The 115343-nt window shown below is 52.2% G+C and carries 87 protein-coding genes, 2 tRNA genes, 3 pseudogenes and 1 CRISPR repeat array (2 of these 93 only partly in view); of the genes and pseudogenes, 46 read left to right on the top strand and 46 right to left on the bottom strand.

What is annotated here, in order from left to right; genetic code table 11:
- The 10 genes from VH413_11745 to VH413_11700 form a co-directional block, all read right to left on the bottom strand.
- Positions 1 to 242, bottom strand: the 5' portion of a protein-coding gene (locus VH413_11745; GenBank protein ID HEX3799362.1) for a hypothetical protein. It extends 16 nt beyond the left edge of the window; only the first 242 of its 258 coding nucleotides appear in the window; the start codon lies at positions 240 to 242; its stop codon lies beyond the left edge, outside the window.
- A gap of 54 nt (positions 243 to 296) precedes the next feature.
- On the bottom strand, positions 297 to 1541 hold the full coding sequence (locus tag VH413_11740) for a cysteine desulfurase (protein ID HEX3799361.1): 1245 nt from the start codon (positions 1539 to 1541) through the stop codon (positions 297 to 299).
- Between the two features lie 12 nt (positions 1542 to 1553).
- A complete protein-coding gene (gene sufT / locus VH413_11735) occupies positions 1554 to 2120 on the bottom strand; it encodes a putative Fe-S cluster assembly protein SufT (protein HEX3799360.1) in 567 nt (188 codons plus the stop codon).
- 79 nt (positions 2121 to 2199) lie between these two features.
- On the bottom strand, positions 2200 to 2646 hold the full coding sequence (locus VH413_11730; protein ID HEX3799359.1) for an SUF system NifU family Fe-S cluster assembly protein: 447 nt from the start codon (positions 2644 to 2646) through the stop codon (positions 2200 to 2202).
- A gap of 12 nt (positions 2647 to 2658) precedes the next feature.
- Entirely contained in the window at positions 2659 to 4014 is a 1356-nt protein-coding gene (gene sufD, locus VH413_11725; GenBank protein HEX3799358.1) for a Fe-S cluster assembly protein SufD, read from the bottom strand.
- Positions 4015 to 4360: 346 nt separating this feature from the next.
- Positions 4361 to 6907, bottom strand: coding sequence for a U32 family peptidase (locus VH413_11720; GenBank protein ID HEX3799357.1), 2547 nt, complete (start codon positions 6905 to 6907; stop codon positions 4361 to 4363).
- A gap of 116 nt (positions 6908 to 7023) precedes the next feature.
- Complete coding sequence (locus VH413_11715) at positions 7024 to 9291, bottom strand: ATP-binding protein (GenBank protein ID HEX3799356.1); 2268 nt, start codon at positions 9289 to 9291, stop codon at positions 7024 to 7026.
- 3 nt (positions 9292 to 9294) lie between these two features.
- A complete protein-coding gene (locus VH413_11710; protein ID HEX3799355.1) occupies positions 9295 to 9993 on the bottom strand; it encodes a carboxypeptidase regulatory-like domain-containing protein in 699 nt (232 codons plus the stop codon).
- 2 nt (positions 9994 to 9995) lie between these two features.
- Entirely contained in the window at positions 9996 to 11339 is a 1344-nt protein-coding gene (locus VH413_11705; protein ID HEX3799354.1) for a hypothetical protein, read from the bottom strand.
- A gap of 375 nt (positions 11340 to 11714) precedes the next feature.
- Complete coding sequence (locus VH413_11700; protein HEX3799353.1) at positions 11715 to 12479, bottom strand: hypothetical protein; 765 nt, start codon at positions 12477 to 12479, stop codon at positions 11715 to 11717.
- Between the two features lie 191 nt (positions 12480 to 12670).
- On the opposite strand from VH413_11700, the gene VH413_11695 reads away from it, so the two are divergent.
- The 8 genes from VH413_11695 to VH413_11660 all read left to right on the top strand — a co-directional run bounded on the left by VH413_11695 (position 12671) and on the right by VH413_11660 (position 25306).
- Positions 12671 to 15370 (top strand): DUF3857 domain-containing protein, encoded by a 2700-nt coding sequence (locus VH413_11695; protein HEX3799352.1) that lies wholly within the window; start codon positions 12671 to 12673, stop codon positions 15368 to 15370.
- Positions 15371 to 15424: 54 nt separating this feature from the next.
- On the top strand, positions 15425 to 16462 hold the full coding sequence (locus VH413_11690) for a MoxR family ATPase (GenBank protein ID HEX3799351.1): 1038 nt from the start codon (positions 15425 to 15427) through the stop codon (positions 16460 to 16462).
- A 177-nt stretch (positions 16463 to 16639) separates the two neighbouring features.
- Positions 16640 to 17563, top strand: coding sequence for a DUF58 domain-containing protein (locus tag VH413_11685; protein HEX3799350.1), 924 nt, complete (start codon positions 16640 to 16642; stop codon positions 17561 to 17563).
- Positions 17563 to 19599: a BatA and WFA domain-containing protein gene (locus tag VH413_11680; protein ID HEX3799349.1), complete on the top strand. Its 2037-nt coding sequence runs from the start codon at positions 17563 to 17565 to the stop codon at positions 19597 to 19599. Before VH413_11685 ends, VH413_11680 begins: the two co-directional genes overlap by 1 nt.
- Positions 19596 to 22157 (top strand): hypothetical protein, encoded by a 2562-nt coding sequence (locus tag VH413_11675; GenBank protein HEX3799348.1) that lies wholly within the window; start codon positions 19596 to 19598, stop codon positions 22155 to 22157. The genes VH413_11680 and VH413_11675 overlap by 4 nt, the downstream gene beginning before the upstream one ends.
- Positions 22154 to 24379 (top strand): hypothetical protein, encoded by a 2226-nt coding sequence (locus VH413_11670; GenBank protein HEX3799347.1) that lies wholly within the window; start codon positions 22154 to 22156, stop codon positions 24377 to 24379. Before VH413_11675 ends, VH413_11670 begins: the two co-directional genes overlap by 4 nt.
- Before the next feature lie 77 nt (positions 24380 to 24456).
- The gene (locus VH413_11665) at positions 24457 to 25128 is read left to right on the top strand and encodes a DUF4159 domain-containing protein (protein ID HEX3799346.1); all 672 of its coding nucleotides are present in this window, start codon (positions 24457 to 24459) and stop codon (positions 25126 to 25128) included.
- 103 nt (positions 25129 to 25231) lie between these two features.
- Positions 25232 to 25306 (top strand) — tRNA-Val (locus tag VH413_11660).
- 10 nt (positions 25307 to 25316) lie between these two features.
- Here the strand turns inward: VH413_11660 and VH413_11655 are convergent.
- The 3 genes from VH413_11655 to VH413_11645 form a co-directional block, all read right to left on the bottom strand.
- Complete coding sequence (locus VH413_11655) at positions 25317 to 26732, bottom strand: ATP-binding protein (GenBank protein HEX3799345.1); 1416 nt, start codon at positions 26730 to 26732, stop codon at positions 25317 to 25319.
- A gap of 2 nt (positions 26733 to 26734) precedes the next feature.
- The gene (locus tag VH413_11650) at positions 26735 to 28399 is read right to left on the bottom strand and encodes an FAD-dependent oxidoreductase (protein HEX3799344.1); all 1665 of its coding nucleotides are present in this window, start codon (positions 28397 to 28399) and stop codon (positions 26735 to 26737) included.
- A gap of 89 nt (positions 28400 to 28488) precedes the next feature.
- Complete coding sequence (locus VH413_11645; GenBank protein HEX3799343.1) at positions 28489 to 29409, bottom strand: LysR family transcriptional regulator; 921 nt, start codon at positions 29407 to 29409, stop codon at positions 28489 to 28491.
- Between the two features lie 95 nt (positions 29410 to 29504).
- Here VH413_11645 and VH413_11640 point away from each other — a divergent pair, with 95 nt between their 5' ends.
- The 11 genes and pseudogenes from VH413_11640 (at position 29505) to VH413_11590 (ending at position 43268) form a co-directional block, all read left to right on the top strand.
- The gene (locus VH413_11640; GenBank protein ID HEX3799342.1) at positions 29505 to 30692 is read left to right on the top strand and encodes a CmpA/NrtA family ABC transporter substrate-binding protein; all 1188 of its coding nucleotides are present in this window, start codon (positions 29505 to 29507) and stop codon (positions 30690 to 30692) included.
- A gap of 5 nt (positions 30693 to 30697) precedes the next feature.
- Positions 30698 to 31546 carry a formate/nitrite transporter family protein gene (locus VH413_11635; protein ID HEX3799341.1) on the top strand — a complete coding sequence of 283 codons (849 nt, stop codon included), beginning with the start codon at positions 30698 to 30700 and terminating at the stop codon, positions 31544 to 31546.
- A 68-nt stretch (positions 31547 to 31614) separates the two neighbouring features.
- Positions 31615 to 32997, top strand: a complete 1383-nt coding sequence (locus VH413_11630) for a CmpA/NrtA family ABC transporter substrate-binding protein (protein HEX3799340.1) — start codon at positions 31615 to 31617, stop codon at positions 32995 to 32997.
- Between the two features lie 5 nt (positions 32998 to 33002).
- The gene (locus tag VH413_11625; protein HEX3799339.1) at positions 33003 to 34022 is read left to right on the top strand and encodes an ABC transporter permease; all 1020 of its coding nucleotides are present in this window, start codon (positions 33003 to 33005) and stop codon (positions 34020 to 34022) included.
- A gap of 1 nt (position 34023) precedes the next feature.
- Positions 34024 to 34941: an ABC transporter ATP-binding protein gene (locus tag VH413_11620; protein HEX3799338.1), complete on the top strand. Its 918-nt coding sequence runs from the start codon at positions 34024 to 34026 to the stop codon at positions 34939 to 34941.
- Positions 34938 to 35741 (top strand): ABC transporter ATP-binding protein, encoded by an 804-nt coding sequence (locus tag VH413_11615; GenBank protein HEX3799337.1) that lies wholly within the window; start codon positions 34938 to 34940, stop codon positions 35739 to 35741. Before VH413_11620 ends, VH413_11615 begins: the two co-directional genes overlap by 4 nt.
- 41 nt (positions 35742 to 35782) lie before the next feature.
- Positions 35783 to 37216, top strand: coding sequence for a hypothetical protein (locus VH413_11610; protein HEX3799336.1), 1434 nt, complete (start codon positions 35783 to 35785; stop codon positions 37214 to 37216).
- Positions 37217 to 37235: 19 nt separating this feature from the next.
- Positions 37236 to 38996: a sulfite reductase subunit alpha gene (locus VH413_11605; protein ID HEX3799335.1), complete on the top strand. Its 1761-nt coding sequence runs from the start codon at positions 37236 to 37238 to the stop codon at positions 38994 to 38996.
- Positions 38997 to 40703 carry a NirA family protein gene (locus VH413_11600; GenBank protein HEX3799334.1) on the top strand — a complete coding sequence of 569 codons (1707 nt, stop codon included), beginning with the start codon at positions 38997 to 38999 and terminating at the stop codon, positions 40701 to 40703.
- Positions 40693 to 42834: pseudogene (locus VH413_11595) on the top strand (nitrate reductase). The gene VH413_11600 and the pseudogene VH413_11595 overlap by 11 nt, the downstream one beginning before the upstream one ends.
- Positions 42835 to 43178: 344 nt before the next feature.
- A tRNA-Ser gene (locus tag VH413_11590) sits at positions 43179 to 43268 on the top strand.
- On the opposite strand, the gene VH413_11585 is transcribed toward VH413_11590, so the two are convergent.
- Positions 43236 to 44738 carry a recombinase family protein gene (locus VH413_11585; GenBank protein HEX3799333.1) on the bottom strand — a complete coding sequence of 501 codons (1503 nt, stop codon included), beginning with the start codon at positions 44736 to 44738 and terminating at the stop codon, positions 43236 to 43238. The genes VH413_11590 and VH413_11585 overlap by 33 nt on opposite strands.
- Positions 44739 to 44820: 82 nt before the next feature.
- Here VH413_11585 and VH413_11580 point away from each other — a divergent pair, with 82 nt between their 5' ends.
- A complete protein-coding gene (locus VH413_11580; protein ID HEX3799332.1) occupies positions 44821 to 45054 on the top strand; it encodes a hypothetical protein in 234 nt (77 codons plus the stop codon).
- Between the two features lies 1 nt (position 45055).
- Here the strand turns inward: VH413_11580 and VH413_11575 are convergent, their stop codons facing one another.
- Positions 45056 to 48118: a type IV secretion system DNA-binding domain-containing protein gene (locus tag VH413_11575; protein HEX3799331.1), complete on the bottom strand. Its 3063-nt coding sequence runs from the start codon at positions 48116 to 48118 to the stop codon at positions 45056 to 45058.
- Between the two features lie 3 nt (positions 48119 to 48121).
- Positions 48122 to 48883, bottom strand: coding sequence for a hypothetical protein (locus VH413_11570; GenBank protein ID HEX3799330.1), 762 nt, complete (start codon positions 48881 to 48883; stop codon positions 48122 to 48124).
- 148 nt (positions 48884 to 49031) lie between these two features.
- Between VH413_11570 and VH413_11565 the strand changes: the two genes are divergently transcribed.
- A complete protein-coding gene (locus tag VH413_11565) occupies positions 49032 to 50837 on the top strand; it encodes a PEGA domain-containing protein (protein ID HEX3799329.1) in 1806 nt (601 codons plus the stop codon).
- Positions 50838 to 50892: 55 nt separating this feature from the next.
- Here VH413_11565 and VH413_11560 read toward each other — a convergent pair.
- Positions 50893 to 51082: pseudogene (locus VH413_11560) on the bottom strand (ATP-binding protein).
- Positions 51083 to 51183: 101 nt separating this feature from the next.
- On the opposite strand from VH413_11560, the gene VH413_11555 reads away from it, so the two are divergent.
- From VH413_11555 to VH413_11540, 4 genes are all read left to right on the top strand, one after another.
- Positions 51184 to 51405, top strand: a complete 222-nt coding sequence (locus tag VH413_11555) for a hypothetical protein (protein HEX3799328.1) — start codon at positions 51184 to 51186, stop codon at positions 51403 to 51405.
- A 264-nt stretch (positions 51406 to 51669) separates the two neighbouring features.
- Positions 51670 to 52299, top strand: a complete 630-nt coding sequence (locus VH413_11550; protein HEX3799327.1) for a GNAT family N-acetyltransferase — start codon at positions 51670 to 51672, stop codon at positions 52297 to 52299.
- Positions 52289 to 53002 (top strand): queuosine precursor transporter, encoded by a 714-nt coding sequence (locus VH413_11545; protein HEX3799326.1) that lies wholly within the window; start codon positions 52289 to 52291, stop codon positions 53000 to 53002. The genes VH413_11550 and VH413_11545 overlap by 11 nt, the downstream gene beginning before the upstream one ends.
- A 22-nt stretch (positions 53003 to 53024) precedes the next feature.
- Positions 53025 to 54890 (top strand): hypothetical protein, encoded by a 1866-nt coding sequence (locus tag VH413_11540; GenBank protein ID HEX3799325.1) that lies wholly within the window; start codon positions 53025 to 53027, stop codon positions 54888 to 54890.
- Positions 54891 to 56152: 1262 nt separating this feature from the next.
- Here the strand turns inward: VH413_11540 and VH413_11535 are convergent.
- From VH413_11535 to VH413_11525, 3 genes are all read right to left on the bottom strand, one after another.
- On the bottom strand, positions 56153 to 57025 hold the full coding sequence (locus VH413_11535) for a zincin-like metallopeptidase domain-containing protein (GenBank protein ID HEX3799324.1): 873 nt from the start codon (positions 57023 to 57025) through the stop codon (positions 56153 to 56155).
- Between the two features lie 192 nt (positions 57026 to 57217).
- A complete protein-coding gene (locus VH413_11530; GenBank protein ID HEX3799323.1) occupies positions 57218 to 57835 on the bottom strand; it encodes a DNA methyltransferase in 618 nt (205 codons plus the stop codon).
- Between the two features lie 23 nt (positions 57836 to 57858).
- Positions 57859 to 58890, bottom strand: a complete 1032-nt coding sequence (locus VH413_11525) for a toprim domain-containing protein (protein HEX3799322.1) — start codon at positions 58888 to 58890, stop codon at positions 57859 to 57861.
- A 210-nt stretch (positions 58891 to 59100) separates the two neighbouring features.
- Here VH413_11525 and VH413_11520 point away from each other — a divergent pair, with 210 nt between their 5' ends.
- A complete protein-coding gene (locus VH413_11520; protein HEX3799321.1) occupies positions 59101 to 59403 on the top strand; it encodes a hypothetical protein in 303 nt (100 codons plus the stop codon).
- A gap of 7 nt (positions 59404 to 59410) precedes the next feature.
- Here the strand turns inward: VH413_11520 and VH413_11515 are convergent, their stop codons facing one another.
- Entirely contained in the window at positions 59411 to 60307 is an 897-nt protein-coding gene (locus VH413_11515; GenBank protein ID HEX3799320.1) for a replication-relaxation family protein, read from the bottom strand.
- 166 nt (positions 60308 to 60473) lie between these two features.
- Entirely contained in the window at positions 60474 to 61718 is a 1245-nt protein-coding gene (locus VH413_11510; GenBank protein HEX3799319.1) for an inositol monophosphatase family protein, read from the bottom strand.
- Between the two features lie 552 nt (positions 61719 to 62270).
- On the opposite strand from VH413_11510, the gene VH413_11505 reads away from it, so the two are divergent.
- On the top strand, positions 62271 to 63695 hold the full coding sequence (locus VH413_11505; protein HEX3799318.1) for an SIR2 family protein: 1425 nt from the start codon (positions 62271 to 62273) through the stop codon (positions 63693 to 63695).
- A 108-nt stretch (positions 63696 to 63803) separates the two neighbouring features.
- Here the strand turns inward: VH413_11505 and VH413_11500 are convergent, their stop codons facing one another.
- Entirely contained in the window at positions 63804 to 65306 is a 1503-nt protein-coding gene (locus tag VH413_11500) for a type IV secretion system DNA-binding domain-containing protein (protein ID HEX3799317.1), read from the bottom strand.
- Positions 65307 to 65333: 27 nt separating this feature from the next.
- Here VH413_11500 and VH413_11495 point away from each other — a divergent pair, with 27 nt between their 5' ends.
- From VH413_11495 to VH413_11485, 3 genes and pseudogenes are all read left to right on the top strand, one after another.
- Complete coding sequence (locus VH413_11495; GenBank protein ID HEX3799316.1) at positions 65334 to 65582, top strand: type II toxin-antitoxin system HicB family antitoxin; 249 nt, start codon at positions 65334 to 65336, stop codon at positions 65580 to 65582.
- A gap of 66 nt (positions 65583 to 65648) precedes the next feature.
- Positions 65649 to 65804, top strand: a pseudogene (locus VH413_11490) (type II toxin-antitoxin system HicA family toxin).
- A 167-nt stretch (positions 65805 to 65971) separates the two neighbouring features.
- Positions 65972 to 66250: a hypothetical protein gene (locus tag VH413_11485; protein ID HEX3799315.1), complete on the top strand. Its 279-nt coding sequence runs from the start codon at positions 65972 to 65974 to the stop codon at positions 66248 to 66250.
- A gap of 519 nt (positions 66251 to 66769) precedes the next feature.
- On the opposite strand, the gene VH413_11480 is transcribed toward VH413_11485, so the two are convergent.
- From VH413_11480 to VH413_11435, 10 genes are all read right to left on the bottom strand, one after another.
- Positions 66770 to 68230 carry an IS4 family transposase gene (locus tag VH413_11480; GenBank protein HEX3799314.1) on the bottom strand — a complete coding sequence of 487 codons (1461 nt, stop codon included), beginning with the start codon at positions 68228 to 68230 and terminating at the stop codon, positions 66770 to 66772.
- 275 nt (positions 68231 to 68505) lie between these two features.
- Positions 68506 to 68937 (bottom strand): hypothetical protein, encoded by a 432-nt coding sequence (locus VH413_11475; GenBank protein HEX3799313.1) that lies wholly within the window; start codon positions 68935 to 68937, stop codon positions 68506 to 68508.
- A gap of 1 nt (position 68938) precedes the next feature.
- On the bottom strand, positions 68939 to 74179 hold the full coding sequence (locus tag VH413_11470) for an RHS repeat-associated core domain-containing protein (GenBank protein HEX3799312.1): 5241 nt from the start codon (positions 74177 to 74179) through the stop codon (positions 68939 to 68941).
- A 30-nt stretch (positions 74180 to 74209) separates the two neighbouring features.
- On the bottom strand, positions 74210 to 75217 hold the full coding sequence (locus VH413_11465) for a hypothetical protein (protein HEX3799311.1): 1008 nt from the start codon (positions 75215 to 75217) through the stop codon (positions 74210 to 74212).
- 26 nt (positions 75218 to 75243) lie between these two features.
- Complete coding sequence (locus tag VH413_11460; GenBank protein HEX3799310.1) at positions 75244 to 76623, bottom strand: alpha-L-fucosidase; 1380 nt, start codon at positions 76621 to 76623, stop codon at positions 75244 to 75246.
- 41 nt (positions 76624 to 76664) lie between these two features.
- A complete protein-coding gene (locus tag VH413_11455; GenBank protein ID HEX3799309.1) occupies positions 76665 to 79673 on the bottom strand; it encodes a hypothetical protein in 3009 nt (1002 codons plus the stop codon).
- A 539-nt stretch (positions 79674 to 80212) separates the two neighbouring features.
- Complete coding sequence (locus VH413_11450; protein HEX3799308.1) at positions 80213 to 80590, bottom strand: hypothetical protein; 378 nt, start codon at positions 80588 to 80590, stop codon at positions 80213 to 80215.
- Between the two features lie 19 nt (positions 80591 to 80609).
- The gene (locus tag VH413_11445) at positions 80610 to 81005 is read right to left on the bottom strand and encodes a hypothetical protein (protein HEX3799307.1); all 396 of its coding nucleotides are present in this window, start codon (positions 81003 to 81005) and stop codon (positions 80610 to 80612) included.
- A 552-nt stretch (positions 81006 to 81557) separates the two neighbouring features.
- A complete protein-coding gene (locus VH413_11440) occupies positions 81558 to 81890 on the bottom strand; it encodes a hypothetical protein (GenBank protein HEX3799306.1) in 333 nt (110 codons plus the stop codon).
- On the bottom strand, positions 81887 to 82156 hold the full coding sequence (locus tag VH413_11435; GenBank protein HEX3799305.1) for a hypothetical protein: 270 nt from the start codon (positions 82154 to 82156) through the stop codon (positions 81887 to 81889). Before VH413_11435 ends, VH413_11440 begins: the two co-directional genes overlap by 4 nt.
- 275 nt (positions 82157 to 82431) lie before the next feature.
- Here VH413_11435 and VH413_11430 point away from each other — a divergent pair, with 275 nt between their 5' ends.
- Positions 82432 to 83187: a Dcm methylase gene (locus VH413_11430; protein ID HEX3799304.1), complete on the top strand. Its 756-nt coding sequence runs from the start codon at positions 82432 to 82434 to the stop codon at positions 83185 to 83187.
- A gap of 445 nt (positions 83188 to 83632) precedes the next feature.
- Here VH413_11430 and VH413_11425 read toward each other — a convergent pair whose 3' ends face one another.
- Complete coding sequence (locus VH413_11425; GenBank protein ID HEX3799303.1) at positions 83633 to 84118, bottom strand: response regulator; 486 nt, start codon at positions 84116 to 84118, stop codon at positions 83633 to 83635.
- 329 nt (positions 84119 to 84447) lie between these two features.
- Between VH413_11425 and VH413_11420 the strand changes: the two genes are divergently transcribed.
- Positions 84448 to 87582, top strand: coding sequence for a metallophosphoesterase (locus VH413_11420; GenBank protein HEX3799302.1), 3135 nt, complete (start codon positions 84448 to 84450; stop codon positions 87580 to 87582).
- Between the two features lie 571 nt (positions 87583 to 88153).
- Here the strand turns inward: VH413_11420 and VH413_11415 are convergent.
- On the bottom strand, positions 88154 to 89020 hold the full coding sequence (locus VH413_11415; GenBank protein HEX3799301.1) for a hypothetical protein: 867 nt from the start codon (positions 89018 to 89020) through the stop codon (positions 88154 to 88156).
- A 217-nt stretch (positions 89021 to 89237) separates the two neighbouring features.
- Here VH413_11415 and VH413_11410 point away from each other — a divergent pair, with 217 nt between their 5' ends.
- A complete protein-coding gene (locus tag VH413_11410; protein HEX3799300.1) occupies positions 89238 to 89672 on the top strand; it encodes a hypothetical protein in 435 nt (144 codons plus the stop codon).
- Between the two features lie 31 nt (positions 89673 to 89703).
- Here VH413_11410 and VH413_11405 read toward each other — a convergent pair whose 3' ends face one another.
- Positions 89704 to 90009 carry a helix-turn-helix transcriptional regulator gene (locus VH413_11405; GenBank protein HEX3799299.1) on the bottom strand — a complete coding sequence of 102 codons (306 nt, stop codon included), beginning with the start codon at positions 90007 to 90009 and terminating at the stop codon, positions 89704 to 89706.
- Between the two features lie 71 nt (positions 90010 to 90080).
- The gene (locus VH413_11400) at positions 90081 to 91844 is read right to left on the bottom strand and encodes a recombinase family protein (protein ID HEX3799298.1); all 1764 of its coding nucleotides are present in this window, start codon (positions 91842 to 91844) and stop codon (positions 90081 to 90083) included.
- A 622-nt stretch (positions 91845 to 92466) separates the two neighbouring features.
- Here VH413_11400 and VH413_11395 point away from each other — a divergent pair.
- The 9 genes from VH413_11395 (at position 92467) to VH413_11355 (ending at position 103784) form a co-directional block, all read left to right on the top strand.
- Positions 92467 to 92826, top strand: a complete 360-nt coding sequence (locus VH413_11395) for a helix-turn-helix transcriptional regulator (protein ID HEX3799297.1) — start codon at positions 92467 to 92469, stop codon at positions 92824 to 92826.
- Complete coding sequence (locus tag VH413_11390) at positions 92823 to 93341, top strand: hypothetical protein (GenBank protein ID HEX3799296.1); 519 nt, start codon at positions 92823 to 92825, stop codon at positions 93339 to 93341. Before VH413_11395 ends, VH413_11390 begins: the two co-directional genes overlap by 4 nt.
- A gap of 85 nt (positions 93342 to 93426) precedes the next feature.
- Positions 93427 to 96579 (top strand): HNH endonuclease domain-containing protein, encoded by a 3153-nt coding sequence (locus tag VH413_11385; protein ID HEX3799295.1) that lies wholly within the window; start codon positions 93427 to 93429, stop codon positions 96577 to 96579.
- Between the two features lie 5 nt (positions 96580 to 96584).
- Complete coding sequence (gene cas1 / locus VH413_11380; GenBank protein HEX3799294.1) at positions 96585 to 97469, top strand: type II CRISPR-associated endonuclease Cas1; 885 nt, start codon at positions 96585 to 96587, stop codon at positions 97467 to 97469.
- On the top strand, positions 97466 to 97825 hold the full coding sequence (gene cas2 / locus VH413_11375) for a CRISPR-associated endonuclease Cas2 (protein ID HEX3799293.1): 360 nt from the start codon (positions 97466 to 97468) through the stop codon (positions 97823 to 97825). Before cas1 ends, cas2 begins: the two co-directional genes overlap by 4 nt.
- Positions 97826 to 97940: 115 nt before the next feature.
- A CRISPR array of direct repeats spans positions 97941 to 99297; the repeat unit is 36 nt; unit sequence ATTGTAGCCGACTTCGCCGGGGGGTGAAGTCAAAAC.
- Between the two features lie 498 nt (positions 99298 to 99795).
- Positions 99796 to 100257 carry a RidA family protein gene (locus tag VH413_11370; protein ID HEX3799292.1) on the top strand — a complete coding sequence of 154 codons (462 nt, stop codon included), beginning with the start codon at positions 99796 to 99798 and terminating at the stop codon, positions 100255 to 100257.
- The gene (locus tag VH413_11365) at positions 100254 to 101360 is read left to right on the top strand and encodes a D-TA family PLP-dependent enzyme (GenBank protein ID HEX3799291.1); all 1107 of its coding nucleotides are present in this window, start codon (positions 100254 to 100256) and stop codon (positions 101358 to 101360) included. Before VH413_11370 ends, VH413_11365 begins: the two co-directional genes overlap by 4 nt.
- A gap of 7 nt (positions 101361 to 101367) precedes the next feature.
- Positions 101368 to 102705 carry a gluconate:H+ symporter gene (locus tag VH413_11360; protein ID HEX3799290.1) on the top strand — a complete coding sequence of 446 codons (1338 nt, stop codon included), beginning with the start codon at positions 101368 to 101370 and terminating at the stop codon, positions 102703 to 102705.
- Positions 102706 to 102713: 8 nt separating this feature from the next.
- Positions 102714 to 103784: a membrane dipeptidase gene (locus tag VH413_11355; GenBank protein ID HEX3799289.1), complete on the top strand. Its 1071-nt coding sequence runs from the start codon at positions 102714 to 102716 to the stop codon at positions 103782 to 103784.
- Between the two features lie 39 nt (positions 103785 to 103823).
- On the opposite strand, the gene VH413_11350 is transcribed toward VH413_11355, so the two are convergent.
- From VH413_11350 to VH413_11325, 6 genes are all read right to left on the bottom strand, one after another.
- The gene (locus tag VH413_11350; GenBank protein ID HEX3799288.1) at positions 103824 to 104681 is read right to left on the bottom strand and encodes a hypothetical protein; all 858 of its coding nucleotides are present in this window, start codon (positions 104679 to 104681) and stop codon (positions 103824 to 103826) included.
- A 70-nt stretch (positions 104682 to 104751) separates the two neighbouring features.
- On the bottom strand, positions 104752 to 105189 hold the full coding sequence (locus VH413_11345; GenBank protein HEX3799287.1) for a hypothetical protein: 438 nt from the start codon (positions 105187 to 105189) through the stop codon (positions 104752 to 104754).
- 24 nt (positions 105190 to 105213) lie between these two features.
- Complete coding sequence (locus tag VH413_11340; protein ID HEX3799286.1) at positions 105214 to 106107, bottom strand: tetrahydrofolate dehydrogenase/cyclohydrolase catalytic domain-containing protein; 894 nt, start codon at positions 106105 to 106107, stop codon at positions 105214 to 105216.
- Entirely contained in the window at positions 106107 to 107252 is a 1146-nt protein-coding gene (locus tag VH413_11335; protein HEX3799285.1) for an SH3 domain-containing protein, read from the bottom strand. The genes VH413_11340 and VH413_11335 overlap by 1 nt, the downstream gene beginning before the upstream one ends.
- A gap of 4 nt (positions 107253 to 107256) precedes the next feature.
- A complete protein-coding gene (locus VH413_11330) occupies positions 107257 to 108012 on the bottom strand; it encodes a pseudouridine synthase (protein ID HEX3799284.1) in 756 nt (251 codons plus the stop codon).
- A gap of 43 nt (positions 108013 to 108055) precedes the next feature.
- Positions 108056 to 108211, bottom strand: a complete 156-nt coding sequence (locus tag VH413_11325) for a small basic protein (GenBank protein HEX3799283.1) — start codon at positions 108209 to 108211, stop codon at positions 108056 to 108058.
- A gap of 743 nt (positions 108212 to 108954) precedes the next feature.
- Between VH413_11325 and VH413_11320 the strand changes: the two genes are divergently transcribed.
- Together VH413_11320 and VH413_11315 are read left to right on the top strand one after the other, a co-directional pair.
- Positions 108955 to 109425 (top strand): response regulator, encoded by a 471-nt coding sequence (locus VH413_11320; GenBank protein ID HEX3799282.1) that lies wholly within the window; start codon positions 108955 to 108957, stop codon positions 109423 to 109425.
- Between the two features lie 351 nt (positions 109426 to 109776).
- Positions 109777 to 111579 carry a HEAT repeat domain-containing protein gene (locus VH413_11315; GenBank protein ID HEX3799281.1) on the top strand — a complete coding sequence of 601 codons (1803 nt, stop codon included), beginning with the start codon at positions 109777 to 109779 and terminating at the stop codon, positions 111577 to 111579.
- Between the two features lie 19 nt (positions 111580 to 111598).
- Here VH413_11315 and deoC read toward each other — a convergent pair whose 3' ends face one another.
- The 3 genes from deoC to VH413_11300 all read right to left on the bottom strand — a co-directional run bounded on the left by deoC (position 111599) and on the right by VH413_11300 (position 113850).
- Positions 111599 to 112255: a deoxyribose-phosphate aldolase gene (gene deoC / locus VH413_11310; GenBank protein HEX3799280.1), complete on the bottom strand. Its 657-nt coding sequence runs from the start codon at positions 112253 to 112255 to the stop codon at positions 111599 to 111601.
- A 4-nt stretch (positions 112256 to 112259) separates the two neighbouring features.
- Complete coding sequence (locus tag VH413_11305) at positions 112260 to 113252, bottom strand: malate dehydrogenase (GenBank protein HEX3799279.1); 993 nt, start codon at positions 113250 to 113252, stop codon at positions 112260 to 112262.
- 292 nt (positions 113253 to 113544) lie between these two features.
- Entirely contained in the window at positions 113545 to 113850 is a 306-nt protein-coding gene (locus VH413_11300) for a hypothetical protein (protein HEX3799278.1), read from the bottom strand.
- Between the two features lie 130 nt (positions 113851 to 113980).
- Between VH413_11300 and mutY the strand changes: the two genes are divergently transcribed.
- Together mutY and VH413_11290 are read left to right on the top strand one after the other, a co-directional pair.
- Positions 113981 to 115048: an A/G-specific adenine glycosylase gene (gene mutY / locus VH413_11295; protein ID HEX3799277.1), complete on the top strand. Its 1068-nt coding sequence runs from the start codon at positions 113981 to 113983 to the stop codon at positions 115046 to 115048.
- 143 nt (positions 115049 to 115191) lie between these two features.
- A protein-coding gene (locus VH413_11290) for a DUF1559 domain-containing protein (GenBank protein HEX3799276.1) crosses the window boundary here: on the top strand, positions 115192 to 115343 show its beginning. 565 nt of this gene lie beyond the right edge of the window; only the first 152 of its 717 coding nucleotides appear in the window; it begins with the start codon at positions 115192 to 115194; the stop codon falls past the right edge of the window.

Raw genomic sequence — 115343 nt, 5'->3', positions numbered from 1 at the left:
CGAATCATCTTTTCACAAATCGCTCTTGCATCGCCAGGTTTATAGGGTGTGAACGGACCTTCGGCTCCCTTCAACAATTCTGCTTCCAATTCGGGACTGTCTTCTTCCAAATCAAGAACTGGCCCCGGAAATAGAGTCACTTGTTTATCCCCATCGGTAAGCACAATGGTTTCGCCGCGGCATGCTTCGGCAATCAACTGGCCAAGTTGCTCCTGAGCGTCCTTAACTGAAATCGCTTTCATGGCCTATTTTAGTCCTCAAAACTCTTATCAGCAAGTGGGATTTGCCGCCCAAACTCACGCCCCAAAATATTTCTGAATCTCCCGCACCACTTCGATAAACCGATCCACCTCAGCCTTTGTGTTATAAAAATAAAAACTCGCCCGCGCCGTCGAAGGCACGCCCAATTTTTTCATCAGCGGCTGGTTGCAATGATGCCCCCCGCGCAAGGCCACGCCGCGCTGGTCGGCCACCGTGACCACATCATGCGCATGCACGTCGTTCAACAAAAAGCTCACCAGCCCAGCGCGCCCGCTTTTCGGCCCGAACAAACGCACGCCCTTCAGCGACGCCAGTTGATCATAAGCGTAACTCGCCAACTCCTGGTCGTGCTTGAAAATCTGCTCGCGCCCGATCGCGTCGAGATAATCCAGCGCCGCGTGCAGACCGATCACCCCGGAAATATCCGGCGTGCCCGCTTCAAAACGATGCGGCGCGGGTTTGTAAGTCGTCTTGAAATAATCCACGTCCAGGATCATCTCGCCGCCGCCATGATATGGCGGCATCGCATTCAAAATCTCTTCGCGACCCCACAGCACGCCGATGCCCGTCGGCCCGCAAATTTTGTGGCCGGAGAACACGAGAAAATCACAGCCCAATGCCTGCACGTCGAGCGGCAGATGTCCCGCACTCTGCGCCGCGTCCACCAGCGTGGTCACGCCGAGCTTGTGCGCGCGTTCACAAAGTTCGGCCACCGGATTGACCGTGCCGAGCGTGTTGGAAATATGCGTGAAGGCAAATAATTTCACTTCCGACGTGAGCAGCGAATCCAGATTGCTCAAATCCAGCAAACCTTCATCCCCCGTCACCGGAATATACGCAAGCTTCGCGCCGGTGCGTTCGGCCAGCAACTGCCACGGCACGATATTGCTGTGATGCTCCATCTCCGTGAGCAGAATTTTATCACCCGGCTTGAGATTTTTTGTGCCCCAGGATTGTGCCACGAGGTTGATGCCTTCGGTCGTTCCGCGCGTGAAAATAATTTCGTTGTCCGTCTTCGCGTTGATGAATTTCGCCACGCGAATTCTCGAAGCTTCAAACGCCGCCGTCGCGCGATTGCTCAATTCATGAATCCCGCGATGCACATTGGCATTGTCGCGTTCGTAATAGCGGCTGATGGTGTCAATCACCACGCGCGGTTTCTGGCTGCTCGCGGCGTTGTCGAAATACACCAGCGGATGCCCGTGAACTTGCTGGTCGAGGATCGGAAAATCTGCGCGCAGCTTGGCCCAATCAGGCGCGGGCTTGGATGGCGTTGGCATCGTCTGGATCATTTATAAAAGTCCCAGTTGTAATTTCGCCGCCTCGGTCAGCATTCCCTGGTTCCACTGCGGCTCCCACACTAAATCCACATTCACATCATCCACCGCTTCGATGGACAATAATTTATTTTGCACGTCCTGTTGCAGAGTCGGTCCCATGCCGCAACCGGGCGCGGTCAGCGTCATCTTCACATCCACGCGATAACTGTTTTCTGCACCAGCAATGGGCGCGATTTTGCAATCGTAAATCAAGCCGAGGTCAACGATGTTCACCGGTATCTCCGGGTCGTAGCAACTGCGCATCTGGTTCCAGACATCCTTTTCCAACTGCTCAGGATTCACCGGCGCATTGGAAATCGGCGCGGGCGTAGCCGGTTTTGCCGACACTTCCAACCCTAGCGCATCGGCGTCCTTGCCTTCGATGCGAAACATGTTGCCATTCACGATCACCGTGTAAGTCCCGCCGAGCGATTGCGTGATGTACGCCTGCTCGCCCGCCTGCAAAGTGACCTTCGTGCCCACCGGAATGACGGCGGCGTTCACTTCCCGTTTTAATGTGACTGGTTCGTTGTTTTCCATATCGCCCTCAAACTATAACCGACAAATCCCATTCTGTCTCGCCGCGCCGCCGGGCCTTCGTCCGCCCAACAAACGTAACCTACTCCGTCGAAACCGGCTGATTCTCACCATCCAGCGCCGCCACCACCGCGTGCCAGGAAAGTATCGCGCACTTCACGCGCGCCGGAAATTTATGCACGCCGCCGAACACCGCCAGCTTGCCCACACTCGCTTCATCGCCGTGCCCGGTCGTGATGATGTCCCGCACCTTTTCAAAAAGTGATTTCACCTCGGCCTTCGTCTTGCCCTTCACCGCCGTGGTGAGCAGCGAGGCTGATGCCTTGGATATGCAGCAACCCGAACCTTGAAACGCGCAATCCTGCACCACGTCGCCGTCCATCTTGAGAAACACCGTGTAGTTATCGCCGCAAAGCGGGTTGTATACTTCGCCCTTGCGGTTCGCCCCTTCCAGCGCGTGGAAATTCCTCGGTGATTTGCAATGGTCCAAAATCACCTGCTGATACAACTCGTCGAGTTCGTCGGCCATGATGCAAGCCCGTTATTTTTTTTCGGCGATCAAATGATTCTGCTCGAGACGATCCCAGACAATCTTATCCATCTCTTCGCGCGCGGGCGCGTAACGGATGCGATCAATGATCTCGCCCGCGAACGCGTGAATCAACATGCGACGCGCGGTTTCAAGCCCGATGCCGCGGGCGCGCAGATAAAAAATGGATTCGTCATTCAACTGCCCGATGGTCGCGCCGTGTGTGCATTTCACATCGTCGGCGTAAATCTCCAACTGCGGTTTGGTATCAATCGTGGCGTCATCCGACAGCAGCAAATTTTTATTCGTCTGCTTCGCGTCGGTCTTTTGCGCGTCTGGCCGCACCAGAATACGCCCGTGAAAAACGCCCTTCGAGCGTCCGTCAAGAATGCCGTTGTAATATTCGTGGCTATTGCAATGCGGCTTGGCGTGATCAACGATCATGTGATGGTCCGCCAACTGTTCGTCGCGCGTAAGGTAAAGGCCGTTCAAAATACATTCCACACCCTCGTCCGCCAAGCTGGTGCGGATATTATTGCGCGAAAGTTTCGCGCCCGTGGCGACCGAGTGCGCGATGAAATTGCAACTGCGCCCGAGATGCGCGTGGATCGCCGCGATGTGATACGCCGCCGGACTTTCGTCCTGGAACTTGCAATGCTCGACCACCGCGTTTTCGCCGATGATGATTTCCTCGACTGCATTGGTAAAATACGCGCCGTTCACCGTGCTCACATAACTCTCGATCACCGTCAATTTGCTGTTCGCTTCGGCGATGATAAGATTGCGCGGGCTGATGGTCGTGCCCGTTTCGCTCGAAGTCGAAACGAATAACAGATGCACCGGGTCCGCGACCGTTTTGCCGGCGGGCACATATATAAATGCGCCGTCCTGGAAAAACGCCGTGTTCAACGCCGTAAAAGCATTCTTCTCGCTCGACGCGTGCCGCCCCAGATGTTTTTCGATGAGCGCCGAATCCGTATTCAATGCACTCGCCAAATTCGCGATGCGAATGCCATCGGTCTGCGGAATGATCGTGGAAAATTCCGGCGAAAAATGGCCGTTGACGAACACCAGCCGGCTCGCCTTGAGTTCGGTGAACGAATACTTTTTAAGCGCGCCCGCGTCCAGATTGCCGCGCGTGTTTTCCAGCGATGGCAGGAACGGCAGTTTCGCGATCGGCGCGACATTGGTGAAGCGCCAGTCCTCGTCATTCACCGTCGGAAAGCCAAGCTCCGCAAAGCACGACATCGCCGCCTTGCGAATGGGAAAAACCCACGAAGGTTGTTTCGCATCCAGGTTGGATTTCTCAAACTTTTCCCAATGCGGATCGGTCGCGCGCGTGTTCTGATTTAAAATGCCCTGCGTCATATTTAGTTTCTCTGACTTAAATCGTCTGGTCGTGATGACAATTAACAAAGTTTATCATTCCATGCCCCGCCCGCCAAAGCAAGCTACTGTAGCGACCGTCTATCAGTTAGTTAGCGAAACACGTAATCGCGCAATCATCAACCACGTAAAAAGCGCCATCCTAACGGATCGCGGGTCTATGACCCGCAGCAAGGCCCATAAGGTCAAGCCGCCTGCGGCTCAACCCACTGCACGCCTAAGCCATCACTGTAAAAGCAGGAACTGTCAAAAAACCTGCCAGATCGAAAGCGGCAATCTTCGCGGGAGTTGCTGCGGGTCGCAGACCCGCGGTCCCAACGGAGTGAGCTTACGTCCCCGCCATCTGCCCGCGCGTCACACCTAACTGGTTCTGCAGCTTCAACTCCCGCCAAACCGCGCCGCCGTCAATTTCGCCGCGCAAGAGCAACCGATATTTCGCAATGGTCTGTTTCACCTGCTCAGGCGTCTCATTCAAAAACTCCATGCGAAAATGCCGCGCGCCCAACGCGAGCATCCGCGCCACATATTCGGCCCCCGTTTGCGCCCGCGAATTAAACACGGTGTTGCGGCAGCCAAGGTCGGCCGTGAGCGGATGTTCCGCGCCCACGCGATCGCGCAATTTCACCTGATGCTTGTCGCACGGCCGCCCGCAATTCGTGTAGTCAGTCCCCTTCGACAAAAATGCGCAGAACACGCAATGCTCCATGTGAAACATCGGGATATGCTGGTGAATCGTGATTTCAAACCACTCCGGCGGCGTGGATTTCAGCAACGCTTCCAACTGCGTAAAATTCAAATCGTACGATGCCGTCACGCGCTCCAGCCCAAAATGATTTTTAAAATAATCCGCCGTGAGCCCGTTCGCCACGTTCAGCGAATAATCTCCAATGCGCCGCGCACCCGCGAAATATTTCAGATGATCGTAATTGCGGACGAGATAGCCGTCCGCATTGCACGAGCGCACCTGTTTCAAAATCCATTCCTCACCCATCTTGAAAATGCGCGGCGGCGCGACCCAGATGCTTCGTTGTGGCATCGCGCAACCCGCGGCGCAATGGGCCATCGTCACCGCTTCGCGATATTTTTTAGCATCCGCAAAATCGCAGTAGAGCGTTTCCACGCCGCACGCGAGCGCCGCTTCCAACTGCTTCAAGTCACGCACAAGCACGATCAGCTCCGGCGCCTTCGCGATGTTCTTTTCACCATTCCGCGACGATACCAATTCAATCGCCGCAGCAGCTTTGGTTTCATTCAAAATCCAGCGCTTCGGCCGCACCCGCAATGATTCCAATTCCACAGCGACCTCCCGGCGAATCCGGTTCAACTCGCTCACCGGCAGCATCACCGCGCCTGACAATAAATTTTTCAGTTCTCCCAGCGTAAACGGCGTGCCGCCCAAACGCCCCAGTTGTTCGCGCAATTTTTCCGTGGACAGCGGCTGTTTTTCCGCGACGGCCAGCGGCATCGCAGAACTTATTTGCGCGACGTGCCCCGCTTCGTCTCGCGCAATCAAAGTCAACGGCTGTCCCGCTTCCCCATGAACCTCCATCGCAACCGCGCGCTGATATAACGGCTTCTCACCCGCAAAACTTTGGCGCAACCGCCGATCCAACTCCGGGTCGCTGGTCTTCCACAATTTATCACCCGCGCGAATGCGGCTGTAATTCAAATCACCGTGGCCAAAACCCAGCAGCGTCTCCGCGCCGCGCTTTTCCAAAGTATAAACCCGTCCGCCTTCTTCATCCTGATCGGGATGCCCCGCATCGAACACGACACCATCACCCGGCTTCAGCGGTGCGGTGAGATTCAAGGCAATGCGCTCGCCCTGAACGCGCCGGACTTCTCCCAGATAAACGCCGCGTTTTTTTCCGAAACGCGCATGCGCAAGTTCCTGGTTGTTGTTGCCGCGAAACCACCCGGTATAAAGCCCGCGCGAAAATCCCATCTCCAAATCGTAGCGCGAGTCCCGGCGCACACGCTCATATTCCGCCGCGCTCGCCGCGTCCAGCGCCTGCCGGTAAATGCGCGTGATGTTCGCGACATACTCAGGCGTCTTGAGCCGCCCCTCGATCTTGAGCGATGCCACGCCCGCGCGAACCAATTCCGGCAACACGTCCATGCCCGCGAGGTCTTGTGGACTCAGCAAATAACGCTTGTCGCCCAACTCAACTTTCTTCTCGTCGGAAATTAATTCGTACGGCATCCGGCAAGCCTGCGCGCACTCACCGCGATTCGCCGACCGGCCGCCGAGCGACTCACTGGTCAAACATTGTCCCGAATACGCCACGCACAACGCGCCATGAACGAACACCTCCATCGGCAGCGGCGCGTGCTCCACTCCGGCGGTCTGCGCCGTCTGGATTTTTTCAATCTCCGCAATCGAACATTCGCGCGCCAGCACCACTAGGTTGCAACCCAAATCGCGCGCGAATTCCACCCCGCCCGCGCTCGTGACCGTCATCTGCGTGGAAGCGTGAATCGGAAAATCTGGCGAGAGTTTGCGAATGAGCCGGCAGATACCCACGTCCTGCACGATGGCCGCATCCACGCCCGCAGAAATAATCGCGCGCAAATATTCCTCGGCGTCCGCCATTTCGTTCGCGAACACGAGCGTGTTGAAAGTGACGTAGCCTTTCACGCCCCGGCGATGCAAAAACTCCATGAGCCGCGGCATATCGGCTTCCGTAAAATTATGCGCGCGCATCCGGGCGTTGAACCGCTCCAGCCCGAAGTAAATCGCATCCGCGCCATTTTCCACCGCGGCCTTTGCGCATTCCCAATCACCAGCCGGCGCCAGAAGTTCAGGGCGCGGCAACGCCGCCGGCGATTTATTTACGCAGGACGCAGTGACTGGATTGATCTCAACATTTTCCATTCCGTAACCGCACAACATAACCGGAAACGGAAAGGAGACAAAGGAAGATTATTCAGCTTAGGCATTTCGAAAACGCACTCGCGAACGCGGGCAAATTTTCTCCCCCGCCCGCACTATTAATTCGCCGTCAACACGCGGCTGATGGCCGAGCGAAACTCGACCAGCGTGAACGGCTTGGTAAGGCAGATCTTGTCGCGCGACTGCAAAAATTCCTGCGTATTTTTGTTCACCATGTCGCCGGTGATGAAAATCAATCGCCGCGACATTTCAGGATTCGATTCCTGCAAACGCTCATAGACCTGCTGGCCGTTGAGGCCCGGCATTTTCCAATCGCACAACGCGAGGTCATAATGATATTGGCCGAGGCGGCGCAAGGCGGATTCACCATCGTGCGCGATGTCCACCCGATAGCCACTCCGCGTTAACGCCTCGCGGATCATCTGCAAAATCGCGTCTTCATCGTCCACCACGAGCACACGTTTGCCCACGCCTTCCTGCGCCGTTTCCGCGCTCGCGGGCGCCACGATTTTGGGAGCGACCGTGGGCACTTCGTTCGCCACGGGCAATTCGATCACGAAGGTCGCGCCGTTGCCGGGTTCGCTATGCGGCGTGATGCTGCCGCCATGCTCGCTGACGATTCCATAGCACAAACTCAAGCCAAGCCCGGTCCCCTTGCCCACTTCTTTCGTTGTGAAAAATGGATTGAAAATGCGCTTCAAATTTTCCGGCGCGATGCCCGGGCCGTTGTCCTGGAAAATAACGCGCACGCGTCCCTCAGCCGATTCCGTCGTCACGCGCAACCAGCCCTTGGTTTGTTGCGCCTCGATGGCCTGACGCGCATTATTGATGATATTGAGAAACACTTGCTGCATCTGGTGTGAATCCACTTCGCTCGCGGGCAGGTGCGAATCCAGTTGCGTGAAAACCTCAATATTGCTCGTGCGCATCTGGTATTGCAAAATCTCCACCGCGGACTCGACGATCTGGTTCACGCAAACCACCTTGCGCTCGGGCGCGTGACGTCGCGCGAAGCTCAACAAACTTTGCACAATCTTCTGGCAACGCTTGGCGCTCTTAAAAATCATGTCGAGATAGCGGCGTTGCTGCTCAGGCATTTCGCCCTGCTGCAACAATTCGGAAAAACCCATCACCGAAGTCAGCGGATTATTCAATTCATGCGCCACACCCGCCACGAATTCGCCGATGCCGGAAAGTTTCTCGCTTTGAATCAACTGGTCCTGCGTGGATTTGAGCGTGGCGACGGTTTTTTCAAGTTCCTGGTTGGAGGTCTGGATGTTTTCGGTCATCCGATTAAACGCCGTGGCCAGTTCCCCATATTCATCCCGCGATTCCACTTCCACACGCTTCGAATAATCACCGCGTCCGACCGCCTCTGCGCTGTCGCGCAACTGCCGCAACGGCTGGGTCACTTTATGAATCAGAACGCAAATAATCAATGTGCTCAGGCCGATGCCGAGCAGGCCGATCGCCAGCAACATTTGTTGTGTCGCCTTCAAGACCGCCCACGACTCTTCATAGGACGAAAGCATCAGATAACCGGCCGCCGTGCTGCCATCGAACGAATCCAGCCGCCCGGCTTCGGCGATATAATGTTTTTTGTCGAGCACGAGTTTGATCGTAACCGTCCTTTTCGCGGAGGCGGCGAGCGACGACAGTTCGTTAAAACGTGAAATCAATTCAGGGTACAAGCTCGTTTGAGTGAGGCTCGAAGCAACGACGCGTCCATCAGCCAGCAATAGAATTTCGCTGTCCTTGAGTTGCTTCATTTCCTGGGCAACTTCCTGGCCGATCTCCACGCCAAATGTCACCACGCCCGTTTGCTCTTCCATCCCAAGAACCGGCACGGACACGATGTTAAAAATCTGCGGGCCGACGCTGATGGTATCCGTCGCCGGCTGACCGCCAAAGGCGCGTCCAACGGCGTTGCCGCTGCGGATTTGAAATTGTCGCAGGTCCAGCATCGGTTCCAGACTCGCGCTCGCGAAACCGTGTGAACTGTCCGGGCTCACCGTGCAGGTCGCCACCGTGGCTCCATTTTCGCTGACTTGGCTGGAGAGAAAGGGGCTTGTCGTGTTGTACCACGCTTGCGAATCCTCAGCCGATTGGATGAACGCCCGGTAACGCGAATCACTACTGATGCCACGATATTTGGAAAGCAAATTGCCGATGCGATTGGCTTGAAGTTTCGTAAAGATGGAATGATCCTTATCGAGTTGCGCCGCCGCCTGCTCTTCAAATTGCGCGCTGATACGCAGGTTCACTAGCCAAATGGTCGCGCTCGTCAACAACACCATCACGGCGATGACCGGCACCAAAACCTTCACCTGAAAGCTGACGCGCGCGTTAAGGGATGACAAATTCATACGTCAGAGTTTTGGCAACCCTTCGATGCCAAGAGTGAAATCCATTTTCACCTCTCCCTTTTCCGGCACGATGATTTCTTTGCGCTGGCTCGGCAGGCGCTCGTGCCACGCCTTGAGTTTATAAGTCCCGGCGGGGACACTGGAGATGACATAACGCCCCTTCGCATCCGTGCTCGCGAAGTAGGGATTTTCCAATACCAGCACGACACAGTTCATGCTGGAATGGATGGAACAAAAAACATCCACGCGCCCTGGAGTATTAAAGGTCACCGGTTTGGCTTCATGGCCTTTATATAATCCTAGGTCGAACGGCTGAATTTCCGAGAATGAAAATACGTTGTGAAAAATATCATCGTCATTCGGCCATTCGACGACCGTGCCCTTCATGATCGGCAAAACGTGCGGAGAAAACATCGCCTTATGCTGCGCGACTTTTTTGGTCGCGATCTTAACCGGCGACGTGGGCGCGGCGGGCAGGTTGGTGCCGAGATCGCCTTCGATATACACGACGAAATCATGCATCGCGCCGTAATCCACGCGCTGAGCAAATTTATAGGCGCGGCTGTCGTACGTGCCGGGTGCGCAATTCGCCTCGTCCGCGCCCGCTTTGCCCTCCGCGTGAACGCTGCCGGTGATCGTGCCAGCGTTAGCCGCGGTCACAAAACCCAGCGTAAACAAAAAGCAAAGCAAGTCCGTCTTCATGATCAAAATTTAAACGCCGCCTCCACGGAGAATTGGTTTTCCGCCGTGCGCGCGGTGCCGTCTGCCAGGCTGCCCTGGTTAAAGCTGTATTCACCCTTTACCAGCAGATTGCGGCCGAACCGGTAACCCAAACCGATGCTCAGCCGCCAATACTCCCGGGTGAGGGGCCCAAACAAGTAATTATTCGAATCGCCATTGCCGACGATGGGAAAACCGTTGTGCGCAAAGATTTCGCTGAACCGTGCCGCCCCGTAAAATTGTTTCGTGAAATCATGCACGCCCTCGGCGTAGTAATAATAAATATCGCGATGATCATCCCCTGCCGGACTGTCGTCATCATAATTGATATAGCCGGCCGCGGCTTTGAGTTGAACGCAGGAAAGATTCACCTGGGCATCCACCTCGGCGAGATTCGCGTGAAAGGTTGAAGCCGGCGGCGAGTTCAGCGCCCGAAAAAAACCATTTCCGAACCAGACCGCGGAAAGTCCATTGCTCACGCTCAAGTTGCCGGTGCGCATGCCGCTGGCGCTGAGGTGAAGCCATTTATTCGGTTCGTAAGAGATATGACCCGCGATGGACTTATCACTCTGCAACGATTGAGTGGTAACCGAACCTCCATTTTGAACGGCCGCCACGTATTGCACCGGGCCGATTTTTCCGTAGAGTTCAACCCCCGCGTCGGTTCCCCAAATATCGCTGACGGAATGCGAAATCAGCGGATTGTCCATCGCGAAACGGCTTAAATATTCCTCGCCAAACGGAATGTAGAATTGCCCGGCGCGAATATTAAGCATCCGCTCCTGGCCCCACAACTTCGAGACATCCTCGAAATCCACATACAATTCGCCGACGTTCAATCCAAGGCTCGTGGATTCCCGGCTCGCAAGATCAATCTCACTGTAAAAATAAACGTCGTCCCAAACCGGCGCTTCAAGGAACAACCGCGCTTCGTCAATGCGAAAGGTCGAATGCGGAAACATCCCTTGCGGCTGCGAACTGAAAAAAGCCACCCCGCCTTCGCCGGTGATGTCCACCTTGCCCAGATGAAATGAATCGCTGGACGCGGCTGGTAATTCGTCTTCGCTCGCGTGGATGACCGGCATGGCATTTGAATCGCCGCCATGTTCGCCGCCGTTCCGGATGTCCTGCACCTGATGGACGAGCGAATCAATGACCGCCTGCTGCTTTTGTAATTGTTCCTGCAACGCTGCGTTCTGTTTTTCGAGCAAAAGAAATTGTTCACGCGTGATGGAAGCGTCCTCCGCGCCGAGAACAGACTTGGCCGGGAAAAAAATAATGGCGGCACTGATCCCAAGGATAGTTCGCAATTTAGTTTTTCCCGTCATAACGGGGTGGATTTAGCAACAAGCATGCCCGCACCGTTTATTTCATGGGGTTTTCCGCGCGTTTCGCAGCAATGCGATTACCGAAATTTTGTGAGCCATTTGTGTCCATCAATCGGTCACGAAATGGAATGGACGCGACACAATTTCCAGCAGTTGGGTCAGCCAAGGGATGGGTTGCCTATAATTGAGACATTGCAAGCTGCGGTGGCTTTTGCGGGCGGGACGGGCACTGCCAATTATTTTTGCATGACAGTTACAAAATGATACGGGGCGCTAGCCGCCGTGAGGTGGTGCGCAGCGGACGCTTTGAAGGCAAATGGCCTAAACTTTGCGAAAAAAATACGAGCGAAACGATGCCGTATTGAACGGCTCGCTTTAGAACTTCCGCAACGGATGAAGCGCGCCGGGTGGTTTGTAATCGGGAGACTGAGTATTCTCAGTGGCGGCCGGGGACGGGGCGACTGCTTTCGGATTCGGTTCCAACCCTTGGCCTGGCATAGCTCCGGAAATCGGACTTGCGGCTCCAATCGCCGGATCGAATTGGTTTCCGGCTGTAACGACGGTGACGGGCGTCGAGCCGTCCGCCGCGACCGAGGCCACTACCGCCTGACCGGTAAATGCCCGGACCATTCCTGCCGCGTTCATTTGATATTTCGCGCCCTGAATGCCAACCATTCCATGGGCAAATTTGATCTCATACTTAGAGCCTGCCGCGGGTTTGCCGGTCAACCCGGCGATTTCTCCAACCTGCAAATCCAGTTGAATATCTTCCACCAGTGCGTCGCCGGTGCGTTGCGAACTCAATCGGTCAAAACCGACCACCGAATTGCCCAGCACGCGCACAGTGCCCGCGCCCAGTTTGTCCGTCTGCGCGTTGAAATTGCCCGTCGCGGATTTATCGAGCGCAATGTCCAGCACCGTGTTGTCCGATGTTTGAACCAATGACCCCGGCGAGATGATGCTGCCCTTCGCCAGCTTGTGCCATTTAACGTGGTCTGTCGAAATGCGGGCCTGCCCCTCCAACCGGATCACCGTCGCATCCTGCGGAAAATCATTTTGCGCCAAAGCTTCGCCCGCGAAAAACGCGCAGGCCGTTACGACCGCGCCAAACTTCAATCCGCCGTAAAATATTTTTTTCATAAAACTCAATGGGACTTACCCAAATGCTACCCTCACCCGTCCGGCGAGGCAAACACGAAGCTCGCCGTTTCGCTAATGGAAGGGCGAGCGTACTCGCGAGCCGCAACTAAATTCCGGCAGAAATTTTTTTACGCCGCGCGCAATTACCTTGTCTCACGCCCGCCTCCGCGCTTAATCTACGTCAGTTGTATATGGGTGGTGATCGTCAATTCAAGCGGGCGCGCTTCGCGATATGGCTCATGCTTTTCCATATTTGCTTTCCTATTCTTTCAGCCGAACCACCCACGCCCGAACCGTTTCTTCCGCCTCACGCCAACGTCATCGTGCTTTCCGGCCTCTCCGGCGATCTGCAAAGCGAAACCAGCTTCCACGCGCAACTCAACGATTGGCTCCAACTCCTCTCCGCGCTGCCAACTCCTCCCGCGCAGATTTACACCTTCTCAGACGATCCCGACAGTCTCTCACTGCCCGCCCAATCTCCCGTCCAAAAATTTAAATCCACCCGCGAAAATTTTCTCTCATTAACCAACACGCTCGCAAAACAAACCAATCCGCTCGTCGTCATCGCCTGGGGTCACGGCGGCATGCAGGGGAATACACCGGTCTTTCACGTCGCCGGACCGCGGCTCACCGCGGTTGATTTTAAAAATTTCGCGGCGCAAATTCCGTCGCTTGAATCCCGCTGGCTGCTGTTCTTTCGCGGCAGCGGAAAATTCGCCGCGCAACTCGCGTCCGAGCATTGCTTCCTCATCGCCTCCGAAAACGAAACCACCTTCAACAGCGATCCCATCGGCCTTCCCCTCGCGTTGAAATCTCTTCGCGCCAACCCATCGCTCACGTTCCAATCGCTCGGCAACGAACTCGGCCGCGTCACTGTCGCCTGGTATCAGGAACGCAATCTCATCCGCACCGAAGAACCAACGCTCTGGCTCGCCAACGCCACTCCGCTCGAACTCGCTCCTCCTGAGTCTGCCATCACATCAGATAAGTCAGCCACGAATAGTGAATCCCCTTCACCATCCGCGTCCACATCGGCGCCAGGCCAAACCGTCACCACGAACTTGCCCGCCGCGTGGACTGGCATCTCGCGCGTTGAGCCTCGCGATTATCCTGATGTGGATGGCGTCGTCCTGCGCCGCCGCATCGGCTACACCTTGAGCGGCAGCGTGCCCGCCATCACCAGCGAGAATGAAGATTTCATCCAGGTCCTCACGGCGGAGGGCAAGCATCTCGCCGACTTCGATTTTTCCTACTCTCCGCCCGAGGAAGATATCAATTTCCTGAACTGTGAAGTGCTTGAGTCCGATGGAAAATTGATCGCGCTCAATCCCGATGAAGTCCGCGATGCCGCCGGTGAATCCTGGGGCGATTACCGCGCCGCGCGCCGGAAAATTTTCTCATTGCCGGGCGCGATGCCCGGTGCGGTGTTGCATGTCCGCTACCAAACCTCGTGGAAAACTTTTCCGTTCCCCTACGTCTCCATGCCGATTCCTGTGGCCGCCGATTTGCCGATCCTCGATGCCGCCGTGCAAGTCAGCGTGCCGAAGGACGCCGCGTTTCATTTCGCCTTCGATCAACTCGCCGCCAGCGATCCCGAAATCAAGCAAAGCACCTACGGCAGCACTTACTCGTGGCGATTCGACCGCCTTCCCGCCACGCTGCACGAAACGCTCTCCGCGCCCGTGCGCGAACCTTCGCTTTTGATTTCCACTTTTCCCGATTGGCAGGCGTTCACCGCGTGGTACGCGCGCATCAGCCAGCTTGCCGATACCGTCACTCCCGCCATCACAGCCAAGGCGGCTGAATTGACCCGCGACGCCACGACCGACACCGAACGCGCCACGGACATTTTTAATTTCGTCACCGGCTTGCGTTACGTGCCGGTGGAATTGGGCGTGAATTCCTTTCGCCCGCACGCCGCCGAGGAAGTGCTCGAACATCAATACGGCGATTGCAAGGACAAGGCGAATCTCTTCAACGCTCTGCTGCACTCGCTCAAGCTCGATGCGCACCTCGTTCTCGTGCCGCGTTTCTCGCAGGCGTACGACAACCTTCCCGGTTTCGCTTTCAATCACGCCATCTCGCGGGTGCAACTCGGCGATCAAACGCTTTGGGTGGATACCACCGATGACGTCTGCCGTTTCGGCATGCTTCCGCCCGGCGACCCGGGCCGTAAAGTTTTGGTCGTGGATTCCACCACGGCTGGATTGACGCAACTTCCCGAGCCCACGCCGTCCGCGCATCAACTTCTCCTGCACGCGCAAATTGATTGCGCAAATGTCAGCCTTACTGGCCAACCCGTCACCCTCAAGGCGACGGCGAATGGATTTCCTGATTACGCGTTGCGGGCAGCGGCGCAGGATAATCGTGGCCACAAGAACATGCTCCCCTTGCTCGCGGTTCATTATCGTCCCATCGCCGGGGCTTTCGGTCTGACGAAACAAAATCACACGCCGGCTGCGGCTCTCGGCCAGACTTTCGAGTGGGAAGCGGAAGGCAATTACGTTGGAATCGTCTCCATCGCCGAAAATCAAGCCCGCCTGCGCGCGCCGTTCTGGCTCCCCAAAGAATGGGATGTCGCTCTCGACGCGCGCCAGACGCCGCTGTTCCTGCATCAAGGTTATCCATTGTCGCTCGATGAAGATTTTGAATTCACGCTTCCCGCCTCGGCCAGCGCAATCCGTTTTCCCAATGACCTGGAAGGCACCTCGCCCCTGCTTCCGTGGAAAATCGCGTGGCAACACAACGATGGAAATTCCATTCACGCGAAATTTCACATTGAACTCAATCACGGCGAATTGACTCTCGCCGAGACCACCGCATTACAGGCCGAACTTCGCAAATTATTTTCCGCGCTCGCGGGCGAAGTGGATTTTACTTTGCCACCGTGACCCCATTTTTCGCATATTATAATGATCTCAAAACGCTAATCCCAAATTGACGCCATGACCGAACCCGAACCTCTTTCCACCGTCGCCGCCCCGCCCATCATCAATCCCGACCCGGCGCAAATTCTCGATGAATTTCCGCGCAAGTTCGCCCAGGTGCAAACGGAGGTCGCCAAGGCCGTCGTCGGCCAAAGCGCCACGGTGGATGCCGCGTTATGGGCATTGTTTTCGCGCGGCCATTGTTTGCTCGTCGGCGTGCCCGGCCTCGCGAAAACGCTTTTGGTCAACGCCCTTGCCCGTTCGCTCGACCTACCCTTCTCGCGCATCCAGTTCACGCCCGACTTGATGCCCTCGGACATCACCGGCACGGAAATTCTCGGGCAGGACGAGAATGGCCAGCGCAAATTCATTTTCACCCACGGCCCCGTTTTCACCAACGTGCTCCTCGCCGACGAAATCAACCGCACCCCGCCCAAGACCCAGGCCGCGCTGCTCGAAGCGATGCAGGAAAAAACCGTGACGGTCGCGGGCAAACTCTATCGCCTCGCGGAACCGTTCATCGTGCTCGCCACCCAAAATCCCATCGAACAGGAAGGCACGTATCCCCTGCCCGAAGCCCAACTGGATCGCTTTCTGTTTGAAGTGCCGATTGATTATCCGTCCTTCGAGGACGAGCGTGATTTGGTGCAACAGCATTCGTTCACGCCCCTGGAACATTTGAAACCGGTGATCACCACGACGGAAGTTTTGCAATTCCGCGACGCCATCGCGCACCTGCCCGCCGCGCCGAATGTCGTGGATTACGCGGTGCGGCTCGTCCGCGCCACCCGCCCCGGCGATGCTCATTCACCGGAATACATCCGCCGCTGGGTCCGCTGGGGCGCGAGCCCGCGCGCAAGCCAATATCTCATCCTCGCCGGCCGCGCCCGCGCTGCGAGTCAGGGGCGTTTCAATGTCGCGTGCGAAGACGTGCGAGCGCTCGCCCCGCTCATCCTGCGCCATCGCATGATCCGCAGTTTCCAGGCCGACGCCGAAGGCAAAACCGCCAGCGACATCATCACTAAACTTTTGGAAGACATCCCGACCAACGAGTAAAATGAGCGCGTCACAAATTATATTCGGGCCGGAATTAACCGCGGAGACACCGAGACGCGGAGAAACGAACAGAACCATTTGCCCATCAGCAAAAATTCCTTCATCCCAATTTCCCTGTCCCCCCTCTGCGCCTCCGCGCCTCTGCGCCTCTGCGTCAAAAATGCCTTTCTCATAATCGTGAAACCCTCCGCCACATCCTCGCCGCTCGTCGAGCGCTTCAACCCGCAAGCGCTCGCCGCGCTCGAGGGTCTCGACCTCAAGGCGCGTTATGTGATGGAAGGTTTTCTCCACGGCTTACACGGCAGCCCGTTTCATGGTTTCAGCGTCGAGTTCAGCGACTATCGCAACTATCAGCCCGGCGACGACCTCCGGCACATTGACTGGCGGCTCTTCGCGCGCAGCGACCGTCTGCACATCAAGCGCTACATGCAGGAAACGAACGTGCGCTTCTATATTATTTGCGATACCAGTGCGTCCATGGCGTATCGCGGCGCGAATGCGTGGGGCTCGAAACTCGATTGCGCGCGCGTGCTCGCCGCCGGGTTGACCTGGTTTCTCCTACGCCAAAACGATGCCGCCGGAATGGTGTCGCTTCCGCACGGCGGCGAGACCCCGCAATTCGTCCGCCCCTCCCAACGCTCCAGCCAATTCGGCCTGATGCTGCGCCAACTTGAAATGCTCGCGCCTTCCGGCGGCGCGACGCTTGCCCGCCTGCTTGATCATGTCGTCCGCCTCGTCCACCGCCGCAGTGTGATTCTCTTTTTTTCCGATTTGCTCGAACCGTCCGCGGAAATCTCCGACGGCTTCAAGCAGTTGCGCTTTCACGGTCACGAATGCATGGTCTTTCAAATCCTCGACCGCGACGAATTGGAATTTCCCTTCACCGAGCCGCAGGTCTTCGAGGATTTGGAGACCGGCCACCGCCGCGTCGTCACGCCCGCCGCCGCGCGCGAAAAATATCTGGCACGCTTCAATGAATTCATGGCGGGCCATTGCGAATTATTTCGCCAGTTGGAAATTCCCCACTGCGTCACGCGCACAGATGAAGACCCGTGGCGCGCGCTTGCTTTGTTCATGGCGGAAAGGCAGCGGCTGATGTGATGAATTTTTCCTTTCTCAATCCATTGTTCTGGCTCGGTGCGCTCGCGCTGGCCGCGCCCGTGTGGCTGCATCTGCGCCGCAAAGCCACGACCACCCAGCTCAAGTTTTCCGCGCTGCGTTTTTTGGATGACCAGCCCGTCGCGCGCCGCGATCCGTTTCGTTTGCGCGACTGGCTTTTGTTTCTCTTGCGCGCGCTCGCGTTGCTGGCGGTCGTCGCCGCGTTTGCGTGGCCGTATCGCCACACGGCAACCGGGATGTTGATTCGCGAAAGCCGCGTTTATATTTTGGACAACACGCTCAGTCATCAGGCCAACGACGCCTTCGCCCACGACCGCGACGCCATGCTCAAGGAAATTGCCCGCGCGGGACGCGATGTTCAAATCGCCGTCATCGAACTCACTTCGAGCCCGCGCGTGCTCGTTTCTTTCGGCGACGACCGCGCGACCATCAACGACAAGCTCAAAGACCTTGCGCCTTCGTTCCAGCGCGGCTCGTATCTCGCGGCATTTCATCAGGCGAACAATCTGCTCGCGAATTCTTTCGGCGCGCACAAACGCATCGTCCTTTACGGCGACAACCAAGCCAATCAATGGTCAGAAAATATGCAATCGCCGCCGTTCCTGCAAAATGTGGAAGTGGAATTGCCAAAAACGTCTGCCACCAACGCCGCCAATCTTTCGCTTTCCGAACCGCACCTTCAACGCATTTTCCTCGGTGACAAATCGCTCGTTGACCTCACCCTGCAACTCGCCCATACCGGCGAAGCCAAAAGTGCTGACGTCACTTTGCGCGTGAACGGCCAGTTGATTTTCGACCGCAACCTCCAATTTGAAAAAGATCCCGCGCCGATCGTGCTTCACGCCGAATGGGAGGCCGATCCAAAATTGTGGCTGCGCGGCGAAGCCAGTCTCACCGGCGCGCCCGATGCCCTCGCCGCCGACAACAAACTTTTCTTCAGCCTCGCGCCGCTGACGGAAGGTCGCGTCGCTTTGCTCGCGCAGTCGCCGTATTTGCGCTCGGCGCTTTCGCCCGATGTCATGCGTGGCCAGTGGGCCATGCGCATCCTCGAACCCTCGCTGCTCGGCGACGAGATCAAAGCCAATAACGACGACGACGTGCTCTGCCTGGAAAGCAATTACCTGCAATCCTCCGACGCGCGCAAACTGCTCCATCGTTATCTCGAAAATGGCCGTGGCGTTTTGCTATTCATCAACCGTGTCTCGCCCGCCATCAACGGTTACCTGCGCGAACTCGGCTTCGAGCCCGAGCCCACGCCGGACACGCCCGCTGTGCCCGAGCACATCAAATATGTGATGGGCAATCATCCTATCTTTCACCCGTTCGTTTCTTCCGATTATGGCAACCTGACCGAAGTGAAAGTGTCAAAGTTCGTCCATCTCAAGGCGCCGACCGCGCTGCCTTTAATTCTGTCCGACGGCGGCACGGGTTTGTTTTTCCAGGAAACGAAATCGAAGGGAAAACTTTTTGTCGCCGCGTTTGGAATGGACCGCGACCAAACCTCGTGGCCCGTGCATCAAACTTTTATTCCGTTCCTCGACCTTACCTTGCAAGCGGCCCGCGCCGAAGATCCGACCCCTCTCAACTTCGAGCCCGGCGAAGTCGGCCTGATTCAATTACCGCCCGATTCCAAAGCTCACGAAGTCGTCCTTCATGACGACCACCACGAACTCGCCCGCGCCACCATCACCGAGGGCCACGCGCAACTCGCCATGCCCCTGTCGCCCGGTCTTTACACGATGACTTGCGATGCCTCGAACGAGCCGCAAAAGATTTTCAGCGTCAATCCCAGTCCGAAAGAATCCGACCTCACTTACGTCAAATCGCCGGAAGCGATCACGAACTGGCAACTCGCCGCTGCGTCTCCGTCAAAAAATTCCGCGGCCACAAAATCTTTCATACCCCCCAGCATCGCCAGCATTTGGCGACAACAATTCTGGTGGTGGCTGGTCGTCGCGGGTCTGCTGGCATTGCTGGTTGAAACCGGCCTTGCGGCTTTGCGAAGGGAAAACCGATGAATGCCAGCGTGATCATCGAGGAGCGTTTGCAACGCACCGCCGGGTTGCTCCGAATGCGGCGCGTGCTTCAGCACACCGCCACCGCCGGTTGCGTGGCCAGCGTCGTCGTGCTGATTCTCGGCATAGCGATGGTGCGCGGCTGGATGGAAAACGTGGCCGTCGTTTCGGCGTTGCTGGTTGCGCTTGGGTTCGGTGGATTTCTGGCCTGGCTCATCGTCATGGCTTCGATCATGACAAAATCCATTCCGCGAAAATCGCTCGCGGCTTCACTCGAAGGCGGCGATTCGCGTTTGCTGGATCGTCTAAATACGCTCGTCTTTCTCGAGAAAAATCGCCGCGCCGACGTCGCGCGCTGGTTCTTCACCCGCATCGCCCGGCAAACCGGTGGCGTGCTGGAACACAAGTCCGCGCCCGCCGGCATCTCGTTCGCGCGCCCGTTCATTCATCTTTGTATTTTTATATTTTTGTTCGTATCCACCTGCTTTTTTTACGCGCACTTTCATCCGTGGGCGCGGCTTGCTGCCGCCGACGCCGACCGCCGCGCGCGCAACACGATTGCGCAAAAAAATCCCACTGTTGCCCTGCCCACCAATAATGTCACCGAGGAAAATAAGGCTTGGGGCGAAGTGCGCATCACCGATCCCGCGCGCGATCTCAAGGTCACGAAGGTGGACGTAGTTCCCTTGCAGATCGAAGCGGCCGCGAGCCAGTCGCTGAAACAAATCTCCTGGTTCTCCACCGTCAACGGCGGTGTGGAAAGCTCTCACGTGCTGCCATCGCCGCCCGAGCCGCGCTACGCGGTTTATCAGCCGATGGTTTATCTCGATGAATATCATCTCGCTGATTGGGACGTGCTCACTTATTACGCAAAGGCCCGCACCCAGCCCGGCGATGGTTACGCCTCCGATATTTATTTTTTGGAGGTGCGCCCTTTTCGCGAGGACATTCTCAAAATGCCCGGCGGCGAAGGCGGCAAGGCTTATCAAACCCTGAGCGAAATGACCTCGCTCATCGAACGCCAGCAGCACATCATTCGTGAGACGCATCAATACGAACAGTCGCCCGATGCGCCCGCCAACCTGCGCCAGCAGGACCGCCAGAAACTTGCCGATGGCGAGGATGATCTCGACGATTCCGTCCGGCATCTCTATGCGAAAATGACGACTGACATGGAGAACCAGCCCATTGGCGAAGCGCTCGATAATCTCGCCAAGGCTCAGCACGCGCTCGATGATTCCAGCAGGTCGCTCCTCGACAATATCATTCCTGACGCGCAGGGACACGAGCGTTCTGCGCTCACCGATCTCATCGCCGCACGCAAGATGTTTCAGAAAGCGGTTTCCGATCATCCCGATTCGTTCAAGGACAAACCGGAAAATGAGGAACGCGACCCGATGGCGGATTCAGCCAAGCAATTAGGCGACATCGCCGAGTTTCGCAATGAAACCAAAGCCGCGCGCGACTTCGTCAAAAAAACCGCCGAGGAACAGCGCAAGCTCGCGGGCAAAGTGGCCGCCACGCCCCGGCTCAACCAAACGAACCTCGCCACGGACGAAAGCAAGTTGCAAAAATCGCTCGCTGATTTTGAGCAGCAGCATCCGCAAATGTTCCGTCAGGCCACCAACGAAACCACCACCGCCGCCAAGTCTCTCGACCAGGCCGTGAACGCCTTGGAAAAACGCACCGGTGGCCAGCGGGCAACTTCCACCGCCGCGGATGATTTGGACAAATTGGCTGCCGCAATGAATCGGCAAGCCGAGGGCCGTGACCTGGGTGACGCGTATAAATTGAAGAAGGTGCTCGACAAGCAAATGGATGCGCTCAATGAAATGCAAAGGGGCACGAACGACCTTTCGTCGGAACAACGCCAGCAAGCCGCGACGGCATCGAAGGAAACCATGCGGCAGCTTCGCGAAATCACCGAAAGCAAAACCGGCACGAACAATTTCGGCCCTGAACTTCATGACTCGCTCACCGGCACGAACAAATCTTCGGTTGATTCGCAACTGAACAAACTCGCCAGCGCACAAAACAAGCAAGACCAAAAAGACGCCGCCGGTGAAGCGCGCAAAGGGTTGCAAAATATTAGTGAAGCTTTCAAAAACAGTTTGCCCACGGCGATGCAAGCCGCGCAAAAACATGATTCGCTCAATCCCGGCGGGCAGGAAGGTTTTCAACACGGCATGGCGCAACTCGAAAGCCTTAAGCAACAGTTGGAATCCGGCCACCCACTCTCAGCCGGGCAACAGCAAAAAGAAATGAACGAAGCCGCCAGTGCGCTCGAACAGGGATTGACGGACTTGTACGGCCATGACGATCAAGCGCAAAAATTAGTCGCGCTGGTGGACGATACTCTTAAAGAAAAGGGCAAAGCTCCGGACATGGTCACGCTCAAAAAGTTGATGGATCAGTTGCGGAATTTCTCGGTCGAAGTCGCGGACAAGCAGGGCAAGAAAGAAAATCCCGAGATCACCAATATTGATCCCTCGCGCCTGCCCCCCGCGTATCGCGGGCGCATCGAAAAATATTACGAAAAACTTTCGGAGCGCAAGCCATGAGACTCACGTTTGATTTTCCCATCGCGTGGGCTGTGGGATTGCCGCTCGCATTGCTGATGCTGGCGTTGTCCGTCGCCTGGCAGTTGCGGCGCGGCCAAACTTGGCAGCGTGTGACCGCGATCGCCGCGCTGCGCGGAGTGGCGTTGCTTTTATTGATCGGGCTCGCGGCGCGGCCCGTCTGGGTGGCGCGCGAAAAAACGCCGCCGGCCAATCGCAGCGTCGTCCTGCTGATGGACCGCAGCGAAAGCATGTCGCTGCAGGATGGTTCGCGCAGCCGTTATCAACAGGCGCTCGATTTCACGCGCGAACAATTACTTCCCGCGCTCAATGAGGCGCACCAACCCGTTCAGGCGATGCTCTTCGCGCACGACGCCGAGTCCGCCGATGGCGATCATCTCGCCGCCGCCGCGCCCGATGGCAAGCGCACCAATCTGGGCGGCGCCATCGTGCAGGCGCTGGCTAATCCCAACGAACCGCCGCTCGCGGTGATCGCCCTGACCGATGGCGCGGCCAATGAAAATGACGATAACAATCGCGCGTTGACCTCGCTGCTCGAAAGCGGCGTGCCCTTCATCGGGCTTGGTTTTGGCAATGACCTCGGCGTGCAAACGCTGTCACTGCGCCGCGTCGAAGCGCCCGGTTTGGTTTCGCCAAAAGCCGCGTTTGACGTTTCCGCCGAACTGGAAATGATCAACACGCAAAACCTTCCCGACTTCGATTTACTCTTGCTGCGCGACGGTTTGGCGTGCCAGCAAAAATCGGTTCAACCCGGGCGCGGCTCGCGCATGTGGCAGGAAAGTTTCAGCATCACCGAAGACAAGGAAGGCGCGCATAATTACGAAATCCGGCTCGTCCCACCCTCGGTTCCCGGCCTCAAATGCGTCAACACCTCCGGCAGCGCGGCGGTGCGCGTTTCCACGGAAAAAGAATTGCGCGCGCTCTACATCCAGGGCGCGTTGACGTGGGATTATAAATTCATCGGCATGGCCTTGCGCGACGATCCTTCCATCAAACTCACCGGCCTCACGCGCACGTCCAAGCAATCCATCTTTCGCCAGAATGTCGAAAGCTCGGGCGAATTGATCAACGGATTTCCCGCCACGATCGAGGAGATCGCGCCGTTCCGCATCATCGTGCTTTCCAATATCCGGCCCGTGGACCTCACCGTCGCGCAACAGGAAATGCTCGCGCGTTTTTGCGGCGAACTCGGCGGCGGCGTCCTGATGATCGGCGGCGCGGGGACGTTTGACGGCTCGTGGCAAGGCAGCCGGCTCGAACAATTACTGCCAGTCGTATTCGCCGCACGCACGGGCGTGGAAGGACTCGACCGGCAATTCCATTTGCAACTCACCGACGACGCCCTGCGAAATCCGGTGTTCCAAATTTCCGATGGCAAATCCGCGCGCGAAGCCTGGGCGCAGCTTCCCGCTTTTACGCAATACGGCCGCGTGGATGCCGCCAAACCCGGCGCGCAAATCTGGGCGCAGCATTCCTCCGACGAAGGTCCCAACGGACACCGCATTCTCATGGCAGCACAAACTTACGGCGCGGGAAAATCCGCGATTATTTGTATCCAGAATTTTTGGCGCTGGCGTCTCGCCAAGGATTCCGATCCGCAGCAATTCGACCGTTTCTGGAAACAGCTTTTCCGCTACCTCGGCGACGCGGGCAGCCAGGACATCTCCATTCACCTCGCCGATCAGGATTTGCATCCCGACATGGACGTGCAAATCATTCTCGAAAAACAACCGAACCCGCAAAACGTCACCAACTCGAGCGGCAAGTTCACCGTGCATGTCGAAAACGAATACAAAGAAATGCTCGCCACACAAACGCTGGATCTGGAGCCGGGACATCCGCACGACTTTAAATTTCACGCGGCCAAGGCGGGCACTTACACCATCTCCGTCGTGAATGCGCAAAGCGTTCCGGCAGGCACGCGCACGATTGAAATCCGCGGTGTGAACGTGGAATTTCAAAACACGGCGCGCGACATGGAGACGCTAAAGCAATGGGCATCGGTCAGCGGTGGGCTGGCGTTGAAAGTAGAAGAATGCCCCAACGGCAAAGACCTCGTCCGGCAAATAAAAACGCGCATCATCGAGGCGCAACGCACGAAATCCGTGCATCAACCCGCGGGCATGAATGGCTGGACGCTGCTCACGCTGCTCGGTTGTCTGGGTTCGGAATGGATTTTGCGCAAACGCTGGGGACTGGCCTAACTCAATCATCGTGACCTTAAATTAAATTCCAAAACTTGTTGCCCGCTTCACTGCGTGCTAATTTAACCGAGAAGAAAATGAGAACCCGCACCCTCTTGATAGCCCTCGTGATTTGCTTTATGACGTGCGCCGCGCGTCCCGAGAGCAAGGACGAATTGCAGGCGACGTTTTTCATGGGCCGCCTGAAATACAGTGACAACGACGGCAACGATTGTTCTGGTGTCGGCGAGGATTTAATGAAGCTCGTCTCAAGCGCTACCACGCTGAAAGTCCAGGAAGAGCGCATGGTCACGCTCAAGGGGCCGGAACTGTTCGAGACGCCGTTCGTCTTCATGAACGGCCACAATAGTTTCGTCTTCACTCCGGCGGAAGTTGAGAACCTCAAAAAATATCTTAGCCACGGTGGATTCATCATGGCCTCGGGCTGCTGCACAAACCCGGAATTTCCCGAGGCGTGGCGCCGCGAATTCAGCCGTATTTTTGCCGGCGAAAAGGTGAAGCCGATCCCATACGATCATTTGATTTATCATTCGTTTCACAAACTTGAACGCATTCACAGCCTGAATGAAAATCGCGACATCCAGCTCGAAGGCCTGTTTTACCACGGCAACCTCGTCGCGGTAATGTGCGAGGACGGACTCTGCTGCGCGTTCAGCGCGGACAATAGCTGCAACCGCGGCAAAGGCATCAGCCCCGAAGACGGCAAAAAATTGGCCCTCAACATCGCCATCTACGCCCTGACGCATTAAAAACGGCGGCGGAAAAAGATTGCCTGCCCACCGAAAGTCGCGTAGTTTTCCCCTCCATCCTCCGGGGTGGACGGCGTCAAATCGAAGCCGTTTTCGTTGAAATGCGCGGTTAGCTCAGTGGTAGAGCATTACCTTGACACGGTAGGGGTCGCAGGTTCAATCCCTGCATCGCGCACCATCTTTTCAAATCAAGCCGCTTGTGATTCCTCAGGCGCGGGTTTACCCAAAATCGGCAAACGCACCTTGAAACGCGTTTCACCCGGCTTGGATTCAAATTCTATTTCCCCGCCGTGACGGTCGGCAACGATGCGGTTGCTGATGATCAAACCCAAACCGGTGCCGGTGCCGACGGGCTTGGTTGTGAAAAATGGCTCGAACATGTGTGCCTGCACGGACTCCGGAATGCCGGGGCCATTGTCCACGATCTCCACCAAAATCTGATTGTCTTCGCGGCAGGTGCCGATGCAAATTTTTCCTTTGCCATCCACCGCGTGAATCGCGTTATCAATGAGGTTCGTCCATACCTGATTGAGTTCGCTGCCGTAAGCCATGATATGCGGAAGCGTGCGGTCGAAGGAGCGCTCGACAGTCGCGTTTTTTAATTTGTGGCCGAGCATTGTCAACGTGCTCTCCAGCCCCTCGTGAACATCTATGTCCTGCATCGGCGATTGATCCATGTAGGAATACGATTTCACGGCCTTCACCAGTTCGCCGATGCGCGACGTGCTCTGCTCGACTTGCGTGAGCAGCAAACGCAGATTCAATCGCGCCTCCACCCAATTCAATGCCAGCGCCTGGCCTTCCTTCGGCAATTTATTCGTCAATTCTTCGAGCCACGCGGCATTCACATCCGCGCTTACGAAAGTCGGCGCGACATCCCACGCGTTGGCCACTCCGCGCGTTTCCAGCCACGACGCCAGGCTTTCCGCGCGGTCGCTGCGTTCGAGATGATCGAGCTTGGGCGCGGTTGCCAGCCGTTCCTCGGCGTGCAATGAACCTTGTAACAGGTGCTGCCAATGGTCGTGATGCAACACTTCCGAAAGTTCGCACAACAACATTTGCACGCGGTCGGTCACGGTTTGCAAATGCGATGCCGCCCGCCGCGCCGCCGACGCCGGGTTGTTCAACTCATGCGCCAGTCCCGCGGCCATCGTGCCGAGCGATGCCAGCTTCTCGCGTTGTTGCGAGTAGCCTTCCATGTTGCGCATCTTGTTCGCCGCAGTGCGAAAAATCTCGCGCGCAACCTCGTGGCAGGTGCTTAGCATCCGCCAGAAATTATCTTCGCTAAGTCGAAAAATTTTCGCCGGTTTGGAAATTCTTGCCAACGCCAGCCAGGGAATTCCCAGCAGCAACGTCGTCTCACCGGTATATCTTCCCGCCTTGATCGTGCCCATCAGAACCGTTTGACGATCATAGACGCGCGTAAGCCGGATTTCGCCTTCCAACACCATCAGAAACTCCAGCAACTTTTCGCCTTCGTTCACCAACACCGTGCCCGCGGGCAATTCGACAATTTCGCCCGGCTCAATGCACGTGATCTGCTCGTCCGATAATTGGGAAAACAGCGGCGTGGCGCGAACTTGTTGGAGCGTGGCTTTATCCATAATTATGCCTGAAGGCCGAGATATTCGTGGACCAACTTGACCGCCATCGCGCCCTCACCGACGCCCGAAGTCACGCCCTTGGCCGAGCGATGCCGCACGTCGCCAGCGACAAAAATTCCCGGCACGCTCGTCTCCAAATAAAACGGATCGCGATCCGCCGTCCAGCCGTTCGGTCGCCGCCCCTCGCGTATCAAATGCTGGCCGGAAATCAAATAACCCTGCGCGTCCCGCTCAAGGACGCCCGCGAGCCAGTCCGTTTGCGGAATCGCACCCGCATAAATCAGAAGCGCGTTCGCGGTGACTGTCTCCTGCTCCTGCGTCTTGGTGTTTCGCAGCGTGAGCGTCTCGCAACGATCGCTCCCTTCCACGCACACAACGACTGTATTGTATTTCACCGAGATATTTTTCGTCGCCACGATTTGGTTTTCCAAATACTGCGACATCGTTTCCGAAAGTGTGCCGCGTCGCACGATCATTGTCACCTGGCGGGCGAACTTCGAAAAATACATCGCTGCCTGCCCGGCGGAATTGGCGCCGCCCACAATATATATATCCCCGCCACAATAGGAAAATGCCTCGGACATCGGCGCATAATAGTACACACCCGCGCCCGAAAATTTTTCCAGCCCCGGCACTTCCAGTTTGCGAAACGCGATGCCCGTTGCGATCAGCAACGCCCGGCAACCCACTTCGGTTCCATCCTCCAGCGTCAGCACCCGCGCCGGCCCTTCGATCCGCACCTTGCGGACGGATTGCGGCGCAAGAATCTCCGCGCCGAATCGCCGGGCTTGCGCAACCGCCCGGCGCGCCAAATCATTTCCGCTCAAGCCTACCGGGAAGCCTAAATAATTTTCGATGCGTGAACTGCGGCCGGCTTGTCCACCGGGGGCTTCGCGTTCAACCAGCAACGTGTGAAGTCCATCCGCCGCGCCATAGACCGACGCCGCCAAACCCGCCGGCCCCGCGCCCACCACCACTAAATCGTAAAAAGGAAATTCCGCCTTGGTCTTCAAACCAAGCTTGCGCGCGATTTCCGCAATCGGCGGATTTTTCAAAATCGAACCATCCTGCATCACGACAATCGGCAGCGACGCGGCATCCGCGCCGGTCGTCTCGAGCAGTTGCTTCGCGGCGTCTTCGGTTTCGACATTCAGCCATTGATGCGGCACGAAATTGCGCCCGAGAAAATCCCGTATCTCATTTGAATGCGGCGACCAGCGATGGCCGATGACGCGCACGCCTTCAAACACCGGCCGGTACGTCGCCTGCCAATCATCCAGCATATCGTCCACTACGCCAAAAAGCCGCTCCTCGGGCGGATCCCACGGCTTCATCAAATAATGGTCCACCCGCACACTGTTGATGGCGCGAATCGCGGCGTCTGTGTCCGCATACGCCGTCAGCAACGCGCGCTTGGCGTCGGGATAAATCTCAATCGCCTTCTCCAAAAATTCCACACCCGATATTTTGGGCATGCGCTGGTCCACGAGAAAAAGCGCCACCGGTTCATTCCGCAGCTTCAGCAATTTCACCGCCTCGAGCGCCGACGCTCCCGAATCCGCGGAAATAATTTTGTAGCGATCGCCGTATTGGCGCCGCAAATCGCGCTCAACCGCGCGCAAAACATCCGGGTCATCATCTACCGTCCAAATCACTGGCTTAGCCATAATCTAAATATTACGCCGCGCGGCAAAAAAGTGAACAAAAAGAAAAACCTAAAAAATAATTCGATGCCGGACGAGAAACATTTGTTTCTTCACGAATCGCTCATCAGCTTCCGCAATGAAACCGACGCCGATTCACACAACCCGATAAAAGTTTCCTCCGCCAGGTTGAGCCGTTTGCCGCGCCAATGCATGATGCCCCAGCGCCGTTGCAACTTACGCCGGCCCAACGGCAAGGCCACCAGCGAACCCTCTTCGATTTCCTTGCGCGCAATCCACGGCGCCAGAATGCTCACGCCGATTCCAAGCTTCACCAATTCCTTCGTCGCTTCCATGCTGCCAAGTTCGATGATCGTGTTCAGGACCATTTGCTCCTGCCGAAAATAATCTTCGATCAACGCGAATGTCACGCTGCGCTTTTTGTAGAGGATATAATTCTGCCGGGGAATTTCCGAACGCTCCACCCGCCGCGCCTTCGCCCACGGATGCAGCGGCGCGACGATGAAATGCAATTCGTCATTGAACAACGGATGAAATTCAAGCTGCGGCTCATTCATCACCAGCGAGAGTGCCAGATCCACTTGCTGATTTAACAACGCTGACGTCAACTCCGGCGTATCGCCCGGCTGGATCGCGATGGCATGCTCGGGAAAGCTCTCCTTAAATTCGCGCAGCACCGGTGGAATGATATGCTGGCACGCGGTCGTGCTCGCGCCCAGCCGCAGCCTGCCCCTGCCCCACTTGCCGAGACGCCCCAGCGTTTCGCGCGCCGTATCCATCTCCTGCAATATTTTTTTTGAGTGATGCAACAACTGTTCGCCCGCCTGCGTCAGCACGACTTTTTTGCCCAGCCTGTCTAAAAGACGACAGCCAATATCGTGCTCCAGCGCCTTCATCGAGTGGCTGATCCCCGATTGCGTGACGTGCAACTCGCGCGCGGCTTGCGTGAAACTACCCGTTCTCGCCAGCGTGCAGAACGCTCGAATCTGCCGACCATCAAGGGGCTTGCTCATACATGAGTACAATTCATCATCTTCATCGGAATTAAGAGTAGCAATCATTACGCCAGAAAAGCCGGTTGGCATGTCGCGAGCTAAAACGACTGGCGATGGCAATAAAGACTCATCGCATCGGCAAAAAAATTCGCACCGCCAAGCCGTCGCCGCAAAAGTTGCGCCTTGGTTTCGTTCCGCTCACCGACTGCGCGCCGCTCATCATGGCTCATGAACTGGGACTCTTTCAAAAATATGGCTTGAACGTGGAGTTGAGCCGTGAACTCGGCTGGGCCACTGTCCGCGACAAAATCATTCATGGCGAGTTGGAAGCCGCGCACGCCGTCGGCGGCATGCCCTTCGCCGCCACTCTTGGACTCGGTTCCATCGCGTGCGAATGCCTCACCGCGCTCGTCCTGAATCTTCACGGCAATGCCATCACTCTTTCCAACGACTTATGGAAAAAAGGCGTGCGCGATGGAAATTCGCTGCGGGAAGAAATCACTCGCTCGCGCGACAAAACTTTTGTCTTCGGCGCGGTCTATCCTTTCTCGTCGCACAATTTATTATTGCGCGAATGGTTATCGAATGCGGGCATCCAGCCCGGCCGCGATGCCCGCATCGTCATCGTCCCGCCGCCGCAAATGGTGGCCAATCTCAAGGCCGGTAATCTCGATGGCTTCTGCGTCGGCGAGCCGTGGAACTCCGTCGCGGTGCAATCGCGGGTTGGCTGGTGTGTTGACACCAGCGCCGAACTCGCGCCCGGACATCCGGAAAAAGTCCTGATGGTTCGCCGTGATTTCGCGGAAAAAAATGACGCGCAACATATCGCCCTGGTGGCCGCGCTTTTGGAAGCGTGCGAATTTTGCGATGCTCCGCAAAACCGCGAACAAATCGTCGCCACGCTCGCGCAACCCGGTTACGTAAATGTTCCCGAAACGGCGTTGCGAAATGCCTTCAGCGCGCAATTTGATTTTGGCCACGGGCAAGTCCGGCACGTCCCGAACTTCGATGTGTTTCATCGCCACAACGCAAACGAACCTTCCGCCGACAAGGCCGCGTGGATTCTTCAGCGCTTGCGCGCCAGCGGCCTTTGCGCGAACTCGCTCGAGACCAATCAGGCCCTGATCAACCGGATTTTTCGCACCGATATTTTCGACCGCGCCGTCCAACTGCGTGGTTCACTCGAAGCCAAAAACAAATTTGAAACGCGTCTTACCGATGCCACCGCTCCCGGCTCACGCGCCGGAAAATATTTTCCCCGCGCATTGTGCGCCGGGAAATCCGAACCCGAAAAAAACTGATCTTTATGGACTACATCAAACCCATTGACGTTGTAAAAAACATGCTGGCCGTAGGCGATCACAAGGCCGGCCTGCCGATCAAGGATTTGCTCTTGCGCGGCATCCTCTCCGGCGCACTGCTCGGCGTATCCACCAGCTTCGCGATCACTGCTACAGTCCAGACGGGTGTGCCGCTGGTTGGCGCGCTGGTGTTCCCGGTCGGGTTCGTAATGATTGTTTTGCTGGGCCTGGAATTGGTTACCGGCAGTTTCTCGGTGGTGATGCTGTCCGGCGTGGCCGGTCATCGCCAATGGATCCAGGTGCTCACCAATCTATTCTGGGTTTTCATGGGCAACCTGATCGGCAGCGTGGCTTTTGGGGTATTGCTCTATATCGTGCTCACCAGCGCGGGCACTGAAGCGCCCTCAGGCATCGCCGCAAAAATCGTCGCCGCCGCCGAGGCCAAGACGACCGCCTACGCCGCTCACGGCAGCGCAGGCATGATCACCGCGATCGTAAAAGCGATGCTCTGCAACTGGCTGGTTTGCCTCGGCGTGGTGATGGCCATGACCTCGCATTCCACGCTCGGAAAAATCGCCGCCGCCTGGATGCCCATTCTCGTGTTCTTCGCGCAGGGCTTCGAGCATTCCGTGGTGAATATGTTCCTCATTCCCACCGGCATGATGCTGGGCGCAAAAGTTTCGCTCTCCGACTGGTGGATCTGGAACCAGATCCCCGTGACGCTCGGCAATCTCATCGGCGGCTTTCTATTCACGGGCATGCTCCTCTACTGGACCTATCGCCCGGCCAAACCCTCCGCAGTCAATGTCGCAACCGCATCCGATCCCGCGCCTGAACAATTAGTGCAGGCGTAATCTCGAAATCAGTTCAACCGAATTTTATGAACGGTCCGCAAGACGTTTGACGCAATCCTTTTGCCTGAATGAATCCAGCTTTAAAATCAAGTCCGCGCAAAACCAATCGCCGTCAATTTCTCCAGACCACGGCGAAGGCCGCGATAGCAGGCGCAGCGATGGCCTCGGCTGTCCCCTGGACCAGCCGCGCCGCAACCAAACTGGAAAAAATCTCACTTAAATTCGGTTTCATCAAACTTACCGATTGCGCGCCGCTCATCATCGCGAAGGAGAACGGTTACTTCGATGACGAGGGCCTTTATGTTTCGCTCGAAGCCCAGGCGAACTGGAAAATTTTGCTCGACCGCGTCATCACCGGCGAACTCGACGGCGCGCACATGCTCGCGGGTCAGCCCATCGCGGCGACCATCGGCATCGGCACAAAGGCCGACATCATCACGCCTTTCAGCATGGATTTGAATGGCAATGGCATCACAGTCTCTAACGACATCTGGAAACAGATGCAGGAAGCCGACCCCAGGCTCAACGTCCCGCGCCCGCCGCATCCCATCTCGGCCTCCGCGCTCGCGCCCATCGTGAAAAAAAACAAGGACGCCGGCACGCCACTGAAGTTCGGCATGGTGTTCCCGGTATCTACGCACAATTATTATTTGCGCTACTGGCTCGCCGCCGCGGGCATCCATCCCGGTTATTACACCGCGACTGATACCACCGGAACCACCGATGCCGACGTGCTCCTCTCCGTCACGCCGCCGCCGCAAATGCCCGCCACACTCGCGCAGGGCACGATCCAAGGATATTGCGTTGGCGAACCTTGGAACCAGCAGGCCGTGTTCAAAGGCATCGGCGTGCCGGTCATCACCGATTACGAAATCTGGAAAAATAATCCGGAAAAAGTTTTTGGCGTCACCAAACCGTGGTCCGAACAAAATCCCCACACACTGATTGCCGTCGTCAAGGCGCTCATCCGCGCGGGCCAATGGCTCGACGCCAGCCCCGCCAATCGAATCAAGGCCTGCCAGATTCTTTCCCAACCGCAATACGTCGGCGCGGATGAAAAGGTCATCCGCAACAGCATGACCGGCACTTTTGAATATGAAAAAGGCGATCAGCGCGACTTGCCGGACTTTAATGTATTTTTCCGTTATCACGCGACTTATCCGTTCTATAGCGATTGCGTTTGGTTTCTAACGCAGATGCGCCGATGGGGGCAGATCGGCGAAGCGAAGCCGGACGATTGGTTCGCCGCCACCGCCAAAAAAGTCTACCGCCCGGAAATTTACCGCCAGGCCGCGAATGAATTGATCGCCGCGGGCAAAATGCAATCCGGCGACCTGCCCGATACCGATGGCTTCAAACCCGCCGACCCTGATTTCATTGATGGCATTTCCTTCGACGCCCATAAACCCAACGACTACCTGCGCCAGCTCAAAGTCGGGCAAAAAGATTAACTTTCATGGACGAAGCCGCCACTAACCTCACCACCGTTGCTGAAAAAGCGCCCACCGTTTCGCCCGAGCCGGTCAAACTTCCCCAGCGCCGGATGAACGAACTATTCGATAAAGTACTCTCCAGCGTTGGCGCTCCGCTCGTGTCCATCCTGATTTTCCTTTTCGTGTGGTCGCAAATCTCCGCGCACGTCCAAGTGAGTTTCGGCTCCATTCCCGGGCCGCTCGCGGTCTGGAAGCAGGCCGTGGTTCTGTGGGATGCGCATTGGACCGAGCATGCGCACGAGGCGGAATTCTACCGTGAACTGGCCAAACGCCGCGCGAGCTTCCTCTCCGCCAATCCCGGACAGGCATTTCCCGACATCAAATATTCCGGCCCCCCCACTTATCTCGATCAAATTTCTACCAGCCTCGAAACCGTGTTCACCGGTTTTATCATCGGTTCCTTGATTGCGATTCCTCTGGGCGTGCTCTGCGGCCTGAGCCGGAATTTTTTCAAGGCGGTAAACCCATTCATCCAGATCTTCAAGCCGGTTTCACCGCTGGCGTGGCTGCCGATCGTCATGATTCTGGTGAGCGCGCTGTATCATCCCGCGCATCCGTGGTTTGAAAAAGCGTTTCTCAGTTCCGCTATCACTGTGGCGATGTGCTCGCTCTGGCCGACGCTCATCAACACTTCGCTCGGCGTCGCTTCGATTGACAAAGACCATCTCAACGTCGCGCGCGTCCTCAAGCTCGGTTGGTGGCAAAAGATCTGGAAGATCGTTCTGCCCTCGGCGCTTCCCTTCATCTTCACCGGCCTGCGGCTTTCGCTCGGCGTCGGCTGGATGGTGCTCATCGCCGCCGAGATGCTCGCGCAAAATCCCGGCCTCGGAAAATTCATCTGGGACATGTTCCAAAACGGCAGCAGCGATACGCTCGCCCAGATCATGGTCGCCGTCTTCACCATCGGTTTCATCGGTTTCGCGCTCGACCGCCTGATGTTGATTCTACAACGGCTCGTCACTTACGACGCAAAAGCTTTTTAACATGGAATTTCTAAAGCTACAAAATGTCAGCAAAGGTTATGGCCAGGGTGATGACCGCGTGGAAGTGTTGCGCGACATCAACCTCACGGTGGACCAGGGCGAGTTTGTCGCGATCGTCGGCTTTTCCGGCGCGGGCAAAACGACGCTCATTTCGCTCATCGCCGGTTTGATTAAACCTGATGCCGGCCGACTCACGCTCAATGGCGTGGAAATCACCGAACCGGGACCGGACCGTGGGATCGTCTTCCAGAATTATTCGCTCCTGCCGTGGCTTTCGGTATTTGAGAATATTTTCCTGGCGGTGGCGCAATGTTTTCCAAAATGGAGCGCGGAGGAAAAAATCCGGCACACGGAAAAACATGTCGCGATGGTGAACCTCGCCGCCGCGCGTGACAAAAAACCCGGCGAACTCTCCGGCGGCATGCGCCAGCGCGTCAGCGTGGCGCGCGCGCTGGCAATGAACCCGCAAATTCTTTTGCTCGATGAACCGCTTTCTGCGCTCGATGCCCTCACCCGCGCCACCTTGCAGGATGAAATTTCCAGCATCTGGCAGCAGGAAAAAAAGACAGTGGTGTTGATCACCAACGATCCGGACGAGGGCATCTATTTGGCCGACCGCATCATCCCGTTGAGCGCCGGGCCAACCGCGAAACTTGGGCCTTCCATCACCATTGATCTCGCGCGTCCGCGCGACCGCGTAGCCTTGAATCACGAGCCTCGTTTCAAGGAGATTCGCCGCGAAGTGACCGAGTTCATGCTCAACTCGAAAAGCCGCCAGCGCACGACCGTCACGCGCAATCTCGTGCTGCCAGACATCGAACCGGAAAACATCAGCCTGCGCGGCCCCGCACAATCCGCCAATCATCAGCCGATGCGCCGCTCGGAAATCAAACCCGAAAAAGTTGAGGTGGACTCGTGAGTGATTACGTTGAGCTGTTCAACCTGGCGAAGAGCTATCCGACGCCGAAAGGCCCGGTCAGCATCGTGCAAAATTTCAATCTGCGAATCAAGAAGGGTGAATTCGTCGCTCTCATCGGTCATTCCGGTTGCGGCAAATCCACGGTGCTCTCGATGCTCGCGGGCCTCAGCGAACTTTCCGACGGCGGAATCATTCTGGCGGGAAAAGAATTGTCCGGCGCCGGGCCGGATCGGGGCGTCGTTTTTCAATCGCCTTGTTTGCTGCCGTGGATGACTGCTTTTGACAATGTGATGTTGGGCGTCAACCAGGTTTTTTTCACTGCCAGCAAAACCGACCGCCGCCAAATCGCCGAATATTATCTAAACGTCGTCGGTCTTGGCGATGCGATGGACAAACGCCCCGCTGAACTTTCGCAGGGAATGAAACAGCGAGTGGGTATCGCGCGCGCGTTTGCCTTGTCGCCGCGGATGCTTTTGCTGGACGAACCGTTTGGCATGCTCGATTCGCTGACCCGCATCGAGCTTCAGAAAGTTTTGCTCGAGGTCTGGAGCCGCAAACAGCTCACCGCCCTGATGGTAACGCATGACGTGGACGAGGCGATCCTGCTTGCCGACCGCGTCGTCATGATGACCAACGGCCCCGCCGCAAGCGTCGGTGAGATTTTACCCATTCCGTTTTCGCGTCCGCGCGACCGCGCAAAATTATTGGAAGACCCGGAATACTACCGCTGCCGCGAGCACCTCATTGGCTTTCTCGAAGAACGCGCCCATCGAAAACCAGCCGTCGCTCAGGCCGCATAAACCTCACACCAACCGCTCATTCTGATCCATTCAAAAACCTCATGAAAAAATCCCAATCCAACGCTCAAAAAACCTTGATCGGCGGAGGCATGCTCATGGCCTTCACCGCTTCCGTTCTTGCCCAGCAAGCCGCCTTCACGGATTCCGGCCCCGCGCAACCGGCTCCGCTTCCCGCCGCCCCGAAAGCTGCGGCTCCTTCCGCCACGGATGCCGGAACTAACGCGCCCCAATCCATCGTGGATCAGATGGATAATTTTTTGGGTGTGAAAATTCCCGATGCCATCGCGAAGGGAAAATTCAATGTGAACATGCGTTTGCGCTACGAACAGGCGAACGAAGAAGGCGCACCGGGCATAACGAAAAATTCCTACGCGCCCACCTTGCGCACGCGATTCGGCTTCACCACCGCGCCGCTCTACGGTTTTCAAGGCATGGTCGAGGGTGTGAATGTCACCGCGCTCGGGCCCGAGCATAATTACAACGCCGGCGGTTCCAACGCGCAAGGCGCGCGACCGGTCGTTGCCGATCCTCCACTCACGCGACTCGACCAGGCGTGGTTCGGCTACGCTTACGAGGATTATGTGAACGCAAAGGTCGGCGAACAACGCATCGTTCTCGACAATCATCGTTTTGTCGGCGATGTCGGCTGGCGCCAAAACATGCAAACCTACGATTCGGCGACCATCAGCAGCGAACCGATCAAGGGCCTCAATTTATATTATGGCTACCTTTGGGATGTGCATCGCGTTTATGGCGACGTCTCCGGATTGTCCACTGCCAACGAGGATTTTCGTTCCGATTCGCATCTCATCAATATTTCCTACTCCGGTTGGAAGTACGGAAAATTTGTTGGTTATACTTACCTGTTGAATCTTGAGAACGCCGCCGGCGCGGCCAATTCCTCCGCCACTTACGGCGGCTATTTCGCGGGTGCGGCGCCGATCTCGCAAAAAATCTCCGTGGATTATCGCGCAGAATTCGCCTACCAAACCGATTACGGCGACAGCTTGCTCCGCTACGACGCGGATTATTATAATCTCGAACTCGGCGCGACGGTGGATCCGTTTTCGTTCGGCGGTGGCATCGAAGACCTCGGCAGCGGCGTGAATTCCGGCGCTGGCGGCGGGCGCGCCTCCTTCCGCACACCGCTCGCGACGCTCCATGCGTTCAATGGCTGGGACGATGTTTTCCTCACGACGCCGGCAAATGGTTTGCGCGATATTTACGGTTACGCGCAAGTCATGTTGCCCACGAAAATCCCGCTGCGTTTTGTTTATCACAAGTACGACGCCGACTACGGCAGCGGCGATTACGGCCAGGAATTCGACGCCGTGATTTCCAAAAAATTCGCGAAGCATTGGAACGTGCTGGTCAAGTATGCCTACTACCAGGGACAGGACGCGCCCGCGCCTTCGCTAGCGGTGGGCAATGTGGACATCCAAAAGTTTTGGGCCCAACTCGAATTCAATTTCTGACGTGAGCCTGACAAATTAAATGCCAACCATACCATTCATACCCGAGAACGCGCCGTTCAATCCGCAACAGCGATTGTGGCTGAACGGTTACATGGCGGGATTCCTCGCCAGCAAAGGCTACGTCCACACGAGCGAAATCCGCGGCGGAGAAACCCCCGCCGCAACCGTGCCCGTCGTCATATTGTTCGGAAGCCAGACCGGAACCGCCGAAAAATTGGCGAAACAAATCGCTAAACAGTCCAAGACCCAGGGGTGCAACGCGCGTGTGCTTGATGCCGCCGAACACGCCAAGGTGGATTGGTCAAAAGAGACGAACTTGCTCGTCGTCACAAGCACTTACGGCGATGGCGATATGCCGGACAACGCGCAAGCGTTCTGGGATTGGCTGCAAACCGACGCGGCGGCGGCGATGGCGCATCTCCATTTTTCCGTGCTCGCACTGGGCGATACCAACTACGAACAGTTCTGCGCCGCGGGGAAAAAAATGGACGCACGCCTCGAAAAACTGGGGGCAAAACGGATTCATCCGTTGGCCGATTGCGATCTGGATTACGAAGCGAAGGCCAAAGCTTGGCAGGAAGGCGTATTGCGCGCATTGGCTCCGACAACAAACGCTCCCGCCGAATCTCCGGCTATTCAAATTTCCGAGGCCGCGCCTGAAAAAGTTTTCTCAAAAACGAATCCTTTCGCCGCGCGATTGCTAACCAATCGCAAATTGAACGCCGAAGGTTCGGAAAAAGAAACGCGCCACTTCGAGATTTCCCTCGCCGGTTCCGATTTGAATTATGAATCCGGCGACGCCCTTGGGATTTATCCGGTTAATTGCTCTGAACTCGTCAGCGATGTGCTGCGCGCGCTGGGTTGTGACGGCGAGGAGGCGGTGAGCCTTTCAAGCGGTGAAGTTCCTTTGCGCAAAGCTCTCAGTGAGACGTTTGACATCACGAAACCGTCGCCGGAACTGCTGCAATATGTGGCCGTCCACAATTCCGATTTGCGCGCGTTGCTTGAGCCCGACCGCAAGGAAGATTTGCGCAAATGGCTTTGGGGCCGCGAGGTCATTGACCTGTTGATGCGAACCCCAGCCGCGAAATTTTCGCCGGCTGAATTTATCGGCCAGCTTAAAAAAATGGCGCCGAGATTATATTCCATCGCTTCGAGTCCGAAGGCGCATGCGGGCCAGGTGCATTTGACCATCAACGTCGTGCGCCATCAATCGCATGGTCGCGCGCGCAAAGGCGTGGCCTCCACTTTTTTGGCCGACCGCGTCGGAACGGAAACTTCCGTGCCGGTGTTCATTCAAACTTCGCATGGGTTTCGCCTGCCCGCCGATGCCGCCACGTCCGTCATTATGATCGGCCCGGGCACGGGAGTCGCGCCCTTTCGCGGATTTCTGCACGAACGCCGCGCCGCTGCAGCCAAAGGTCGGAACTGGCTTTTCTTTGGTGAGCAGCGCGCCGCCAGCGATTTTTATTATCGCGACGAACTGGAGCAGATGCAGGCGGATGGCAGCCTCGCAAAATTATCCACCGCCTTCTCGCGCGATCAGGCGCAAAAAATTTATGTGCAAGATCGGATGCTCGAGCACGGAACCGAATTCTGGTCGTGGTTGCAGGATGGCGCGCACGTGTATGTCTGCGGCGACGCTTCGCGCATGGCGAAGGACGTGGATGCCGCGCTGCACAAGATCATTGAAACCGTAGGCGGTAAAAGCGCGGACGACGCCAAGGCTTATGTCGCAAAATTGAAGACGGACAAGCGCTATCAACGGGACGTTTATTGAATGAGTAATCTGCCGCTCAAATTTATCAATGGCGAACCGCTGAACGACGATCAGCGAAAATATCTCGAAGGATTTTTCGCCGGGCTCACGGAGCAGGGTTTGAAATTCTCCGATATTGAAGCTGCGCCCGCCGCCGCGAAAGATGCGCTCGAGGATTTGATTTTCGAGGAACGCGTCAAACGCGAATTGCACCCGCTCGACGCCTACGGACAAATCGTCGAAAACGCCACCAACAATAAACCGCCCGATAAGGAAGACGGCTTTCGTTTCAAGTGGAATGGATTATTTTTCCTCACGCCGATGAAGGACGCTTTCATGGCGCGGCTGCGGATTCCCGGCGGCGCGCTGACCTCCTTTCAACTTCGCGAACTGAGCCGCATCGCGCAGGAACTGACGAGCGGTTATGTGCAGATCACTACGCGCGCGAACCTGCAAATGCGCCTCATCCAGCCCAGGGACGCGCCCGAAGTGTTGCGCTGCATCCAAAGCATCGGCCTGCACACGCGCGGCGCGGGCGCGGACAATATCCGCAATCTCACGGCGAATCCCACCGCGGGCATTGATCCTGTCGAATTAATTGACGTGATGCCGCTCGTCCACGCGCTCGCGCAAATCATCATCAACGACCGTTCGTTTTATAATTTGCCGCGCAAGTTCAATATCGCCTACGACGGCGGCGGACTCATCGGCTCCGTCGAGGATACGAATGATATCGGCGTCAAAGCCGTCAAGGTCGGCGAAGAAGTTTTCTTTCGCATCGCGCTCGGCGGCGCAACGGGCCATAAAACTTTTGCACGCGACCTCGGCGTGCTCGTCGCGCCCGCGGAAATCAACAAAGTGGTTGTGGCTATCGTGCGCGTGTTCATCGAACGCGGCTGCCGCACCGACCGCAAGCGCGCGCGCCTGAAACATCTGCTCGAAAAAATGCCGCTGGAGGAATATCTGGCGCAGGTGGAAACCAAGCTCGGCACAAAATTAACCCGCGCCGCCCTGGATCCCGCAATGGTTCGCTGGGCCGATCAAGAACTTCCGCATTCGCATGTGGGAGATTTTCCGCAGAAACAACGCGGTCTGAATTACGTCGGCGCCACCTGCCCCGCCGGGCAGATCACGCCCAAACAGCTTTTGCGCCTCGCGGAACTCGCGGAACTTTACGGCAGCCGCGAAGTACGCCTGACGGTCTGGCAAAATTTTATTATTCCTAATGTGCCGGATGCGTTCGTCGCCACGTTGAAGCGTACGCTGGCTAAGTCCGGTTTCGGTGTCGAGCAATCGCACGTGGCCAGCGGCGTCATCGCCTGCACCGGGAACAGCTATTGCAAATTCGCCCAGTCGAACACGAAGGGCCACGCACTCGAATTGATTCGCCACCTGAAAAAAAATGTCGAACTGGATCAACCGGTCAACATCCACCTCACCGGCTGTCCGAATTCCTGTGCCCAACATTACATGGGCGACATCGGTTTGTTGGGCACAAAAATCGGCGGCGAGGATGGGTATCATGTTTTCCTCGGCGGTGGTTTTGGGAAACATCAAGCCGTGGGCCGTCAGGTATTCACCGGTTTGCGCGCGTCGGAATTATCGCCGACGATTGAAAAGATTTTGCGCGTGTATCTGAAAAAACGCGCGGGCCGGGAGAGTTTTCAACAGTTCAGCACGCGCCACGATCTGAACACGCTCCAGGCCATGTTCTCGAATGACGAATGATTTGGCCACACCGTCCGCGCACGTCCGGCACGCCAAAACGGTGTGTCCGTATTGCGGTGTCGGTTGCGGCATGGTGCTGCATGTGAAGGACGAACGCGTTGTCAGCGTCGCTGGCGACAAAAAACATCCCGCAAATTTCGGATGCCTCTGCACCAAGGGGCTTTCGTGCGCAGAGACGCTTACCACAAAAGACCGCCTAACCTCGGCATTCGCGCGCGCGTCAAAAGATTCCGAACGCGAAAGAATTTCGATGGACACCGCGTTGCGGATGACTGCCGAACGATTCCAGGAAATCATTAAACGTCATGGGCCGGATACCGTCGCGCTGTATGTTTCCGGCCAGCTTTCGCTCGAAGCACAATATCTCGCCTGCAAACTGGCCAAGGGATTTCTCGGCACGAACAACATTGATTCCAATTCGCGCCTTTGCATGTCGAGCGCGGCAAGCGGTTACAAACTTTCGCTGGGAGCGGATGGGCCGCCCGGTTCGTATCAGGACATTGACCAACTCGACTGCGCGCTCGTGATCGGCGCGAACATGGCGGAGTGCCATCCGATTTTGTTTTTGCGATTGCTCAACCGGCAAAAGCGCAACGCAAAAATAATCGTCGTGGATCCGCGCCGCACACCAACAGCGGACAAGGCGGATTTATTTTTGCAAATCAAGCCCGGCACAGATCTGGCGTTGTTGAATGGTTTGCTGCATTTGCTCCGCGCGAATGGCGCGGTAAACGAAGAATTTATTTCGCAATATGTCGAAGGCTGGGAGGAGTTGTCGGCGTTGCTCGGCAATTATCCACCACGTCGCGTCGCGGAAATCACCGGCTTGAGCGAGGCGGATATTCGAACCGCCGCCAAGTGGATCGGGGAATCTCCCGAGTTCACGACTTTTTGGACGATGGGCTTGAATCAAAGCACGCACGGCACGTGGCACACGAATGCCATCTGCAATCTCCATCTCGCGACCGGGAAAATTTGCCGGCCGGGCAGCGGACCGTTTTCACTCACCGGCCAGCCGAACGCGATGGGCGGCCGCGAAGTCGGTTACATGAGCCACGCTTTGCCCGGGCAGCGCGACGTGACGCGCGTCAGCGATCGCGAGTTCATCGAAAAACTTTGGGGCTTGCCGCCGCATTCCATTCGCTCAACGCCCGGGCTTGATGCCGTCGCGCTTTTCAAGGGCCTCGAAGCCGGCGAAGTCAAAGCCGTGTGGATCATCGGAACGAATCCCGTCGCCTCCATGCCGAATCGCCAGCGCGTGATCCGCGGTTTGGAACGCGCCGAGCTGGTCGTGGTCCAGGATGCCTATCATCCCACCGAAACTTCGCGCTACGCGGACATCCTTCTGCCCGGCGCGCTCTGGGCGGAAGCCGAGGGCACGATGGTCAATTCTGAACGCTGTGTCACACTGATGGAACGCGCCGTTTCTCCGCCGGGCGACGCCTTGCCCGATTGGCAAATCATCAAAGAAGTGGCGGGTTACATGGGTTTCGAGAAAAGTTTTCCTTACAAAAACTCCGCCGCCGTGTTCGACGAGATACGCCAATTACGAAACACCAAGACCGGTTACGATCTTGGAGGCATTTCCCACGAACGCCTGCAAAACCACACTCAACAATGGCCATGCGACACCGATGACGAAACCGGAAAAGCCATCCGCTATTTGTCGAACGAAAAAACCTCACCCGTCATTCGTTTCCCGACGGACTCCGGGAAAGCGCGCTTCCTTGCGCGGCCTTACGTTCCGCCCGCGGAACTGCCCGATGCCGATTTTCCTTTCGCCCTGACGACCGGCCGGCTGGCGCATCAGTGGCACACCCTGACCAAGACTGGAAAAATTGCGTCGCTCAATAAACTAAATCCGGGCCCTTTCGTCGAGATGCACACCGATGACGTCGCGGAACTCGACGCGCTAAATGGGGATCTCATCAAAGTAAGTTCCCGGCGCGGCTTCGCAATTTATCCAGTGAAGATTTCGGATCGCGTGCGCCCCGGCGATTGCTTCGTGCCATTTCATTGGAACGATCTTTTCGGTGAGAATTTGACCGTCAACGCCGTTACCAACGATGCCGTTGACGAAATCTCGTTGCAGCCGGAATTCAAGTTCTGCGCCGTGGCGCTGGCAAAAGTCGCGTTGCCGGCGCAAGAGGAATTCACGCCACAACAAAAAGATTTTTTGTACGCGTTCATCGCGGAAGTTTCCGAACGCCACGGCGAAGGCGCAAAAGTTCCGCGCATCCCGGCTGCCGCGCCCTTCACCGCCACCCAAAGAATCTATATCAACGAACTCGTCGAACAAATCTTGGCAGGGAAATAATGCTGCCGCGATTTAGCGCTGAAAGACAAGAATCAAAATCAACGATCCATAAAATCGGCCATCGCAAAAAAGTCTGGTTTTTTCCTCCTGCCCGGTGCAATGTCAGGACGCATTCGGCGAAGCCTTTTCGCCGTGATTGCAAGTCTCTGATGGAAAATGGAAGGGTGGCTGAGTGGTTAAAGGCACCTGACTCGAAATCAGGAGTAGGGGCAACCCTACCGTGGGTTCGAATCCCACCCCTTCCGCCACCTATTTGCCATATCTTTACAAAAATCACGACTGTAAAGGTTTATGGCGATTTCGTCTTTATCCACCACGATCTTTTCTGTAATGATTTCCACGATTTCTCTTTTCTCGCTTGGCTGCATGATTTGCCAGTGGTCGTATAAATTGCTCGCTTGTGCTGCGACTTCGGCCGCCGACACATTCTGCACCTTCAGCACGTCCACTTCGGCTTGTAACGCTGGAATGGCTGATTCCAACTGTTTTCTGCGTTCTTCCAAAGGCGCGTAAAACTTGGAGAATCCATCGGCATCCAATTTTTCCTGCTGATAAAGGTCGTAGGTGCGTTTGATTTCTTTGCCCAGGCGTTGCAAATCCTCCTCCTGCACAGCCAATAGCCTCTGTTTTTCCAAGGTGACTAAGTTTGCGTCGTTGAGATGCGCGGCAATGGCATCCGGCGAAATTGAGAATGCTTTGATTTCCTCACAGAAGATGGCATCGAGATCGGCGATGGCGATTTTGTTTCGGCATGCTCGGCAAATGTATTTGGGACTGTTTGAAGGCACATACATTTTTTCCCCACATTTGCATTCAGTAACACCCGCGAAGACATGAACAGGGCGTTTGGCCGGACGCTTCTGTTTGCTCAGGGAATCGCCAATGAGTTGATTGCATTGTTCCCAGACCTCCGCGCTTACGATTCCTTCGACTTCATGCAAAACCCATTCACTTTCCGGTTTCACACTCCATCCTTTGCCTTGTCCATTTCGCGTAGTGTAATTGCCGCGATGAACGCCTTTAGCGATGGGGTCTTGCAACAGACGCGTAACCGTCTTACTTGTAAAACATGAGCCGTTTCGAGTCCGGTGCCCGGCGTCGTTGAGAAGGCGAACGACGGTTTTTTTTCGGCGATGTTTCAAAAACAGATCGAACATGAGTTTTCGGACGGGAGCTTCCTTGGAATGGATGACAAGTTTTCTGTCCTTCCATTCATACCCGAACGGAGCCGGGCCACCGAGCGAACTTCCAAGTTTGGCGCGAACGGCAATGGACGCCTTAACCCGATCCACGGTTTCTTCACGTTCCCACTGAGCCATGGCAGCAATCATGGTGTAAAAAAGGCGTCCTGCGGGGGTTGAGGTGTCGATCTTTTCCTGCAATGAAATCATGTCGGCATTGTGCTCTCGGAAGAAATCAGCAAAATCCAAGAGCTCTCTTGTATTTCGGGCAAGCCGGGCAAGTTTTGAGAAAATCAGACCTGAAATGTGTCCGCGCTTCAAATCTGAGAGCATCCGCTTCGCTTCCGAATGCTCCATGACGGTCTTTCCGGACACACCCGCGAGGTCATACACCTCCGATACCGTCCAATTGTTAAATTTTGCATATTCACGACCACGGTGTTCGTGGTGTTCTGGACTCTCTCCCTGAGCCTGGTCTTCTGTTGAAACACGAATCCAGATGCCCACTCGTTTTTTCGGAGCACTATTTTCCTTCATAGCACGAGTTCATACCAAAATTCACGCCTTCAATGCAAGATAAAAGTATAGCCGAATCGGTTACATATTGTATAAATGCAGTATGGCTAAAAAATACCTGACCGAAAAACAACTTGCTGCGGCGGCCAAGCGCTTTCGGAAAGAAGCTGGTAAAACGCGCGCTCAAGCCGCGCGTGACATGCGCGTCACCCAAACGTCTATTTTTCATGCTGAGGAAACACCCGGACATGGCCTGCTTCGATTAAGAGCACGCATGATCGCGGAGTATTCAACATACAAAATTATCGGTCCTGTTTTTTATCTTAAACCAAAATAAATCATTTTTTGCGCATTGAATCCGCAATGGCTCGTATCGCAGCGGCGTCCTTCTCTTTTTGCTTTTCCGGAGACAATTCTGAGATGACTGTTTTGATTCTATACCCCCTACGCATGGTGGGTTTTTTTTCAGTCGGTTCGATGGGTAAAGTTTGCAGATGTGCGATGAACTGATCTGGCTGAAAGTATCTAACCCGCGCCGCCATTTCGGCACCCAAGCTGCCCGTTACTCCGGCAGCTATTTTTCGCAATCTCGTATCATCCAAACATATTACAATCACAAGTTGAATTCCTGCTTTTAGACATTTAGCGACATTGCCAACTTCGTGGTCGATGGTGGTTGAGATAGAGATTTCACAAGCGATGGAAAGCGCTCCCCGAGCGAGCCATAAATCGACACTGCCTTGGCCATCCAAAACGGGCTTTTCAATCAGGCTTTGGAAATCCAATTCATCAGCCGCCGCTTTGATCCGTTTTTGAATCGCTTGATGTTGGGCGCCGCCCCGGCCAAGATCGCGCGCAGCCAGCCTCGGCTGCTCAGGTTTGAGAAAAGGTTCTGCGGTAACGGACGAATCAACTTTCTCTTGAACCGGTGGTTTCTGGATTTCTTCAGCCTTTTTTTCCACGACTGGCGGCGGGACCGGACGAGTCCTCTTTGCCTTCACGGGTTCTGCTTCCTCAACGGTCGATTCCGATTCCGCTCGCTCCGCGGCTTCAATGTCAACACGCGGCGCTGCATAACTTTGCCGAGACGCCGCAATCACCGCTAGACGGATCGCCTCTGCCCCCTCCTGGTCAACTGGCTCCGGAAAGGGAACCGTCAGATTAAAATCGTTGTCAGCCTTTTCTATCCGACAAATAGCTTCACCCTTGCTCAAGTTCTGCAAATCCCGCGCTTCAAAGAAGGAGAGGCCGTTTTCCATCGCCCGGGCGTCCGCATCCCCAACCCGGAAAAGCACGCGCGCATACGGCATGGAAAGAACTGCACTCGCAACTTCGCGGTCGCGTTCCAGTTGGCGCAATTCCTGATGCGCAAGAATCATTCCCAGGCGATATTTTCGCACGTCGGTCAGAATTTCAGCCATGCTGGGCGTGATGAAATTATGGAACTCATCGATATAGAGAAAAAAGTCTTTCCGTGCCGCCGCCCGTTGCGCCTGCCGCGCCATAATCATCTGCTGAAACTTCGCCACTAAAAGGGAACCGAGCAAAAAGGAGTTTTCTTTGCCAATCTCTCCCTTGGGAAGTTTGGCGAGAAAGATTTTACCGCTGTCCACGATGTCAGCAAAGTCGAGGCGGTTTTCTTTTTGCGACACCATGTAACGAATGGGTTTTGGTGCTAGAAAATCATTCAACCGGGTAATGACGGAGCCAATGGATTTATTGCCAGCAAGTTGAGAAAAGCCGGTGCGCCAATAATAGACGATGTTGGGGTCTCGCACGCTATCGAGGAACTTGGCGCGAAATGGCGGTTCCAAGAGAAAGCGGCGAAGATCGGTAAGCGTGCCGCCTCGGTCGCTCTCCAAAAAGGCAAGGATCGCATTTTGAAGCACGCTGCCCATCTGATCGCCCCAGCTTTTCGAAAGGCGCTCAAAAACGGATACTAAATCGGAGGCGAGCAGCCTTTTCTCAGCATCGCTATGCGCCGAAAGGATATTGAAACCCACTGAATATTCCTCGTCTGAGGGATCAACTAAGACGACGTCCTGAATACGCTCGGGAGGAATTATCCCAAGAATTTGTTCGACCAAATCTCCGTGGGGATCAAGCACGGCCAGCCCTTCGCCGTTCTCAATATCCTGGCGAATTAAATTAAATAGAAATGTCGATTTGCCCGTGCCCTGCACACCCATCACGTGCATGTGTTGGACCCGTTGCTCAGAAGCCAATCTGACGGGCGTGGCTTTTTCTCCATGCGGATTGTTGCCAAGCACGACCCCGGCATGTCCTCGGACAATCGCGGGCGCGGCTTTGGTTCTTTTAGCATCGCGTTTGAATGCCGGTGAGCGCACCAATTTCGAGGGCAGGTGCACAAAACCGGTTAGCTCTTCGCTGTTAAGCAACATCCCCGAGCGGCGCGATTGCCGGCGCAGCATGTCCTCAATATGATCTCCGAACGGGTAATCAGTGTTCGCGAGCGGAATAAGTTCATTGCCTTTCGGATTCGCGAACACGCGAAGGGAACCAGCGACATCACGGGCCACTTGCAATGTTTGTTCAAAAGCTTCACTGCGGATCGCCATTCGCACAACGGCGGCAAAGAGGGGACGCGCCACTTTCTGTTCGGCCGCTTTTGCTAATTCAGGTTCATTGACAAAAAAGGGTTTCCCGTCAGCATGGGTCACGGAGCGCGCGATATTTTCAGCCCAAGGCTCGCGGACAGGTTCAAAGAGGACTTGAAATAATCCCAGTTGGCCCGGTCGCAATTCGGAGAGCGCACCGACAATGCCCACAAAAGGATCTAGTTTACCGCTTTCGAGCGGATACACGAATTCTCGCGCCAAACCGAATTCGACGACTAACACATCCTCACCTTCGCAACTATCCCACGTGTCTTTCAGCGTGCCTTCCTGCGTTAGAAACATGCCTTCGAGAAAATGCGCTTGCAACTGACGCCGGACAAGCGATGCATCATTGGGATGAGTCGCGAACTGCATGACCACTTGGTTATGGCTTCCGAGAACCTCAAAAGCGACGGGTTCCTGACACAAAGATATATTGAGCAAAAATTGCTCGAAGACTTCGCGCGTGATATTGAAATCTGCCGGAAGGGAAGTTTGAAGTTCGATGAGCGGTTCCCGAACAAGAATTTTTGCCTCCGGTGGCTCTTCCACCTCCGGCTCAACGGACGGCAATGACGGTCGCTGACTGACCTTTCGGAATAAAGAACTCAGGAAAGTTGGCCTGCGACCATCGTCGAGCGTCTTAACGTCTGGAATATAGTGGCCGACGAATGGTTCAAAAAGGGGTTCAGGATGAACCGGGTTGTCGAAAACCTGCCAGCCTCGCCCGCGCAATTCCCATTTGTAAAACTGCTCGGATAGTCGTTCATGGACTGAGGCCATACCTCAGGCCGCCGCTGGCTTCTTATCTGATGCACCGGACTTATTCAAATCCTGCATCTCGGGAATGGGACGCAACTGCCATTGAAGTTTGACGCCTTTCGCTGCACACTCGCCTTCAGCGAGTTCTAAAATGAGCTTCGGCAACAGCTTCAGATACAAATTTCTCGTATCCTCACGGTAATAGGTCTCCTCCCGAAACCAGTTTTCATAGATCGTGGCAATTACAGGCATTTTAAGCAAAAACGCGTCAAGGTCGGAAAATCCAGCAGCCGTCGCATTCCGAAGAACTCCGGCGATGGCGAAAATTAACGCAACGAGCGCCATTGATGCGAAGGTAATTCCGAGTGGAATAATAAGCATTCGAAAAGCGAGAAAGAAAAAGACGATGGCAGCAAGAATATGCCAGAGCCGGACCAACGCGGGAACATAGATGCACCGGCAGGAAAAAAAGAAAAAGTTTCCCATGGGCGCTGCGCACGTGGTGATAGCAAATCTCTCGCGCATCAAACGCAGATAAGCTCGCCTATCGGAAAGTAATCCACCTTCGGCAAATTCCTGGCGCACTATTTCCATGCCGGGAATCTTGCGAGCGGCCATCTGCTGCTCGACGGCTGCGTAAAAATCAGCCGAGGAAAAGCCGAGAGCATCGGCAGGGTAAATCCAGTAATCCAGGACTTCACCTTTTCTGTTCTTGAAGCCGAACACGAAATCAATGGAACGACGCAACATCTCCTTCACTTTAAGCTTGTCGCCGGAGGTAGCCATAATAGATTATCTGCAATTAACCATGGCATCAGTTCTACTTAATGGTCAACCATAAAGTGAGTTGAGAAAATTGCTACGCTGCCGGTTGTCGTTCCAGGGATAACGTCTCGAAATAAATTCGAGACCCAAAGGGAAAGAAATACGGACAATGACAGCAGAGGATTCTTCTGTGGTTTTAGAAAGCCGAACGCAATATTGGCTTCGTGTCCTGCGACCTTTGTGCTTATGGCTTCTGTTCGTTCTATTTCTTTTCGGCATTCGCACACATGAGCGACTGATGGAGCAAACCCGGATCACCTTTTCACCAAGAATCCTTGATTTCGGAATTCTATACGATGCCGAAGCAACCTTAGGTAACCAGCACATTCAAAGCGGCAACATGATTCCACTGGGATGGCATACGTTTACGATTAAGCATTCAAAGGGCGAAACATTTACAACCAATCTATTCGTCTGGTATGGGCCACATGATTTTGGCGATATTTATCTCAAGAGAACAACAGGAGTCCTGGAACTCCACGCCGCACCAGAAGCGGTTTCGATCACCATTGTCGGACCTGAGTTCAAACAAGCATTGACGAATAGCTCCGGCATTGCGATTTCCATGCCAACGGGCGTTTATTCCGTGGAAACGAGATATGCCCACTGGCTTCAGAAGGATGAAGTCGAAATTTTTTATAACCGAACCAATTTTTGGCGGGTCGCTCCACGTTTGGGAGTACTCTCAATGACTTGCAATCGTGAAGGAGCATCCTTTGAATTGATGAACAGCAAAAACCGATTGATTGAGGCCGGCGGCTTTCCGGCGAATATTCAAGAACTGCCGGAAGGGGAATACAAACTTCTTACCCAACACCATAACAATCGATTTGAACAAACCGTTTCTATTAAGGGGTCGGCAACAAATTCGCTTGAAGTAGATTTATTATACGGCGTCGCTTATTTGGTGACCGAACCTTCGGGGGCAACGGTTCTCTCTGACAATGGGCATGACTGGGGAGTGACACCCGTGACAATCCCAGAGCTGCCGGTGGGCAATCAACATTTTACCTTACGAAAGGACGGTTACGAACTCGCATCTGTCTCCTTGGATATTGCCTCCGACCAGAATTGCAGTTTCCACACAAACCTGGTCGGACGAAATTATGGAGCAGCATTGAAGGCGGCGCAGCAATATTTCGCGAACGGAGAGTTCGAGCGGGCGTCCAAGGCAGCGGATGAGGCATTGCTGGCGAAACGAGACGACCCCGCGGCTCTGAAACTCCAGCGCGAATCGATGGGTTATTCAAGCTTGCGGCAAGCGGAGGCGATGGGGAAACGTGGGGACTATATCGCTGGCCTGACGGAACTCGAAAGGACGATCAACTATTTGCCGGACAACGCCGAGGTGAATCAAATACTTACCGATTTCAAGCAAAAGGAACCTGGGCAAAGAAAACAAATGCGACTTGAACGTCTCAACCGTGGCCGGGAAGTTTTCAAGCGGTGCCTTGTCAGACAGAATGGCGAACAGTATTTTGAACCGCACGAACTGAAGACCCCCATGCCGGTAAATAAGGCACGGGCGGCAATCATTATGGCTCTGGCAAATCAGCCCGCTTTCAAGATTACCCGAGATACCTCAACCGCGCCTGAGACATTTGAACTCGAAGCGACTCAGGAATTCAGCACGTTCCTTAATACCATCGCGGGGCGACGCACCTGTGCCATCGTGGGCGCGCAAACGACCGATACTGAAACTCAGGTTATTTTTAAAGTTTTGGAGTACAAAACTGAGGCTGTGGAAAAATTCAGTATTGGAAATCTGATCGGCACGCCAGTGAATGTTTACTATGCTCCGATTCGTATCCGTGATACCGGCAAATTGAGCGATAAGCTACAAGCTCAACTGACAGAGGGCGTGTCCAATGTTACAGCACGTATTCAGCGAGCAATCGCCAGTGAGGAAAATTAGCGTCGATGTCAACGGATCATGCAAGAAACTTATTAATCAAAGTGAAATCCTCTCGGAAGGTCAGTGTGTTGGTAGCACGCGAGATGGTGAAGCGCCTTTCCTCAAGCGGCTTGCGCATGGACTTGAGCACACTCCGTTTGAACTCGGGCGGTTCAAGAAAGACACAAAATACCGCGATGCGCGAGTGAAATTTCGCCGGCCATGGGATTGATATTGCCGCCGAGCAAAGCGGCGTCGCTCGCTGTTGGCAGTGAGGCGCTTTTTCCAAATTAGCCTCAAGTGTGAAAAGCCACTGCATTGCAGCTATTTATACAAAAGCGTGTTGAAGCCTAACCAAATCGACCACATGGTCGACCGCATCAAAAAGTATCTCTATGACCATAAAATAAAAGCGAAAGACTGTCAGGCCATCATGGGCGGACAAAGAAACGCTGGCGGTTGGGAAGCGGGAAGGCATAAACTTCAAAGAAAGTTTTGGACGAAAATAGCACAATTCCCAGGTTGGAATTCCAAGTACGAAAGGAGGGAATGGTGTTTAAGGGAACATGCAGATATGGTACTTTACTAAAGCGGCTATAAGCGTCGTGCAAGGAAAAAAATACTCCCTATAAAAGCAAAGCTCGTAAACCGAGTGACGTTCAAGCAGTGGTCTATTGATGCACCCAGAAACATGATATGTAGTCAGTTTGAAGATTATCGCCTTGCGCTAGAAAAGTAGCCAATCTCAAGCAGCACCCGATGCCAAACATACAAAAGATAATGTTGACCATTGGCAAAAAGAATGTGTATTGATTGGCGGGCTTGCTTTTACGTTGAGAATCATTATCATTAAATGATGCTCGAAACTCCAATTGCCGAGAAATCATCGGAACCAGCTAAAGATGCAGGGCATATCGTCGCATCTTTAAGCCCCCCCCTCGTACCATCAGGTCGTTTTCGCGTCCGCGAATATTTGCCCACTGACGCAGCAACGATATGCTCTTGGGTTCAAGACTCAGAAACGCTAAAGATAATATCAGGGAATGACGCCGAGAGTTTGAGTCCAGAGATACTTGCTGAATGGAATACGACAGCCGTGATTTCTCTCGTTGCCTTCGAAGTGTCAACTTCGAAGCCCGTTGGTTACTGCACACTTTCATCTGCGGACAATCCGCAACTCCCTCCATTGCATATCGAGCTTTGTCACCTAATTGTCGCTCCAACAACCAGACACATTTCCGTCGGTTCACAGCTTTGCGACACAGCTGAATCAGTGGGTATAGAACGCGGGTTCATCGCCGGATGCGCACGTGTTTTGCCGACTAATCTTTTCGCCTTAAAACTCGCGATGTTGAAGTGCGGGGAGGAGATTACTGGTAAGGAGGCCTGGGCCACTCCTGGCTTTCGTTGGTTTCGCAAGATTCCTCGGCAACAAAATCCCGCCGCCAACACCAACCAACAACTTCCACAACATGACAATTGAATCAGCAAAACTCCGTATTACCGAATCCGAACGGGATTGGGTTCCGAAGCATTATGATATTATAACTATCAGCTTCGTTACTACTCTGCTTGTATCAAATCTGCTGGCCACCAAATTATTTCAATGCGGCCCCGCAATCTTTAGCGCTGGAATACTTGTTTTCCCTATTAGCTATATATTTGGCGACGTCCTAACAGAGGTCTATGGCTTCAACAGAACCCGTCGAATAATATACATGGGATTAATTGCAAACGTTTTTATGAGCCTAGCCCTTTACGTCGCTATCAAGCTTCCTCCGGCTCCCGGATGGACCATGCAAACGGAATTTAGTGCGATTTATTCACTCGTGCCGCGCATAGTTATTGCATCGGCTCTGGCTTATCTCGCTGGAGAATTAACTAACTCTGCAATTGTATCTAGGCTAAAAATGATGCACGAAGGAAGGCATCTATGGCTTCGGCTTGTATGCTCTACAGCTGCCGGTCAACTAGTGGATACCATGCTTTTTGTTATTATCGGCTTCGCTGGAGTGTTTGACAATCATTTGCTTGTGTTGGCCGTAATATCGGGATGGCTATTCAAGGTATTATATGAAATAATTGCCATTCCCGTTACCTATCGTATAGTCGCAAAACTAAAAGCACTTGAGGGAGTAGAACACTTTGACAAAAAGGATCGCATTAGGCTGTTCAAGGCTTATTAATTTAATGTCTCAATGTCTCCGAATGCGCGCCAAAAACCATAAAACAACTTTAACTCTCGCAACAGCTTTTGAAAAGCTGTTGTTTCACCAATGGAAGACTTTTCAGAGTCTTTTAAAGCAGCTACAGATTGAACGACCGCTAATAACTTCCGTTTACTACCATAGGCAACATAAACTTGTACTTCCTGGTTCCAATGTTCGCAATGCTGCAAACAGGATAAATCCTAGTGACTTATCTGACATGCTTACTCGCTCGTGCCCAAAGCCTGACGATCTAACGGATGGATTCGCCGGTTCTGTCTCTTGTCGGTATTTTTTGGAATTAAAACACCAACAGAAAACCAGGCATCACGTTATTTTTGCTCGTGTGCCGAACGGATCCGAGAGTGTCACAGCAACGTGCGTCTCCGGGGTGCAGGCTCCAAAGGAAATAGACGGTCTCAGCTTGAAGTGGCCAGGTCAATTCCAAAACCTGCTTAAGGAGTGTTTTGGTATAGTTGGTCAATCGAAGCGGATAGGATTTGCTGCATTTCCGTTGCTTTTTTCTGAAGACATGCGTATCGATCATATCGTATTCGTATATTTTAAGTTAAATGATAATAAATTTGATATAAAAGAGGAACTAAAACTTTGGCTTAAGCCGCTGCGTGATTTGATGTCCTGTGGCGTACTAGCCTACGAATCACAAAAGGAGCTGACACTGAGTAGGCGGCTAGAGCGTGTTCATTCTACAGATAATTCCTATGTTACGAAATTCGGATCAAAAGGTGACGGTTTAGAGAAGCAAGTCGCTTTTCTACAAAAGCAAAAGAAACGTTCGCTGCAATCCCGTTTGATGTTCCCCCTCGTTGTGGGTGAAATTTCCGAAAACGATAAATTTTGTTTTTACAGAATGCCGCGATATAATATCCCGTCGCTTCGAGCTTTATTGTGTGGACATAATCATTTAACTGACCCAGAGATACAGCTTATTCTCAAAAGACTTTTAGAGTCGCTTTTTACGGATTTTTATATCGCTAACACAAAAGCGATTTCACGTAAAAAGCGCCGCGAATGGTTGCAATCTCTACTGGGCCAAAGACGAGAACGCGTTAAACGTATTGTAAAAAAACTAGCTTGTATTTCGCAAAATGAGCCAGTAGAAGTCAAGGGGGTTTATGAGCTTATTGAAGAACGAGAAAGTCACAGGGTAATCGGACATATTTTGCAGGGCAAGCTTTGTAGTGTTATCGATCAGGATACATATGGAGACGGAGAGCCTCATTCGATAAAATTTCCCTCCGAGTTGTTTGATGAATCTGACTGGCTTGGGCGTATTGTGCCTCCCTTTTTGACAAAGGTGCATGGAGACCTGCACTTTGACAATATTCTTATCGATGCTTATTTTCCGGACGATCCTATTTTCATTTTGATCGATCCGCATGGCGAGTCTCAAGGCGATCCTGCATCAGACGTCGGTAAACTTTTGCTCTCCTGTGAAGTTGGTTATGATTTTGTGGGCGAGGGCCATTTTCGCATAGACGTAAGTCGCCAACAAGAACCGCCTGGATACCTTGTTAAGGTTCACATTCCGAGTGACAAGCCGCTTTATCTGCCAATAAAAAAAGGCGGTAGTTCTGCGGGAGTGGTGAGCATTGGCCAAACACTACCTTCGAGAGCGGTCAACATTTATGAGACCGCTAAACGAAGCATCCGCGCTTTTTCTATGAAATTGGCGCAAACTACTTTTGATGACCAAGCATTAATCGGCCGAGCCGATTTTTACAAAGGGCTTTATTCTTTGATTGTTGCAGAGAGTCATTATCTTCAAAATCCGGATGCTGCGCTTGCATTACTAAGTCGAGGTTGCTTTTTTCTGGATAAGTGGATGACTTCGGACCCGACTTGAAGTTTATTTGAATCTAAAACGTGTAAATTCTGAATTAGGTATCCCCCACGCGCAATAGTGTTTTATAGATTGTGGCACCTTTGGCCGAGGAATTTTTATTTAAAGTTATATGCTTTATCGATATCCATTCTATTTTACAAGCCTATGCCGGGAACTCGATCATAATATGTACTTTGTATTTTGCGCGCGGGGGGGTGCGCAGGATGTGGTCTATGGATTTGCACTTTTTGCTTGAGTTAATAAGCACAAGGGTATCGAAGAAGAATATCGCGCTAACAACAATTACCGCAAAAGAGCATTAACTGCTCGAAGCTTATCTTGAGAAAATGATTGATCGCGAAACCTTCATTGATCACACGGGCAAACTGCAAATGAAAAAAGGAATTTAGAATCCCAAATTGAAATATTGGAGCGCAAAGATCTCTCATGGCTTGGACGGTTTAAGAATTGGATTTTAACGGCTCAATCACTTGATAAAATCGCTTACGCTGGTGCTCCAAAGAAGAAGCGGGAAACCGCCTGTCCATCTTCGGCTCGGACCTCACCCTGCTCGGGAAAAAAGCCAGCGGTAAAGCCGTAAAATCCTGGTCGCTCCTCCAAAATTGGCCACAAAACCCAGACTTTGTGCGTCAGCAAGGAATCGAGCCTTTAGGCTAAAAGCCGAAAAGACAGCCTCTGTCATCAGGAGCTTCGTTGTTAAGACAAATACCCTAATTTCCGCAAGGACGTATGATTTGGGCGTCCTATAATCACGTGGTCAGGCACATCCAGTTTCATCAACGTGCCCGCCCGAGCGAGATCCCGCGTCACTTTTATATCCGCCTCTGATGGTGTGGATTCTCCGGACGGATGATTGTGCATGAGGACAATTGCGCTTGCCGCCGCGATGACGGCCCACGAAACACCTCGCGGGGATGCACAAGAATCGTATCAAGCGTCCCGATGGATATCAACTGGATGATTGTGCATAAGAACAATCGCGCTTGCACAAGCAATAATGGCACTTCGGAATACTTCACGCGGGTGGACTAAGAGCGTGTCCATCGTGCCAATCGTGACCAATTGATGCCCTTTGACTCGCCGCCGGGTGTTTAAGAGAAGCACTGCTAAACATTCGGCTTCGGGATTGAATCGCATATCAGTCGCAATATGCAGCCTCCAATAATCAGCTGCACATTGAGGTGTATCGCAGATCAACATGGCCTCTGGCACGGGGCATTCTCTCAATGCTAAGATTTTGAATTCCTTTGGATTGAACGACCTCATACGTCACCCTGCCTTACGGCAGTGTGCTCATTGCCGCTGCTTGCCCGCGGAGAAACCCCCAACACGAAGTCAGCGGCCTTTTGAGCCTGGGCCGCAGCATGAACGATAAGCGTCTTGTCCGCTTTCAATCGTTCCAACCAGCCCGACAGATATGCCGCCGAACTATCAATCGTCCGTTCAATGATCTGCGAATGGCCGCATAAAAATGCCGCTCCCATTTCCGCAATCAATTCTTCACGACAATAGGGATCGGAACCGAAACCGCCCTTTTCGTTAAGAGTTGCACGTTTCAGTCGCGATTCGTGTCCCGTCGAATGAATGAGTTCATGGAAGAGGGTGGAATAATATTCATCCTCTTCGTTGAACCGTTCCCGCGCCGGCATGCCGATGAAGTCCTGGGTCACGGAATAGAAGGCGTGGGCCAGACCATGTTTGATCGCCGGTCGCTGTGGCATGTTCGACACGATTTCCGCTGCTTTCAAGCCAGCTGGCACGACCAGCTGAGGTTCTTCTCCAATGCCATCACACTGAGCGACATTGAAGACGTGATAAAAACGAAGAAGCGGTATCTTCTTTTCCTCACCCGATTCCCGATCCTTTATTGTTTTCGGTTTCCAGAAGACGACCGGACACGCTTTCTCCCCCTTCCGTACAGAACCGCCAAGCGCCAGTGTTTGGCGAAATGTGAGCCAGAATGGTGATTCATAATCCATCGCAAGAAGCAAAAAGACATTGATCCCGCGATACGGTTTTTTGGTGATGAGGTTCTGCGGCCATCCTCTGTGGACTTGCCAAGGTTTCTGCCAGGGAATAGTGCCTCGCTCAAGCATGGCGACAATCCGCTCCGTAATGTATTCGTACGCGTTCATAGTTTTTCTCCTTTGGTTGTAATGAACTAATTCCCCTCAATCGTACGGCACCGCAAAGTTTCACCAAAGGCGGGGAGTCTTGCCACGAACGGCAAACAAAAAAGAGCGATCCCTTCGGATCGCTCTTGTGCTTAAAACAGAATGTCTTGCTCGCCGAAGGCAAGTTCGCATTTCGGCCCTTTTTTTAACTTATTACCTATGGTCACTGATGCGCTCGCGAGCTGTCTGATAGTGATGCCATTCCTTTTCTATGAGAATGAATTGCCGTCCGCATAGACGGGCGGCGACGCCGGTGGTACCTGAACCCGCAAACGGGTCGAGGACAGTTTCCCCCGGCTCCGAAAAGGTAACAATCAAAGGCGTCAGAATAGAAACGGGCTTTTGGGTTGGATGCAATTTGTTGCCGGAAAAATCCCATTGCAACACATCGCGGATTGGATTGGTCGGAAGTTTCGGTTCGCCCTTGGAAAGGAGATACGCATTTTCATGATGGCTCAGGACCGATCGCTTTTTGGAAGCATAATCCTTCACAAAGACAAGATGCCCCACAGGCATGAGGCCAATGCGTTTCCAATGCCAGAGAAACCGATCCGCATGATTCCATCCGTAGAAGCTGATACAATAGCGATTTGGTTTTAACAGACGGTGGATTTCAGTAAAGGCCGGTTTCAACCAACGACTATTATCGTCGTTGTAAACCGTTTGGCCGTCCCGATTAATATAATTTGCCACGTAGGGCGGGTCGGTCAGAATGAGATCCACACAATTCGCGGGCATGGTTCGCATGAGGTCAATGCAGTCGCCATGCATGACTCGGTTGAGAAAAGAAGTGTTCAAGCGCAACTCCTTATTTCGTCGAGTTCTTCGGCGGTCAGTTGATCAGGCTGCATGTTTTCTTTCCTGAACATGTGGATTTTAATGAAGGCATATTTGACGAGCCGAACTGCAATATCCTCTCGTCCTTCCCAGCCAGCCTCATCTTCATCGAGCATGACGATGATTTGAGCGTTTCGATTCGTGTATTTGCGGATGATCTCCTCCTGTACGGCTGACATGGTGCTTCCCATAAGGGCTACCACCTTGCGGCAACCCAACTGATGAAGTTTCATGCAATCGAAAAAGCCTTCCACGATCACGAGGGGTTGATTGGCTGGCTCCTTAATGGCACGGTCAATGTTGAACAACTCCAGCGATTTTCGAAATCCCTGGGGAAGTTTGTATTTGGGATTGTCTTCAGCGGGTTCACCCGGGGAGCGTCCGGCATAGGCGACGACGTCGCCAGCCGAGTTGTGAATGGGAATGGCGATGCGATCCGCCATCATGCCTTTGGCGCAGAAGCCTATGCCAAAATCAATGATGGTTTCCTGGGTCAGGCCGCGCTCGGCAAGATAAGGATGATTGTGGTCGAGTTTCTCCAGGCGAAACTTGAGCGGTTTATTCGGAGTAAGCTTCTCCGGCTCGGGCTTTGAAGATACCTTGGCTGAAGGCCTGGATGACGAAACTTTTGGCCTCGCCGGTGGCGCCTCTTGTTCGTCGCCATCTGATTTTCCCGTCATAACCTCGGAATCGAGGCTAAACCATTCGATGGCTTTGACCGCCGCCGCGTGGATGCTCACATTTTCCATTCGGGCTATGAAGTCGAGGACATTGCCGCCGTGTTTGCATTCCGAGAAGCAATTCCAGATGTTTTTGCTGATGCTGACTCGAAACTGCGTGGGATTTGTGCCTTTGTGGATGGGACAGGGACCGCTTAGGCTGTCGCCGAGCCCCTTGAACGTATCCAGGATGCCATAGTGCTCGAGCACCTGCTCCATTTTGAGGGCCGCTTTAACCGCCTTGAAGTCAACGAACGATGATTTGGGCATGAGTATTCCTTTGTTGGGTTATGAAGAACAATCGCGGTTCAAGAATTGAACCGCCTCCGCCGACCATCTTACCGCGCAGGGAACTGATCAAAAGACGTGTAAACTTGCCGCAAACGGCAAGTTTGAATTCAGACTATAAGTCACATTTTCTTGACCGCTGCCGAGTCACTCTCTAACCTTCCAAGCATGACTACACTAGGGAATGTAAGCGTGGAGCAGTTGCAGCGGGCCTTGGCCATCCGGGAAAAGATTGAAACTTTGCAAAATGAAATCGCCGAAATTCTGGGAGGCGAAGCGTCCCCGGCATTAACGCCGAAGGGACGGCGAAAAATGTCCGCATCCGCACGCGCCAGAATTGCTGCGGGACAAAGAGCCCGCTGGGCGAAGGCCAAAGGCAACACCGCTGAGGCAAAACCTCGACGCAAGATGTCCGCGAAGGCCCGCGCCGCCATTTCAGCAGCCGCAAAGGAAAGATGGAAGAAGGCCAAAGCCGCAGGGAAGACGACGTTATAAGGTCGAGTTAATCCAGCAGCGTACCCTTTTCCTGGGTCCGGCCGGATTGCCACGGATGGTTGAGAAGACTTTGGGCGGTCTTAAGAGTTGTCTCGTCTGCAAACAAGAACAATCCGTGACCGCGCTTTAACTTCTGGCAGGCATCAACCAGATTTCTTACGCGCTCAGCACTCTTCGTGACCGTGAGCACGCGGAAGCGATGGATTCCAAATAAAGAACGATGAAGGTCTTGTGACCAGGTGGCTTCATAGGCTAAGAGTTTTCGATACAGGGAAGTTTGATTCAAATTTTTACGAATGACAGGCATCGTCCCCCGATCGGCTTCAAGGAAGAAATACGCCCGTTCCATTTGTCCGGTTTCGCGCGTAATCTCCAATCCAAACATCTGATCGGGGATGACCCCGAGCTTTACATTAGTCCCAATAGTTACACTCCATCTGGTTGATTTAGGAATTTTCGGAAATTCCTCACGTGTGAAAAGCCGAACTCTTTGTGTTTTACGGCAGGCCAATTCGATTGCCACCATGACATCAGAAACCAAGACCGCGTGTTCAAGGTATTGCCTGCCCACGGCCCGGTTTTTTTCTCCCCAGCGGATTCCCCGGGTCTGCTGCTTCAGGAGGGAAGCGCCTTTGTTTCCGAGACCGTAAACGATGCGACGGGAGCCGCCGCGATGGTAGTAGTCAATTTGCGCCCGGGGTCGTTCCAGGTATCCGTGATGATATAGGCACTGCAACCTTCTCGATATATTCTGCCGACTTCCGGCAATCAGGGAAAGAATATGGGAGGAACGGAGAAAACGATGGGCATGAACCAGCCGGATAATTTTTAAGTCGCGCTCCTTTATTTGAAGGAACCTGAGCGAGGACACACGTCTGAAACGGGGACGACTATGGAACTTCATCTTTCCACGATACCAAACAACAAAGTGACGAAAAAGGGGTTAGAAACTGCGCCTCCCGACAAATTAACAATTCCACCTAACAAAAGAAGGGTTGTTTATTCCGCCCGGCGTAGAAAAAAGCAGACCAACAATCGACTTTATAGCAGCATGATGACGGATGTGCCTTTTATAATTCAAGCTCTGGAAACTTAGCGGCGAACTCCTTCATTATGGCTTCATTGCAGGCAACAATGATTCCGACGTTTTCTTTTGACGCGTTCCAACAAAGGGACGGTTTCTTAGGAATGGTTCGCCAGACTCCACCCGCAGACTCAATAATAGGTAAATAGGGAACCAAGTCATATGGATAGGTGACTCGCTGGAAAAATAAATGATGGCACCCCTGAGCGACGCTTACTCCCGCCATCAATCCACAACCCCACATCCAAACACGTCGGACGGATATATGAAGTCTTTTGGGTAAATCGTTTTCAAAACACAAGTCGAGACGCGGTGTTTCGCTATTGATGTGAGAGAGAGCGTGACATTCAGCCAGGTGCTTCACTTCTGAGTCCGTATTGATAATTTTTACGGCTCCGCTTGAAATGGAATGACATTTTGCTTTTCGTCCCACCCCGCCGGTGAAAAGCTCCATCCGAGAAGGAACGAATATGGCGCCCATAAATGGCAAACCATCACGAAGAACGCCAACACCGCAGCAGTATTTGTCATCTCCCCGCATAAAATTAAGCGTGCCATCCAAAGGATCAACAGTCCAAACAAACCCGGTAGTAGAATCTGAACTTATGCCTCGCTCAGTTTCCTCTTCAGCAATAATGCCGTCCCCCGGAAACCTTGCACGGATTTGGCTTATGATCTGATTCTGAATTTCGACATCTAGGCTTAACGCACAATTTTTCCGTTCATCGAGTACACGGTGAGGTCCGAAGAATTCCCCGCTCTGACGAAGCAAAAGCTGGGTTCCCGCTTCGATAACGGTGCGTTCCAAGAATGTAAATCGTTCTTCTTCTGGAGGCTCCTCAGAAAGAGCCAACTCAAGGGATTCCATGTCTTTTAAATCGTCACGTCGAAAGCACTGAAAATTGCGGACACATTTAAATTTACTCTCGTAAAGTGGGTTCCAATCCCCATCATAAATAATAATACGCTTTTCAGGCGTATTACGAACAACTACGTTAGTCCATTCTAATTTTTGGATACCAGCTTTTAGAGAAGACTCCCTGAGGCAAAGTATAAAAATATCTGAACCTTCGATTCTGTCGATTAAGGCATCAAGCCATCCATCGCCACGAATTTGATTATTTGCCTCATCGGCAGCCAAAAAAACTTCGTGTCCCCACTCTCTCAGAAAGAGCTTTATTTGCCGAGCAAAGGGACGATCTGTGTCGGGATACGATAAAAATATATTCATTGGACTTTGGCTCGGAGAGTTAGAATCGCTCCAAAACATTAAGAACAAATCAGCAATATAATTATAAGCAATTATTCTGCATTATTAAACGTAAAATCGACTGCTCCAAAAATCCAATCAGAATAAATATTTTTTAAAAAAATATTCGCGCAAATCAAACGGCGTAATAGATCTTCATTAATGTCACACGTGAGGGTCTCAGAGATATACGATTTCGGACGGTCATGACAAGCTTAAAATACAACCCCGTTCTCCGAATTAGCATTTTAGCGTGATTCACAGAAATACTCGCGCCACCTTTCAACTGCGCAATCCGGTGTCATCTTCAGAATATGAACATAAAAATCAAATCGTGCCTTTGCCACTTGGATTCCCAAACTCTTGCACTTATTTGCAGAAATGAATATGTTTTTTCGCGCCCTTAACAGTGATGCTTATGTGGTTTTCAAAAGATTTACAAGAAAGAGCGCTAAGGATTACAAACGAGAAATTTGCATTGTGCAATCGCCTATTTAAGCAAACGATTGAAAGCAATTAATTGTATTCAAATATATGGAAAGACAGATCGAAATATTTATCGATACATACGCCAAAGAGATTGAAAGCGAGAATGCGGCTATTTTTGCAGGGGCTGGGCTTTCTGTTGGCGCGGGATTTGTAAACTGGCAAGAATTGATGAAACCCGTTGCACATGAGCTAGGTCTCGATGTCGCTCTGGAACATGATCTAATATCAATTGCTCAGTATCATTTTAACGAAAAGCAAAGCCGTCATGAGCTGAATAAGATCTTAATTGAACAGTTTGCTAGAGGGCATAAAGCAACGGAAAATCATACTATTTTGGGACGGCTACCTATCCGAACATACTGGACAACCAATTATGACAGGGTGATTGAAGATACTCTCAAAACATTAGGAAGAATTCCAGATACGAAATACACGCTCGATCAACTTAAACTTACGAAACCTAAAAGAGATGCGGTTGTTTACAAACTACATGGTGACATTGAACACCCGGACGACGCGGTACTCACCAAAGATGACTACGAACATTTCAACTCAACGAGAGGCCCGTTTGTTACTGCCTTAAGCGGCGATCTTGTTTCTAAAACTTTTCTCTTTATTGGATTTGGCTTCACAGACCCCAATCTTGACTATATTTTGAGTCGGGTACGAATCAGTCTTCACAGCAAGCCGCGTACACACTATTGCATTTTTAAAAAATGCGAGAGACCTGCTTATACAAGCGAGGAGAGTTTTAGATATGCTGAACTCAAGCAACATCTGGCGATAAATGATCTAAAGCGGTTCGGCATCCAGACATTATTGGTTGAAGATTATGGTCATATCACTTTGATATTACGCAAGATAGAAAAGCGCTTTCGCTGCAATGCTGTGTTCATTTCTGGTAGCGCATACGATTATGGACATTTTAATCAATCAGAATCTGAACATTTTGTTTATAACCTTAGTCGACGGCTGATCGCTAAAGGATATAAAATCGTCTCAGGATTTGGCTTCGGTATAGGAGGCCATGTAATTTCAGGCGCTTTACAGCAGATTTATGAGGAGCATGGCGAGAAGCTTCATGACCAACTCATGCTGCGTCCCTTTCCACAGGGCGTCGGAACTCAAAAACAATGGGAAATTTACCGTCAAGACATGATTTCTTATGCCGGTATTGCGCTATTTATTTTCGGCAACAAGAGTGAAAATGGCAAGACGGTAGATGCAATTGGGGTTAGGCAGGAATTTGAAATTGCAAAGAACAAGGGATTAATACTGTTACCAATCGGCGCTACAGGATTTATTTCTGCGGAGTTGTGGAACGAGGTTTTTTCCGATTTTATGGCTTTTTACCCCGGTGCAAGTGACGATTTCAAGCGAGCGTTTAAAAGCTTAAATGACACTTCAAAAAACCTCGATTCTCATCTCGGGACAATTTTAATGTTATTAGAAATGTTGAAAAAAATATAAAAAGGCTCACAGTTATCTCTTTGTTAATAAGCTCAGTTATTTCAAATGCGAATATTATTTGGAGGCAATTTCATCTTAAGTGCATAAGCTAGACACATTTGTGTACTTTTATTTCCCTGTATATACATTTGTCTTTGGCGTTTTAAACTCGGCCATCCAGCGATAAAGCTTATTATTAACCACCACACGCTTGTCTGCAAACTTTTCTCGCGAGCGCGCTATTAAAGCCTTTTTTTTAAAAGATGCGGGTCTCACCGGAAAAAGCATTCTTGCCCGGAATGTTTCTTTGCTGATTCCGTCTTCGAGTAATTTCACCGCCGCTTCATATCTGTTAAAATCCGCCAAAACACCCGCTGAAAATGCGTTACTGAATTCCTTTTCCAGCACCCCCGCATCCCCTGATCCAACCCGAAACGCGATAAGCGTTCCGACATTACCAAACACCGCCTGCCGGACGGGAAGCGAAAGCTGATCAATATATTGGTGGGAGAGCGTCAGGCAGAGGTGGTATTTCCGGGCCTCGGCAAGAATTGACGCAAAAGCATCGGTTGAGAAATTTTGAAATTCGTCAATGAACAGGTAAAAGTCACGGCGTTCGTTTTCCGGTCGTTTCGACCGGGCCATTGCTGCGAGTTGAAATTGGGTCGTCAGGAGTGATCCCAAAAGATTCGCCTTGTCCTCACCTAGCTGGCCTTTCGAGAGATTTGCGATGAAAAGGCGAGCGTGGTCCATGATGAAGGGGATGCTCACTTTTCTCTTCACTTGGCCCAAGATATTTCGGATGACCGGATTCAAAAGAAACTGTCCCAATTTATTTTGAATTGGGGCTATGGCTTCGCGTTGAAAGCGCGGGTCGTATCCAGCATATTCTTCTGCCCAAAAGGCTTTGATGAACGGGTCTTGAATTTGCCGGATTACCCAGGCGCGGTAATTATCATCCGTCAGCATCCGATTGACTCCGAGAAGCGTCACGTTCTGACATTCAAGCAGCGCCGCGACCGCGTTATACAAAATATATTCAAGCCGCGGCCCCCACGAGTCTCGCCAGATGCTTTTAAATGCACTGACGATTCCCGATGCGACAAGGTGCCGGTCATCCGGCGCCACATGTGCAAGCAAGTTGAGGCCGATGGGAAATTCCAAATCTCCCGGGTTGAAATAACACAAATGATCCGCGCGCGCTGAAGGAATATGTTCGACGAGTTCTTCGGCCAAGTCTCCGTGCGGGTCAATGAGTCCCACTCCATGCCCTTTGGCAATGTGTTGCAAAATCATGTTCTTTAAAAGAGTCGTTTTGCCAGAGCCCGTTTTCCCGATGATGTAGATGTGCTGTCGCTGGTCCACCAGGGAAATGCCAAAAAGCTGAGGTTCGCCCCAGCCGTGACGTTCTCCGATAATGATGTGTGGTTCGTCGTTCATGATGCCAAAACCAGCCGCCACTCCTGCCAATCCAAAAGTCCCGCCTTGTATCAGGACATTCCAGTTTGGCTTGCCTGACAGGCGTCCCTCCCAAGCAAACGCCAGCAAACGCGTTTGGGGCGAGCCGTCGAGGTAATGGCGGCTGGTTTTGAAATCCGATGTTTGGTTATCCCCTGCCCGTCTTTTGACCAAACGCGAGGAATTTGATATGATGGCCGCATGGAGCCCTTAACCTACACAATCAAGCTCGAAGCCTTGGATCGCGGCGGTTTTTCCGTCACGGTGCCGGCGTTGCCTGGCTGCGTGACATGGGGCGAAACTTTCGATCACGCCGTGGCTATGGCACGAGAAGCCATTGAACTCTGGCTTGAGGAAATTATCGAACTCGGCGAACCGATCCCGGAAGAGCGCGGAGAAGCGCGCCCCATAACGCTCGGTGTTCATGTGAGCAGGCCGAATCTGGCTTGACCCGGCTCCCCGCGGTGCGGCCATCCGAAGTACTCTCAGCGCTCAAACGGGGGGGGGTTTGAAGAAAAGCGACGGAAGGGAAGCCATGTCATTCTTTACCACCCTCGGCAAAACCGGACGACCATTGTCGCCGTGCATGGCAAGGATATGCCGGCGCCAACGCTCAAGGAAATTCTCAAGCAGGCGGGGTTGACGGAAGCGGAGTTTCGGGAGCTTTTGTAATTGAATCAGTATCCGGTATATTTGGGTTCAGTTCTCGCGCCTTTTGACGCGCAAAGATATCAAGGGAGTCAACGGCCTCCTCGACCTTCTGCAATTTCTCAAAAATCTTCTGCCCAAGCTCAAGTCCTAAAACGGCATACATCTCCATTCGCGGCAGGGAAGTCCCCTTGCTCGGCTTGCATCTGGCCTTCCTGCGTGCAGCGCCATTATTTTTTGTGGTATTTTTTATTTTTTTCATACCCATCAAGCATATCGCAAAGGGAAATGGTTCAAAGGCGGGCAAATTTGCCAGCCTCGGCAAGGCAGCCATGTGCCGCCTCGGTCGCGCCTTTGGCGCGGCTGTTTTTTTGCCGCACTGCGGCATTCTTTCCCTGGGCCGTCGTGCAATCGCCAAAAAGGAGTCGTCAAAGATTTCTGACGCGCTTGACGCGAACAGATCGCGATAGCGAGATCGGTAGCGGGGCGATAGCACCTTATTATAAAACCAGTCCCCCCAACGTGTCGGGGCTAAAGGACAATCGGACTGTGCGCCCGACTATAAATGTTTGGTAAAGGACAACGGCTAGATGTCCGATACCCGATAGCCCCTGGGAAACATTTATAGTCGGGCGGTAGCCGACGACACGTTGGGGGAGGTAGTGGTCCCGCGGTTAAGCCGTGGCAGTATGGTCGTGACGGTAAACGCGCCTATATACCATGTATGGCGCGATATTGGGGATAAAAAAGTGTTTCGGCAAAGTTTTAGGCGTTAGCAAAGACCACTATTTCTTCACAATCCGGCTACGCTTTTGAGGTGAGCGCTTAATTTCCGCTTTCGTTTCGAGGGAAACACTTTGAACCTTACTTTTCAGAGCCGCAACGACCTTTTTAGCGAATCTCGCCTCGAATTTTTTGCTCCGCTTCGGAACCGTTGTCGTTTTCAAAAGTTTTTCCAGTTGATTGTCGGTAAGCGTCACATGAGGCTTTCAATTACCCACATCTCCTTTTGCCAGCAGGAAGCCGAATTGAATGTCCGTTAGCCTGCAAAGCCCGCGCCCCATGACCGTGTTACCCGGTGGAGCATCGTTGGCCCGCGCCAAGTAACCTCCCAGCCGTGCGATTCCGATCAGATAGGTCGAGAGGCCCTCTGGCTTTTCAGGAATTCCGAATAGCTTGTCCAAAATCGTTTGCTCTTGCGCCGTGATAGCGGCACTTGCGGTAATCTCCGGCCTCGTTCTCTGTACCATCGTCATCCAAAATACTCGCCAACTCAGAATGCAGCACACCGCAATCAGCCGGGTCAACCGCTCGGACGCTCGAAGTTTGGCTTGTTCGGCGCGACAACCCGTTTTGAGAATCTTGTGAAACGTCTCAATCTTCCAGCGCAGCGCATACCACCTGATTTTCTCCAAAGCGTCCTCCAGCGTATGGACCGGCAGGTTCGTCAACAGTTTCCATTCAATCCGCTCTCGCCGGCGCGGCTTGGACGTTTCCCGGGCGTGAATGACCGTCAGTTCCAATTCCGGATAGGCAGCCTGCTTCCCAATGGGCGGGAGCACCCGAAGCAGCTCGTATTTTATTTCCAAGATGGCCTTGTCCTTTTTGCCATCCGCATCTTGGACTTCAATTTCGTGGTTTCCCTTTGCCTCTACGCGTCTCATCACCCGGTTGATCGTCGTGCCTCCATCCTGGGCCAGGCGATCCACACACGTGCGCACCAGAAACTTTGCGCCCACTTCCTGCGCGAGGCAGAACAACTCAAATATGTCACCCTCCCGGTCTGCGACATGAATGCAACCAGCCGGATGCTGGAGTAAACCAGTGGCCTGGCGAATATTTTCCAGCCATTTGAAGCTTTCTTTTTCTTCAATCGGAATGCGGGTTGGATTGACTGTGCGCTTGAGCGCTGTGGTTCCCTTGAAGTGCTTTCGAGTCCAGAACTTCACCGCCGCCAATCCCAGGGGAAGACCGTCGGTGGTGACCACCAAGCTGGAGTGCATGAGCAAACCGCACACCGTGCGTTTGCGCGGAAGATTCGTAATCAAGCCGATCGAGGGGCCGTTGGATTGGAAGGTAAACTCCGTCGTGTCGTGCAGCACCAGCAGCGGCTCTTCAATGGCAGCGGCGCGAGCCTGGGTGGATGCAAAGTGCCCGCTGAGAATTTCCTCATCGTTAATGCGTGGGTTGGAAAAGAACCGGTACGCTGCTTTGGTGTTCGCCCAATCCTGACAGGCCAATGGGATTGATTGTCCGAGCCCATTGGACATCAAGCCCAGCAACGTACGCAATCGCTTTCCCAGTCGCACGTCCTGAAAGTAGGCTCCGTCCAGTTCCTGATCAACCCATGCCTTGTCCTTCCAGCCCAGAGGATTGATTTTGTGATGCGTGGATGTTTTAGGTCGCATCCACATTGTTTCACAAATCCGCCCTAAAAGTACAAGTGCCAAGTACTTATAAATATTCAGTCGGCAAAATCACTCTCGCGGACCCTCAACTCAAAAATACCGACGGAAATGTGGGTAATTGAAAGCTCCGCAGGACGCTTACAAAGCTACGCGTGACGCTTACGCTTAATGGCACGTAAGGGGTGGCCCGTCGGCACACTGGCGTTGAGATTAATGACCGTCAGTAAGTCTGGTTGAGCTTGAGGTTTTCCGCGCATGCTTCTCTACGCGCTACCAACGGCCTTGTTCAATTACTTTAGGCGTTTTTCAACAGCCTCCTAATGATTTTTTTTCTTTTCGAAAACAACTACCCTATCACTATCTGGATTATCAAGAGTCATCGAAAATATCATTGAACCTTTCCACTTGCGAATATCCATTTGGTTTTCACATTTTTGAAAAGTAATGTCTAATACCCACGCCGCATATTTCCGTTCCAACTCCCAATAACCGGCACCCGAAATAATTTGCAGTTGAGAATTGTACTCACCGACATCAAAAGGAAAATTCGTCGCCTCCGCCTTTCCATTTGGACTTAATGTTATAGTCATATTGGTGGTTCCGCTTACTCTCCAGGTGCCTATTAGCATCTTTTGTGAAGGCGGACTATCGTCTTTCCAAAAAGGAGCATTCTTCGGGGAGCACCCAACCAACAGAGAAATAAAACAAATTAAAATTGCATGCCCTGCAATGGAAATATATTCTTTCATGTCACCAAGATATATCCTTCGTCCAAGTCCATGTAAACGATACATTTTGCCCAGGGAGACCGGGACCCAACGGCTGATCGGGAAGCGGAATTATACTAACTGGTGTATATGGAATTCGGCCAGCACTACCAAGCCTAGCCTGATCGCTCCCAAAAAAAGCAATTTTAGCAGTGCGTTTGCAGCAGTCATGTTTAACCGCACTCCACCTCAATCTATAACTTCCAAATAAAAAAGCTGGATCTGTTCCCGCTTCCCCAAATGTTAGCCATGAGATGGCATCATTAATGATCTGATTTCCAGTATCCCATAGTTGAAGTTCATTTAAATCGAAATCAGCTCTGCCAGAAAGAGAAGCCTGAGCATTCGCTTTTCCCTTACAGTATTGACTCAATTTATATTGAATTTGTTGAATAACACTGGAAATATATGAACTGTTGGCTATCGTTTGCGTCCAAGGGTCATCTGGACCAAATGCGAAAGAGCCTCCACCCCCAACTAGCATAGCAATCAGTACCTGCAGTTGTTCCTGATCCAATGGAGTCATTTGAGAATAGTTCTGCCAAAACAAGGGGTCTTGCCAAAAATCTAAGCCCAAACGGTCAATAAGATTAGCCGCGTTATTTTGCGCGAAAGAATACAAGTTAGCTCCACCGCGTTCTTGAATGACATCCCGGCTAATCCATCTTCCACTATTTACATTGTAGTAGCGGTATCCGTAATAGATTAAATCACTCTCATCATCTTGGTATTTTGTGGAGAACCGGAACGGATTGGCTTTAGCTGTAGATCCAGTCGCGCGCATGAGTTCGCCAAATGGGCCATATTCATAATTCGCGCTTGGATTTCCATTTGCCGCATTGACGAGCGATGATACATTGCCATTCCCATCATAAGATACAAATGCAGTCTGAATTGAAGGCTGACTGAGGAACAGCAAACCTCCCACTCCTCCCGCACCTTGCGTCGAGCCCGAAAGATCCGTTCCCCAAGTAAACGATTCATTTACAGTGGACGATGTTGTCAGGTTAGCCAACAGGTTCCATCCGTCATATACAAAATCCAATGTTGTGTTCACTCCACCAACAACTACTGATTTGCTAATTCTGCGTCCCTTGAAATCATACGTGAAAATCAATCCCATCCGAGCTCCCACCGGCACATCGGCATTGTTCGTCATGGAAATGAGCCGGTTTTCTCCGTCCCACACGTATTGCCAACGTCCGTCATTGGTCAAATTCCCGTCCGCATCGTAGTTGAAGCTCTCCGGCGTCCGTGGCACATATACGTTCCCTAAAATGTTTGTTTGTATTGTGTAATTGGTTCCTTCGCTCAAAACGGCGAGGTTTGTCAGTGTCTGCCATACTGGGCCGCTACTATTTGTGATGGAAACCTGGGCGCGGAAATAATTGCTATTACGATAGGTCGGCTGATCATTCACTGTTACGGTGGCTGTGTTGGTCGCTGAACCGATGACATCCACGGCTCCGGACACGGTTCGACTCGTGTATTGATTCAGATTATTGGCTGTATAACTGGCATAGCGCAGGTTCGCTCCCCATTGATCACCGCCTGCTGAAGTGGCAATGCGATTTCCGATATCGTCGAAACCATATCCAAACTGCTGCCCCGCCACCACGCCGCCGTTCGCCCAATTCTTGATGCCCGATGTCACCTGACCTAAGGCATCGTATTGATAAACCCAATACGTCCCGTCGGCATTGGTCATGCTCGTGCGCAGGTTTGCGCTGTTATAGTTGTAATCGTGTTCGTCAATCACAGATGAGGCGTTGGAACTGAGAATTGAAATTAACCGGTTCAAATTGTCGTATTGCTTGAAAGTCGTCATCCGCGTCGCACCGCTTTGCGCGAATACAATATTGGCCACCAATGGGGAATTGGCAAGGTAGGAATACGTCGCCGATTCCGTGCTGTCAGACACCGTCGCAAGACGAGAAGCCCCATCATAGGTATAAGCCGCCGATGTCAAGACACCCGACTTTTTGCTGACCACATTCGTCCGACGCAACAGAAAATCATAGCCGTTTGTCACCGAAAGGCCGTCCAAAGGCCCTCCGCTGTACGCTTCAGCCAAAACCTCTGCGTGATCATTGTAGGTCACTGCAGTAATGATGTTTCCTCCGACCACAATCTGGCTCTGCCTTCCGCGCCGGTCATAAGCGTAAATAACGCCGGGAGTGCTGTCGCTATAGGAAACACCAGTCAGCCCACCGGCATGGTCATAGGCGTAAGTGGTCGTGATCCCGCGCGCCCAAGTGCGCGTATATAGTCGCCCGGCTGACGTGTACGCGTAGCTGGGGCCAGAGGCACCGCCATCATAAGTCTTGCTCGAAACAAACCCCCGATACTGGTCATACGCCCAGGTCGTCACCCGTGCGCCTAGATTTGAAGCAAAGCTGGTCCAATTCGTCATTTTAGTAATATGTCCCTGAGCATCGTAGCCATATCCAACGGGGTACGTTCGCGAACCCCGTGTCTGTGCAAGGTCACCGGTTGGGTAATAGACATTTGTTATTGCCGTGCCATCGGACAAAAGCGAGCCAACACCCCGGCCGAGCTTATCAAAATAATACGTCGCCGTCTCTGCAGGTGAGGGTGTAACGACGCTGCTCACTTGGTCACCACTATTATACAAGTACGTCGTAGCCCCATTGCGGACATCAGTCACTTGGTATTGGCGACCATGAGCATCATAGGAATAGGAAACGCTACTGAGTTGAATATTCCCCGAATCTTTGCGAAGGGATAAGATCAACCGTCCGTATTGATACGTATTGATCGCATACGATCCATCAGGGGCCAGATTGGTTGTATAACGATAGCCGCCACTGCTATAAATTGTAATATTGGTTGTCACAACAGCGATTCCCCCATTCCACATAGTGTCGAATCTCTTGAGTCCGTCCAAAGTTGATTCGGAGGATGAGACCAAATTTGACACATTCAGAGATGTACTCCAAAGGAAGGTTTGCGTTCGCCTCACATTGGCCCCATAATCCGAACCGAAGTCGTTGGTGGTAAAGGCGATTCGGTCACTGCCCGTGAAATCAATCGTGTAATTTTGATTCGTATCTAAGACAGTAAATACTCGTTGCCCCTTTGCATTGTAGGCGTAAAGCATGGAAACGCCATCGGGATCAATCGTATTGGTAAGTTGTCCAAACGCATTATAAGACGAATATGTAGCAGGACTGCCTGAAGAACTCGCATAAAGCGTCTCGACTGCCCTATCGATCATATCCGTATAAGCTTTTTCCCATTCGTTACTGCCGCCACTAGAATCTAATTTATAAGTAATAGTATACTGATCTCCGCTGTCGGATCCATAAACGTAAGTCACAGGTCGTGCAGCGCTGCCAAGTATCTGTTTCAAAGCACCATCGAGATAGTAACAATTTGAGCTGTTGCCTCCGTCTGGAAAGGCGGTCGAACGAATCAACCCACCTGTTGAAACATTAGTTGAACGCACAAAACTGGTCACGCCGCCAAGGGCATTCGTTTGGAACAAAACCTCCCCAGCAGTGTCATAAGCATTTTGACTGGTAATAATTGGAGATCCATCTGTTCCGATGCGAATGGATTGAAGTATGCGTCCGGCGGCGTCTAAAACATTCGTATATGTGATTGCATCAGTTCCCAATTCTTTTATGTAGCCCGTTTGCCGCCTCGCCTGATCATACAAATATTGGGTCACAACCCCATCGCGGTCAACGGTGTAGTCCAGGCCACAGCAGGCATAATAAGTATATTCGGTTGTGCCGTCCAAATGTGTGACTTGCTGAGGTCGTCCATATCCGTCAAAATTCCCATAGGTATCCTGAAAGAAAATCATTCCGCTCTTAACGTCCGCCGAAACCTCCGCAACCTTATAGCCAAACTGATTTAGCACTACATAATTTGTCGTCCCGTCAACAACATGTGTAAAACCTGAATCAGGCTGGCCGGTAACAGTGATATTTGTTCGATATGTCCCGAACGAATTTGTTCGGTAATCGTATGCGCTTATCGTTTTATCGGGATTGACGACAGATTCGACAGCAAATTGGTTCCCTCCACTTGAATAGTAGGTATTTGTGGTGTACAAATTGCCGGCTGCGTTCCACGCGGCACCTACGGCCACACACTGAACATCAATACGCTTGCTGACGCTAGGGAATACGCTATAACTGCGGGAAATTTCGTGACCTTGAACAAAAACGATGGTGCGGCGGGGAACAGTCGGGCTAACGGAGCCATCGTCTCCCGATGCGGACACACCTGCATCCGTTGGACTGTATGTATAGACTGTTTGGCGCGCCGATCCACCGGAATTATTCGTCGCGTAGCTAAGGGTAATGTCGCCAAACGAAGAGTAAATATTAGTAGGATTTCCGGCTGCATCATAATTTGCGTACCACTGCCATGACCCATCTGGATTCACAACCGTCCGCAGTGGCTGGCGAGTAACCGGTGTATACGGAGCCGGATCATAATATGTATAAAGAGTGCTTTCGGGAGCATTTGTGGCTCCCAAGTCGCTTTCGATCGGAGCAAATCCCCAACTAAATGTTTGATACGTATCGATTGTCTGTAGGGCAACAGGACCGCCGCTATATTGGGTTGTGGCTACGGTCCGGTAAATGGTCGAACTTAAATTTGTGGTTGTGGTGATTTTTTTGATGCCCGCTAAATCTTGCACAGTCCATGCACTGGTATTCGTGTCATAGGTATACGTCCATTGCTTAGTTAAGCTTCCGGACATGCTTTCAGATATTTGAACCTGATTAAGGCTTGAAGAATCTGTGTTGGTCACCATCCAAACTGAAAACGCCGCACCTGAAAATTGATAAATGCCTCCCGTTTGACCAGTCACTTGAGAGGAATAATAAAAGTTTATGACATATCCGTTTGTTGATGTAGAGACAGGGATGTCAGCAACGATCTGAGGCGCATATACCTGACGGAATGTGCCATCGGTATTTGTTACTATGGTTATAAGATTGCGTGACGGAGCATCCAATTGAAGAAATGCGGAAGAAAAAAAGTTTCCCGTAGGGATGGAACCAGTGAAGCCCAAGGTGCCTGCGGACTGTCCAAATGCCAGCTTTCCAAGAGATACATTTAGAGATGGTCCAGAGTCATCGGCGGTGGAGCTTGCACTTGAACCACACGTGGAACAGCCTTGGGCGTGCATTTGTATGGCGGCCACCATCAGCACAGCGATAAATAAATAGATTGTTTTCATGTTGTCTCTCTCGCAAATTTAATCGTCCTGTTATTGGCCGCCATTTCCGTCCGCCTGTTCGTCGGCCATTATGCTTTCTTCGGTAACGGTTCCTGGTTGAGAAGGAACAGGAGCGTTCTTAATATCACCTAAAGCGGCGTTTTTCGGGTCGCCGGTCCCCTCCACTGATCCTTTTATGGTCGGCGAGGAAAGAATTTTGTTATTAGTATCGCGAGTCACTTCTTTCCACTTAAAATGGTAGGTATGGTTCGGAAGCGAATTTGAAACACTTAACCTGTACTCCAATTTGCTTCCTCCTCCATGAGTATGGGTCGAATCCAATGAATAACTGGCTGTCCCGGCGCTCGAGCTATTACCCCAGGTGCTGTCATATGCTGGCAAAACAATCTTGCCGTCAATATATCCGGCCAGATCCTTGTCGGTGTATTCAGAACTTAATGTAATAGTGGTGGTATCAGTGTCATTTGTCGAACCATTGCTATAAGTCTGACTGGTTATCTGTGATGTCATGGTTGTCGTAACCGTAAGTGTGGAACCGGCTTCTGCTCCAAAAAAAGCGCCCCAATCCTTTGAATACAGATTCGTAGACACATCCCCGTTTTGATCGGTGTCAGATATTGCCCAGGTAACCAGGCCGCTCCAACTTACAGGACTGCCCGTAATTGTGCCATGAAAGACAAAACATCCTTGATCGTACTCGTTGTATGTTCCCGTAGGGGTTCCTATCGTTTCCACACAATCTGGGGGTGCCTGACTTAAATTGACGGTGGAATCTTCCGTCGCAGTGGTTTCATAGCCATTTGAGTCTTCTGGATGATTTTCGGATGCATTGACCTGAATTTTCTCTTTTAAATAAAAGTGGTTAATACCGTTGCCATCGGGATTCACTAATACATAGCCACATTTGTCCAAGTTTGTTTCGGCGGTTTTACTTTCAAAAGTAGCATCACATTGTGCATTTACATTCCAAGCAGAGATTGGCAATAGCAGCAACGTAATGAAACAGAGCAGAGAATAGATAAAGCTTTTTGCTTTCATGAAGTTATTATGAAAAATATTGTTGGCTATTTATCAGTTTGACTAAATTTTCGCGGCTCAGCTTGTTCGGATAGTGCTATTGGCTCGTGCAAATCCATGACAATGACATTGGCCACCGGATCTTGCGGTGCTTCTGGCAATTGGATAACCACTCGGGTTTCTTCGTTGACGCTTAGTAATTGCTTTTTATCATCAGCCATTAGCCAAGCATCGGCCTTTTTATTTTTTATAGGCACGATTAGGTTATGATCTATCGGCCAGTCGAACACGATCAAATAGAGCTTGTTTCCTCTTTGCGTGCAACGCCCCCAGGCCAGATCTCTTTTAAAAGGACTTGAAGTCGTCCCATAGATCGCTTCACCATTTACCTGCAACCATTGACCTATAGCTTTTAGACGAATTCCCTCTGGCATCGGAATATTGCCGTTGGCATCAGGTCCGACATTGAGCAGGTAATTTCCTCCGCGGCTTACAATACTTATCAAATTGCGTTCCAGTTCTTTGGCCGATTTAAAATTCGTGTCATAAGATTCATATCCCCAAGTGCCGTTTATCGTCATGCAAGTCTCGAAATCTTCCGATTCATTTATTTTGTAGCCTGGCAAACGCTGTTCGGGAGTTTTGAAGTCTCCCTTAAAATGTCCTCCGACTCTGTCGTTAATAATGAGATTGGTGTGCGCTTGAAATAGCGGCTCGAATAGGGCGGCTCGCTCTCGCGTCATTCCGACCGGAGTATCCATCCAGAGTATAGCAATCGGGCCGTAGTCTGATAGAAGCTCTTCAACTTGTGGAACTGAAACATTTTTTAGATAATCATCGAAGTCCCCAGATTGCTTTGAATCCCATACGTTTGTTACGCCGCCCTTCTGGATGATTGCGCCACCCGGATGATGCCAGTCTTGGGCTTGAGAATAATCGACGCCAAATTTAATTCCGAATTTTTCGCAGGCCGCTGAAAGCTCCTTTACTGGGTCCCGGTGAAACGGTGTTGCATCGTAAATATTAAAACCATCCACCTTCGAGTGAAACATCGCAAATCCGTCGTGATGCTTCGCTGTGAAAACGATGTATTTCATTCCTGCATCTTTGGCCAGCTTCACCCATGCGTCGGCATCAAAGTTCGTCGGGTTGAATTGGCTTGCATATTGGGCATAAGTATCCACTGGAATTTTCGCGACGTTCATGATCCATTCCCCAGCTGGCACTTTTCTTCCGTCGTATGTTCCAGCCGGAACCGAATAGAGACCCCAATGGATGAACATTCCAAATTTTGCTTCGCGCCACCATTCCATGCGGTGCTCATGCGATGCCAATCGTTTGTCTGTCGCGTTAGTTTCCTTTACAGTTTCGCCTTTGCAAAGGCTAAAGCAGAAGCAAACCAACAGAATAAATCGGATTTTACTCATTTTTTTGATACTGGAATCACGGGATGAACAGGATTTATCAATTACTTCAACGGCGTATACACTTGCAAATTGACAAGTCCACTGGTGTCGCTATTCGTTGTGCAAATATTGGGATTATGCCCCTGAATATACTTGATGTAATCACTAACCCCATCCCCGCAGGTCGAACTGGATTGCCAGTTGCCAAGGTCCGAAGCGAAGTCGTAGGTTCCATTCCCGTTTGTATCCTCCAAATAATCCGGGAGACCATCCCCATCGGAGTCGTCCGGCTGACCGCTGCTGTTGAGCGCCACGTAGTGGTAGCCAATATCAACGACTGAATTCGTCTCCTTCACTTCATTGGTCTGCGTCGTGTAATGATACAGACCGATGACGTCTGCGGTCGTGTTTCCCGCGTTGACCAGCGGACTATTCGTCGCCTGGTAGTAACTTCCAAGCGGGCCGGTCAGCCACGGGAGATTTGCAATGACGTCTCCGGTTTCGGAGGATCCGTCGTTAATTGCACCGTTCAGGTAGGCATTGTGCGAGTACAATCCATCCATAAATGCTTCCACACCGTCAAAGGCATTGTCATAATTCGTGTTGTTTGCGCCGGCTCCTGCTCCGTTATGAAAAAAATAGGTTTCATATGCACTGGCGCTTGTCGTCACCGAATTCGTTCCTCCCGTGAACAGATTATTGTAGGTGGTAATTGTGGCGGGCGTCGCGATCCAAAAGACCGGCGACCGTTGTACCAAATTATTCTTCAGATATGCCGTCATGAAATAGGCATAATTGACAAGCGAGAAACTTCCTCCAGCTGCATAAATCTCACAATCCCGCAGATACAGGTTGCTCAAGACATTCCCGGAATCGGAGGCGCTAAGAATGGTCACTCCCGCATTCTGCATGGATACGGTGCTGAACTGCATGGACATGGTCGGAGCCCGGTTGGTGCTGGTCACGTTCAAATAGAAAGGCCGGGCATTCGTTACGGTTGTTGGGAAATAAAGATTTGTCCCTTGCTCCTGAACCAAACTGATGTGAGCGATATAATTTCTTTGGAGCGGTGATCCTTGAGACACGAGTTGACTGCCATCGCGCAGGGTGATTCCCAAGCTGTAAAATCCCAAAGCCACACCGTTGGTGAGCAAGAGAGTTGAATTCGTGACGGTGCAGGCGGTCAGGAAGTCAAGCGGAGCATAATGGTAACCAATGTCGAGAATCGTATTCGTATCCCGTCCTGCCTGCGGAGACAGGACAGTATCGGTCACGAGCGTGTTGGTGATGAAAACCGGAGGAAAGGTCGTCCTGGCCTGAATGTCCGTCAAAACATTGGTATTGATATTGGTTGTGCCAATACCCCGAAGCATGCTGTTTGTGTTAAGATAATAATTTCCTGCGCCGACGGACTGAAAAAGGGACGGCGATGGCGGCGTGGAACTGTAATAAGTCTCGTTAGTGGTCGGGGTGATCGCAATGGATGTTCCGTAAGAGTAATAAGGATTGAGATGCGGGGACAAAATGATGGAATTCGTCAACGCGACCGAAGTCGTGGAGAGATTAGGGGTGGTGTAATATTCGATAAAATATTGAGAGCCCAGATCTGCCGTCAGGTGTTCAGCCGACATTTTGAGGGAGGTGCTGTAAACAGTGATGGCTCCAGGAGCGCAGCCGCAGAAATTGGCCGAATTGTTAATGCTGTCATTCATCGTGATCAGCACATTATGGAGTCCAAGAGTGGTCGTGCCGGAATTGACGGTGATGGGATGGTTGCAATACACAAACTGGCAGTCGGAGATTTCCACGTCTCCAGCGGCCGCAGAAAGCCCATTCCAGGCATATGAGAAGCGAACATTGGTAATGGACCCGCCGCTCGGGCAGTATAAATACGTCGAAACCGAAATTGTCGGAACACCGGTAGAGCTTAAAGCCACTCCCACAGAATTGTCGTTGGTGGCGGTAAATATTGCGGGACGATAGGGAGCGGTTTTGCAAACGATATTGCCATTCATCACGGTCGTGCCTTCGGCATTGCCATCACACTTGATAACCGTTCCGCCTTCGAGCGTCGTCGTGCCGTAAAGATTGACGCTGCCGCTGAGGTAATAGGTCGTATCGGATTGAAAGGTGAAATTGGTGAAATTGTTGTTGATCAAATTATAATCCATCACAAGGCTCGGATGCTTAGCTACACTGTTTTTGGCGATCAACAGGCTTTGTGCCTTTGCCTGTTTGGGATCGGCCTTTACCGGACTGCGAAAGAATGATTGCGCAGGCTCAGCGCTTGGTGTGCCATTGTTTAAGGGCGAGGACGGCGGCAAGGCGTTCAGTTGGGCGACGATGGAATCAAAGGGAATCTCCTCAACTAGAAATCTGCGCGTGCCCTGGCGCACCCAGTGTTTCGCTACCGGAACGAGCAAAAGGCCATTGATGCCGTTGCCGTTAATATTGGTGGAACCGCCGGTTGAAAAAGCGTTTCCCTGATCCATCTGCATTGAGCCGAAATTCAAGGTTTCGCTCGCAATGGCCCGCCTTTCAGCCCGCAGGCTGTTTTGTAGAGACACATTGACGACGTTGGATGAAACCTCCGGATCGGTGGTGTTGTAAAACTCCGTCCAGACTTGGAGCATCGTCGTATCCGGATTCAGCCCAAAGCTTGCCGGTGCGGGTGGCTGCTGGTGCATGATGATGTCTTGTTCAAACCCCATTCGCTTGTGGGTATAGAGCACATCCGCCTGAAAATCGGTTTGGGAATCCACCAGGGCATTGGTGTAAAGCACCTGATTGCCGGTCGGCAATATTTGACCGAGCGAATCCTGCAACTGGCCAATGATGGCGTTTTGGCCGCTGCCTGAATCAAACAGACTCAAGCCAAGCACCGTTCCGGTCAAATGCCGGCCATGAGGCATGACCAGATCAATGCTACCCGGAGTATTGATATTGGCCGAAAAATAAACCTGATGTTGGGAGTTTGTAGCCGCGCCGCCGTTGGGAGTGAGTTGAATATCCTCGGAAGATGCCACCCACTGGCCCGCAACCAAATGATTGAGTCCGGTAGCAAGTTCCATGAAGGAGTTTGTATGGTAGAAGACGCTTCCATCGGGATTGGTCAAGGCAGCTACGCTTTTCCAAATGCGATGGTTGGGCCCGCTTTCGGTAACGACATATCCGGAGACTTCACTAGCTCTAGGAGAATTTGCCGTGAATGATTGGCCGAAGGTTTTAGAACAAACAAACAAAGAGATGACGGCGGCAAAAAAGGAAACACAAAGCGGATGCGGTCGAACCTTCGGTTTAGAGGGCTTCAGTTCACGATAAAACAAATATGCTTTGCGATCCAAATCAATGTACATAAGGAATCTTTCGCTTTAATGTCGGTTCATAGAGCTTTCAAAAAAAGATTCCTGATGCCCTTAAACCTCCCAAATGAATCTTCCGCTGTTCTATAAAACATTTCCTATCGTGACAAGATATTTTTTAAGAATTCTAAAAGATATAATTCAAACTTAACAGAATTCCACGGGACTCAAAGATAAGTAGTTTTTCTGTTTGTATGCTTTAAGTGACAAAAAGGAACATGGTCAACCAGCTTAAATGTTGCCTATTATTATTTCGATGCAGTGCGTAACCGTTCCTCAAGTTTGTCGCGAAACTCATCCGCCTTTTTGTCCACTCCAAGCGGCACATACTCAGATCCGCGCGTGACGTTGACTTCCAGTTGGCCTTCGCTTTTGACCCGAACCTGGGCAGTGATGCCAAGCATAGGCTGTCCGAACGCGCCGAATTCCACAATTCCATTCGCCTTGTCAATCTTTGTGGCGGGCGGAAAATCGAGACTTCGTGCAACTTCGATGGCCATTTCAATAACATCTCCCTGCTTGATAGCGGGGGAATAGGCGATGTCGGCGGATTTGGTAGGGAAATGCACGCAGCCAACTAAGAGAAGGATCAGAGCGCCAAAGGCGAGTGAGTATATGGTTTTCATTATGTTTTTTTGGTTCAGGCTATTGACGGGGCATTTTCTCGGCTATTTTGGAAGCAAGGATGTCGGCATTCATCGTCATTGCCTCTTTCATCTTCTTCTTCCGGAGGTCCTGGGCTGCGAGAATGATGGTCACAATCCACATGATGATGGATACGGGCAGAAGAATTCCCGTCATGGCGAAGCCAAGCGCAAAAACGAACATAACACTTGTAATCAAAAACATGACGATTCTCTTGTTGAGCAGGTAGTAGATGGGCGGAATGAAAACTGCGAATATCATGGAGACTCCTTTAGGTTGGTGGTTGAACTGAAAAGGGAATGCTCGAAAGACCCCTTTCGCGCACTGAACCGGCGTGAATTTTCCCTTATCTGCATCCCTTAAATATGTACCCCCCCCCCCCCAACCACTTAACAAGCCTTAAATTATGTTGTGTAATAAAGGCTTAGAGAAATCAGAAAAAAATTTCGCGGCGATTTTTTACAAAAGCTGCCGGCCACAAGCTCGGCTTGCCGTCATTGGCAAATTCCGATGCCTTTGGATGGCATGTTCCAGAGTTTATTCTGTAGGAACATGAAGAAAATCAAATCAAAGACGAGGAATGGCACGTTTTACCAGTGCAAGGTGAATAAACTAATCGTCAAGCCGCTTGCTCGGAAAATAAAGAATCATGAAATTGCATGCCTGAGAGAAGATGCCATGCTTCTGGATAGGCTTGAAGAAGTTGATAAAAAGTCAGCATGACAGAACGAAGCAACGACAGCTATCCATCGTCCAACGAAGGCCGTGCAACATGGCAATATTTTGTGAAATCAGAAAAAAATGCGGTTCCTCAAGGCGGCGGAGATGCCGTCTCTGAATGTGTGCGCCTTTCACGGAGAGGGGGATTCGTCTGGTTCCCAAGGATTTGCACACAATAGCCTAAAAACTCAGGGGGTTTTGGAACTCTGATGCGTATTTTCAAATCGCTTAAGTTAGGTGAACCATCTTGTCCGGTGGAACATTTTTGCCTGACTGGACGAGCCAGAATATCTCGCTGAATTCGTCACCGTCCTTTAATATTTCCAAGATTCCCTTGCGGCGAATCAATATGAAGGGAGCTTCAAGGGTATCTCCAAGCAGAATAAACACGTCGCCAACGTATCCCGGCCCTCCACATACGAAGTCAAACCTGACGCCGTAGACCATCGAACAGAAGTTTTCCAGGGTTTCCTCGGGTTCAAGTCCCCACGCGTCACGAATCTCCGGCATTTGTATTATTTCGTGCCACTCCGACAATGAAATTTCATATGGTTTATTCATACATTTTTTGGATTAATGAGATCGCCTTTCTTGGGATTTGGCTCTCCGAATCGAAGAGCAACCGGGATTTTATGATAATCGGCCCACTCCTCCAAGCTATCCCAAAAGAGGCCGTCACAAAACGCAGCCTCCATTGCTTCAGCAATGCTTTTCATCGTTTTGTCGGCGACGTTGGTTATGTCATAGCCGATATTTTGGAGGTCCCCACGACATACACCGGTGACTGGAAAATTTGTTAGAAGACGGTAAAATTCTTTTTTGTTCATAGTGAAGGATTTAATAAAAGGGCAACGAGTAATTGGTAAATCGGCGGGTGAAATGACTTGCAAGCAGAGAATAAATCAGCCCAAATGCCCCGATTTAGAAAACTCTTTAGAGGCCAAAACCACCCTGTGGCATAGTGTAACGTACCCACTTTTAAAGTCAAAGTTACGGCCAGATCATAACTCGAAACCTCCCGTGACAGATTTCAGAATCTTGCCTTTAGCGGCACATTCCAACTCCTTCTTTCTTATCGTTCAAATGTTATGCTTCAGACACCGTGGAGAATATATTCAACCCAAATAAATCACCTGCCACTACGGTTATTGAAGGCATTCCCAGCCGGTCAAAAAGGAAAAAGGGGAAGCCCGTGATGTCACAGGATATTGTTCTCAGTCTTTTCGATTATACGGGGATAATGGTGAAGCCCTGGGCGCAGGCTGGCTTTCTTTGCTATTGCGTCGATATTCGGCATCCGGCCGGCGAACAACGCGAGGGGAATATCGTTCGGATCGGCGCCGACATTCGAACATGGTTGCCTCCGCAAGGAAACGTCAAAATTGTGTTTGCTTTTCCTCCTTGCACCGACGTTGCCGTAAGCGGGCGGGCGTGGTTTCGCAATAAAGGATTGGGGAAGCTCATCGAAGCTTTGGAATTATTTCACATGACAGTTCGTCTTGCGGAATGGACCAAAGCGCCCTACATGATTGAAAATCCCGTAAGCACAGTGTCGACGTATTGGCGTAAACCTGATTTCATTTTTGATCCTTGTGATTTCGGGGGATATTTGAATCCGCCGGCTGACGCATATACCAAGAGAACCTGTCTTTGGACAGGCAACGGATTTGTAATGCCAAAACACAAGGCCGTTGTGCCGGTGGAAGGGAGTAGAATGCATCGAATGGGGCAGTCAGCTGATCGCGCTCATCATCGGTCGATCACTCCTAAAGGTTTTGCCAGGGCCGTTTTTGAGGCAAATACTGACGGTTTTCTTAAAAACCTATCGCAACTGGGAAAGATTAAGGGCGCACGCTGATATTTGCTTCGATTTGCCGCATAAATCTTTCTTCCAGCCCTTTGCGACATATCTGTCTTTTCTCAAGCCGCTCAAGGCGGTCGCAAATGCCATCGTCATTGGCATTAAATATGATTTGCTCAAGCGGGACGACCGAACAGAGATTTTTGAGCCGCCCAAGGCAAAAACAGGCCTACTCCTACGCCTAAATCATTTGAAATAACGGTTCGGCGGCGTGGTTCAGTCGAAGTGAAAATTAAGGTTAAAGCATTCAAGGCAAAGGAAGCGAAGACGAAAGCGTTGGCAAGCGTTGAAACAAAGGAAGTCTTGTTGTCGCCGGAAGCAGTCGAGAATAGTGTTATTTCAGTGGTGGAGAACAATCTCCAATGCGATAGGTCGGATGGCAATCTCGGTTTGTGCAATTTGAACGCCGGAAATTCTCAGGTGCAATTAGAAGCTTTGGCCATTAAATTTCAGTTCCAGGCGTCGGCGTCGCATCGAAAACTTTTTTCGCTACAAGCGTGGGCTTCTCGCAAATGGCCCAAAAGTCATAAGTGATTTTGAGCATTTTCTGCATCACTTCCGCGTCACTTGGTTTTACCAGATAGGCGTTTGCTCCCATCTCATAGGCCCTCTTAATATCTTCCGATAGGGATGAACCACTGAGGACGATGATGGGGATCACTGAGCACGTTGGATGGGCTCGCAGCCATTCAAGTACGTCGAAGCCGGTTTTTCTCGGCATCTTAATATCCGTAAAAATAACGCTTGGGAATGGATATTTTAAACGATCCTCGTAACCGTGGGAGCCTTCCAGATATTGAATCGCTGCTTGTCCGTCGGTTGCGACGAAAAGGGGATTGGGTATTCCAGCACGTTTCAGGGCATATCTAAAAACGGCAGCATCATCGTCGTTGTCTTCGATGAGCAAAATCTGGAGATTTCGGTTCACAAGTTGATTTTGACCCAAAATGGATGAAAGTAAAATTTGATAGGTATGACATAACAGTTTTTTCTCGGTTGGTAATCCGACCTTTGTGCGGAGGAGGCCGGAAGCCGCCTGCGCCTCTTGAACGCACCGTCCGAAGTCACAGGTTGGGCGAGCGCGGTGGAAAGACTTCGACAGGGCTGGGCTGGAACGACCTTGACCGGACGATATAATGGAAGGAGGCGGCGGCGAGAGGGATTAAGGGAATGGGGGGCACTTCGCATTGGTACTGCAATTTGGGCAATTCGTGTTTTGACTTTACCAACTTCGGTGAATGAATAAAATGCATTGAAATGAAACTAAACATACTTCACTTGGCCGATTTACACGCGAGCGAAGACGACTCAATTTACCTCGACTCGCTAGCTGAAGGACTAAGCAAAGATATTGGCACGTTCCTCGACAAAGAACTTAAGCCGGATTTAGTATGTATTACCGGCGATTTGATAAATAAAGGAGAACTCTCAAAACAGGAATTTGCGTTGGTCGAACGAAAATTCATCCAGCCAATCCAATCAAAATTGAATTTATCCGATGATGCATTTTTTTATTGCGCTGGAAATCACGACGTGGATCGTGCACAAGTCTCAAAATCTTTTGAAGCGGGATTTGTACAAGAAGTTTTCGATCAAAAATCCTTTCGTAAATTTTATTCAAGCTTTCGTGCCGACGGTCCCGACCATTTGATGATGTCTAAAAAACTGCACGGGTATATTGCGTTCTTAGCGTCTCATAAAAATGCCAACTTAAAACACTCTTCTCTTTTTTGTAATACGTATGAGTTCGTTGCAAACGGGTTAAATATTGGTATTGCTTCTTTAAACAGTGCTTGGCGAAGCTCGCAATTTGGTGGCGATGCGGGGCGATTGATCGTCGGCGAACAAGTTGTGATGGAAGCTGCGGAGCGCATCAGGCATTGTGACCTGCGTCTTTGTCTTTGCCACCACCCTTTAGAAATGCTAGCAGCGTGGGATTTAAAACCCGTTCGCCAAGCTTTAGCAAAGCATTTTCACATTCTGTTGAATGGACACGTCCACGATTCTGATGCCCTATCTGCGAAGCAATTACTAGGGACTCTCTTTGTCTCTACGGCAGGTTGCCTGAGGCCGGGCGATCCGTTTGCGAGCTATACGCTCATTCACGTAAATTTAGATCTCGAAGAAATTACCTGTCATTTCCGCAAATGGTATCCAGAGCGAGAAACTTTCGACCAAGAACTATCGAAGGCTGCCAAAGGACAGGCTACCTTTTCCGGAATACGCAATGTATCAGCCGCGGCTTCGGCAGCGCTTCAGATTTCCGTGGTGCGTGGGCGAATGCAAGCTCAATCACAAGAAAATGATTTAGTGTGCCCACTTGATGGCCTTGAAGAAGTCGAATTAGGGGAAGTATTTGTTGATCCCGTTCTGACAAATAAATCAGGATTTGATCGAGACTCTGAGGATCAAAAGACGTTTTCTTTAGATGATCTACTCAAATCGAAAGAAAATCTCTTTATTGCCGGCCGGCCGGAGTTCGGGAAAACGACACTTTTGCGATACGCAAAAACCTTTATTCTGTCTAACGATAGTTTATATGAAACGAACGTGCCGGTTGAGTTTAAATTTTCCGATATTCCCAAAGGACATCCCAAAAATTTGATTCGTTTGGTTTCTCGGATTGCCGGCCAGACTATTGAACAAACCGAAGCGTTTGCCAGCTTAGGGCAACTAACACTGTTGGTGGATGATTTTAATGATAGGCAGGACGGTGATCATGATAAAAGAGTCTCAAACCTAAAGAGCTTTTACCTTACATATCCTAAATGTCGCTATATTCTAATGGCGACTGAACACATTGCCCAATCATTACAATTCGAGCTTCTAACCTTGAGTTCCTTTTTTAATGCAAAGATCAGATATATCAGCTCTTTGAACACAGCGAGAATAAGGCAGCTATTACAGAAATGGAAGGCAAAACAAGATTTTGATCTCGACACGATGCTGCATCAGATTCTTTACTATTATCAACATTTCCAGATTCCGGTGACACCATTGTCAGTAGTCCTTTTTTTAGGCGTTCTTTTCAGGAAAAAGAAGGAAAAAAACATTAGAAATGAGGCGTTCCTGATCGAAAACTATCTTGAAACCATCCTTGAAAAACTTAATCCAAGCAATCGTGAGGCAGATTTAGATTTTAGAGATAAGGAGGATTTTCTAGCTGATATTGCTTGGCAAATGGTGCAACGCAAAAAGCAAAAACTTGAAGTAAATGAGTTTGAACAAATTAAACTTGCCCATTTTGAGAGACAAGATGAGGACGTGCCGCATCATGGTTTCTTTGAGGCATTTTTTAAAAAGGGTGTGCTCATTAGAGACGATGGGTATATTTGTTTCAGAAGGCGGTTTTGGTTTAACTTCTTTCTAGCAAAGGCGCTAGATCGAGAGAAGGAAATTGAAGAGGAGCTTCTCGGACGAGATGACGTTCTTAAGTATACGAAGGCACTTACCTACAAGGCCGGTTTGTCGCGCAACGACATAGAATTGCTTAAATGGGTTGATGAACGTGCAATGAAGGAAATGCAGCCGCTAGCGGAGAAATTCGGCGGATTTGAATTGAGGGACGCCGGAGAAGACGCTCCTTTGCATGTTATAAGTAAGGCTATCGCGGAGGAAATCCGAGAAAAAAATAACGATGAAGAAGTTGATAAACGACGTGATGAAATGTATCTAAGCTACGATGAAGACAAAGGTAGTTACGAAGAGCAACAAATGGAACAATACGACAGTTTGTTAACCCTGCAATCCGATATCATTCGCAATACGACCAAAATTGGAGTCAACGATAAGCGTAAGTTTATTGAGAACAATGTATCATCATACCTTGCGTTAATGTGGTGCGGGCTGGAAGTTTTTAGAGAGGTGCTTCAGAAAACGGATGAGGAAGAACTATTTAAGCTCTTTTTTAAGGGGAAAAAGGATGCGACAATGGAGCACAAATTGCGTTTTGTCATAAACCATGCGCAACGCATAGTACATCAGATCGTGCCTTTATCTATTGTAATTTACATGAATGAACATTTAGGCAACCCGAAGCTTGTGAAGTCCTTTAGAATTCTTGCTCAAGGAACGCCTTCTGGAACAAAGAAATTGTTTTATAATCTTTTAATATTTGCACAAAAACCCAATGAAGGGATTCGGGAGTTAAAGACTATGATTACTTCCGCTTCATCAATAACGGAAGACTACATCATATGTGGGTTTCTAAGGTCGTATTGTAACGAAAATAAAGTCGGAGATGATATATTAAATAAAATTGTTGCCATTTTGGATTCCGTTCGTACGAAATATGCTAAACGAGTAAAGAATGCTGCGAATGAAATGCCTTTTTTGAAAGACTCTTTTAGGCCCGATACAAAGAAGGAACTCCAGTCTAAACATATTATTTGAGTTCCGGATTTCAGGCTGAAGGCCTTTGTTTTTCGTCGCTGCTATTCGCAACGATTTTCTCACATAGCTCTTGTTGGCCTACGATGGCATTCCCTACTCGGTGAGTACCCTTGCGTTAGCTAATTGCACGTAATCCTTTTCAATTTGGTCGCTCATACGAGGTAATTATTTTTTCTTGCCCGCTGGTGACGATGGTAGGTGGACCGGCGGGGACACGGCCACTGACCGGTTTCTCAACTGATGGTCCTTGGATGTTCGCGGGAGATGATGGCAGTATCAGTTATTGTTGCATGAGCATGATCTATGCGCGGAGCTAATCGCGATGCTGATAAGAAGGCAACCCTATCTATACGGTGTCGCTTTCTATTATGGTGCTCGTTCTTGAGTTGGACTCATGATTCGTCTCAAGCCCTCCAGACTCTCTTTTACTAAATTGTCATTCTTCAAAAGTTCTGAAAGCCACTCCGTATGGTCACAAATTTGTTATTTATAACAAGGCTTGGAAACAGTAGCTTACTTTTACTAAAACGTCGAATGCCGACTCATACAATTGATAACTGTGCGTATGGTTTTAGCGGTGTCGACGTCCGCGATAGGTATTAAACCCATTTCTACTAGGATTAGAATAATATAAGGGGCGATGATTCATCGGTAAATATGGTATTGATTGAACGTAGGGTAGATCCCGGCTTATTTGACCACCCAGAAATCCGACATTTTGAAAGCGAACAGTAACAGGATTTGGAAAAAAGTGCCGCTCAATTAATTGACCCCTCTGTATATTTACAACAGTATTAAGCCCATTTGCTCGAACGACGCCACTCGAATGTTCGTTTATAAAATTATCATTTCCATTAAGAATCACTGTTCCTGAACTTTCCTGATTTATCTGTATATTGTTACCTGTTGCAATTATGGTTCCGAGACCTCGCTGGTTGATCAAAATATCATTTCCAATGATAGTGACTACTTCGTTGTTATCTAATGTTATAGATGTGCCCTCTTGAACATAAATTGACCGTTCACTCTCTTCACGATATTGTTCGGGATCAAAAGCCTTTTGAGCCTCAATGTGCCTATTATACGGATAGTCTCCATTAAATTGTGCCGTAGCCGCTCCCGTTGCAGGGGGCCGCTGTAATCCATCAGAATTCCCATTACTTTGCTCGAATCTATTAGAATTAGGATTACGTGTAGAACTAATTGGGCCACGCGGGGGCGAAGGAAGAATAGGTGCTGGTTTGAATCTAATTGAAGGAGGTGATATTGCCTGCGACGGTGGAGATTCAGCAGTTTGAACAACGGCAACCGTAGCAGGGCCAGTAAATAATAGCGACGTAAGCAAACAAAATAGTATAAGACCAACCACAATCACAAAAAGCGCGAATAGCATGTCGCCGATCTTATTTGCAGTTTGCTTTTCTGCCTCACTCAGCATGAAGCCATATTGGCGTTTTTTGGTTGTTGGAGCAAGAAAAACTTGAAAATACCTGTAAAATCCAGTAGCATAGAAAAGCTCGGCCAGGATCGCTTCCTAGGCCGAGCACCGAAGGTAATCCATATTAACACAATTACCTCCAGAGACCTGATTATGAACTAGTTGCATTATTTTTGCAAGTCTTGTAATCAGGCCTTATAGGGGGCGGAAAGGCATCATGCATGAATCTAATTCCGCTGAATTCTTCAGTGCTATTACGACAAGGTTTGCAAATAATTGTTTTAACCTGATAGGAATCGGTCCTTCAGTAATTACTACCGTCACGAATCATTTAAGTGCTACCGTGGATGGTTGGGAACATGAAAGTGAGATTCAATACCAAAAAAGTCAGACTCGGAAACTGGACTACGCTCGCTTTATAAAGCTCAAAAATGAACTCGGAAATTCGATTCATCGCGACGATCAGTATGCATATCGCTATCTGTGTGGTATTGAATCGGCAACGAATTCTCACAATGAGCAAACTCTTTTTAACGTAGCCGCCGCCATTGCAAACGACCCAGAAACAATCATCAAGGAGATAAGTAAGGAAATGAAAAGGCTCTGTAAGTCACAGACTTTGACATTCAAGAAGCAAAGACAGTTACGTTAATTCCATCGGTCATTGACCTCTGAAGGATATCTCATTCACAATGGCACGATAACCCCTCCTCCGGCGAAACAGAAGGAGGAGGATCCTTCGGCGGTCGAGCGTAAATCCCTTGTACAATAGCCAGCCAGATATCTTGGTATAAATCCTGGGGCGAAACGTCGTAAATCACTGCGAGCCGAAACAAGTTCACAATATGGGGAACTGCTGTTCCGTGCTCCCAACGGGAAATGCGGTCGGTGCTTTTGAGCCCAAGTGAACGAGCGACCTCACGCTGGCGCAATCCAGCCTTTTTGCGATGGAGTCGAAGATTGTTTGAAAAACGATGTTTTGTGGTCATGAGAAGAATTTTAGAGGAAAATAAAAAATTGCTAAGACGTTCAGATTTGTCAGACGCGGCAAGTTTTCTTCTCAGGGACCCATTGCGCGAGTTGGACCGAGGATGTGTTTGAGGCCCTCAATACTTTCTTTGAGCAAATTGTTGTTTTGCAATGCTTCTGAAAGCCACCCCGTATGGTCACACACGGGGATAAAACGGCTTTCTAAAGCTTTGAATCCATTTCTACATTGATACGTAAGGGTATTTCCGGAAATGAAAAGTTCTGAAAAGATTAATGTGAGAAATTCTTGTTTTTCTCGAAAATTGGCAAAGGAGTGATACGCAGAGCCATTTTTTATAAGTTCTGAAAGTTTTATTATATCGCTCAGGACTTCGTGCGTCGAAGCGCCCAATGGCTCGCTGGACCCGAGCCGTTTAATCTCGACTGCAAGCTTGATTTCCTCCTGCACAAAGCCATCCGGTGAGTATGTGCCGGCCTTAAGAAGCGAGAGTTTATTGTCATGCAAATACGCAAGATCTTCGCGGAGCTTTCTTTGGCGGCGGTCATTTGCGTCCAAGCTATTTAGCCTTTCAACCTCGGGATCGGGATTGTCCATTCTGTCACGTGTTTCCAATTCGGCTATTTCCGCTTCGGTAAGCGAAAGATGTCGCAAACTTTCGCTGACCTTTTTCTCAAAAAACGTGACATTGAAATTCTTGCGGAGATTGGGGCATCCTGGACGGCAGCGCGCGCTGAAATATTGGATGCCTTTTTTGACATACGGCGTGTAAAGCCGGGTGCAATCGGCGCAGCGAATTAATCCTCGGCCGGGTAAATCAAGCTTATCGGCATAATGCACGCTGACCCTTTTTCTTTTGAGCACCGCTTGCACTTGGACGAAAAGTGACTCGGTGATGAGGGCTTCATGACTTTTGCTTTGAACATATCTGCCATCGTGAGTCAATATTTTGCCGGTATAAAATGGATTGGTGAGAATTTTGTGCACCATCGTGACGGTCATCGGTCTCGAAACGGGCTGGATGGTTACATCGTCGTCTTCCTCTGCCAGCAGTTCCTCCGCCGTTCTCGGGCGCCTCGCGGGAGGACTGGTTAGTCCCTGTCGGTTTGCCCAGTCTGCCAGGTCAGACAGGCTCCACTCCTTCTTTGCGAGAATTTGGAATATTTTCCTGATTATAGGGGATCGTTCCGGGTCCAAAGGCTTATGCTTCATCGTGCCCTCGTTCAGATACCCGATGGGGGCTTTGTAGGTGCAGATGCCACCCTCACGCAAACTTCGGGTGATCAACGTCACTTTCTCGCTCGTGACTCGCGAATGATGTTCAGAGAACATGCTGTCAATGTCCATGTGCAATGCCCCGGCACTGGTATTTTCATAGTTGGCGTATACGAATCGAATTTTTACCCCGTTTTTCATCAATTTGCGCAAAACGGTGTCGTCACCTCGATTGCGACTAATACGATCCCAGCAGAGGACTATAACCCCTTTAAAAAAGCCTTTGCTTAAAAACTGAATAAGTCGAAGAAATTTCGGCCTCTCGACCCCGTATTGGACGAGGCCGGTGCTGGTAATGGAAACTTCACTATCCTCTTTAAAGCCAGAATGCCGTTCCGAAATAATTCCATCCACGCAGAAACTGGTGAGTGCAATCTGTGCGACCGTCAATTTTTCCCGTTGACTGAATTTGATATTTTCGGCGCGCTGGTATTTCAAGGAATTCTTCTGATTATTAGGTTCATCGGTGCTTTTTCGGGCATATACCAGAAAACAATCGCGGTATTTACCCGCCAATATCTCCTTTATCGTCTGGTTGTCGGTGATGGTTGGTTTCATCATTTTGAATGAGACCCGCTTTTTCTTTAAATATCTGACCGTCGCGAATCGTGTATCCTTCCGAGAGGAGGCGCATGTGGATTTTCCTCAGAATGTTTCCGTATTCTTGCAAGGCTCTGAACGTCTCTTTACTAAAAATGTAATTCTCCTCAGCCGGAAGCGATTGAGTAAGAGACTTCTTATTTGATGACCTTCTCCGAGTTGAGGAACTTATTTCGGGCGTAGAATATAGCGGTGGTTCATCCATAACCATCATTGTGCCCGAACGTCTTAATTTTTGAAGGCAGCAGCTTTTGCAGGCTCCGGCAACTTTATGCACCCGGTGAATTTCCCTGGCTGATACGAGTGAATGGTAACGTACCAATCTGGTAAGTCAAACGCCCCACTCGCTGCGTGATTTTTTTAGACGATCATTCAAATCGTGCGCCAACTGAGGAAAAAAGATTTCCACATTTCGCGGCATACCGTTTTATGATTTATAATATGTGCAACCATCACCGAGTGCTTGAGTGCTCGGTGCTTTCTTTGGAAATTTGCCGTTGACGGCAAAGGTTCCCTCCTTTGGTAAGGCTGCCAATCATATATTGTGGAGTGGTGAACTCCCCAATGAGTTCTTTCGCTTCAAATGGCTTCGTCTCACCTTCCAAATTATTTAAAAACGCATCGAAAACGCCTGGGCCTCACCCAGGATGAAATTGCCTACCTTTTGGGAGTGAAAAGCGGATCGAAGGTGAGCCGATATGAAAGCTTCTCCCGTGTGCCCAACCTTGAAACGGCGCTCGCCTACAAAGTGATATTTGGGCGTCCGGCAAACGAACTCCTTGCCGGCATTTATCATAAAATTGAGAAGGAAGTGGCGGCACGCGCCAAGACTCTGGAGCGCAAAATGAGTCGAAGCGAGTCAGACAGCCAAACGGCGCGCAAACGTGAAGCTCTGGCAGACATCGCAGCGAGAACATCGAAAAAAATTCCAAAACAACCATGAACCGCGCTAACTCAAAACAATTCCGCATCCTGGCCATTACGCCTTCAAGCCGGGGCTTCGGTTTTGCTGTTCTCGAAGGACAGGAACATCTCGTTAATTGGGGAGTCAAGTCTGTTGTCGGAGACAAAAATGCCGAATCCATAAAAAAGATCTCCGAGTTGCTTACTCTCTACGAGCCGAAAACAATTGTGATTCAGAACACGTTGGCGAAAGACTCCCGCCGGTCGCCGAGGATTCAAATACTCTGTCAAGAAATTAGCAATTTGGCTACAAAACACAAAATCAAAGCAAGGCTGTTTTCGCGAACACAGATTAACAAGGCATTTTTTGCGGGCGAGAAAAGAACAAAGCATGAAATTGCTAAAATTCTTGCCAAAAGGTTTCCTCAAGAATTGGGATCACGTTTGCCGCCCGAGCGCAAAGCATGGATGAGCGCGGATTATCGGATGGATATTTTCGATGCGGTTGCACTCGCCATGATAAATGGACTACAGAATGAGCGGAAACTGTCTTAATTTTTTGCGTATTGATAGCTAGTATTTAAAATCCGTTCTTGCTATAAGGTTTCATTCTTACATAAAGCAATAAGGGAATAGGAAAATGAACTCTGGAAATCCTTTAATACACGAAAAAACTATTTGGGCCTTTGACTTGGGCAAAGCGTCCATCGGCGAAGCTGTCCGACTCAACGACACATTTTTACACAAGGCGTCATTCCTCATTCCTGCTGAATTCGCCGAAACAAAAACTGCGGCGAGCCGTCGTCGTATGTGGCGCACGCGTATTGCTCATCAAGAACGTGAACGCTGGCTCGGGGAAGTGATGCTTAAAGCCGGCATTGAACCGTTAATAGGACGGCAGACAATAAAAATTGATGGCAAATGGCAGGCTACAGTAGAAACCGAAGTTCAAAAACTTAGTCGTCACCGGCTTGAGCGCGAATTTGCTGCTCCGGGCGATCCGACTTGCTATACATCATCTTTGCTTCGCATTAAGCTGTTGCTTGGCGAGCAGTTGGAGGCCTGGCAGGTATACAAAGCATTCCACTCTGCCATTCAACGACGCGGTTACGATGCAAACATTCCATGGAAAACCCGGAGCCAAAGCAAGGCCAAACCAGGTAACGCCGAAGACGATGAAGCAGGAACGCAAGCACGCATGGAGGAATTTATAAGACAATTGGAGGAAATGGCTCCGGGCAAGCCCGTATTTCACTTTCCCTGCTACTTCGAAGCGTGGAAAATGGGACTTTGGGATCCTGCCAAACCGACACAGCTCAAAGACCGAATCAGTTGCCGCGCCGAAAGCACGCGCAACCACATTGTCCCTCGCAAATTAGTGGAAAAAGAAATAGCTGCACTAATGGAAGGCGCCGCAAAACACTATCCGCAGCTCAAAGGACTGACCAAATACCTACTTTATGGACCATCCGAGACGGCTTATGCTTCTTACGATGCCAAACTTCGCAGACAATATGATTTGAAAGAAGGCGGGGCGAACGACTGGCAAGGCGTGGTCGGTCAAAAGATCCCGCGATTCGACAATCGCATCATTGGCAAGTGCGTGCTCATTCCCCGCATGAACGTCTGCAAGGTTCGCACCGATAGTAAAGGGGCGATCCATCCGCAATCAAAATTGGCGGCAGAGGTCGCATTCCTCATGAAGTTAAAAAATATGAGGATTCAACGCGCAGGCAAGTCAACCAGCCTTAGCGCGAAAGAAATCAAAGCGATTATTGAGAATCCGGCTTTCAATAATCTCGCCATTACGGAAGCGGCTTGGAAAAAGAAGATATGCGCCCCGCTACTCGCCGTTGCATTGCCCGGGCACGAAAGCGTCGAAGCGCCCAAAATTTCTGGACGTAGTCGCTTTTGCCGTCCCGCGCTGGACATTCTAAAACGATTGATCCTTTCCGGGGAATCGCCAAAGCATTTTTATGACGCCGAAGTCGCCGAGCTTAAGGGCAATACCAATCTGCTGAAGGGGTTGGTTAAGGATGACTTGAAGTTCTTGCTCCGAATGGGTGAGACGTGGGAGGGGATTTACATTCCCAATCAGCGGCTCGACGCGCTTGTACGGAGTGCAGAGAGCCCAGATAAAGCCGTTCGCAGTTTAATCGGGTTGCAAAACGATCCAATTGTTCGCCATCGGCTGAGCGTATTCGCTGAACGATTAACGGTTTTTACCGCAAAGTTTGGCGAGCCTGAGAGCGTTGTTCTGGAATTTGTGAGGGAGGATTTCATGGGACGGAAGGCGAAGCTGGAATATAATAAATTCATCAGAGACCGGGCAACCGATCGGGCAAGAGCAAAAAAGGAGGCTGCCGAAGCCGGAAATAGCGAAAGGGCAGCGGGATTTAAATTAGAGCTGTTAAACGCGCAAAAAGGTATCTGCCTCTATACGGGCGATGGTCTAATTCCAACTGAACTGGATCAGTATGTCATTGACCATGTCGTGCCCCGCGCCAAGGGTGGCCCGGATGCTGCACTTAATTATGTCCTTACCACTCGGCGCACGAATGATGACAAAAGTAATCGCACCCCATACGAATGGCTTTCCACCACAAACGGGTGGGATGCCTATGTCAACCGTGTGCGCGAACGGTTGACCACCCTTCGTCACAAAAAGGCACAGCTCCTCCTTTCACCTATTGCCGAAACTCTGGTCGAAAAATACACAGCTTTGGCGGAAACAGCTTGGATTTCAAAACTGGCCCAAGCGATTCTTGATCTGCACTTCGGATGGCGGAACGGTACCGATATGAAAGGCCAGAAACGAGTGGTTATTATTTCGGGAGGCTTGACCGGTCGCATCCGTCGCAAATACGGATTAAATCGCATTCTTAATCCCGATGCCGAAGATGAGGAAGAGGCTGAAAAGAAGAATCGTAACGACGACCGTCATCACGCGCTCGATGCGATGGTGATCAGCTTTATTCCTACTTGGGCACGCGATCCAAAGAAAACCGGCTTCTTCAGATTTCCCGAGAATGTGAATAGACAGTTCTTCGAGCGAGAGATTAAAGACGTCATTCCAGAAAACATATGTTTCGAAAAAGCGGTTTTAGCTGAAACGATTTACGGCGCGCGTTATTCAGGAGAAAGAAGAATTATCGTGCGGCGAACAGAGGTGATCACCCTGGCACAAAAGCCCGTCGGCCCCAGCAAAACAAAATTCGATTTGGAATATGCCAAAAAACAAATCCAAACCATACGCGATTTTCATATTCAACAACAACTTGCTAACTTTGTCTCCACTGGCCCAACCGAAACGATGTGGAATGATTTCTGCCGGAACTTCTATTTGCGACGCAAAAACGGATTGCCTGGCAGCGCGATACGATTTGTTCGTGTAAACGTAGGCGATGCGGACGAATACAAGGATATGTCCAAAGACGGCTCTGGTGCCTTTCGCAGGGCGCTCAAAGGGCATAAAGGACAGTTCATTTATTTTGATTCAAAAAGGAAACCAAAAGTGCGGCCAGTGTATGCTTTTGAATCTGCCCCAAGAGTGCGAATCGAACTGATTCAAAATGTTGGGGCTACGGCCATGGTTGGTTTCTTCCAATCGGGCTGCTTGGTTGAACTTGAAAAATCCATTTCACATAATTCGACGCCTCTTATCCCGGGAAAATACAAATTAAACACCATCCTGACTGATGGTCGTGCAAAAGTTACGGATTCGTCGGGAAAGATGTCACTGCCAATCAGTTTGGAAAAAATGTTGGCGGCTGGCTTTAAACGAGTGAGTTAAAAATTATGAGTCACCATCTACTTCACGTTTTTAAACATGGCTGCGTGCTGTCCAAAGACCGGGGATTTTTGGTCTGCCGTGGCGAAGACAAAAGCGAAAATCGCATTCCGCACGAAGATGTTCGTGCGGTAATCATCGCAGCACGTGGTGTTACACTCACATCCAGCTTTGTTTCTGCCGTTCTGGAAACGGACGGCATCATTCTGCATTGCAACGAAAGCTATCAACCCTGCGGGATCACAGCTCCCTTGGGACGAGTAATTGACAACAAAGCTTTTCTACACCAAGCGGAACGTCCTGTGCGGTTAAATAATCGGCTTTGGCAGCATCTCATTCGAGGTAAAACGGTGAATCAATTGAAGGTGCTAAAAATGAGGCAACTGACTTCGCCACACCTCGAACTTGCAGTTAAGCAGGATAATTTCGATGAAGGCAATTGCGCGCGCCGTTACTGGCAGCTTTATTTTCCATCCATTGGCTGGGTTTCCTCATCGCGTGACCGCAAGCAGGAAAATGCTCCCAACAAGATGTTAAATTACGGATACGCCGTCTTGGGGGCGCTTTGCCATCGCAGTCTATTGATCCATGGCCTATCGCCGTTGCTTGGAGTCAAACATACGACACGTTTTCACGCTGACCCGTTGGTGTACGACATGATGGAGCCCTACCGCCCAGCGGTTGACTTAATGATGTCGGAATTTATGGTTGGCGAGGACATAAGCATGAAAGCGTGGTGCAAAAAGATTGGCACGGAATTGCGAGAGCGACGAGTCGAGCGGGAGCGTTATTCTCTCAAGCTTATGGATGCATTAGACGCGTCTGCCTCATCACTTGCTCGCAGTTATGCGGAGAGATCATCCGAGCCGTTTTGGGTGCCTCAATTGTCGTGAAGCGAGTCGAGAAAAAAAGCCCGTTTCGTATGGGTTGGATTCTGACCATGTTCGATCTGCCTGTGATGACAGACACGGAGCGCAAGGCCGCCACCCGGTTCCGAAACGATTTGTTAGACAACGGCTATTTGATGATTCAATTTTCCGTTTATGCGCGGCCATGCGTGAGCTACGAACAAATGGATACTCACATTGCGCGCATCAAAAAATTAATTCCAACGGCTGGAAATGTTCGACTGATGTTTATGACCGATGAACAATGGAAAAAAAGCTATACCGTGATTGGAGCAAACTATCGTGAAGACAAACGTGCCAAGGATTCGACGATTCCCGATCAGGTGGACTTTTGGGAATGAAAACGGCGTTGAAACGTGACAAGGCAGTAGTTTCAACGCCGTCTAATCAGTTAAGACTTCACCCCCCGGAGAAGTTGCATCAAATCATACCGCACCAGCTACTTCGGTCAAACCTATTGTAGCCGACTTCGCCGGGGGGTGAAGTCAAAACCCAAAGTCTGCGCTCCATTATATGATGCGCATTGTAGCCGACTTCGCCGGGGGGTGAAGTCAAAACACGATATTGATCAGGCGCTCGATGCCGGCGATTGTAGCCGACTTCGCCGGGGGGTGAAGTCAAAACCACTTCACTTTTCATAAGGAGACGGGGGTTATTGTAGCCGACTTCGCCGGGGGGTGAAGTCAAAACTAAATTCGCGTCAATCGTTTGATCGAACGCATTGTAGCCGACTTCGCCGGGGGGTGAAGTCAAAACGCGCGAGCGCGCACAACCAAGTTGCGAGTCATTGTAGCCGACTTCGCCGGGGGGTGAAGTCAAAACCGGAATCCGGGTCAAAGAATTGGTGCGACTATTGTAGCCGACTTCGCCGGGGGGTGAAGTCAAAACACGGTCGCCCTGCGGTTATCCTGGGCAAGTATTGTAGCCGACTTCGCCGGGGGGTGAAGTCAAAACACTACCGCTGCAGCATGAAGTTTTGCCCGCATTGTAGCCGACTTCGCCGGGGGGTGAAGTCAAAACCGCGGTGGGGTTTTGAATGTCTCCAATCGTATTGTAGCCGACTTCGCCGGGGGGTGAAGTCAAAACCGCTTGTAATCCACGCTGATGCTATCTTTGATTGTAGCCGACTTCGCCGGGGGGTGAAGTCAAAACTTTCAGACGTTTTATTTCATCGGCACGGATATTGTAGCCGACTTCGCCGGGGGGTGAAGTCAAAACAAGTGGAGCGTTAATAAATTTCCGGCATTGATTGTAGCCGACTTCGCCGGGGGGTGAAGTCAAAACACAAACGGTGTGCGATTGTCTGGACTTGGCATTGTAGCCGACTTCGCCGGGGGGTGAAGTCAAAACCGCGACCCAGCCCAGGGCGTCCGTGATCTTATTGTAGCCGACTTCGCCGGGGGGTGAAGTCAAAACGAATAACAAGGCTGCTGTATTGTCTTTCCAATTGTAGCCGACTTCGCCGGGGGGTGAAGTCAAAACACGCGCAAGATCCGCCCGGTAACACCACCTAATTGTAGCCGACTTCGCCGGGGGGTGAAGTCAAAACGTGCGCCGGGGCTTTTCTTGCCGATGATAAATTGTAGCCGACTTCGCCGGGGGGTGAAGTCAAAACCCTGCTTGCCCTTAAACCATCTCGCTCCACATTGTAGCCGACTTCGCCGGGGGGTGAAGTCAAAACCCACTCACCACCAAGCCGGCCGCTGGAATTATTGTAGCCGACTTCGCCGGGGGGTGAAGTCAAAACCCTGGTGCGCGCCGCCGAACAGTTCGAGGAATTGTAGCCGACTTCGCCGGGGGGTGAAGTCAAATTGGCACAGCAAATACGCGGCAGTCATTGACATCATAACTGCTGATCAATCTTCCAAAAAGAGCTTGATTCTGCTGCCAAACCTTCGACTCAACTTTGTCCGTCCATGCTCCCAATTGTTAAGCGTCCTAACACTAATTCCCAGTATTGACGCAACTGTTTCTTGGGTAAGCCTCCTGTCCAAGCGCATTTGCAATAATTGTTTGCAGATTGAGGAGCCATATATGGCTTGAGGAGGCGAATCAGACCTTGTAGCTTTGATCACCAAGTGGCAAAAGGGATGCAAAAACCACCCCTTCCGCCATTGGTTCACCGGAGTGCTATATACCCAACTATTAGTCTGCGATTTGGCTTCGTGCTTCTTAGAAGACTCTACCACTTTCAGGCTTAAAGATTAAGGCAAGCCATTCTATTTTATTTTTGGACACAGTCTTCAATAGTCTGTTGCGCGCGCCCTCAAAAACTGGAAAGCTTGCGCTCGTTGCACTTGAATCCAAAAAAATGAATCACGAAGCGCGCCTCGCCGAATTGCACTTGGAACTTCCTCCTGCTCCCAAACCCAAGGGTGTTTACAAACCTGTGGTGACGTTGGGCAATCTGGCTTATGTGTCCGGTCACGGACCGCTCAATCCGGACGGTTCGCTGATTCGCGGGCGCGTCGGCGCCGATCTCGATCTGGCGGCGGGCAAACATGCGGCGCGCCAGGTTGGCCTCACGATTCTCGCCACGTTGCGCAATGAACTCGGTGATCTGAATCGCGTCCAGCGCGTGATCAAGGTTTTGGGCATGGTGAATTGCACGGCGGAATTCGGCGACCATCCGCAGGTGATCAACGGTTGCAGTGAATTGTTTGCCGAGGTTTTTGGCAGCGATAACGGCATCGGCGCGCGCAGCGCCGTGGGCATGGGTTCGCTGCCGGGAAATATCGCGGTGGAAGTCGAAGCAATTTTTGAATTGGCATGAGCACTTGGTTTGAGGTTTCCAACACGGCGGATGTTCCCTCACCGGCGTTGCTTTTCTACCCGGAACGCATCGCAGAAAATGTGCGGCGCATGGTCAAGCTCGCGGGCGGCGCGGTACGGCTGCGTCCGCATATCAAAACGCATAAATCCGCCGACGTGCTGCGATTGCAACTTACGCAGGGCATCACAAAATTTAAATGCGCCACTATCGCCGAAGCGGAGATGGCGGCCACCGCCGGTGCGAAAGATATTTTAGTGGCGTATCCACTGATCGGGCCGAACACGCGGCGGCTGTTGGAATTATCCCAGCAATTTCCGCTAGTGAAATTTTCCTGCCTCGCGGACAGCGTCGCGGGCATTCAATCGCTCGCGGAAACTTTCGTGGCCAAGGGCAAAGCGGTGGAACTATTGCTCGACATTGATTGCGGGCAGCATCGCACCGGCGTGGAACCCGGCCCGGACGCAGTGAAATTATATACGTTGATGAGCACAACGCGCGGCATCAAACCGGGCGGTCTGCATGCTTACGACGGTCACATTCACGAGCCTGACCTCGCGCAGCGTACGGCATTGTGCGATGCAGCGTTCGCGCCGGTGGAAAAATTACGGGCCGATCTCGCGAGTGCTGGATGGCCCGTGCCGCGAATCGTGGCGGGCGGCACACCGACTTTTCCCCTGCACGCGAAACATAAGGATCGCGAATGCAGCCCCGGCACCTGTGTGCTTTGGGATTTCAGTTACGGCGACAAGTTTTTGGATTTGGAATTTTTGCACGCGGCGCTGGTTTTGACCCGCGTAGTCAGCAAACCCGGCGGCAACCGTTTGTGTCTCGATGTCGGCCACAAAGCGATTGCCGCGGAGAACCCGCATCCGCGAATCAAGTTTTTGAATCTGCCGGATGCGAACGCGATCACGCATAGCGAAGAACATCTGGTCGTGGAGACGGCGCACGCGGCGGAATTCAAAGTGGGCGACTGCCTCTACGGCGTGCCGCGCCACGTCTGCCCGACGGTCGCGTTGTATTCGGAGGCTATCACCATACGATCCGGGCGGGCAATCGAGCGTTGGAAAATAACCGCGCGCGAACGGCGACTCACGATTTGACGAACTGATGCAACACGATATCGCCCTCCTCGTTTTTATCTTCTTCGCCATCATCGCGCTGGTGGTGTTGATCGCGCGATTCAAGGTGCATCCATTCATCGCACTTATTCTCGTCGCGATCATCATCGGCTTGCACGCGGACATGAAGCTGTCGCTCATCGCAAAAAATTTCGAGGAAGGCGTGGGCCATGCGCTGGGTTTTCTGAGTGTGGTGGTCGGGCTCGGCATGATGCTGGGAAAAATGTTATCCGTGTCCGGCGGCACGCATGTGATCGCGCAAAATTTCATCCGCATCCTCGGCGCCAAACGCGCGCCGTGGGCCATTCTATTCGTCGCGCTGGTGGTGGGTGTATCGGTTTTATTTGCGGTGGGATTGTTATTGCTCGTGCCGGTCATCCTGGCGATCGCGCGAGAGACAAAAATTCCCCGGCTGAAGCTGGCTATTCCTCTCTGCGCGGGACTTTCAGTTTCGCAAGGCCTCCTGCCACCGCATCCGGGCCCGATGCTCGCCATCGAACAGATGGGCGCGGACGTCGGCAAAACGATCATGTATGCCGCGCTCATTGGGTTGCCGACAGCGCTGGTCGCCGGGCCATTGTTCGCGAGTTTCATCGTGCCGCGATTGAAATCGCAGCCAGAAGATGTGGCCGATGTAGAACCCGTGCAAGCTCTTGCCGCAACTCCTCCCGGATTCAGCCTCACCTTGCTCACCGCACTGCTGCCCGTGATTCTCATGCTGCTGGCGTCGCTCGCAGATTTGACGCTGCCCGACAATTCATTTCGCGAGTGGGTTGATTTCATCGGCAGTCCATTGATCGCAATGTTGCTGGCGGTTTTACTGGCGTGTTATTCATTCGGGCTCGCGCGCGGTTTCAGTGGCAAACAGATTTTGAAATTTCTCGAAGAATGCGTCGCGCCCGCGGCAAGTATTTTATTGGTCATTGGCGCGGGCGGCGGCTTGAGCAAGGTGCTCGAGCGCGGCGGCGCGGGAACGGCGGTGCTTGACCTCGTGAAGCACGTCAACATTTCGCCGCTGTTGCTCGGCTGGCTCATTGCGGCTTCGATTCGCGTCGCCGTCGGTTCTGCGACCGTCGCCATCACCATGGCATGCGCGATCATGGCGCCGGTGGCGGCGGGCACGCCGGGAGTGAATCGTGAATTGCTCGTGCTGGCGATGGGCGCGGGTTCGTTGTTTTTATCGCACGTGAACGACAGCGGTTTCTGGCTGGTGAAGGAAAGTTTCAATCTCACGGTGCCGCAGACGTTGAAGACGTGGACAGTGCTCGAAACGAGCATTGGTTTGGTCGCGCTTGGATTGGTGATGCTGGTCGCGCAATTTGTTTGAGGAACGCGATGATTTTTGACGCGCATCTTGATCTGGCGATGAACGCGATGGAGTGGAATCGCGACCTCACGCGGCCGCTTGAAGAGATTCGCGCGCGCGAACGCGATCGTAATTTGACCGACAAACCCGATCGCGGCCACGGCACGGTTTGTTTTCCCGAAATGCGGCGCGGAAAAATTGGCGTATGCGTTGCCACGCAAATCGCCCGTTACGTCGCGCCGGACAATCCGCGCGCGGGATGGGCCTCGCAGGAGCAGGCGTGGGCGCAGACACAGGGACAACTCGCGTGGTATCGCGCGATGGAGGAAAAGGGCGAACTGATTTCGATCCGCACGCGCTCGGATTTGCAACGGCAGATTGTACTCTGGAAATCCCCGGCCGATACGACCGCGATTGGTTATATCCTGAGTCTCGAAGGTGCGGATTCGCTGGTGACGATGCGGCATTTGGAACGGGCGCACGCAAACGGACTGCGCGCGGTCGGACCGGCGCATTATGGTCCGGGAATTTATGCGCAAGGCACGGACGCCATGGGCGGATTGACCGCGCGCGGACGGGAATTGCTCGCGGAAATGGAACGGCTCGGAATGATTTTGGACGCGACGCATCTTTGTGATGATTCTTTTTGGGAGGCGTTGAAATTATTTCACGGCCAAGTATGGGCGAGTCACTCGAATTGCCGCGCGCTCGTGCCGCACCACCGCCAATTCAACGACGAACAAATCAAGCTGCTTATCGAACGCGGCGCGGTGATCGGCAGCGTGTTTGACGGGTGGATGATGACGCCGGATTGGGTGCACGGCAAATCCACGCCCGCCTCGGTGGGGCTGAAGCTCGAACATATCGTCGCGCACATGGATCACATTTGCCAACTCGCGGGGAATGCGCGGCATGTGGGCATCGGCTCGGACCTGGACGGAGCGTTTGGATTTGAACAAACACCGCAGGATTTGACGACGATCGCGGGACTCACACAGTTGCCGGAGTTGTTGCGAAAAAACGGCTTTGCCGAAGCAGACATTGAGTTGGTGATGCATGGAAATTTTGTGCGGTTTTTGGAAAGCGCATTGCCGGAGTGAGGATTTTTTTTTGAGACGCGGAGACGCGGAGGAAAGAAATTAATTTTTGTCGGGAGATTTATCTGTGGCAGGTGTCGGAGCAGTTTGAGTGGAACCAGTGAAAGGGTTGGCGAGAGTTTTGGTCTCGGTAGCGCGCGGACAAAAGAGCGGGGCGACGATGAGATAGATCCAGCTCACAACAAAGTGCAGCCCATACACCGCGCCAAAACGGATCAGGTCCATCACATTGAAAGTATAGGCCACGATTCCCGCCGTGAGAAATAATGCGCCGGGCATCATAGAGGCGCTGGCGAGCCGCCAGCTTTGCGTCCAACTCAAATCGCGATTTTCAAAGAACGTGATGAGCTTCACCGGCAGCCAATAAAGCGTCGCCAGCAACGACCAACTCACAAACAGCGTCACGACCGTAAGCGTGGCAGCGCCGACAAGGATAAACGGCTCCCACGCGCCCCAGCGCGGCTCAAGCACAGTTTGATTGAAAGGCATCGCCCAGTCCGGCAGATATTCAATCACCTCATAACCAAGCAGCGAATAAACCCGCACATCTTCGCCGCCGAATTCGATTTGCAAATGCGCTTCGCGGCCCAGTTGTCCGCTGTGATGCAAATCCACGCCGATGCCCAGGAAACGATTTTGCGCAAGCTGCTGCGGATTGTTGCCGCGCCAATCCAGTTTTTGATCGGCAATTTTTCCTTGCGCGGGCAAGACATGAACTGCGTCGCGCACCACAGGAAACCACGCGTGCCGGAGAAATCCCGCAACCGCCGCGGCCGCAAGCATCGCGACCAGCAACTGCGCGAGGAATAATCGCCCAAACGACGCGCCCGCAAATGCGGCGACGCCGCGCGGGGTCAATGGCTCCCACGCCGGCCGCCAAGATTGGACGGTTGTGCTCATGCAATAATGAGACGCGCCACCGGCGGCTGGACTTCACGCCGCAGTTTGCGCGGCGCACGGAACGCGCGCTTTAAGCAGCGGGCTCTGCCGGCGCTTTCGGAGTTTGCGGCGGTTGTTGCGCCAGCAAAAGCGGCACGGGATAACGTAGCTTCATCACGTCGTCCACAAGCACTTCGATGATGTAAGCGCCGGGGACTTTGAATTCCACTTGCGTGAACGCAGTCACGTTCGAGGCGGATATCATCGGATCGCGCAACTCAAATTTCAATTCGCTCTTGCGAATGACCGTCGTCTTGTCCGGCGCGATCAGCCGCACCGATTCCACGAACTGCCCCACGCCCGACGACCAGCGATTGAACATGCACAGGCGCAAGGCCGTCACCGGCAACTGCTGGACCGGCAGATAGCTGAGCACGCCGATGAGAAACGGATTGCCGTTGGAATCCTGCCGCACTTCTTCGCAAAGCAGCGAGCATTGGAGGTCGGGTAAAATTCGGGATACTTGCATATTATTTTTAGTTGTGGTTGATCGTTAATTTTTTGAAATCGCAAGCTCGGCGGCGCGCACGGTATTTTGCATCAGCATCGCAATGGTCATCGGCCCCACGCCGCCGGGGTTCGGCGTGATCATTCCCGCGACGCGTTGCACGGCTTCAAAATCCACATCGCCCACCAGCCGCGAACCGCCTTTCGCCGTGGCATCGCTGACGCGGTTCACTCCCACGTCAACCACCACCGCGCCGGGCTTCACCATGTTCGCGGTGACAAAGTTCGCGACGCCCATCGCCGCAATCAAAATATCCGCGCGGCGGCAATGCGTCCGAATCTCGCGTGTGTGCGAATGACAAATCGTGACCGTAGCATTCGCGTGGCGCGCCTTCTGGCAAAGAATCGCCGCCATCGGTTTGCCCACAATATTTCCGCGGCCAAGCACCACCACATCCGCGCCTTCGATGCGCACTTGCGAACGAATCAGCAATTCCCAAATGCCCGCCGGGGTGCATGGCAAAAATCCGCTGGTATCGCCGAGCATCAGCTTGCCCACATTGAGTGGATGAAAACCATCCACGTCCTTTTGCGGAGAAACCGTCGCGTAAATTATCGCCTCGCGAATTTGTTTGGGCAACGGTGCCTGGACGAGAATACCGTGGATGCGCGGGTCGGCATTGAGTTGCGCCAGCAGCTTGAGCAAATCGGCTTCGCTCGTTTCCTGCGGCAGCACGCGCGTCTCGGAAGCGATGCCCAGTTGCGCGCAGGTTTTTTCTTTCATGCCTACGTACACGCGCGACGCCGGGTCCTCGCCGACGCGCACGAATGCCAGGCCGGGCTGCACGCCTCGCGCCTTCAGTGCTTCGATGCGCCGGGAGGTTTCCCCATGAATTGCACTCGCGATGGCCCGGCCATCAATGAGATTTTCCAGCGACATTACTTCACGACCTGGATGCGCTGAATGGTGAGCACCGGCGTGTTCGGCCAGCGTTCATCAAGTTCTTCCGGCCCGCTGACGTGGATCGTCAGGCCCTGGTATTTTTTCAGCACGATATTGGTTGAAGCCGTGTAGAGATAATCCATCACGCGGCCGTTATCCAGGCTGCGCAATTCAAAGTAAGTCGGGGCCTGAATACTGAAAGTGCCACCGACGACCCCTTCGCGTTGAACGATGCGCGGAGGCAGCGGCTCGTCAGAAACCGGCGCGGGCACGGGAGCGGGAATCGGCGGCAGCGGCAGAGTCGGTTGAGTATTCGGAACCGGTTCGCTGGCGGGAGCACCGGGAACACCGCTAGCCGGAGCCACCGTGTTCGGATTAGACAACACCGTCGGCGTCGGCAAAACTGGCGGCGGCACTGGAGTTGTCGAAGCGATTTCAGGAATTGTCGCGCCGCCTTCTTTCGGGGTCAACAAATGCGCGGCCACAAATGCGAACGCATTCGTCGGCGCTTCGATTTCCGACCAACTGCCCTTTTCCTTGATCGTCTTGATGGTATCACCTTTGTGCAGCAGACCGGCGACGCTGTAATTTTCACCCGCGCCCGTGCGCAGATTCAATTTGCGTGCCTTCACAACCTGATTGCTCGAATCCAGATAAGCGCTCATCACCCAAACGTGCATGTCGGATGGCAATGCAATACGCGCCCAATGCGCGGGCTCGTCCGCCTTGGGATGTTTCAAAGTGACTTCTTCCAGTACTGTCACCGTCTCGCCTTTTTTCAAATGGCCAATGACCTCGCTGCTGATGTGCGCCTGGCCGCGAATGTTGACATGGTCCTGCTTGGATTCGGCAAGCTGGTTGGGCGTGAACATCACCGGTGCGGCGGGCATGGCATCGGCGGCCGCGGCAGATTTCTCCTTCTTCTCTTTTTTCTCCGCGGCGGGTTTGGAAGCCGGCTTCTTATGTTTCTTGACGCGGCCCGGTGGTTTATTTGTGCCAGTGTCCGGCGGCAAGGGCGGCGGTGGCGGCGTGACGGTGGAGCTGTCGGGCATCGGCGGCAAGGGCGGCGGCGTATTCGTCACCTGCGCCATGACACTTGTGGAAACCAGTGCTGCCAAAATCAGACCAATTTTTATTTTCATAAGATTACACTGAAAGTAGAGATTTAATCTCGGGTTCTGTCAATGTCCGCCATTTCCCGCTGGGTAATTGCCCCAGTTTAATTTTCCCGATTTGCGTGCGGACGAGCCGGTTGACTTCAAGCCCTTGCGATTCAAACAAACGCCGCACCTCGCGATTTTTTCCCTCGGCCAATTCCAATTCGATCAGGCTATGAGAATTATTCGTGGAAAGCGCGCGCGCCCTTTCCGCCTTCAACAATTCGCCCTCGTGTGTCACGCCGTTCGTGATGCGCCGGAGCATGTCCGACTCCACCCGCCCAGTGACGGTGGCCAGGTATTTTTTGCGGATGCCATAACGCGGATGCGTCAGGTGCAGGCTGAATTCGCCGTCATTCGTCATGAAGATCAGTCCTTCACTATCGAGATCGAGGCGGCCGACGGAGTAAAGGTTGTTCCATTCCTTCGGCAACAGACTGCCGATCGTGTGGCGCTTCAAATCATCCTGCCGCGAACACACATAGCCGGGCGGCTTGTTGAGCGCGACATAGAATTTGCGCTTGATCCGCGCCGGCACACCATCCACGGAAACTTTATCCGCACCGGGATCCACCTTTGCGCCAAGCTCGCTGACTACGCGCCCATTGACCGCGACGCGTCCCTCGAGAATTATTTTCTCGCTCGCACGGCGCGAAGCCACACCGGCTTCCGCCAAAAATTTTTGCAGACGAACATTCAAAGCGAAGCAGAACGCCCAGTTTGGACGCTCGCGGCACACGGCCATTCAACCCCGTCGCCAGCCGCACACGCACGCCGATTGAGAATGCTTAAGCGTCCGGCTTGGTCTTGCGAAGGCCCGTGATACGGTCGCCCTCTTTCCATTGATTGCGTTTTTTCAACAAACCCACGCGCTCAAAGCGCTTGAGTACGTTACGTTTACCACCAGTGGTGGCGATTGCGCGCAGACTGCGATGCTGTGACATAAATTTTTCCTGACGTTAAAGAACCCGCTTTCGCATGAAAGCGAAGGGTTTATCTACCACGCCTCCCCGCCTTTGCCAATGGTTAATTTAACTAATAAGAACCTGGCAACGGCGCGTCTTGCCCACCGCACGTAAGGGCAGCGCTACCGCGCCGCCGTCCTTTCACATGCCGACATGGGTAAATTGGATCAACTAGTGGCTCACGGCCTTATTCCCCCCAGCCATACGTCAAAAAAAATTTTCTCCCGCCACGCGAACCTACGCGGACTTAAGCGAACTTATCCGGACCATCGTCCGCTTCCGCCCACTTTGAGATGCCTAAATGGCGCTTTTTATCCATCCGGCCTTTCCTACCCGTCTTACCTGTCCTATCAAAGAACCGTCCCCACCATGACACATTTCTCCCACACAATCCACCCTTCCATAGGTTACAAATGCAATCTCCTCTATGGACTATGGGGGGCGAGCGTACTCGCGAACCTCAATTAATCCCTACTTCTCCCGTCATTCATCACCAAACCGTGCCAATTCTTCGCGCAATGATTAAAAACTTTTCATCCAGGCATCAAAAAGTTTTATCTCTTGATTCCCGGCCCTCAAATTCTGTATCCCAGTGACCTACCTTTCTGTCACATCATTTTAACCGAATATTTTTTCGCCGCCCTGCGTCTGCTGTGATACTTTGTAACCTATTCGTTCCATCGCTGGTCTAAATGTCGTGATCAGCTAGTAAAAGAAAGATCATGAGCGCGCGCCCGAAAGATAAATTTTTCGTCCTCGTAGTGGATGATTCCGAAGACGACCGTTTCCTCCTCAAAGAATCCCTGCGCCGCACCACGCGCCTTGAAGTCATCAATGAAGTCTGCGATGGCCGCGAAGCCATCTCCTACTTTCAGGGTCACGCCGACTATTCCAACCGCAAAAAATTTCCCCTGCCCGACCTCCTGCTCCTCGATTTGCAGATGCCCTTCAAAAATGGCTTTGAAGTCCTTGAATGGCTCAGCGCGCACCCGCCCGACAACCTCACCGTCGTCGTCCTCACCGACTCCATGCAACCCGAACACATCAAACGCGCCCTCGATCTCGGCGCAGATCTATTCCAGGTCAAACCCGTCATCCGCCGCGAACGCGAAGCCATGGTCCTCGCCCTCGAAGATTATTTGGTTAATAATAATACGCTCACCCCCGCCCATGCCGTTTTACGGCACAAATAAATATTCCCGGGCACACGGTAGCCTAAATATTCTAGAGCACGGCAGAGCGGGACTGCCACTTCCACTACAGTGCCGCCGGGACAACTGATATCCTGGCGCATGGTAGGCTGCCCTGCCACGCAACCAGTCCGAAGTCCCGCAAGGAACTGCGGACGGCGCAGCGCCGCCCTATCTGGGAGTAGTGACAAGATGCACCCATCAACAGCTCACCAATGAATCCGAACTTTAATCTTTATCCGAAATGAGCGAGTATCTTTCACTGTGCCACCGCCGCTGAGAAACAAAGTCTTGCCTCGCCAGTCGAGGCTTCGGCTTGTTTTTTTGATATTGATACTTTTGGCAGTGGGGACCGTGAGTCTGCATCTTTTTCTTCGCGATGGGCCGCGCTATCATGGCCGGCCACTGGGCGATTGGTTGCAATCGCTCGCGCCATCGGATTCCCTGGGTTCAATTACGCCGGCCGAGGCCACGAATGCCATCCGCGCGCTCGGCCCCCGGGCCATTCCCCGCCTTTTGACGTTGCTCCAGTTTCGCGCCAATCCCAATTCCGCGCGCGACCGCGTGCAAAGCTGGATGGACAATCATCCCGCCCTCTCACAATATTTGCCCGACCTGCCCGATCCCCAAATTCCGGATTGGCCCAATCTCGCCGTCGGCGGTTTTCAAGCGCTGGGTCCCGCTGCAAAACCCGCCATTCCCAAATTGCTCGCCATCGGCTCCGCCCCGCAATTCAGTCTCTATGCTTCTGAATGTCTTTGCGCCATCGGCCCTGATGCCGTCCCCGCCCTGACCAATTTATTCACCCAACCATCCCGTCAGATATTCGTTCTTAGAACGCTTGGCATGCTGGGGCTCGTGGCGACCAATGCCGAACCGTTGGTGGCGTCGGCCGCTTACAACGCGGATCAAGTGGTGGCCGATACCGCGATCCTTGCGCTCGGCGAGATGGGCGAGGCTGCCGCGCCGGAAATTCCCCATCTCCAGGAAATGTTGCTTCAGACGAGCCACAGCGCGTCCGCCGCTTATGCGCTGGCGCGGCTGGGAAAACTCGAGCCGCTCATCCTGGCGCTGACGAATAAGAGCGCGAACATTCGTTTCACCGCCGCCAATGCGCTCAGTCCCAATGTCCGCTTCGATTCCGGCGGGCGCGCCGCGTCCGCTTTGTTCAACGGCGAATTGCCCAATTCGGTTTTTGGAGTTAATGCCGTGGCGAGATTCGCGCGCAATGAATTTGCCTCGCGCCGCATCGTTTCCTTGCTGCTCACCAATCTGGATGATCCCGACGCCACCGTACGCGCTTTGATTTGCCGGCAGTTGGGAGATTTTCGTGCCCGAAGCTGGCGTGCCATACCAGCATTGACGAAAACCCTCGCCGATACCAACGCGCTCGTTCGTGAAAGCGCCGCAGCCGCGCTCGAAAAAATTGACGTCCAACTTGACCGGGGCGCGGTCATCCGCGGTCCGCGCAGCCAAAAGAAAATTGCGCTCGAATTCGCTGGCCACGATTTTGCCGAAGGCGGCGCCGTCATCCTCCGCGAACTTGCCCGGCACAATGCCCGCGCCTCTTTCTTCCTCGGCGGTGATTTTCTGGATAATCCCGAATTCCATTCCCTGGCCGAGCGGATCATCAGCGAAGGCCACTATGCCGGCCCCAATGGCGACAAACCCTTGAAGGACGACCCGGCAAATAATGAAGTTAAATTGATCCTCCCACACAGCGCCTTTCTTGATGACTTGAATCAGAACATGGGAAAACTTGCGAGTTTTCCGATTCAATCGCCGCGTTTCCGCCCGCGATATTTTCTGCCGCCCGGCGAATTCTTTAACCAGGACATCGTGGATTGGAGCCGGGAAGCGCGATTCAGCGTCGTCAGCTTCACTCCCGGCACGCGCTCGCTCGACGATATCACCGAAGAAAAAAATACGAACTTTGTTTCATCGCAGGCCATCTACGACAGCATCATCAGCGCTGAACAGAACGATCCGCACGGACTCAACGGTTACCTGCTGCTGTTCCATCTCGGCGCGGGGCCCGGTCGCGCGGATAAATTTTCTGATCATCACTTCGGCCAGTTACTTGATTATCTTAGTTCGCGCGGTTACGAATTCGTCGGCATTGATGAGTTGCTCGACCCGCGAGACTCAATCCGGTGAGACATCATTCGCGTGGATACTAACTGCTGAGCAGGTCGGTGCCGGGGAGGGCGCCGATGCGGGTGGCGCCGGCTTCGATTAATTTTAAGGCTTGTTCACCGCTGGAGATGGCGCCGGTGGCTTTGATGCCGAAATCCTTGCCGAGGGTTTCACGGAGGAGGGCGATGTCTTGGATGTCCACGCCGATGGAATAGACGTCGAGCGCGGGGCAGACGTATTGGATGCCGGAATCCACGGCGAATTGGCAGAGGAGAATTTTTTCTTCGCGGGTGATGAGGTGTCCGTCGAAGACGGCTTTGACGGGGCGTTCGTCGGCGGCTTCGGCGATGTCGCGCATTTCGCGGAGGACGAATTTGGTGTCGCCATCGCGGAGAGCGCCAAGGTTGATGACGAAATCAATTTCGTGCGCGCCGTCCTCGACGGCGATTTCGGTTTCGTAACGCTTGGTGTCGCTCGCGCCGGAGCCGAGCGGGAAGCCGACGAGGGCGACGACTTGCACGGGGGAATCCTCAAGGAGGGTGCGGGCGAGTTCGACGCGGGAGCCGTTCACGCAGACGGCGCGATAGGATTTTTCGCGGGCCTCGGCACAAAGGGCCTCGATGTCCGCACGACGCGCATGGGGCGCGAAGAGCGTGAATTCGATGCGTTGCGCGAGGTCGTTGACGGAGGTCGGCACGTGATTATTTCGGCAGCAGGTCGGCGACGAGGGATTTTTCTTCTTTGAGTTCGGCGACGGTGGCGTCAATTTTTCCGCGGCTGAAGTCATCCACGGGCAGGCCCTGGACGATTTGCAATTTCCCGCCGACGCTGCGGACGGGGAACGAGGAGATCAAACCTTTTTCGACGCCGTAGCTGCCGTCGGAGCAGATGCAGACGCTGGCCCAATCGTTGGCGGGCGTGGGATTCACGATGGAAGCGACACTGTCCACAACGGCGTTCGCGGCGCTGGCCGCGCTGGAGAGTCCGCGGGCTTTGATGATGGCCGCGCCGCGTTGCTGGACGGCGGAGATGAAATCGCCCTTGAGCCAGGCGTGGTCCTTGATAACGGTTGTGACGGGCTGGCCGTTGATTTTGGCGTGGGTGAAATCGGGATATTGGGTGGCGGAATGATTTCCCCAGATGGCCATGTTGGTGACGGCAGTGACTTCGACGCCGGCTTTTTTGGCGAGTTGCGATTTGGCGCGATTTTCATCAAGGCGCGTCATGGCGAACCAACGATCTTTGGCGATCTCAGGCGCGTTGTTCATGGCGATGAGGCAATTCGTATTGCAAGGGTTTCCGACGACGTGGACGCGAACATCGCTGGCGGCGTTTTTCTGGATGGCCTGGCCTTGGCCGATGAAGATTTTGCCGTTGATGCCGAGAAGGTCTTTGCGTTCCATACCGGCTTTGCGCGGGACGCTGCCGACGAGAAGGGCCCAATTCACGCCGCGAAAACCTTCGTCGAGGCTGGCGGTGGGGACGATGCCCTTGAGGAGCGGAAACGCGCAATCATCGAGTTCCATGACGACGCCGTTGAGGGCGGGCAACGCGGGCTCGATTTCGATGAGGTGCAGGATGACAGGTTGTTTCGGGCCGAACATGGCGCCGGAAGCGATGCGGAAAAGGAGGGAGTAACCGATCTGGCCGGCGGCGCCGGTGACGGCCACGCGAATAGGTGATGTATTATTCATTTTTCTTAATTTGTGAGAATATTATGCCGGGTGATTAGAAAAACTGCAAGCTTGGCCACGGATGAAACACGGATTTAACACAGATTCGGACTTTCGATTTTATGCGGCGAATGGTAGGGTGCGGGGCCAATGAGATTTCTTCCGCTTATCGGGGGAATTGGGAGCGAGTGCGCGTCGGTTTTCGAGTCTGAGATTCCGGCGCATTGGCGCAAGGGCTCTTTTGAACGCGAAGATTGAACGGCTCGTTTAGATTTTTATCTCACAATTCTTTACATACTTGAGGTTTTTCTGACTATTTCTCGGCGTAAATTTCGAGTAGCTCTTTTAAATCGCCGTCGTGAAAATGATTCCCGCCATCCTTCATTCGTTCTTCAGCAGCAATCCTGATCTCTGGCCATCTCAAGGTGGGCATAAGGAATTGCAAAAGGCAAATGTTGAAGCTGCGGCTCAAGATTTTAGCAATTTGACTGCGTTCTCCAGGATGGGCGTGAATGTAATCAAGCACCCGTTGATAATGCGGATGGCACGCCTTCCAATCATGAAGACATTTTGTCGCAGCACAAACTTCCTCGTACAGTTTTGAAAAATCATCGAACATACTATGTTTTTCATACTTTCTAATTTTCAATGTGTCCGCAAATCTATTTGCCAGCAAGTGAGCTAATCGAATGTGAAAATCGAAATTTAATAAATTGGAAAAGCGTAAAATAAAGTCACTGATTCCCTTTTTGCTAAAATGGTTTGCCGCGAACGCGCGCGATCTTCCCTGGCGGCGCATCCGCGATCCTTACGCCATCCACGTGTCCGAAATCATGTTGCAGCAGACGCAGGTCAAGACGGTGATTCCTTATTGGGAACGCTGGTTGAGCAAGTTGCCGACGATCCAATCGCTCGCGGAGGCGGATAGCGATTTGATTCATAAGCTTTGGGAGGGGCTGGGTTATTATACGCGCGTGCGCAATCTTCAAAAAGCCGCGCAGGAAATTGTGGCACGGCATGGGGGAGTTTTTCCCCGGGAGCATGCGAGTATTTTGGAGTTGCCAGGCATCGGGCCGTACACAGCGGGAGCGATTTCGAGCATCGCTTTCAATGAGCCGCAGCCGATTCTCGATGGCAATGTCATCCGGGTTCTCACGCGCGTTTTTGCCATCGCCGAAAATCCACGGGAAAAATCCACGAATAAAGAACTGTGGAATCTCGCGTCGCAACTGGTCACGGCGGCGGCGGGATTAAAAACGGAATCGTTCGCGAAAGAAACCGCGCGCTGCTCTGCGCTCAACCAATCGCTCATGGAATTGGGCGCGCTTATCTGCACGCCGCGACAGCCGGATTGCCCGCGCTGTCCGTTGCGCGCGCAATGTCGCGCCCACGAACTTCATCGCGAGGAAGCCTTTCCCAATCTCGGCCCGCGCGCGGCGGCAACTCAGCAAAATTATGTGGCGCTGGTGATCAAACAGCGTGGCCGCTTTCTCGTCCGTCAACGGCCCGCGGGCGTGGTCAATGCGCATCTCTGGGAATTTCCGAATTTCCAAACGGCGGCGTACGTCCAAAATGAATTGACCGATCTTGCTCATAAAAATCTGAATCTGGCGATTGCCGATTCCAAACCTATTTGTGTTGTGAAGCATTCGATCACGCGCTATCGGATCACGTTGCAGGCTTTTTCGGCAAAAGCCGCGCCATCGGACAAGATCATTGCATTGCTGAAGCTGCGCTGGCTGACGCTGGAGGAACTTCACGCGCTTACTTTCACGAGCGCGCATAAAAAAATTCTTTTATGCCTAAGTGCCGTTTAAAATGGTTCTCTTTGCTGGGACGGCGGAGCGGCAGCTCCGCCTGCCACCCGGTAATGAAGACGCGCTTGGACTTACCGAGTTACTAAATAATATCTTGGCAGCTAACCAGTGCTTATTACTGAGCGCGACCGTGGAGGCATTGCATGAACAAACATTTGGGATCTCATTTTCAAAGACGGCGGCTGGCTGTGGCGTTTACCTTGATTGAATTACTGGTGGTGATTGCCATCATCGCCATTCTCGCGGCGTTATTATTGCCCGTGCTGGGGCGCGCGAAACAATCGGCGCAACGAAT

It is taken from the genome of Verrucomicrobiia bacterium, from assembly GCA_036268055.1.
Classification (GTDB): domain Bacteria; phylum Verrucomicrobiota; class Verrucomicrobiia; order Limisphaerales; family Pedosphaeraceae; genus DATAUW01.
Note: the sequence above shows the minus strand (reverse complement) of the source record. Positions and strands in the feature narration are given on the sequence as shown.

What these genes read in the sequence shown, in the direction of transcription:
- VH413_11740 (HEX3799361.1), bottom strand. Translation starts at nt 1,541, where the DNA reads ATGCCAACGCCATCCAAGCCCGCGCCTGATTGGGCCAAGCTGCGCGCA.
- sufT (HEX3799360.1), bottom strand. Translation starts at nt 2,120, where the DNA reads ATGGAAAACAACGAACCAGTCACATTAAAACGGGAAGTGAACGCCGCC.
- VH413_11730 (HEX3799359.1), bottom strand. Translation starts at nt 2,646, where the DNA reads ATGGCCGACGAACTCGACGAGTTGTATCAGCAGGTGATTTTGGACCAT.
- sufD (HEX3799358.1), bottom strand. Translation starts at nt 4,014, where the DNA reads ATGACGCAGGGCATTTTAAATCAGAACACGCGCGCGACCGATCCGCAT.
- VH413_11720 (HEX3799357.1), bottom strand. Translation starts at nt 6,907, where the DNA reads ATGGAAAATGTTGAGATCAATCCAGTCACTGCGTCCTGCGTAAATAAA.
- VH413_11715 (HEX3799356.1), bottom strand. Translation starts at nt 9,291, where the DNA reads ATGAATTTGTCATCCCTTAACGCGCGCGTCAGCTTTCAGGTGAAGGTT.
- VH413_11710 (HEX3799355.1), bottom strand. Translation starts at nt 9,993, where the DNA reads ATGAAGACGGACTTGCTTTGCTTTTTGTTTACGCTGGGTTTTGTGACC.
- VH413_11705 (HEX3799354.1), bottom strand. Translation starts at nt 11,339, where the DNA reads ATGACGGGAAAAACTAAATTGCGAACTATCCTTGGGATCAGTGCCGCC.
- VH413_11700 (HEX3799353.1), bottom strand. Translation starts at nt 12,479, where the DNA reads ATGAAAAAAATATTTTACGGCGGATTGAAGTTTGGCGCGGTCGTAACG.
- VH413_11695 (HEX3799352.1), top strand. Translation starts at nt 12,671, where the DNA reads ATGGGTGGTGATCGTCAATTCAAGCGGGCGCGCTTCGCGATATGGCTC.
- VH413_11690 (HEX3799351.1), top strand. Translation starts at nt 15,425, where the DNA reads ATGACCGAACCCGAACCTCTTTCCACCGTCGCCGCCCCGCCCATCATC.
- VH413_11680 (HEX3799349.1), top strand. Translation starts at nt 17,563, where the DNA reads ATGAATTTTTCCTTTCTCAATCCATTGTTCTGGCTCGGTGCGCTCGCG.
- VH413_11675 (HEX3799348.1), top strand. Translation starts at nt 19,596, where the DNA reads ATGAATGCCAGCGTGATCATCGAGGAGCGTTTGCAACGCACCGCCGGG.
- VH413_11670 (HEX3799347.1), top strand. Translation starts at nt 22,154, where the DNA reads ATGAGACTCACGTTTGATTTTCCCATCGCGTGGGCTGTGGGATTGCCG.
- VH413_11665 (HEX3799346.1), top strand. Translation starts at nt 24,457, where the DNA reads ATGAGAACCCGCACCCTCTTGATAGCCCTCGTGATTTGCTTTATGACG.
- VH413_11655 (HEX3799345.1), bottom strand. Translation starts at nt 26,732, where the DNA reads ATGGATAAAGCCACGCTCCAACAAGTTCGCGCCACGCCGCTGTTTTCC.
- VH413_11650 (HEX3799344.1), bottom strand. Translation starts at nt 28,399, where the DNA reads ATGGCTAAGCCAGTGATTTGGACGGTAGATGATGACCCGGATGTTTTG.
- VH413_11645 (HEX3799343.1), bottom strand. Translation starts at nt 29,409, where the DNA reads ATGAGCAAGCCCCTTGATGGTCGGCAGATTCGAGCGTTCTGCACGCTG.
- VH413_11640 (HEX3799342.1), top strand. Translation starts at nt 29,505, where the DNA reads ATGGCAATAAAGACTCATCGCATCGGCAAAAAAATTCGCACCGCCAAG.
- VH413_11635 (HEX3799341.1), top strand. Translation starts at nt 30,698, where the DNA reads ATGGACTACATCAAACCCATTGACGTTGTAAAAAACATGCTGGCCGTA.
- VH413_11630 (HEX3799340.1), top strand. Translation starts at nt 31,615, where the DNA reads ATGAATCCAGCTTTAAAATCAAGTCCGCGCAAAACCAATCGCCGTCAA.
- VH413_11625 (HEX3799339.1), top strand. Translation starts at nt 33,003, where the DNA reads ATGGACGAAGCCGCCACTAACCTCACCACCGTTGCTGAAAAAGCGCCC.
- VH413_11620 (HEX3799338.1), top strand. Translation starts at nt 34,024, where the DNA reads ATGGAATTTCTAAAGCTACAAAATGTCAGCAAAGGTTATGGCCAGGGT.
- VH413_11610 (HEX3799336.1), top strand. Translation starts at nt 35,783, where the DNA reads ATGAAAAAATCCCAATCCAACGCTCAAAAAACCTTGATCGGCGGAGGC.
- VH413_11605 (HEX3799335.1), top strand. Translation starts at nt 37,236, where the DNA reads ATGCCAACCATACCATTCATACCCGAGAACGCGCCGTTCAATCCGCAA.
- VH413_11600 (HEX3799334.1), top strand. Translation starts at nt 38,997, where the DNA reads ATGAGTAATCTGCCGCTCAAATTTATCAATGGCGAACCGCTGAACGAC.
- VH413_11585 (HEX3799333.1), bottom strand. Translation starts at nt 44,738, where the DNA reads ATGAAGGAAAATAGTGCTCCGAAAAAACGAGTGGGCATCTGGATTCGT.
- VH413_11580 (HEX3799332.1), top strand. Translation starts at nt 44,821, where the DNA reads ATGGCTAAAAAATACCTGACCGAAAAACAACTTGCTGCGGCGGCCAAG.
- VH413_11575 (HEX3799331.1), bottom strand. Translation starts at nt 48,118, where the DNA reads ATGGCCTCAGTCCATGAACGACTATCCGAGCAGTTTTACAAATGGGAA.
- VH413_11570 (HEX3799330.1), bottom strand. Translation starts at nt 48,883, where the DNA reads ATGGCTACCTCCGGCGACAAGCTTAAAGTGAAGGAGATGTTGCGTCGT.
- VH413_11565 (HEX3799329.1), top strand. Translation starts at nt 49,032, where the DNA reads ATGACAGCAGAGGATTCTTCTGTGGTTTTAGAAAGCCGAACGCAATAT.
- VH413_11555 (HEX3799328.1), top strand. Translation starts at nt 51,184, where the DNA reads ATGGTCGACCGCATCAAAAAGTATCTCTATGACCATAAAATAAAAGCG.
- VH413_11550 (HEX3799327.1), top strand. Translation starts at nt 51,670, where the DNA reads ATGATGCTCGAAACTCCAATTGCCGAGAAATCATCGGAACCAGCTAAA.
- VH413_11545 (HEX3799326.1), top strand. Translation starts at nt 52,289, where the DNA reads ATGACAATTGAATCAGCAAAACTCCGTATTACCGAATCCGAACGGGAT.
- VH413_11540 (HEX3799325.1), top strand. Translation starts at nt 53,025, where the DNA reads ATGCGCGCCAAAAACCATAAAACAACTTTAACTCTCGCAACAGCTTTT.
- VH413_11535 (HEX3799324.1), bottom strand. Translation starts at nt 57,025, where the DNA reads ATGAACGCGTACGAATACATTACGGAGCGGATTGTCGCCATGCTTGAG.
- VH413_11530 (HEX3799323.1), bottom strand. Translation starts at nt 57,835, where the DNA reads ATGCATGGCGACTGCATTGACCTCATGCGAACCATGCCCGCGAATTGT.
- VH413_11525 (HEX3799322.1), bottom strand. Translation starts at nt 58,890, where the DNA reads ATGCCCAAATCATCGTTCGTTGACTTCAAGGCGGTTAAAGCGGCCCTC.
- VH413_11515 (HEX3799320.1), bottom strand. Translation starts at nt 60,307, where the DNA reads ATGAAGTTCCATAGTCGTCCCCGTTTCAGACGTGTGTCCTCGCTCAGG.
- VH413_11510 (HEX3799319.1), bottom strand. Translation starts at nt 61,718, where the DNA reads ATGAATATATTTTTATCGTATCCCGACACAGATCGTCCCTTTGCTCGG.
- VH413_11505 (HEX3799318.1), top strand. Translation starts at nt 62,271, where the DNA reads ATGGAAAGACAGATCGAAATATTTATCGATACATACGCCAAAGAGATT.
- VH413_11495 (HEX3799316.1), top strand. Translation starts at nt 65,334, where the DNA reads ATGGAGCCCTTAACCTACACAATCAAGCTCGAAGCCTTGGATCGCGGC.
- VH413_11475 (HEX3799313.1), bottom strand. Translation starts at nt 68,937, where the DNA reads ATGAAAGAATATATTTCCATTGCAGGGCATGCAATTTTAATTTGTTTT.
- VH413_11470 (HEX3799312.1), bottom strand. Translation starts at nt 74,179, where the DNA reads ATGAAAACAATCTATTTATTTATCGCTGTGCTGATGGTGGCCGCCATA.
- VH413_11465 (HEX3799311.1), bottom strand. Translation starts at nt 75,217, where the DNA reads ATGAAAGCAAAAAGCTTTATCTATTCTCTGCTCTGTTTCATTACGTTG.
- VH413_11460 (HEX3799310.1), bottom strand. Translation starts at nt 76,623, where the DNA reads ATGAGTAAAATCCGATTTATTCTGTTGGTTTGCTTCTGCTTTAGCCTT.
- VH413_11455 (HEX3799309.1), bottom strand. Translation starts at nt 79,673, where the DNA reads ATGGAACTTGCTACCGGACTCAATCATTTGGTTGCGGGCCAGTGGGTG.
- VH413_11450 (HEX3799308.1), bottom strand. Translation starts at nt 80,590, where the DNA reads ATGAAAACCATATACTCACTCGCCTTTGGCGCTCTGATCCTTCTCTTA.
- VH413_11440 (HEX3799306.1), bottom strand. Translation starts at nt 81,890, where the DNA reads ATGAATAAACCATATGAAATTTCATTGTCGGAGTGGCACGAAATAATA.
- VH413_11435 (HEX3799305.1), bottom strand. Translation starts at nt 82,156, where the DNA reads ATGAACAAAAAAGAATTTTACCGTCTTCTAACAAATTTTCCAGTCACC.
- VH413_11420 (HEX3799302.1), top strand. Translation starts at nt 84,448, where the DNA reads ATGAAACTAAACATACTTCACTTGGCCGATTTACACGCGAGCGAAGAC.
- VH413_11415 (HEX3799301.1), bottom strand. Translation starts at nt 89,020, where the DNA reads ATGCTGAGTGAGGCAGAAAAGCAAACTGCAAATAAGATCGGCGACATG.
- VH413_11410 (HEX3799300.1), top strand. Translation starts at nt 89,238, where the DNA reads ATGCATGAATCTAATTCCGCTGAATTCTTCAGTGCTATTACGACAAGG.
- VH413_11405 (HEX3799299.1), bottom strand. Translation starts at nt 90,009, where the DNA reads ATGACCACAAAACATCGTTTTTCAAACAATCTTCGACTCCATCGCAAA.
- VH413_11400 (HEX3799298.1), bottom strand. Translation starts at nt 91,844, where the DNA reads ATGATGAAACCAACCATCACCGACAACCAGACGATAAAGGAGATATTG.
- VH413_11395 (HEX3799297.1), top strand. Translation starts at nt 92,467, where the DNA reads ATGGCTTCGTCTCACCTTCCAAATTATTTAAAAACGCATCGAAAACGC.
- VH413_11390 (HEX3799296.1), top strand. Translation starts at nt 92,823, where the DNA reads ATGAACCGCGCTAACTCAAAACAATTCCGCATCCTGGCCATTACGCCT.
- VH413_11385 (HEX3799295.1), top strand. Translation starts at nt 93,427, where the DNA reads ATGAACTCTGGAAATCCTTTAATACACGAAAAAACTATTTGGGCCTTT.
- cas1 (HEX3799294.1), top strand. Translation starts at nt 96,585, where the DNA reads ATGAGTCACCATCTACTTCACGTTTTTAAACATGGCTGCGTGCTGTCC.
- VH413_11370 (HEX3799292.1), top strand. Translation starts at nt 99,796, where the DNA reads ATGAATCACGAAGCGCGCCTCGCCGAATTGCACTTGGAACTTCCTCCT.
- VH413_11365 (HEX3799291.1), top strand. Translation starts at nt 100,254, where the DNA reads ATGAGCACTTGGTTTGAGGTTTCCAACACGGCGGATGTTCCCTCACCG.
- VH413_11360 (HEX3799290.1), top strand. Translation starts at nt 101,368, where the DNA reads ATGCAACACGATATCGCCCTCCTCGTTTTTATCTTCTTCGCCATCATC.
- VH413_11355 (HEX3799289.1), top strand. Translation starts at nt 102,714, where the DNA reads ATGATTTTTGACGCGCATCTTGATCTGGCGATGAACGCGATGGAGTGG.
- VH413_11350 (HEX3799288.1), bottom strand. Translation starts at nt 104,681, where the DNA reads ATGAGCACAACCGTCCAATCTTGGCGGCCGGCGTGGGAGCCATTGACC.
- VH413_11345 (HEX3799287.1), bottom strand. Translation starts at nt 105,189, where the DNA reads ATGCAAGTATCCCGAATTTTACCCGACCTCCAATGCTCGCTGCTTTGC.
- VH413_11340 (HEX3799286.1), bottom strand. Translation starts at nt 106,107, where the DNA reads ATGTCGCTGGAAAATCTCATTGATGGCCGGGCCATCGCGAGTGCAATT.
- VH413_11335 (HEX3799285.1), bottom strand. Translation starts at nt 107,252, where the DNA reads ATGAAAATAAAAATTGGTCTGATTTTGGCAGCACTGGTTTCCACAAGT.
- VH413_11330 (HEX3799284.1), bottom strand. Translation starts at nt 108,012, where the DNA reads ATGGCCGTGTGCCGCGAGCGTCCAAACTGGGCGTTCTGCTTCGCTTTG.
- VH413_11325 (HEX3799283.1), bottom strand. Translation starts at nt 108,211, where the DNA reads ATGTCACAGCATCGCAGTCTGCGCGCAATCGCCACCACTGGTGGTAAA.
- VH413_11320 (HEX3799282.1), top strand. Translation starts at nt 108,955, where the DNA reads ATGAGCGCGCGCCCGAAAGATAAATTTTTCGTCCTCGTAGTGGATGAT.
- VH413_11305 (HEX3799279.1), bottom strand. Translation starts at nt 113,252, where the DNA reads ATGAATAATACATCACCTATTCGCGTGGCCGTCACCGGCGCCGCCGGC.
- VH413_11300 (HEX3799278.1), bottom strand. Translation starts at nt 113,850, where the DNA reads ATGTTCGATGATTTTTCAAAACTGTACGAGGAAGTTTGTGCTGCGACA.